84 protein-coding genes, 1 tRNA gene, 4 pseudogenes and 2 riboswitches (1 of these 91 running past the window's edge) are annotated in these 115,343 nt (G+C 65.1%); of the genes and pseudogenes, 22 read left to right on the plus strand and 67 right to left on the minus strand.

The window, feature by feature from the left end:
* The 6 genes from CKW37_RS24085 to CKW37_RS32625 all read left to right on the plus strand — a co-directional run.
* Nucleotides 1-109, plus strand: a 109-nt coding sequence (locus CKW37_RS24085) for an IS3 family transposase (RefSeq protein ID WP_135192744.1), incomplete at its 5' end; no start/stop codon positions are given.
* Between the two features lie 369 nt (nt 110-478).
* The gene (locus tag CKW37_RS32615) at nt 479-766 is read left to right on the plus strand and encodes a hypothetical protein (RefSeq protein WP_143502127.1); all 288 of its coding nucleotides are present in this window, start codon (nt 479-481) and stop codon (nt 764-766) included.
* On the plus strand, nt 763-1,161 hold the full coding sequence (locus CKW37_RS32620) for a hypothetical protein (RefSeq protein ID WP_143502129.1): 399 nt from the start codon (nt 763-765) through the stop codon (nt 1,159-1,161). Before CKW37_RS32615 ends, CKW37_RS32620 begins: the two co-directional genes overlap by 4 nt.
* Before the next feature lie 466 nt (nt 1,162-1,627).
* On the plus strand, nt 1,628-2,017 hold the full coding sequence (locus CKW37_RS24090; protein ID WP_095158730.1) for a hypothetical protein: 390 nt from the start codon (nt 1,628-1,630) through the stop codon (nt 2,015-2,017).
* A 196-nt stretch (nt 2,018-2,213) separates the two neighbouring features.
* Nucleotides 2,214-2,906 carry a transposase gene (locus CKW37_RS24095; RefSeq protein WP_095158731.1) on the plus strand — a complete coding sequence of 231 codons (693 nt, stop codon included), beginning with the start codon at nt 2,214-2,216 and terminating at the stop codon, nt 2,904-2,906.
* A gap of 81 nt (nt 2,907-2,987) precedes the next feature.
* Nucleotides 2,988-3,410, plus strand: coding sequence for a hypothetical protein (locus tag CKW37_RS32625; protein ID WP_143502131.1), 423 nt, complete (start codon nt 2,988-2,990; stop codon nt 3,408-3,410).
* A 266-nt stretch (nt 3,411-3,676) separates the two neighbouring features.
* Here the strand turns inward: CKW37_RS32625 and CKW37_RS24100 are convergent, their stop codons facing one another.
* A complete protein-coding gene (locus CKW37_RS24100; RefSeq protein ID WP_095158732.1) occupies nt 3,677-3,988 on the minus strand; it encodes a DUF3077 domain-containing protein in 312 nt (103 codons plus the stop codon).
* A 473-nt stretch (nt 3,989-4,461) separates the two neighbouring features.
* Between CKW37_RS24100 and CKW37_RS24105 the strand changes: the two genes are divergently transcribed.
* Nucleotides 4,462-4,902, plus strand: coding sequence for a nuclear transport factor 2 family protein (locus tag CKW37_RS24105; RefSeq protein ID WP_095158733.1), 441 nt, complete (start codon nt 4,462-4,464; stop codon nt 4,900-4,902).
* A 186-nt stretch (nt 4,903-5,088) separates the two neighbouring features.
* Here CKW37_RS24105 and CKW37_RS24110 read toward each other — a convergent pair whose 3' ends face one another.
* The 10 genes from CKW37_RS24110 to CKW37_RS24155 all read right to left on the minus strand — a co-directional run bounded on the left by CKW37_RS24110 (nt 5,089) and on the right by CKW37_RS24155 (nt 20,732).
* Nucleotides 5,089-6,516 (minus strand): efflux transporter outer membrane subunit, encoded by a 1,428-nt coding sequence (locus CKW37_RS24110; protein WP_095158734.1) that lies wholly within the window; start codon nt 6,514-6,516, stop codon nt 5,089-5,091.
* Nucleotides 6,513-9,692, minus strand: coding sequence for an efflux RND transporter permease subunit (locus tag CKW37_RS24115; protein WP_095158735.1), 3,180 nt, complete (start codon nt 9,690-9,692; stop codon nt 6,513-6,515). The genes CKW37_RS24110 and CKW37_RS24115 overlap by 4 nt, the downstream gene beginning before the upstream one ends.
* A gap of 12 nt (nt 9,693-9,704) precedes the next feature.
* Nucleotides 9,705-10,949: a multidrug efflux RND transporter periplasmic adaptor subunit MexE gene (gene mexE, locus CKW37_RS24120; RefSeq protein ID WP_095158736.1), complete on the minus strand. Its 1,245-nt coding sequence runs from the start codon at nt 10,947-10,949 to the stop codon at nt 9,705-9,707.
* Between the two features lie 424 nt (nt 10,950-11,373).
* Nucleotides 11,374-12,477, minus strand: a complete 1,104-nt coding sequence (locus tag CKW37_RS24125; protein ID WP_095158737.1) for an LLM class flavin-dependent oxidoreductase — start codon at nt 12,475-12,477, stop codon at nt 11,374-11,376.
* Nucleotides 12,478-12,545: 68 nt separating this feature from the next.
* A complete protein-coding gene (locus tag CKW37_RS24130; RefSeq protein WP_095158738.1) occupies nt 12,546-13,880 on the minus strand; it encodes an LLM class flavin-dependent oxidoreductase in 1,335 nt (444 codons plus the stop codon).
* Between the two features lie 345 nt (nt 13,881-14,225).
* The gene (locus tag CKW37_RS24135) at nt 14,226-16,598 is read right to left on the minus strand and encodes a TonB-dependent receptor plug domain-containing protein (RefSeq protein WP_371864335.1); all 2,373 of its coding nucleotides are present in this window, start codon (nt 16,596-16,598) and stop codon (nt 14,226-14,228) included.
* 133 nt (nt 16,599-16,731) lie between these two features.
* Nucleotides 16,732-17,232 carry a RidA family protein gene (locus CKW37_RS24140; RefSeq protein ID WP_095158740.1) on the minus strand — a complete coding sequence of 167 codons (501 nt, stop codon included), beginning with the start codon at nt 17,230-17,232 and terminating at the stop codon, nt 16,732-16,734.
* 19 nt (nt 17,233-17,251) lie between these two features.
* Nucleotides 17,252-18,832, minus strand: a complete 1,581-nt coding sequence (locus tag CKW37_RS24145; RefSeq protein WP_095158741.1) for an FAD-dependent oxidoreductase — start codon at nt 18,830-18,832, stop codon at nt 17,252-17,254.
* 295 nt (nt 18,833-19,127) lie between these two features.
* Nucleotides 19,128-20,030, minus strand: coding sequence for a LysR family transcriptional regulator (locus CKW37_RS24150; RefSeq protein WP_095158742.1), 903 nt, complete (start codon nt 20,028-20,030; stop codon nt 19,128-19,130).
* Between the two features lie 81 nt (nt 20,031-20,111).
* Complete coding sequence (locus CKW37_RS24155; RefSeq protein ID WP_095158743.1) at nt 20,112-20,732, minus strand: tetratricopeptide repeat protein; 621 nt, start codon at nt 20,730-20,732, stop codon at nt 20,112-20,114.
* Between the two features lie 116 nt (nt 20,733-20,848).
* On the opposite strand from CKW37_RS24155, the gene CKW37_RS24160 reads away from it, so the two are divergent.
* Nucleotides 20,849-21,355 carry a GNAT family N-acetyltransferase gene (locus tag CKW37_RS24160; protein WP_095158872.1) on the plus strand — a complete coding sequence of 169 codons (507 nt, stop codon included), beginning with the start codon at nt 20,849-20,851 and terminating at the stop codon, nt 21,353-21,355.
* A gap of 222 nt (nt 21,356-21,577) precedes the next feature.
* Here the strand turns inward: CKW37_RS24160 and CKW37_RS24165 are convergent, their stop codons facing one another.
* The 15 genes and pseudogenes from CKW37_RS24165 to CKW37_RS24235 form a co-directional block, all read right to left on the minus strand.
* Nucleotides 21,578-22,912 (minus strand): OprD family porin, encoded by a 1,335-nt coding sequence (locus CKW37_RS24165; protein WP_371864336.1) that lies wholly within the window; start codon nt 22,910-22,912, stop codon nt 21,578-21,580.
* Nucleotides 22,913-22,950: 38 nt separating this feature from the next.
* Nucleotides 22,951-23,388, minus strand: coding sequence for a pseudoazurin (locus CKW37_RS24170; RefSeq protein WP_095158745.1), 438 nt, complete (start codon nt 23,386-23,388; stop codon nt 22,951-22,953).
* A 16-nt stretch (nt 23,389-23,404) separates the two neighbouring features.
* Nucleotides 23,405-24,196, minus strand: a complete 792-nt coding sequence (locus CKW37_RS24175) for an ABC transporter ATP-binding protein (RefSeq protein WP_095158746.1) — start codon at nt 24,194-24,196, stop codon at nt 23,405-23,407.
* On the minus strand, nt 24,193-25,233 hold the full coding sequence (locus tag CKW37_RS24180; protein WP_095158747.1) for an iron ABC transporter permease: 1,041 nt from the start codon (nt 25,231-25,233) through the stop codon (nt 24,193-24,195). Before CKW37_RS24180 ends, CKW37_RS24175 begins: the two co-directional genes overlap by 4 nt.
* A complete protein-coding gene (locus CKW37_RS33060; protein ID WP_095158748.1) occupies nt 25,233-26,249 on the minus strand; it encodes an ABC transporter substrate-binding protein in 1,017 nt (338 codons plus the stop codon). Before CKW37_RS33060 ends, CKW37_RS24180 begins: the two co-directional genes overlap by 1 nt.
* A gap of 147 nt (nt 26,250-26,396) precedes the next feature.
* Nucleotides 26,397-26,599: riboswitch (cobalamin riboswitch) on the minus strand.
* Nucleotides 26,600-26,720: 121 nt separating this feature from the next.
* Nucleotides 26,721-30,278, minus strand: a complete 3,558-nt coding sequence (uca, locus tag CKW37_RS24190; RefSeq protein WP_095158749.1) for an urea carboxylase — start codon at nt 30,276-30,278, stop codon at nt 26,721-26,723.
* 156 nt (nt 30,279-30,434) lie between these two features.
* Complete coding sequence (locus tag CKW37_RS24195; RefSeq protein WP_095158750.1) at nt 30,435-31,070, minus strand: urea amidolyase associated protein UAAP2; 636 nt, start codon at nt 31,068-31,070, stop codon at nt 30,435-30,437.
* 9 nt (nt 31,071-31,079) lie between these two features.
* Nucleotides 31,080-31,808 (minus strand): urea amidolyase associated protein UAAP1, encoded by a 729-nt coding sequence (locus CKW37_RS24200; protein ID WP_095158751.1) that lies wholly within the window; start codon nt 31,806-31,808, stop codon nt 31,080-31,082.
* 2 nt (nt 31,809-31,810) lie between these two features.
* A complete protein-coding gene (locus CKW37_RS24205) occupies nt 31,811-32,611 on the minus strand; it encodes an ABC transporter ATP-binding protein (protein ID WP_095158752.1) in 801 nt (266 codons plus the stop codon).
* Nucleotides 32,608-33,423 (minus strand): ABC transporter permease, encoded by an 816-nt coding sequence (locus tag CKW37_RS24210; protein WP_095158753.1) that lies wholly within the window; start codon nt 33,421-33,423, stop codon nt 32,608-32,610. The genes CKW37_RS24205 and CKW37_RS24210 overlap by 4 nt, the downstream gene beginning before the upstream one ends.
* Before the next feature lie 22 nt (nt 33,424-33,445).
* Entirely contained in the window at nt 33,446-34,510 is a 1,065-nt protein-coding gene (locus CKW37_RS24215) for a putative urea ABC transporter substrate-binding protein (RefSeq protein ID WP_095158754.1), read from the minus strand.
* Nucleotides 34,511-34,569: 59 nt separating this feature from the next.
* Nucleotides 34,570-34,669: riboswitch (guanidine-I (ykkC/yxkD leader) on the minus strand.
* A 183-nt stretch (nt 34,670-34,852) separates the two neighbouring features.
* Nucleotides 34,853-35,017: pseudogene (locus tag CKW37_RS24220) on the minus strand (transposase); the annotation flags it as partial.
* 48 nt (nt 35,018-35,065) lie between these two features.
* Nucleotides 35,066-36,079 (minus strand): hypothetical protein, encoded by a 1,014-nt coding sequence (locus tag CKW37_RS24225; RefSeq protein WP_256587846.1) that lies wholly within the window; start codon nt 36,077-36,079, stop codon nt 35,066-35,068.
* A gap of 85 nt (nt 36,080-36,164) precedes the next feature.
* Entirely contained in the window at nt 36,165-37,190 is a 1,026-nt protein-coding gene (locus CKW37_RS24230; protein WP_095158755.1) for a hypothetical protein, read from the minus strand.
* A gap of 341 nt (nt 37,191-37,531) precedes the next feature.
* The gene (locus CKW37_RS24235) at nt 37,532-38,599 is read right to left on the minus strand and encodes a YafY family protein (RefSeq protein ID WP_095158756.1); all 1,068 of its coding nucleotides are present in this window, start codon (nt 38,597-38,599) and stop codon (nt 37,532-37,534) included.
* Nucleotides 38,600-38,696: 97 nt separating this feature from the next.
* Between CKW37_RS24235 and CKW37_RS24240 the strand changes: the two genes are divergently transcribed.
* Nucleotides 38,697-39,707, plus strand: coding sequence for a hypothetical protein (locus CKW37_RS24240; protein ID WP_256587847.1), 1,011 nt, complete (start codon nt 38,697-38,699; stop codon nt 39,705-39,707).
* A gap of 45 nt (nt 39,708-39,752) precedes the next feature.
* On the opposite strand, the gene CKW37_RS24245 is transcribed toward CKW37_RS24240, so the two are convergent.
* From CKW37_RS24245 to CKW37_RS24255, 3 genes are all read right to left on the minus strand, one after another.
* Nucleotides 39,753-42,212: a TonB-dependent receptor gene (locus CKW37_RS24245; RefSeq protein WP_095158757.1), complete on the minus strand. Its 2,460-nt coding sequence runs from the start codon at nt 42,210-42,212 to the stop codon at nt 39,753-39,755.
* 108 nt (nt 42,213-42,320) lie between these two features.
* Nucleotides 42,321-43,289, minus strand: a complete 969-nt coding sequence (locus CKW37_RS24250; protein WP_256587848.1) for a FecR domain-containing protein — start codon at nt 43,287-43,289, stop codon at nt 42,321-42,323.
* Nucleotides 43,286-43,801 carry a sigma-70 family RNA polymerase sigma factor gene (locus CKW37_RS24255; RefSeq protein WP_095158759.1) on the minus strand — a complete coding sequence of 172 codons (516 nt, stop codon included), beginning with the start codon at nt 43,799-43,801 and terminating at the stop codon, nt 43,286-43,288. Before CKW37_RS24255 ends, CKW37_RS24250 begins: the two co-directional genes overlap by 4 nt.
* Before the next feature lie 259 nt (nt 43,802-44,060).
* Between CKW37_RS24255 and CKW37_RS24260 the strand changes: the two genes are divergently transcribed.
* Complete coding sequence (locus CKW37_RS24260; protein WP_095158760.1) at nt 44,061-44,327, plus strand: hypothetical protein; 267 nt, start codon at nt 44,061-44,063, stop codon at nt 44,325-44,327.
* A 57-nt stretch (nt 44,328-44,384) separates the two neighbouring features.
* On the opposite strand, the gene CKW37_RS24265 is transcribed toward CKW37_RS24260, so the two are convergent.
* Together CKW37_RS24265 and CKW37_RS24270 are read right to left on the minus strand one after the other, a co-directional pair.
* Entirely contained in the window at nt 44,385-46,085 is a 1,701-nt protein-coding gene (locus CKW37_RS24265; RefSeq protein ID WP_095158761.1) for an amidase, read from the minus strand.
* Nucleotides 46,086-46,393: 308 nt separating this feature from the next.
* Nucleotides 46,394-46,468 (minus strand) — tRNA-Gln (locus CKW37_RS24270).
* 290 nt (nt 46,469-46,758) lie between these two features.
* Here CKW37_RS24270 and CKW37_RS24275 point away from each other — a divergent pair.
* The 3 genes from CKW37_RS24275 (at nt 46,759) to CKW37_RS24285 (ending at nt 50,567) form a co-directional block, all read left to right on the plus strand.
* Nucleotides 46,759-47,385 carry a LysE family translocator gene (locus CKW37_RS24275; RefSeq protein ID WP_095158762.1) on the plus strand — a complete coding sequence of 209 codons (627 nt, stop codon included), beginning with the start codon at nt 46,759-46,761 and terminating at the stop codon, nt 47,383-47,385.
* A 173-nt stretch (nt 47,386-47,558) separates the two neighbouring features.
* Entirely contained in the window at nt 47,559-49,250 is a 1,692-nt protein-coding gene (locus CKW37_RS24280) for a molecular chaperone HscC (RefSeq protein ID WP_095158763.1), read from the plus strand.
* A 6-nt stretch (nt 49,251-49,256) separates the two neighbouring features.
* On the plus strand, nt 49,257-50,567 hold the full coding sequence (locus CKW37_RS24285) for a J domain-containing protein (protein WP_095158764.1): 1,311 nt from the start codon (nt 49,257-49,259) through the stop codon (nt 50,565-50,567).
* A gap of 274 nt (nt 50,568-50,841) precedes the next feature.
* Here the strand turns inward: CKW37_RS24285 and CKW37_RS24290 are convergent, their stop codons facing one another.
* Together CKW37_RS24290 and CKW37_RS24295 are read right to left on the minus strand one after the other, a co-directional pair.
* On the minus strand, nt 50,842-52,707 hold the full coding sequence (locus tag CKW37_RS24290) for a CocE/NonD family hydrolase (RefSeq protein ID WP_095158765.1): 1,866 nt from the start codon (nt 52,705-52,707) through the stop codon (nt 50,842-50,844).
* A gap of 15 nt (nt 52,708-52,722) precedes the next feature.
* Nucleotides 52,723-53,451, minus strand: coding sequence for a TorF family putative porin (locus CKW37_RS24295; RefSeq protein WP_095158766.1), 729 nt, complete (start codon nt 53,449-53,451; stop codon nt 52,723-52,725).
* A gap of 208 nt (nt 53,452-53,659) precedes the next feature.
* On the opposite strand from CKW37_RS24295, the gene CKW37_RS24300 reads away from it, so the two are divergent.
* Nucleotides 53,660-54,529 carry a helix-turn-helix domain-containing protein gene (locus CKW37_RS24300; protein WP_095158767.1) on the plus strand — a complete coding sequence of 290 codons (870 nt, stop codon included), beginning with the start codon at nt 53,660-53,662 and terminating at the stop codon, nt 54,527-54,529.
* A gap of 102 nt (nt 54,530-54,631) precedes the next feature.
* Here the strand turns inward: CKW37_RS24300 and CKW37_RS24305 are convergent, their stop codons facing one another.
* The 3 genes from CKW37_RS24305 to CKW37_RS24315 all read right to left on the minus strand — a co-directional run bounded on the left by CKW37_RS24305 (nt 54,632) and on the right by CKW37_RS24315 (nt 59,186).
* The gene (locus CKW37_RS24305; RefSeq protein ID WP_095158768.1) at nt 54,632-56,950 is read right to left on the minus strand and encodes a TonB-dependent receptor; all 2,319 of its coding nucleotides are present in this window, start codon (nt 56,948-56,950) and stop codon (nt 54,632-54,634) included.
* Between the two features lie 78 nt (nt 56,951-57,028).
* Complete coding sequence (locus CKW37_RS24310; RefSeq protein ID WP_095158769.1) at nt 57,029-58,147, minus strand: aryl-sulfate sulfotransferase; 1,119 nt, start codon at nt 58,145-58,147, stop codon at nt 57,029-57,031.
* Nucleotides 58,148-58,208: 61 nt separating this feature from the next.
* Nucleotides 58,209-59,186 carry an ABC transporter substrate-binding protein gene (locus CKW37_RS24315; protein WP_095158770.1) on the minus strand — a complete coding sequence of 326 codons (978 nt, stop codon included), beginning with the start codon at nt 59,184-59,186 and terminating at the stop codon, nt 58,209-58,211.
* A gap of 34 nt (nt 59,187-59,220) precedes the next feature.
* Between CKW37_RS24315 and CKW37_RS24320 the strand changes: the two genes are divergently transcribed.
* Complete coding sequence (locus CKW37_RS24320) at nt 59,221-60,357, plus strand: GlxA family transcriptional regulator (RefSeq protein ID WP_095158771.1); 1,137 nt, start codon at nt 59,221-59,223, stop codon at nt 60,355-60,357.
* A gap of 101 nt (nt 60,358-60,458) precedes the next feature.
* Here CKW37_RS24320 and CKW37_RS24325 read toward each other — a convergent pair whose 3' ends face one another.
* The 13 genes from CKW37_RS24325 to CKW37_RS24385 are packed head-to-tail and all read right to left on the minus strand — an operon-like array spanning nt 60,459 to nt 80,643.
* Nucleotides 60,459-62,291 carry a hypothetical protein gene (locus tag CKW37_RS24325; protein ID WP_095158772.1) on the minus strand — a complete coding sequence of 611 codons (1,833 nt, stop codon included), beginning with the start codon at nt 62,289-62,291 and terminating at the stop codon, nt 60,459-60,461.
* Between the two features lie 14 nt (nt 62,292-62,305).
* Nucleotides 62,306-65,983 (minus strand): hypothetical protein, encoded by a 3,678-nt coding sequence (locus CKW37_RS24330; protein WP_095158773.1) that lies wholly within the window; start codon nt 65,981-65,983, stop codon nt 62,306-62,308.
* The gene (locus CKW37_RS24335) at nt 65,980-66,837 is read right to left on the minus strand and encodes a hypothetical protein (RefSeq protein WP_095158774.1); all 858 of its coding nucleotides are present in this window, start codon (nt 66,835-66,837) and stop codon (nt 65,980-65,982) included. The genes CKW37_RS24330 and CKW37_RS24335 overlap by 4 nt, the downstream gene beginning before the upstream one ends.
* Entirely contained in the window at nt 66,834-68,351 is a 1,518-nt protein-coding gene (locus tag CKW37_RS24340) for a hypothetical protein (RefSeq protein WP_095158775.1), read from the minus strand. The genes CKW37_RS24335 and CKW37_RS24340 overlap by 4 nt, the downstream gene beginning before the upstream one ends.
* A complete protein-coding gene (locus tag CKW37_RS24345) occupies nt 68,348-72,904 on the minus strand; it encodes a DUF6603 domain-containing protein (RefSeq protein WP_095158776.1) in 4,557 nt (1,518 codons plus the stop codon). The genes CKW37_RS24340 and CKW37_RS24345 overlap by 4 nt, the downstream gene beginning before the upstream one ends.
* A gap of 32 nt (nt 72,905-72,936) precedes the next feature.
* Nucleotides 72,937-75,093 (minus strand): ComEC/Rec2 family competence protein, encoded by a 2,157-nt coding sequence (locus CKW37_RS24350; protein ID WP_095158777.1) that lies wholly within the window; start codon nt 75,091-75,093, stop codon nt 72,937-72,939.
* A gap of 1 nt (nt 75,094) precedes the next feature.
* The gene (locus CKW37_RS24355; RefSeq protein ID WP_159985313.1) at nt 75,095-75,358 is read right to left on the minus strand and encodes an acyl carrier protein; all 264 of its coding nucleotides are present in this window, start codon (nt 75,356-75,358) and stop codon (nt 75,095-75,097) included.
* Nucleotides 75,359-75,372: 14 nt separating this feature from the next.
* Entirely contained in the window at nt 75,373-76,113 is a 741-nt protein-coding gene (locus CKW37_RS24360) for an SDR family NAD(P)-dependent oxidoreductase (RefSeq protein ID WP_095158779.1), read from the minus strand.
* Entirely contained in the window at nt 76,110-77,402 is a 1,293-nt protein-coding gene (locus CKW37_RS24365; protein ID WP_095158780.1) for a beta-ketoacyl synthase, read from the minus strand. Before CKW37_RS24365 ends, CKW37_RS24360 begins: the two co-directional genes overlap by 4 nt.
* Nucleotides 77,395-77,919, minus strand: coding sequence for a 3-hydroxyacyl-ACP dehydratase FabZ family protein (locus CKW37_RS24370; RefSeq protein ID WP_095158781.1), 525 nt, complete (start codon nt 77,917-77,919; stop codon nt 77,395-77,397). Before CKW37_RS24370 ends, CKW37_RS24365 begins: the two co-directional genes overlap by 8 nt.
* Nucleotide 77,920: 1 nt before the next feature.
* Entirely contained in the window at nt 77,921-78,535 is a 615-nt protein-coding gene (locus tag CKW37_RS24375; RefSeq protein ID WP_095158782.1) for a lipase chaperone, read from the minus strand.
* On the minus strand, nt 78,532-78,918 hold the full coding sequence (locus tag CKW37_RS24380; protein WP_095158783.1) for a hypothetical protein: 387 nt from the start codon (nt 78,916-78,918) through the stop codon (nt 78,532-78,534). Before CKW37_RS24380 ends, CKW37_RS24375 begins: the two co-directional genes overlap by 4 nt.
* Nucleotides 78,919-78,954: 36 nt before the next feature.
* Nucleotides 78,955-80,643 carry a M64 family metallopeptidase gene (locus CKW37_RS24385; RefSeq protein ID WP_159985315.1) on the minus strand — a complete coding sequence of 563 codons (1,689 nt, stop codon included), beginning with the start codon at nt 80,641-80,643 and terminating at the stop codon, nt 78,955-78,957.
* Between the two features lie 467 nt (nt 80,644-81,110).
* Between CKW37_RS24385 and CKW37_RS24390 the strand changes: the two genes are divergently transcribed.
* Nucleotides 81,111-81,986, plus strand: coding sequence for an AEC family transporter (locus tag CKW37_RS24390; protein ID WP_095158785.1), 876 nt, complete (start codon nt 81,111-81,113; stop codon nt 81,984-81,986).
* Between the two features lie 23 nt (nt 81,987-82,009).
* Here CKW37_RS24390 and CKW37_RS24395 read toward each other — a convergent pair.
* A pseudogene (locus CKW37_RS24395) lies at nt 82,010-82,171 on the minus strand (general stress protein); the annotation flags it as partial.
* Nucleotides 82,172-82,258: 87 nt separating this feature from the next.
* Here CKW37_RS24395 and CKW37_RS32840 point away from each other — a divergent pair.
* The 3 genes from CKW37_RS32840 to CKW37_RS24400 all read left to right on the plus strand — a co-directional run bounded on the left by CKW37_RS32840 (nt 82,259) and on the right by CKW37_RS24400 (nt 83,814).
* The gene (locus CKW37_RS32840) at nt 82,259-82,423 is read left to right on the plus strand and encodes a hypothetical protein (RefSeq protein WP_159985317.1); all 165 of its coding nucleotides are present in this window, start codon (nt 82,259-82,261) and stop codon (nt 82,421-82,423) included.
* Between the two features lie 28 nt (nt 82,424-82,451).
* Nucleotides 82,452-82,628, plus strand: coding sequence for a DUF6021 family protein (locus tag CKW37_RS33025; RefSeq protein ID WP_177454477.1), 177 nt, complete (start codon nt 82,452-82,454; stop codon nt 82,626-82,628).
* Between the two features lie 490 nt (nt 82,629-83,118).
* Nucleotides 83,119-83,814 carry a hypothetical protein gene (locus tag CKW37_RS24400; protein WP_095158787.1) on the plus strand — a complete coding sequence of 232 codons (696 nt, stop codon included), beginning with the start codon at nt 83,119-83,121 and terminating at the stop codon, nt 83,812-83,814.
* Between the two features lie 303 nt (nt 83,815-84,117).
* Here CKW37_RS24400 and CKW37_RS24410 read toward each other — a convergent pair whose 3' ends face one another.
* From CKW37_RS24410 to CKW37_RS33805, 12 genes and pseudogenes are all read right to left on the minus strand, one after another.
* Nucleotides 84,118-84,870, minus strand: a complete 753-nt coding sequence (locus CKW37_RS24410) for a thioesterase II family protein (RefSeq protein WP_095158789.1) — start codon at nt 84,868-84,870, stop codon at nt 84,118-84,120.
* Complete coding sequence (locus CKW37_RS24415; protein WP_095158790.1) at nt 84,857-86,626, minus strand: fatty acyl-AMP ligase; 1,770 nt, start codon at nt 86,624-86,626, stop codon at nt 84,857-84,859. Before CKW37_RS24415 ends, CKW37_RS24410 begins: the two co-directional genes overlap by 14 nt.
* Nucleotides 86,619-86,891: an acyl carrier protein gene (locus CKW37_RS32845; RefSeq protein ID WP_159985319.1), complete on the minus strand. Its 273-nt coding sequence runs from the start codon at nt 86,889-86,891 to the stop codon at nt 86,619-86,621. Before CKW37_RS32845 ends, CKW37_RS24415 begins: the two co-directional genes overlap by 8 nt.
* Complete coding sequence (locus CKW37_RS24425; RefSeq protein WP_095158791.1) at nt 86,888-88,690, minus strand: acyltransferase domain-containing protein; 1,803 nt, start codon at nt 88,688-88,690, stop codon at nt 86,888-86,890. Before CKW37_RS24425 ends, CKW37_RS32845 begins: the two co-directional genes overlap by 4 nt.
* Entirely contained in the window at nt 88,687-91,464 is a 2,778-nt protein-coding gene (locus CKW37_RS24430) for a beta-ketoacyl synthase N-terminal-like domain-containing protein (protein ID WP_095158792.1), read from the minus strand. Before CKW37_RS24430 ends, CKW37_RS24425 begins: the two co-directional genes overlap by 4 nt.
* Nucleotides 91,452-92,948, minus strand: a complete 1,497-nt coding sequence (locus CKW37_RS24435; RefSeq protein ID WP_095158793.1) for an NAD(P)/FAD-dependent oxidoreductase — start codon at nt 92,946-92,948, stop codon at nt 91,452-91,454. Before CKW37_RS24435 ends, CKW37_RS24430 begins: the two co-directional genes overlap by 13 nt.
* Nucleotides 92,945-96,514 carry an alpha/beta fold hydrolase gene (locus CKW37_RS24440; protein ID WP_095158794.1) on the minus strand — a complete coding sequence of 1,190 codons (3,570 nt, stop codon included), beginning with the start codon at nt 96,512-96,514 and terminating at the stop codon, nt 92,945-92,947. Before CKW37_RS24440 ends, CKW37_RS24435 begins: the two co-directional genes overlap by 4 nt.
* 25 nt (nt 96,515-96,539) lie before the next feature.
* Nucleotides 96,540-97,856: an NAD(P)/FAD-dependent oxidoreductase gene (locus CKW37_RS24445; protein ID WP_095158795.1), complete on the minus strand. Its 1,317-nt coding sequence runs from the start codon at nt 97,854-97,856 to the stop codon at nt 96,540-96,542.
* A gap of 29 nt (nt 97,857-97,885) precedes the next feature.
* Complete coding sequence (locus tag CKW37_RS24450; RefSeq protein ID WP_095158796.1) at nt 97,886-104,404, minus strand: SDR family NAD(P)-dependent oxidoreductase; 6,519 nt, start codon at nt 104,402-104,404, stop codon at nt 97,886-97,888.
* Nucleotides 104,405-104,540: 136 nt separating this feature from the next.
* Nucleotides 104,541-104,945, minus strand: a complete 405-nt coding sequence (locus CKW37_RS24455) for a hypothetical protein (RefSeq protein ID WP_095158797.1) — start codon at nt 104,943-104,945, stop codon at nt 104,541-104,543.
* 290 nt (nt 104,946-105,235) lie between these two features.
* Nucleotides 105,236-105,991 (minus strand): methyl-accepting chemotaxis protein, encoded by a 756-nt coding sequence (locus CKW37_RS33800; RefSeq protein WP_371864337.1) that lies wholly within the window; start codon nt 105,989-105,991, stop codon nt 105,236-105,238.
* 102 nt (nt 105,992-106,093) lie between these two features.
* Nucleotides 106,094-106,942: pseudogene (locus tag CKW37_RS33805) on the minus strand (cache domain-containing protein); the annotation flags it as partial.
* A 156-nt stretch (nt 106,943-107,098) separates the two neighbouring features.
* Here CKW37_RS33805 and CKW37_RS24465 point away from each other — a divergent pair.
* Both CKW37_RS24465 and CKW37_RS24470 read left to right on the plus strand, forming a co-directional pair.
* Entirely contained in the window at nt 107,099-108,046 is a 948-nt protein-coding gene (locus CKW37_RS24465; RefSeq protein WP_095158799.1) for a Ppx/GppA family phosphatase, read from the plus strand.
* 3 nt (nt 108,047-108,049) lie between these two features.
* Nucleotides 108,050-109,085 (plus strand): annotated as a pseudogene (locus CKW37_RS24470) (transporter).
* Nucleotides 109,086-109,130: 45 nt separating this feature from the next.
* Here CKW37_RS24470 and CKW37_RS24475 read toward each other — a convergent pair.
* The 3 genes from CKW37_RS24475 to CKW37_RS24485 form a co-directional block, all read right to left on the minus strand.
* Nucleotides 109,131-110,747: an inorganic phosphate transporter gene (locus CKW37_RS24475; protein ID WP_095158801.1), complete on the minus strand. Its 1,617-nt coding sequence runs from the start codon at nt 110,745-110,747 to the stop codon at nt 109,131-109,133.
* Nucleotides 110,748-110,820: 73 nt separating this feature from the next.
* Nucleotides 110,821-111,738 carry a polyphosphate kinase 2 gene (gene ppk2 / locus CKW37_RS24480; protein WP_095158875.1) on the minus strand — a complete coding sequence of 306 codons (918 nt, stop codon included), beginning with the start codon at nt 111,736-111,738 and terminating at the stop codon, nt 110,821-110,823.
* Between the two features lie 72 nt (nt 111,739-111,810).
* Entirely contained in the window at nt 111,811-112,671 is an 861-nt protein-coding gene (locus CKW37_RS24485) for a GyrI-like domain-containing protein (protein WP_095158802.1), read from the minus strand.
* Nucleotides 112,672-112,892: 221 nt separating this feature from the next.
* On the opposite strand from CKW37_RS24485, the gene CKW37_RS24490 reads away from it, so the two are divergent.
* Nucleotides 112,893-113,636: a sulfite exporter TauE/SafE family protein gene (locus tag CKW37_RS24490; protein WP_095158803.1), complete on the plus strand. Its 744-nt coding sequence runs from the start codon at nt 112,893-112,895 to the stop codon at nt 113,634-113,636.
* A 129-nt stretch (nt 113,637-113,765) separates the two neighbouring features.
* On the opposite strand, the gene CKW37_RS24495 is transcribed toward CKW37_RS24490, so the two are convergent.
* Complete coding sequence (locus CKW37_RS24495) at nt 113,766-114,809, minus strand: hypothetical protein (RefSeq protein ID WP_095158804.1); 1,044 nt, start codon at nt 114,807-114,809, stop codon at nt 113,766-113,768.
* Between the two features lie 11 nt (nt 114,810-114,820).
* On the minus strand, nt 114,821-115,343 hold the 3' portion of the coding sequence (locus tag CKW37_RS24500; RefSeq protein ID WP_095158805.1) for a DUF6282 family protein. It continues 410 nt past the right edge of the window; the window shows 523 of its 933 coding nt (coding positions 411-933); its start codon lies off the right edge, out of view; it ends in the stop codon at nt 114,821-114,823.

Here is a 115,343-nt window from a genome sequence, read left to right on the forward strand (position 1 = left end):
CGATTACATCGAGATGTTCTATAACCCTAAACGCCGACACAGCAGTGCTATGCAGCTGTCTCCAGTAGAGTATGAGAAACGCTATTTCCTGAGCTTGGAGAGTGTCTAGGAAACCAGGGGCGATTCAGTATGAGTTTAAGACGTACACTCTACGCATGGAGTTTTCGGAAGATGGACGCTTGTGGAAGGCGACGCTAATATCAAATTGATCGCTTTAGGCGTAGCAACAGATTAGATATTTGTGTGATTTTTAGATGGTGCAAAAGGACTTGGAAAAGAAAAGGGGACAGATTTATTTTTAGCTGAATAAAAAATAAATCTGTCCCCTTTTGCGCTCGTAGAGGGTGCCGGAGATTTTAGTGGTGGGTTAGGTTCTGGCAAGGTTGAGGTTGGTGCAAAAGAAATACCTAAGGAATTAGGTAAAGTGTCTTTTGACGCAGCTAATGGTGTGGGAACCATCTACTCTCCAAGAGTCACCATGAGCGGAAGTGAAATAACATTTGATGAGTTTGCGATAGGTACTTCGAAAGGATTCATTGGCGTTGGTGCTGATGGGGCCGCTGAATTAGCAGGACCATTGAAGAAAATGCTTGCTTATGCTCAGTCCCAAGGTGCAGAAAAAATTACTCTGACAGGTCGCTATGCATCCCCAGAAGGCTCTAAGCTTGGGACAGGTAGTTTTGATAATGTAAATCAGAATTTTTCTTTTAGCTTTCCCGCGACTAAGGAAGGCTTGAGGGATTTTTTAAAAGGGGTTGGACAATGAAGATCCGTCGAACACTTGAAAAAAGGATGAAAGATGTTGAAGCCTTAGGTCGTGGGTTCTTTCATGAGGAGGCTGAAGATGGTGACATTTTATTTTCTACTGGGATAGAGGGTGGAAGATTGGATGTGTATGTTGACGGTTTTTTCTTTGGAAGTAATGAAGTTGCGAATAAGGTGTTGTTTGCTGATGTTTCTAGTATTGAAAGTCACCTGAATGTAGAGCTTTTTTCGAATTCGAGTCGTTCGGGGGATGTTGATTTTTATGTTCCCTTAGATGTGAAATGTGGCTTGTCCAATTTTGCGTTATTTTTACCATTCTTGACTTACTCTAATGTTATGAATATCTTGGTTGGGCTTAGAGAGGATTGGGTAAGGCAGATATCTCCTAAAGGATAGTTGGTGCAAAAGAGGTTGCTGGCCTCCCGGAAGGGATTAGCTTCAATCCTAATATCGAGAGCCACTTGAGCGATTTTGATGGCTTGACACAGAGAAGTGGAATTAGCGGTACTCATAACTTAGATGCTTTCTCGCAAGCGGCATCTTAGCGAAAAAGGGGACAGATTTATTTTCTTTCGCTTTGCTAAGCTGAAAACCTCAATGGAATGAGGTTGCTATGCCAAGAATAGGACGTGAAGAGAAGGGGACAGATTTATTTTTAGCTGAATAAAAAATAAATCTGTCCCCTTTTGCGCTTTTGCGCCAAAGGAAAACACTTCATTATTGTTGATAGTGTTAAGTTTGTTGATGGCGTAAGTTACTATATGACACGAGACCCGTATGTCGGGCCAAGAGGTGTTCAGCAAGGGTTGTTAGATGGCGCAATGTCAATAGGCGTTAATGCCATTGTGATAGGGAAGTGATAATGAATATCGGTGATGTTGTTGAGCTAGATGGCTGGCTGGTTATTATTGATTATAGGGTTTTCCTCATACCAGAGAACTATTCAGAAAGTTATGAAAATGGTGAAAAAATTGAAATGTCTAACCCTGAAATAATGTTTTCTGTGATGGATGAAATCCTTCCCTTGGCCGGAGGAAAGAGCTTTATATTTCATAAGTCTAAGGTTTCAGGGGTCTTGATAGAGCTTTCGCCGATTAAGATTAAGCCAACAGCTTTATCTGTAGAGGAGAGAGGGCGTGGTTTTATTTCTATAGATATTGAGGGTGATGTTGAAAAACATAAAGCTCAGTACGAGGATTTCCTTAAGACGAGACAGAATGTTAAGTCCGGTGACTGGCTAGATTACTTGTAGGTGCAAAAGACGCAGGCAGTGCCACACTTCATGCGGCTGATGATATTCGGTTCTCGCAAAATAGCGTTTGATTCAATAAAACTGACCGAGTAACGGGTACAAATTACACATACGACGATTTGGTTCAACGAAAAAGGGGACAGATTTATTTTCTTTCGCTTTGCTAAGCTGAAAACCTCAATGGAATGAGGTTGCTATGCCAAGAATAGGACGAGTCGTATTACCCAACTACCCCCATCACGTCGTTCAGCGTGGTCACAACCGACAGGTGGTATTCGCTGCTGCGGAGGACTACCAGCGCTACGTCAATGATCTACAGGAACTGAAGGACGCATTTGGTATAAAAATTTATGCTTACTGCCTGATGACAAATCATGTCCACCTGTTGTTGGAGCCTGGAGAGGCAGTCGCAGGCCTTGGTCAGATGATGAAGGCGTTGGCAGCCCGAGCGACGCGATATCGGAATAAGTTAGAAGGGCGATCAGGAACGTTATGGGAAAGCCGATATAAGTCCAGTGTGGTGCAGTCAGAGAGCTATCTGCTTGCCTGTTGCCGATACATTGAGCTAAATCCCGTGAGGGCTTGCATGGTGGATGATGCTGAAGACTATACATGGTCGAGCTACAGAGCCAGAGTTCAACTTCAACCAGGTTTTGATTGGCTGGATATTTCTGCCTGCTATTCCGCTTTGGGAGAAACTTCTGAAATACGAAAAGATCGGTATATATCGTTTTTAAGGCAGGCTGCTTCGAAGGACGAGTTAAATCTCATTAGGTCAGCCTTGCAGCGAGGGCAGTTGACCGGCGCTGATCGCTTTGTTGATGAGGTGGAGAAAATATCAGGTGTCAGATTAGAACTGCGGGGACAGGGTCGGCCAAGGTCGGGTTAAAGAAAATAAATCCGTCCCCTTTTCGCTGCTTTCTTTTTCCTTTTCCCCTAATCCTGAAGATTTTAAGCCGAGGTGGATTTCATGAGGTTAAATTACAGTCAGTCTAATGGTCTCGAGAATTTCTTTTGCGGGCAAGGTAGAGAAGAAGTTAGGGGGGTGATTGGTTTGCCGTATAGGGTTTTTCCTAAAACTGAATTTTCAGAAAATTCAATTGACGCCTTTGGTGAAGCTGTAATGCAAGTTTGGTACAACTGCTCTAATGAGTTGTTGGGGTTAGAGGTGTATTTTCCTAATGCTTGTTTTTATTATGATGGAAAGCAGGTTTTAGGTCTGTCTATTGATGATGTTGAGAGTTTTTTTGACGCTGAGGGTGTACCTTTTGAAGTGGAGAAGGACAAAACCGGCATAAACGTTAATCAAAACTCGGTCAGATTTTATGCTCCTGATATGAACGATTTAGGGGGGCGAGCCACGGTAGAGGCTGTATATGTTGGCTTTAAATAGGGGCGGGGCTTTAATTTAAAGAACTGAAAAGGGGGCAGATTTGAATGGCACTTACTTAACATTCTGAGGCTGCCCATTTTTCATAGCATCTGCCCTTGCTGATCGACGGGACTCGGTCAGCAAGGGTCAGGGGACAGATTTGAATGGCACTTACTTAACGTTCTCCACATGCTCATTCTCGCAACACTCAAAAAAGAGACGGATTTATTTTCTCACCTGAAACAATCCGCCCCTTTGTCGTTTCGCCTGCGCAAGCCAATAACACGCTACTCAGCCTTAACCTCTCTGCCCCGCACTCCCTTCAACAGCGACTCAACCAACGCCCGGGAAATCTCCAGCGAGTGGTAGTTACTCCACGCCAGATCCCCGACTTCCTGCTCGGCCAGTTCGCAGACTTGCAGGTTGGTTTCGAATGCTGATTTCAGGGTCATGGACAGGTGTATGAGGGCATCTTCGATGTCGACGCCGGCGCAGACGGCGAACAGGGGTTTGTGGCTGTCGTTGCACACGCTGAAGTGGGTGTGGACGGTGGCGAGGCGAGGGGTGATAGCGGGTGGATCAGGTACGGGCTTTTTCATGGTGTCGATCTCTGTGAAGGAGTGATGACGCCACGAACTGCTGTCAAACAGGTGGGTGGCGACTGTGCGCGGGTTGACAGACCGGTCCACAGAGAAACCCGGCGCGCCCGAAGGCGCCCACACGCACAGCTGCCATAGCAACCAGCGTTCTGCGGAAAAGGTCGGCCTGTCAAAGCCGGTCGTTGATTTGGCAACGACCGGCGAAGACTAGGTGCCGATTCCCACGAGCGCAACGGCTGATAAGGCGCGGAAGTATGATTGGGAAATTGCCTACATGAAAGTCGGAAGAAGCCTGGATTTCGTAGCTTTATGCGACACCCCGGTGGGGGATTTGCTGGGCGGGGTGTCAGGGGGATCGCGAGCAAGCTCGCTCCTACAGAAGGGGGGAGTGGGGGGCTTGTAGCTTGAATGGACGATGTGTTGCCGTCTGTGCGGGTCGATAGTGGGGCGAGCCCAACGACGAGGACGCCGTTATGACCGACAGCGCGGTAGCGATCAGCAATCTTCTTTACCTCTATGCGGAGCGCCTGGACTGCGGCGACTTTGAGGGCGCCTCGGCGCTGTTTCGGCATGCGCGGATCAAGTTGGCGGGCGACAGGCCGACCCTCGACTCAGCGCAGATGCTGGGGGTGATGCGGGACTTGATCACGCTGTATCCGTGCGGCACGCCGCGGACCAAGCATGTGACCAGTAATCCGATCATCGAGGTCGATGAGGCGGCGAACCGTGCCACGGTGCGTTCGTACTACACGGTGTTTCAGTGCACCGAAGGGTTGCCGTTACAACCGATCACGGCGGGGCGGTATCACGATGAGTTCGAGCGGGTGGACGGGGTGTGGCGGTTTTCGTTTCGGGATTATGGGTTGCAGGATGCGGTGGGGGAGATGGGGTTTCATTTGCGAGGGGAGGGTTGAGGTTTTTTGCGGGGCTTTGCGGCCTCATCGCTGGCAAGCCAGCTCCGACAGGTTGGGTGTTCACAGCCCTTGTGGGAGCCGGTCTTGCCGGCGATGAGGTGTGAAAGATCAGCCGAAAAAAAGCCCCGCAAGGCATACGCCCGCGGGGCAAAACGGTCGGTGTTCACCAACCAAAGGAGCTCTGAATTACTTGGCGGCGACGGTCTCGGCTTGCCAGCCACCACCCAACGCTTTGTAGATGGCGACGATGCCGCGATACAACTCGACTTCGCCCTGGGCCTGGGCGTCTTCCGCGGCGAGGCGCTCGCGTTCGGCGTCGAGCAGAACGAGGTAGTCCACCGTGCCTTCGCGGTAGCGGATCGAGGCGAGGTCCGCGGCTTTGCGGCTGGCTTCGCTCTGTTTCAGCAGCGAGAGCAGGCGTTGTTGGCGTTTGCCGTAGTCGCTGAAGGCGTTTTCCGATTCTTCCAGCGCCAGCAGCACTTGCTGTTCATAGGTCGCCAGTGCGCCTTCGGCGTCGGCGTTGGCGCCGCGCAGGCGGGCACGGACGCTGCCGAGGTCGAACGCGGCCCAAGTGATGCTCGGGCCAAGCGCCCAGGCGGACGCCGCCGACGAGCCGATCTGCGAACCGCGTCCGGCGGTGAAGCCGAGGAAGCCGCTGAGGCTGACCCGCGGGAACAGGTCGGCAGTGGCGACGCCGACGTTGGCGGTGGCCGCCGCGAGTTGGCGTTCGGCGCGGCGGATGTCCGGGCGGCGTTGCAGCAGTTCGCCCGGATCGCCCACCGGCAGGGCCTTGGCGATGGCCGGCAGTTGCGCCGGCGACAGGTCGACGCTCAGCGCGTCCGGCCGCTGGCCGAGCAGGGTGGCGATGCGGTTGCGCGCGCGCACTTGTTCAGCCTGCAGTTGCGGCACGCTGGCTTCCACCGCCGCGAGGCGGGCGTCGGCGCGGACTACGTCCAGCTCGTTGCCGACACCGGCATCGCGCAGGGTTTCGGTGATGCCGCGAGAGTCCTGCTGGGTCTTGAGGTTGGCCAGGGCAATCTTCTCGCGCAGTTGCGCGCCACGAAGCTGGCCGTAAGCGTCCACCAGTTCGGCGATCAGGCTGACTTGCAGTTGTTGCAGGTCGGCCTGGGCCGCGGCTTCCTGGGCCTGGCTCGCTTCCAGTTGGCGCTGGATGCGGCCGAACAGGTCCAGTTCCCACGCCATGTCCAGGCCCAGGTCGTAGCGTTCGCTGTTGACCCGGTCTTCGGTCTGGCCGGGAATCTGGCCTTTGCCGAGGTCGCTGCTGGCGCGGCTGGTGACGGTGGGGAAGGCGTCGTTGTCGACGTCTTCGCGGATCGAACGGGCCGCCTTGAGGCGGGCGAACGCCACGCGCAGGTCACGGTTGCCGTTCAGCGACTGGGTCACCAACTGGTCCAGCACCGGGTCTTCGAACTGGTGCCACCAGGCGCTTTCGAAGCGGTTGCGGTCCAGGCCGGCCTGGCCGTCGGTGGCGGCCAGGTGGGCGGCGGCGGTTTCCGGCGCCTTGTAGTCCGGGCCCACGGCGCAGGCGCTCAGGGCCAGCACCAACAGGCTTGGCATCCACAGTTTTGCAGCGCTCAGGTTCAACGGGTTCATGCGTGGTTCTCCACGGCGGGCAGCCGCGCGGCCTTGCGCGCCTGGCTGCGTTCGACGTAACGACGGATCAGGACAAAGAACACGGGCGTCAGCAGCAGGCCGAAGATGGTCACCCCGATCATCCCGGAGAACACCGCCACACCCATGGCGTGACGCATTTCGGCACCGGCGCCGGACGAGAACACCAGCGGCACCACACCCATGATGAAGGCGAACGAGGTCATCAGGATCGGCCGCAGACGCAGGCGGCAGGCTTCCAGTACCGCGGCCAGCGGGTCGAGGCCCTCGGCCTGTTTGTCCTTGGCGAACTCGACGATGAGGATCGCGTTCTTGCACGCCAGCCCCACCAGTACGATCAAGCCGATCTGGGTGAAGATGTTGTTGTCGCTACCGGACAGGATCACCCCGGTAATCGCCGACAGCAGGGTCATCGGCACGATCAGGATCACCGCCAGCGGCAGGCTCCAGCTTTCGTACTGGGCGGCCAGCACCAGGAAGGCCAGCAGCACGCAGAGCGGGAAGACGAACAGCGCGGTGTTACCGGCGAGGATCTGCTGGTAGGTCAGCTCGGTCCACTCGAAGGTCATGCCGTTGGGCAGTTCTTCTTTGAGCAGTTTCTCGATGGCCTTTTCCGCCTGGCCGGAGCTGTAGCCCGGGGCCGCGGCGCCGTTGATCTCAGCGGTGATGAAGCCGTTGTAGTGCATCACGCGGTCGGGGCCGGAGGTGTCGCTGACCTTGATGAAGGTCGCCAGCGGAATCATCTCGCCCTGGTTGTTGCGCACCTTCAACTGGCCGATCTGTTCGGCGTCGAGACGGAACTGCTGTTCAGCCTGGACGTTGACCTGGTAAGTGCGGCCAAAACGGTTGAAGTCGTTGGCGTACAGCGAGCCCAGGTAGATCTGCAGGGTGTCGAAGATGTCGTTGATGGCCACGCCGTGGGTCTTGGCCTTTTCCCGGTCGATGGCGGCATCGACCTGCGGCACGTTGACTTGGTAGCTGGTGAACAGCCCGGCCAGCTCCGGCACGTTGTGGCTTTTGGCGATGATGTTCTGGGTTTCTTTGTACAGCGCTTCATAGCCCAGGTTGCCGCGGTCTTCGATCTGCAGGCGGAAGCCGCCGATGGTGCCCAGCCCCTGTACCGGCGGCGGCGGGAAGATCGCGATGTAAGCGTCCTGGATGTCGGCGAACTGCGCGTTCAGCGCGGCGGCGATGGCGGCTGCCGACTGGCTCGGGTCTTTGCGCTCATCGAACGGCTTGAGCGGGGTGAACACGATGCCGCTGTTCGGGCTGTTGGTGAAACCGTTGATCGACAGGCCCGGGAAGGCTACCGAGTCGGCCACGCCCGGTTGTTTCAGGGCGATTTCGCTCATTTTCTTGATGACCGCTTCGGTGCGGTCGAGGCTGGCCGCGTCCGGCAACTGGGCGAAGGCCACCAGGTACTGTTTGTCCTGCGCGGGGACGAAGCCGGTCGGGGTGGACGAGAAGCCCATCCAGGTCAGCACCATCAGCCCGGCGTAGACGAACATTGCCACGCCGCTGCGGCGGATTACCCGGCCGACGGTGCCGACGTAGCTGTGGCTGGCACGTTCGAAGAAGCGGTTGAACGGACGGAACAGCCAGCCGCCGAACAGGCGATCGAGCACCCGCGAGAAACGGTCTTTCGGCGCGTGATGACCCTTGAGCAATACGGCGGCCAGGGCCGGCGACAGGGTCAGCGAGTTGAAGGCCGAGATCACGGTGGAGATGGCGATGGTCAGGGCGAACTGTTTATAGAACTGCCCGGTGAGGCCGGAGATGAACGCCGCCGGGATAAACACGGCGCACAGCACCAGCGCCGTGGCGACGATCGGCCCGGTCACTTCGCTCATGGCTTTTTTCGTGGCTTCCAGCGGTTCGAGGCCAAGCTCGATGTTCCGTTCGACGTTCTCCACCACAACGATGGCGTCGTCCACCACGATACCGATGGCCAGCACCAGGCCGAACAGCGACAGCGCGTTGAGCGAGAAGCCGAACAGGTGCATCACCGCGAACGTACCGATCAGCGACACGGGCACGGCCACCAGCGGAATGATCGAGGCGCGCCAGGTCTGCAGGAACAGGATCACCACCAGCACCACGAGAATCAGCGCTTCGAACAGGGTGTGCACCACCGCCTCGATCGAGCCGCGAACGAACACGGTCGGGTCGTAGACGATGCTGTAGTCCATGCCTTCGGGGAAGTCTTTCTTCAGCTCGGCCATCTTGCCCCGCACTTCGTCGGAGATCTCGATGGCGTTGGAGCCTGGGCGCTGGAAGATCGGGATCGCTACCGCCGGCTGGTTGTTCAGCAGCGAACGCAGGGCGTACTGGCTGGAACCCAATTCGATCCGGGCGATGTCTTTCAGGCGGGTGATTTCACCGTTCTCGCCGGAGCGGATGATGATGTTTTCAAACTCTTCTTCGCTGACCAGCCGGCCCTGGGTGTTGACCGAGAGCTGGAAGCTGGTGCTGCCGGGCGCGGGCGGTGCGCCGAGTTGGCCGGCGGCGACCTGGCGGTTCTGTTCGCGGATGGCGGTGACCACGTCGCTGGCGGTCAGGTTGCGCGAAGCGGTCTTGTTCGGATCGAGCCAGACCCGCAGCGAGTAGTCGCCCATGCCGAACAACTGCACATCACCGACGCCGCCGAGGCGCGCCAGCTCATCCTTGATGTTGAGGATGGCGTAGTTGGACAGGTAGAGCATGTCGTAGCGGTTATCCGGCGAGGTCAGGTGCACGACCATGGTCAGGTCGGGCGAGGCCTTGTCGACGGTGATGCCGATACGCGTCACTTCTTCCGGCAGCTTGGGCTGGGTGCGGGTCACGCGGTTCTGCACCTGCACCTGGGCGTTGTCCAGGTCGGTGCCGAGGGCGAAAGTGATGGTCAGGGTGATCTTGCCGTCGGCGGTGGACTGCGAGGACATGTACAGCATGTTCTCGACACCGGTGATGGCTTGTTCCAGCGGCGCGGCGACGGTTTCGCCGATCACCTTGGGGTTGGCGCCGGGGAAGTTGGCGCGCACGACCACGGTGGGCGGCACGACTTCCGGGTATTCGCTGATCGGCAACTGGAACAGCGAGATGGCGCCGGCGATCAGGATCAGCAGCGAGAGCACCGCGGCGAAGATCGGCCGGGTAATGAAAAACCGGGAAAAATGCATTGGACTGGTCCCTTAACCGCGTGGAGCCGTGGCGCTGGCAAGCTTGACCGTCGCGGCGCCGGCGGGCACTGGCGGACGGTTGGCGGCTTCCAGGGCCTGGCGCTGTTGGGCGAGGGCGGCGAGGGTCGCTTCGCTGGCCATCGGTGTTTCTTCAGGGGTGACCGACGAGCCGGGGCGTACGCGTTGCAGGCCCTTGACCACGATGCGGTCCTCCTTGCTCAGGCCGGCGCGGACGATGCGCAGGCCTTCGAGTTTCGGACCGAGCTCGACCGGGCGGTAATCGGCCTTGTTGTCCTTGTCCATGACCAGCACGAACTTCTTGCCCAGGTCGGTGCCCACGGCTTCGTCGTTGATCAGCACCGCCGAATAGGTGGCGCTGCCGACCAGTTTCAGGCGGGCGTAGAGGCCGGGGGTGAACTGGCCGTCACGGTTGTCGAACACGGCGCGGCCACGGATGGTGCCGGTCTTCGGGTTGACCTGGTTGTCGACGAAGTTCATCTGGCCCAGGTGCGGGTTGCCGGTTTCGTTGGACAGGCCGAGGTACACCGGGGTGGTCTGGCCGCGCTGGCCGTCGCGGGCGAGCTGGGTGTATTTCAGGTAGACGCGCTCGTCGGCATCGAAGTAGGCGTAGACGCGGTCGGTGGAGACGACGCTGGTCAGCGGCGTGACGTCGGCGGTGACGATGTTGCCGGCGGTGAACTGGGCGCGGCTGACCCGGCCGCTGATCGGCGCGGTAACGCGGGTGAAGCTCAGGTTCAGTTTGGCCAGGTCGAGTTGCGCCTGGATCGCCGCGACTCCGGCGCGGGCTTCGGCGGCGGCGCTGGTGCGCGACTCGGCCAGCTCGGCGGAAATGGCGTTGCTGTTGCGCAGACGCTCGCCGCGCTGGGCTTCGTTTTCACTGCGGATGGCGGTGGCGCGGGCTTGTTGTACCTGGGCTTCGAGGCGGCGGACCTCAGCCTGGAACGGGCGAGGGTCGATCTGGAACAGCAGGTCGCCCTTGTTGACCTGGGCGCCTTCGGTGAAGGCCACCTGATCGATCTGCCCGGAGACGCGGGGGCGGACTTCGACGGTTTCCGGCGCTTCGAGGCGGCCGGTGAACTCGTCCCATTCATTGATTGGTTGTTCCAGCACCTTGGCCACGCTGACTTTCGGCGCGCCGGGTGCCTGGACCGCCTCCGGGGTGCGACCACAGGCACTCATCACCAGAAGGGCCAACGCAGCAAGGGGATAGCGCAAGGGTTTGAGTGACTGCTCCATGGAGAACTCCGCCAATATATTGATAGTGGGCGGATTCTGCGTTCAGGCGCGGGTGGGCACGAATCGAACGAAGCGAAGGTGACTATCACGCGCAATGATAGAAGTGGAGTGTTATCGCGTGGCGTCGATAGTTATGCCTTGCGCGCCCACTGTATCTATATCGGTATCTGTAGGAGCGAGCTTGCTCGCGAAGGGGCCTTGATCGCGAGCAAGCTCGCTCCTACAGATGCAGACAGATACGGTGCAGGCCGTGGCAACCACAGCCAAGCTATTGGCAGGCAGGAGCAAGCAGTCTGGGTGCTGGGCGAGGATACTGGCGTCGTTCCTCTGGACCGGGTCGTCCAGGGTGCGACGGCACTATCTTCATATCTGCGCTACGTTTCACCGCCAGTAGGGTTACTGGCGGTTTTTTTTTGCCTTGAATTCAGCCGTTGGCGCGCTTGCCCTGCGCCTGCTCGGCCACCCGCGCACGAATCCGTGGCAGCAGGTCCTGGCCATACTCCACCGCATCGCGCAGTTGGTCGAAGCCACGGAACAGGAAGGTGGTCACGCCGAGGTTGTAGTACTCCAGCGCCGCCTCGGCGACCTGGTCGGCGGTGCCCACCAGAGAGGTGGAGTTGCCCGCCGCGCCGGTCAGCGCGGCGATCGCGGTCCACAGGCGTTTGTCGTGCACCACTTTCTGGCTGGCCAGTTCCACCAGGCGCGCCGAGCCGATGTTGTTCTTGCCGACGTTGAATTCGCGACGCTTGCTCGCCCGTAGTTCATGCAGCACCCGCGCATCGGCGAGGATCTGCTCGGCGCGGGCCCAGGCGGCTTCTTCGGTGGCGCCGAGAATCGGCCGCAGCGACAGGCTGAAGCGGATGTGTTTCTCGCGGCCATATTTGGCCGCCGCCTTGCGCACCTTGGCGATGCGCTCGCGCACCTGCTCCAGCGGCTCGCCCCACATCATGTAGACGTCGGCGTGCTTGGCCGCGACTTCTACGGCGGCGTCGGAAGCGCCCGAGAAGTAGATCGGCACATGGGGCTTTTGCAGCGGCTTGATCAGGGTCAGGTTGTCTTCGACGTGGTAGTGCGCGCCTTCGTGGCTGAAGGGTTGGGTCGCGGTCCAGGTCTGTTTGACCACGTCGAGGTATTCGTCGGTGCGGGCGTAGCGGGCGTCCTTGTCGATGAAGTCGCCGTCACGCTGCAGGTCGCCGCTGTCGCCGCCGGTAATCACGTTGATCGAGGCGCGGCCACGGCTGAGCTGGTCGAGGGTGGCGAACTGGCGGGCGGCGAAAGTCGGCGCCTGGAAGCCCGGACGGTGGGCCACCAGCAGGCCGAGTTTTTCGGTGTAGGCGGCGACATGGCTGGCGATGATCAGCGAGTCGGCGGCGCTGGTGTTGACCGCCAGCAGGGCCTTGTCGAAACCGCCGTATTCCTGGGCCTGGGCGAAGGCCTTGATGAATTCCAGGTCAACGCTCGGGCCGCGTGGCGCCTGGGATTCGCTGGCTTCCTGGGGGCCGATCAGGCCGATGAATTCGAGGCTCATGGGGCAAACTCCTTGTGCGTGTCAGAGTGGCCCGCGCTCGGCGCGGGCGCAATGGGCTTTGGGGCGGTTCAGGCGACCGCTTCCTGGGTGCGACGCAAGGTGTAGCGGTTGGCCGGCACTGCCAGGCCAAAGTTGTCGCGAAGGGTCTGGCCTTCGTATTCCTGGCGCAGCAACCCGCGTTGTTGCAGCAACGGCACCACCGTTTCGGTGAAGCGTTGCAGGCCGTCGGGCAGCAGCGAATTGATGATGAAACCGTCCGCCGCGCCGTGTTCGAACCAGTCCTGCAGGGCGTTGGCGACTTCTTCGGCGGTGCCGACGAAATCCCGTGTCGGTGCCGAGAAGCGCAGCGCTACCTGGCGCAGGGTCAGGCCTTCGTCGCGGGCCAATTGCTTGAGGTGGTCGGAGGAGCCTTTATGGCTCTGGCTGCCGAGGTCGCCGAGGTCGGGGAACGGCGCGTCGAGGTCATGGCCGCTGAAGTCGTAGTCGTTGAACGGCCGGCCCAGGGCGACCAGCGCGTCATCGATGCTGACCAGTGCCGCGGCTTGCTGGTAGCGGTCTTCGGCGTCGTCGGCGTCGAGGCCGACGATGGGGCGGATGCCCGGCAGGATGAACAGCTCGTCCGGGTTGCGGCCGAAATTTTTCGCCCGTTGCTTGAGGTCCTGGTAATAGGCGCGGGCGCCGCTGAAACCGTCGGGGCTGACGAAGATCGCGTCGGCCTGGCGTGCGGCGAAGTTGCGGCCGTCCTCGGAGGTGCCGGCCTGGAAGATCAGCGGCTGGCCCTGGCGCGAGCGGGCGATGTTCAGCGGGCCTTTGACCTTGAAGAACTCGCCCTGGTGGTCCAGCGCGTGCAGCTTGTCCGGGTCGAAGAACTGGCCGCTCTGCTTGTCACGCACCAGCGCGTCGTCTTCCCAGGAATCCCACAGGCCCTGGACCACTTGCACGTGCTCCTTGGCGATGCGGTAGCGCTCGGCATGCGGCGGGTGCTCGGCCTTGCCGAAGTTGTCGGCGGTGCCGGACAGCCATGAGGTGACCACGTTCCAGCCGGCGCGGCCGCCGCTGATATGGTCGAGCGAGGCCAGTTGCCGGGCGACCTGGAAGGGTTCGGTGTAGCTGACGGTGATGGTCGCCACCAGGCCGATGTGCTCGGTGACGGCGGCCAGGGCCGAGAGGATGGTCAGTGGTTCGAAGCGGTTGAGGTAGTGCGGGCTGGATTTGGCGTGGATGTGCAGGCTGTCGGCGATGAAGGCGAAGTCGAATTTGGCGCCTTCGGCCAATTGCGCCTGTTGCTTGTAGTAGCCGAAGTTGACGCTGGCGTCGGCCAGCGCGTCCGGATGACGCCACTCGCCCCAGCCGTGACCGACACCGTGGATCATCGCGCCGAGTTTGATCTGTCGTTTGCTCATGCTTGGCTCCTGAAAAGAGGGGGAACAAGGGCCTCCGCCAGGAAAGGGGTCGGTCTGTGGGATAGACCTTAAACGTGTGAATGACGCCTGTGAAAGCACATTTTCTTCTATGCTAATTATGTAAATTACGCATTACATAAATTGACTAATATCAATAAATTGAATTTTGATTTTTGCCAGAATCTGCCGGCTGCCGCAGCTTTGGTAGGAGCGGCTTCAGCCGCGATGGGCCGCGCAGCGGCCCCAAATCGGTGTAAACCTGTTTTGCGGCCGCTTCGCGCCCGATCGCGGCTGAAGCCGCTCCTACAGGTGTACAGTGCTTCACCTGCAGGATTGCATCAAACTTCAGAAGTCATACGTCAACCGCGTGAAGTAATACCCCCCGGTAAATCCATACGGCGAATACGCCCCATAGCTCTTGACCATGGTCTTGTTGCTCGGCGATTGCCGCTCGGGATAGATGTCGAACAGGTTCTTCGCGCCAATCGCCAGGTTGAGGTCCTTGGTCAACTGATAGCCCACGTCCAGGTCGGTAATCCAGCGCGCCTTGTAGACCCGGTCGTACGAGCGGTCGCTGGCGTCGTTGACCTCGCGGTAGGAGCCGTAGTGGGTCAAGCCGAGGTTGACGCTGTAACGGTCCAGGCGCCAGTTACCGCCCAGGAGCAGTTTGGTCTTGGGCTGTACGCCGGTGATGAAGTTGCGCGCCTCACGGTCCATCAGCTCGTAGTTGCGGCCCAGGATGTTGACGCTCTCTTTGTAGTCGAGAATCTCGGTGTGGTTCCAGTTGAACGCCGCGGTCCACTTCACGCTGCCCAGGCCGCCGAGGTCCTGGTCATAGTTGCTGACCAGGTCCAGGCCCTTGGTGCGGGTGTTGGCGCCGTTGGTGAAGTACTGGCCGCCGGAGGTCGAGGTGATGCCGTTGGCCACCAGGCTCTGGGTCACTTCCGGGCCGAGCAGGGTGCCGGTCAGGGTGATGCGGTCGCGCACGTTGATCAGGTAGGCGTCAGCGGTAAACGACAGTCGGTCGGTGGGCTGGAAGGTCAGGCCGAGGCTGTAGTTGGCCGACTTCTCCGGTTTCAGCGGTTCGGCGCCAAGGGCCTTGGCGGCGGCCGAGTCCACCGGCAGCACGCCGAAGTTGATCGACTGGTAGACGCCGTTGACCACGCCAAAGGTGGTGGAGCGGGCACTGAACAGGCTGTTGGCCAGCGACGGTGCGCGGAAGCCGTTGCTTACCGTGGCGCGCACCGCCAGTTGCGGGGTGAACTCGTAGCGGGTGCTGAGCTTGCCGCTGCGGGTCGCGCCGATGCCCTGGTCAAAGTGTTCGTAGCGCAGCGCGGTGCCGACGTACCACTGCGGCAGCGGGTTGAAACCCACGTCCACATAGCTGGCGACGCTGTTGCGGTGTTCGCTGGCGGTCTCCGCCGGGGAGATGCCGTTGGTGACCTGCGCCCCCGACGAGGCGCAGTTGCCCGGAGCCACGCAGTAGCCGCCGTTGGCCCAACTGGCCCAGTCGCCGTCTTCCACTTCATAACCGTCGCGGCGCTGTTCCAGACCCCAGGACAGATCCAGCGGTTTGCTCAGGCCGACGTCGAAACCACGGTGCAGGTCGAGGTTGCTGGTCAGTTGCGTGGAGATCCAGGTGCCGGACTTGAAGTGGTTCGGCGTGGCCTCGCCCAGCGACGGGTTCTGGTTGTTCCAGGTGCCCTGTTCGGCGTCGTTGCGCCCGTAGGTGCTGGACAGGTCCCAGTCCCATTCGCTGGCCTGGCCCTTGGCGCCGAAGGCCGCCTGGAAGTCCTGTTCTTCGATGTACCAGGTCGGCGTGTAGCCGGCCGGGCGGCCGTTGGGGCCGGTGGTGATGGTGTTGACGATGGTCGGCAGGCGGAAGTTCTGGCCCTGTTCGGCCTTGCGGTAGGACCAGGTGCTGAACGAGTACAGGCTCAGGTCATCGTTGACCGGCAGTTCGGCGTTATAGCCCAGGGTCAGCAGGTTGATCTTCGGCGTGCCGTAGCCGCCATAGGTGACCTTGCCGGCCTTTTCATGGGCTTCGGCATAGCTGTAGCCGTTGGCGCTGGCTTTGTTGTCGTCGTTCTGGCTGCGGGCATCCAGGGCCAGTTGCAGCACGCCGTCGGTGCCGATCTCGAAGCCCTTGTTGACGCTTTGCTGCACGGTCTGTTTCTTGCCGTCGTAGCCCTGGCCGGCATTGGTCACGGCGGTGCCGCTGGTGTCGGCCTTGAGGATCACGTTGATGACCCCGGCGATGGCGTCGGAGCCGTACTGGGCGGCGGCGCCGTCACGCAGCACTTCGACGTGGTCGATGGCGCTGATGGGGATCAGGTCGAGGTCGGCGGGGGCGGCGCCGGCGTTGATTCCGCTGATGTTCAGGGTGGCGCTGGTGTGCCGGCGCTTGCCGTTGACCAGCACCAGCACTTGCGCCGCGTTGAGCCCGCGCAGGCTTGGCGCGCGGGCCATGCCGCTGGCGTCCCAGCCGGTTTTTTCCGGCAGGGTGAAGGAGGCGACGCTGGCGCTGAGGGCTTCCATCAGCCCGGGCTTGCCGGTGTCTTGCAGTTGCTTGGCGCTGATCACGTCGATCGGCGCCGGGCTGGTGGTCACGGTGCGTTTTTCGCTGCCGCGGCTACCGGTGACGATCACGGTTTCCAGGCGCGAGCCGCTGGCTGCGGGGTCGCTCAGTTCTGCGGCGCTGAGGCCGGGGATATTCAGGCTGGCAAGCAGTGCCGCGCCCAACAGTGGGGTGCGCGCGGTCGCCGCTGGCCAGCGGGACAAAGGGGCAGTGTTCAAGGCGTGTTTCCTGTTCTGTTGTTCTTCGTGCGAGGACGGGGCCGAATGGCCGGGCTCAAGGCGCCTTGGCGGCGATGGCTTCGATTTCCACCAACGCGCCCGGCAGCGGCAGCGCAACCACTTGCAGCGCGGTGCGGGTCGGTTTGTTCGGCTGTTCGGCGGTGGCGAAGAACTTCGTGTAGGCGGCCTGCAGGCCAGCGAAGTCGAGGGTGCCGCCCTTGTCCGGGTCACCGACGAGGAAGACTCGCAATTGCACGATATCGCCAAGGTCCAGGCCCTGGCTCTGCAGCGCGCTGCGCAGTTTGGTCAGCACCGAGAAGGTCTGGGTTTCGGTGTTGCCATAGGCCTGGATGCTGCCTTTCGGCGCCTTGGGGTCGGCGACATCGGGCAGGGTGCCGCTGACGAAGGTCAGTTGCGCCGAGGCCGGCACCGTGACCAGTTGCGAGATGGGGAAGGTGGAGCCCGGCGGGCTGATGCGCTGGATGCTGTCGGCGTGGGCGGCGTTCAGGGTCAGGCTCATCAGGGCTCCGAGGGTCAGTGTGGTGATCGTGTTCATGGGTGACATTCCTTGTCGGTCAGGCGGCGGCAACGTTGCGGGTGGTCTGGTTGGCGTGCTCGGCGATCAGGCCGACCACGCGACGGGCGGATTCGGCGGCGCTGTTCTGCCAGATGCCGACGCCGCCGTGGGCGAGGGCGTCGCTGGCCAGCCAGGTACGGCCCTGGGGCTGGTTGAGCGTGTCGTAGGCCGGTTGCACCACTTCGTCGTGGACAATCCACGGGCTTTCGCTGAAGGGGATTTTCGACCAGTTGACCGCCACCGAGCGGCCGAGCTTTTGCGAGTGGCCGGGGTGCAGCGATTCCACCGCGCTTTTCGACGACGCGAACTGCTCCTGCAAGGTCTTGCCGGCAAAGGCCTCGGCGGTTTCGCCGGTGTTGTAGGTCGCCACCAGCACGCCTTGCGCGCTGTTCAGGCGGTCGCTCGGGTACCAGAGAAAACGCGCGTCATGGTTGATGTACGAGAGCCCGCCGTAGATCTGGAAGTCGGTTTCCCAGAAGCGCGGCGACTGCCAGGCGACTTTGTTGGCCTTGTCCGGCTTGGCCAGTTCCAGCGCCTGCTTGAAGGCCGGAGTGAAGTTGCTGTCGAGCTTGCGCAGCAGCGGCAGGGGCAGGGCGACCACCGCGTAGTCGGCGTCCTCGGTGTGCTGGCGGCCGCTGATGCGGTCGCGCCAGACCACGCGACTGCCGGTTTCCGAGGTCTGGATCGACTGCACTTCGGCGTTCAGTTGCACCGCGTCCTTGACCTGGCGATAGAACGCCTTGGGGATCTGGTCCATGCCGCCCACGGGCTGGAACATGGTCGCGGAAAATTCCGGGATTTCATCGAACACCAGCGGCAGCAGCAGGTTGCTGTCGAGCAGGCGGTCGAGTTCCACCGGCGTGCGCTGCACCGGGGTCTGGTCGCCGGCCCCGGCGAAGCGCGTGTAGCCCGAGCGCACCGAGCCGCGGTACTGGCGCTCGTCATTGAGGTCGCCGTAGACCTTGAGGAAATCCAGCAGCGCCTTGCGCTCGCCGGCGTTCAGTTCCTGGTCGAGGCTGTTGCGCTGGACACTGCGCGCCAGCAGCTCGCTCAGGTGGCCGCGGGTATCGTTGACCGCCTGGCGCAGCAGCAGCGGCGGCTTGCTCAGGTCCGGCTGGGCCAGGGCGTTACGGCTGCTGTTGACCAGCACTTCCAGCTCCACGCCCAGCTCACGGCAATAGCCGAGGATGGTCAGGTGGTGGCTGGGCAGGCGTGCGGCGCCAGCGTTGAAGAACAGACCGTTGTCGAATTCCACGGTTTGTTTGCTGCCGTCGTTGTGCTCGATGCGGTCGCCATTGCGCAGGGTCCAGACCCGGCCACCGATGCGATCGCGGGCTTCCAGCAGCTTGACCTCGAAGCCGGCCTTGCGCAGCTCGTAGGCCGAGACCAGGCCGCTGATGCCGCCACCGACGATCACGACTTTTTTGCCGTTGCCGGCGCGGCTGGCCAGTTTCAAAGGTTCGAAGGTCGCCGCCTGGGCCGAGCCCGGCAGCCCCAGCGCGGACAGGCCGCCAAGCGCCGCCGAATAGCCACCGATGGCGGCCAGGCGGGAAATCAGATCTCTACGGGTGAGCCCCATATCGCGTATCTCCATGAAGGTTGCCGGAGGTGCGCTGCGCGAAGGACATAGGCAGCACGACCCGACAGCAACCGCGAGGTTGGGATGTCGACGTTCTGCGCACGGCCAGGGAAATGCCGCAAAGGCGGGGAGAAGCGGAAAGGGCAGACCCGCTGGCGGTGGCAGAAATCCATTTGCCTCCACCAGGTTGGGGTCGGTGAAACGAACATAAGCGTCTGAAAGGCGCTTGTGAAAGGCTTTTTGGTTCTAAGTTAATTATCAGAAAATGGCATAAAGATTATTTTCTAACATGCGATCAGGATATTTTGTTTCCGTCCAGGCGCTGCGCCGAGACCGTGCCGAACAATTCCACCGGTTCCTGCAGGTTGCCCAGGTAGCGCGGATGGAACAGCCACAGGTCCACTTGCGGCTTGAAATCGCTGACGTTGAGGACTTCGAGTTGATCGCGGTGGCGACTGGTCGCCAGCAGCGGCTCCGGCACCAGGCCCAGGCCCTGACCGTTGGCCACCAGGCCCAATTGCAGCTCGGTGCCGAAGGTCTCCAGATTGATCTGCAACGACAGCCCCTGTTCGCTCAGCGCCCGCTGCAGGCCGGCGCGGAAACCGCAACCGTCGGGGTTGAGCACCCAGCCGCGCAGGTAACAGTCCTTGAGCTTGTAGCTGCGCTTGGTCGCCGTGCCCTTGGCCGCGACCACCCGCAATTGCATGCGGCCGATGGAGCGGCTGGCGATGCCTTCGGGGAAAATCTTGCCGGTGGGGAACAGCGCGGCGGCAGCGTCCAGATCGCCGTTTTCCATCTTGGCGATCAGCGAACTGCCCCAGCCGCTGACCACCGAGGTGCGCAGGTCTGGGTACGCCTCGCGGATCTGCGCGAGGGCATCGAGCAGGACCACGTCGCCGATGGTCTGCGGCACGCCCAGCCGCAATGTGCCGCTGGGCGCACCGTCGCTGGCGACCAGCTCGCGCAGGGTGTCGATCTCCCGCAGGATCGCCTTGCACTGCTCATAGACCCGCCAGCCCATGGGCGTCGGCTTGAGCGGCTTGGTGTTGCGATCCAGCAGATTGGCGCCCAGGTCTTCCTCGAAATTCTGCACCCGCCGCGTGATCGCCGGCTGGGTCAACTGCAACGCCTCGGCGGCGAGGTTGGTCGACTGGCAGCGGATGACGGCGACAAAGGCGTCCATGTCATCGATCTTCATATTCGCTTCTCACATACTCTGAGCCGGGGAAATGTTTTTGCAGAATAATCCTTCTTGGCCGACCGTGCTCAGGATTGTGCGTCAGCGGTAGCGCCGCCTCCCCAGAACCCGCCACCACGCGCCTTTGCCGCGGCTTTCGATGGCTTTCAACTGCTCGCCGAGCGCGGCGATGATCTGTTCATCCCGCGGGCTTTGTACCTGATAGATGCCGAGGGCTTCGCTGAGCGCCTTGTGCGCTTGGGGAAGGTTCTCTTGTTGCAGGTGGGCCACGCCCAACGAGGCGAGGCAGGCGCCGACGGGCGCGAGGTCGTCGGGGGTGTCTTCGCGGTAGACCTGCACGGCGCGCTCCAGCGCCTGCGCAGCTTGCGCCAGTTGGCCCAGTTCCAGGTAGCAGTTGCCCAGGGTTTGCAGGCTCTGCCCGACTACCATGTGGCTGGGGGAAAACAGCGCTTCGCGGCTGCGCAGTACGTCGAGGTAAAGTGCCAGCGCTTCGGCATGCCGCTGCTGCGCCCAGCGCAGGCCGGCCAGGCCGTTGCGCACGGTCGCCAGGCTGGCCGGATCGAAACCGTCGATGGCTTCGGCCAGGGCCAGTGCTTCGAGGAAACAGTCTTGCGCTTTGTCCAGGTAACCGTGGTTTCTGTAATGCACGGCCTGGTTGTTGAGTTCGAGGACGCGTGCGTTATCGATGACGGTGCTGAGCATGGGGCGTCCTTGAAGATGCCGGGCGGCGGCCGATGTTTTTGTTAGAGTTCGCGGATTTAATGGGAGGTTTCTGGAGTGGGTCAAGCAAATCCGGGCTTTTTTTGTGGCTTATTGACATGAGTGCGGTGGATGTCCGCATCAAGGCGCCGGGCGAGGGCTCTATTGCCGAGACGGTGGCTTTTGTCATGGCTGCCCGCGCGGTGATCTTTCCGATGCTGGCGGATTCGCCGATGCCGACTGATCTGGCGGATTTTGCGGGTAGCTACCAGGCGCCCGCGCAGGGGCGTTTTCTGATTGCCCGTGACGGCGAACGTATTGTCGCGGCCATTGGTTACCTGCCGTATGACCACCGCTTTGCCCAGCTCGACTATCGCGGGCGGCGGGTGGTTGAGGTGGTGCGCTTATTCGTCGAGCCGGCGTACCGGCGGGGCGGGTTGGCGCGGCGGTTGTATGAGGCGCTGAAGGCGTTGGCGGTGGAGCAGGGCGTGGAGGTGTTGTACCTGCACACCCATCCGTTTTTGCCGGGTGCCATCGAGTTCTGGCAGCGGCGGGGGTTTCGGATTGTGGACGTGGAGGACGATCCGGTTTGGCGGACTACGCATATGGAATGGGGTCTGGCTTGACGCGGTACCTGTAGGAGCGGCCGTTAGCCGCGATGGGCCGCACAGCGGCCCCAAAACCATCCAGCACGAGATGGCTGTCTACATCCGGCATTTCTTTCAACCTTGAGGATGTCTGAATGTGAGATCCCAACCCGCCAGAAACAATGTGCTGGATGGATTCAGGGCCGCTGCGCGGCCCATCGCGGCTAACGGCCGCTCCTACAGGTTCCGCGTCGTGCCCCCTCAGAACCCACCAATCAACGGATACTCAACCGCGAACCGCACCTGATCGGCATCCGTCTCCGCCTGCGCCGCATTGCCGCGGTGCACACTGTGCCGCAGCGACAGCGCGAGGTTTTTCGCCGGACCGCTCTGCACCACATAACGCGCTTCCAGATCCCGCTCCCAATGCCGGCCACCCTCGCCATAACCCAGCCAGGCATAGCCACCCCGCGGATCGACATGGCTGCCGTCGATCCCGCTGCCGCGCACGTACAGCGCGCTGAACACCAGGCCGGGAACGCCGAAGGATTGCATCGCCAGGTCGTAGCGCGCCTGCCAGGAGCGTTCGTTCGGCGCGTTGAAGTCGGACAGTTGCACGGCGTTGCTGATAAAGATGGCGCCACGGGTGACGTAGTCGAACGGCGTGTTGCCGTCCACGGCCTGGTAGCCGAGGCTGAAGGTGTGGGCGCCGCTGCGGTAGTTCGACATCAAACTCCAGGTGGTGTTGTCGATGTCACCCGACAGCGCCTTGCCGGTGTCGCTCGTGCGGTAGAGGTTGAGGTCCAGCCCCAGCGAGCGGTCGCCGGCCAGCGGCTTGCGGTAGCTGGCGCTGAGGTAGTGCTGGCGCCAACTGTCTTCGTAGCGCGAGGTGTAGAGGCTGGTCACCAGGCCCGGCACGCCGTCGTAGACCACGCCGGCCAGGTCGAAGCTATTGCCCTGTTTGCCGTTGGAGTAGTTCACCACGAAGCCGCGGTCATGGCTGGAGGCGTTGCGGTCGGTGCTTTCGTTGAAGTGGCCGCCGACCAGTTTGAGGTTGGGGATTTCCTGGCTGGTGAGGAAAAAACCGGTGGCGGTTTCCGGCAGCAGGCGGCTGTCGGAGGAGCTGAAGACCGGCGTCTTCACCCGTTGCTCGCCGTAGCTCAGGGTGGTGTTGGACCAGCGCAGTTTGACCGCCGCGCCACCGCGGGCGGCGTTGTCCTTGGGGTGACCTTCGTTGTCCAGGCCCAGCAACCGCACCTTGCCGGCGCGGCCGCCGCCGCTGTCCAGTTGCTGTGCGTAGTAGAGGTGGGCGTCGACGCCAACCCCGACGGTGCCTTGGGTAAAGCCCGATTGCACGCTGCCCATCAGGCCGTAAGCCCATTCTTCGGCGGCGCCGTTGCGTTGGTCGCGGGGTTTGTAGGCGTTGCGCGCGCCGTTGCTGCGGCCGCCATGGCGGTAGTCGCGCTGGTCGAACACGCTGCGGTTGAGCAGCAGCCAGGTGCTGTCTTCGATAAAGCCGTTGGCCTGGTCCTGGGCCGATTCGGCATGAGCCAACGCCGGGGCCACGAGGGCCAGGGCGAGGTGGTGGAGCTTGATCACGGGCGGATCCTTCCGTAGCAGATAAAAAACGCGATTCAGCGTGGCGGCAGTTCGCGCTGGATGATGGTGGTCAGGCGCTGGCTGGCGCGGAGATTGAGGCTGGCGGGCGGCACTGGCGCCGCAGCGCCCGGCTCACCGACCTGGATCGCCATGACCATGCCCATCGACACATGGGGGCTGCACTGGATGCCATAGAAACCCGGAACGTCGAATGTCACTTCCAGCGGCTGGTTGATTTTGCTTTTGAACGGCTCGGCGCCCGCGGGCAGCAGACCGTCGATGGTCGCGGCGTTATGGCCGCTCTGGGACGACAGGAAGCGCACGCTGTCGCCGGGTTGCAGGCGCAGGAAATCCGGCTCGTAGACCATGGCCCCGGCGGCGCCGCGGTTGAGCATTTTCACTTCGTGGACTTCGGCCACGGCCATGGGGCTGGACAGCAGGGCCAGCAGCGCCAGCCTGGAAAGAACGTGCATCGGATACCTCGAAAAATCAGCGCGGACGCAGGCGCAGGAAGCGGCTGCCGTCCAGCGGATCGTCAATGAAATGGCCGTGCACGCCGAAGGTGTCGTGCAGGCGTTGTGGGGTCAGGACTTCCAGCGGCGTGCCGAGGGCTACCAGCCGGCCGTGCTGCATCACCGCGAGGCGGTCGCAGTCCAGCGCCTGGTTGAGGTCATGCAGGGCGATCAGCGTGGTCACCGGCAGTGCCCGCACCAAATGCAGGATGCTCAGTTGCTGCTGGATATCGAGGTGGTTGGTCGGCTCGTCCAGCAGCAGGATGCGCGGCTGCTGGGCCAGGGCGCGGGCGATGTGCACGCGCTGGCGTTCGCCGCCGGAGAGGCTGTGCCAGGTGCGCTGCGCCAGGTGCGCCATGGCCACTGCCTGCAAGGCCTGGGCGACAATGGCGTCATCGGCCGCGCTCCATGGCGACAGCGCCGACAGCCAGGGCGTGCGGCCCAGCTCGACGGCGTCGCGCACGCTGATGGCGTCATCGGTGTTGGCCTGTTGCTCCACCACCGCCAGCAGCCGGGCGATTTCGCCACGGCGCAGCTTCGCCAGCGGATGATCGTTGAGCCGGACTTCGCCGCTGTGAGGCTTGAGCAGACCCGCGAGCAACTTCAACAGGGTGGACTTGCCCGAGCCGTTGGGCCCGACGATACCGAGGGTTTCGCCGGGGCGGACCAGCAGGTCCACCTCCGCCACCAGCGGCGTGCCTTTGATCTGGTACCCCAGGCCCGTGCAGGCGAGGGCGGCGCAGTGCTGTGTCGGCTCGAAGGCATTCATCGCGAACGTTGCCCCCGGATCAGGATCAGGGCGAACACAGGCGCGCCGACCAGCGCGGTGATCACCCCGATCGGCAGCACCTGGCCCTTGATCAGGGTGCGCGACAGCACATCCGCCGCCATCAGGAACAGCGCGCCGCACAACGCGCTCAACGGCAGCAGGCGGGTGTGTCGCGGCCCAGCCAGCAGGCGCACGGCATGGGGAATCACCAGGCCGACGAAGCCGATGGAGCCGACGATGGACACCAGCACCGCAGTCATCAGCGCCGCGCACGCCACCAGGACGATCTGCACCTGGCGCACCGGAACGCCCAGCGCCGCTGCGGCGTCCGCGCCGAAGGTGAAGGCGTCCAGCGCGCGCCGATGCCACAGGCACAGCACCAGCCCCAGCAGCACCACCGGCAGCGCCAGCCCGACCGCTGGCCAGCGCACGCCACTGAGGTTGCCCAGCAGCCAGAACATCAGGCCGCGGGCCTGCTCGGCGCTGGCCGAGGCGGTGATCAGGAACGAGGTCAGGGCATTGAACAACTGCGAGCCGGCGATCCCGGCGAGGATGATCTGCCCGGTGCTGCCGGCCCCGCGTGCACCGCGCGCCAGCAACACCACCAGGGCGAAGGCGGCCAGGGCGCCGAGAAAGGCCCCGCCGGACATCGACAAGGTGCCGGCGCCGACCCCGATGATCGCCACCAGCACTGCGCCGGTCGACGCGCCGGCGGAAATGCCCAGCAGGTACGGATCGGCCAGCGGATTGCGCAGCAGCGCCTGCAACACCACGCCGGACATCGCCAGCCCGGCCCCGCAGGCGCCGGCCACCAGTGCGCGGGGCAACCGGTAGTTCCAGATGATGCCTTCGTCGATGGGGTCCAGCAGGTGGCCGGCGCCCCACAACTTGTTGCCCAGCACGTCCAGCACCACGGACAGGCCGAGGCGGGTTTCGCCGATGCTGGCGGCGATCGTCACCGCCAGCGCGAGCAAGGCGCCGACCCACAGGGAGTGGCCCAGCAGGCGCAGGACGAGGCGGGCGACCGCGTATGGCATCAGTGCCCCTGCCGCAGTTTCTGGCTGGCGGCGGCCAGGGTCTCGATGCCGTCGACCAGGCTCAGGCTGGCCTGCATGGCGTTGGCGTCGAGGATGATGATGCGGTCGTTTTTCACCGCGTCCATGTTGCGGGTGACCGGGTCGTTCTTGAGGAATTCGAGCTTCTTCAGGTAGTCGTCGGCGGGGAAGCGGCGACGGTCCATGCGGGCGATGACGAGGAAGGTCGGGTTGGCCTTGGCGATGGTTTCCCAGCCCACGGTGGGCCATTCTTCGTCGGAGGCGATGACGTTGCGCATGCCCAGGCTGTTCAGCATGAAGTCGGGAATGCCCTTGCGCCCGGCCACGTAAGGGTCGATATCGAGGTCGGCGCTGGAGAACCAGAACACTGCCGATTGATCCTGATCGCGGCGCTGGCCGGCGTTGTCGGTGACCTTGGCCAGGCGCGCCTTGAGGTCATTGACCACGGCGTCGCCGCGGTCCTGGACGTCCATGATCTGCGCCAGTTGTTCGATGCTCTTGTACAGGCTGTCGATCTGGAACGCCTGCAGGCGGGTGCCGTCGGCGCCGCTGAGGTTGTCCTTGCCTTCGCAGTCGGACGGCATCAGGTAGGCCGGGACCTTGAGGTCGGCGAATTGCTCACGGGTGCCGACCACGCCTTGCGGGCCGACCATCCACTCGAACTGCACCGCCACCAGGCCCGGACGCTTGCCGATCACCGCTTCGAAGCTCGGGTCGTTGTCGGCCAGGCGCTCGACCTTGGCGTTCTGCGCCTTGAAGCGCTCCGGCACGTCGCTGAACCACAGCGACGTGCCGGCCAGCTTCTGCTCAAGGCCCAGGGCGTAGAACATCTCGGTGCCGGACTGGCCGATGGTGACCGCGCGTGTCGGAGCCTGGTCGAAGGTCAGCGGGGTGCCGCAGTTATCGATGGTCAGCGGGTACGCGGTGGGCGCGGCGAGGGCGGTGCTGGCGAGGCCGAGGCTGGCGAGCAGGGCGAGCGTGAGACGGGACAGGGGCATGCGGATGCGATCTCCATTCGAACGTGTGCGTGGCGGACGGCACAGGTCTGGAAAACACATCCCGAAGAAGCGCGTGAGTGCGCGTGGCAGCCGTAAACGGTTGCCGTGCGGAAACGGAATGCCCTTCCCGGACACCCCGCCGGCGGGTTTGCGATGCTGCTGGCCGGCAGGTCTCCTGACTGGCGCGTCATCACCATGCTCCTGCCTTCCCGGGCGTGGCCCAGTGGCGTGTGAAAAAGGAGCAGGCTCGGCGCCTACAGTTGCGGGGGCAGTTGCGTTTTCGCACCGGTAAGCGGCGCGGACGAATTCCCTGTTAGTTCCTTTCGGAAACCGGCGGGGCGCGATGGTACGGGATAGAGCGGCACAGGGCCAGTGTTGGAGTGGTGGTGATGTTGAGGGCCTCATCGCTGGCAAGCCGGCTTGCCGGCGATGAGGCCCTCAGTGACAGCGATGTTGTCGGGGCGTCGAGCCTCAGCGATCCGCCAACACCACCACCCGCTGTCCCGCCCGCACCGGCGAGCCGGGCTCCACGCGCACTTCGGCCACCCGGCCATCGCACGGCGCCAGCACCGGGATTTCCATCTTCATCGACTCCAGCACCACCAGCACATCGCCGGCCTTGACCCGGTCGCCAGCGCTGACCTGCACTTGCCACAGGTTGCCGGCGATCGGGCTGTCCACGCCTTGCTGGCCGGCTTCGAGCGCTGCTTCTTCAGCCGCAGGGGCTGCCGCTTCGTCGCTTTCGAAATGGGCCTGGCCGGAGGCGATCCAGCGCTCGCGCTCGGCGTTGAACGCCGCCTGTTGTTGCGTGCGGAAGGCGTCGATGCCCGCCGCTTCGCGGGCGAGGAACTCCTGGTAATCGGCGAGGCACAGTTCGCTCTCTTCGATCTGCAACGGGTAGCGCCCCAGCGGGAAATCACGGCGAATCCGCAGCAGTTCGTCCGCTGTCACCGGGTAGAAACGGATGCGGTCGAAGAAGCGCAGCAGCCACGGCTTGCCACCGAACGCGGCGACCTCGCGGTAGCGGTTCCACATCTGCAAGGTGCGGCCGACGAACTGGTAGCCGCCCGGGCCTTCCATGCCGTACACGCACAGGTAGGCGCCGCCGATGCCCACCGAGTTTTCCGCGGTCCAGGTGCGCGCCGGGTTGTATTTGGTGGTGACCAGCCGGTGCCGCGGGTCCAGCGGCGTGGCGACGGGGGCGCCGAGGTAGACGTCGCCGAGGCCCATCACCAGATAGCTGGCGTCGAACACGGTGCGCTGCACTTCGTCCAGGTTCGGCAGGTCGTTGATGCGGCGGATGAACTCCAGGTTGCTCGGGCACCAGGGCGCGTCCTTGCGCACGGTGGTCATGTATTTCTCGATCGCCAACTGGCAGGCCGGGTCGTCCCAGGACAGCGGCAGGTGGACGACCCGCGACGGCACGCGCAGGTCGCTCTGCTCGCAGACCTCGTCCCAGACGTCGCTGACGATGCCCAGCAGATCACGCAGCGGCAATACCTGCGGCTGGTAGTGAACCTGCAGTGAACGGATACCCGGGGTCAGGTCGATCACCCCCGCCAGTGCCTTGGCCTCAAGCGCCTGCATCAGCGCATGGCCGCGGAAACGTAGCACCAGATCCAGCTCCGCCGCGCCGATTTCCAGCAGCAGGTGGGTGTCGCCGGACAGCCGCGCCACCAGGCGCTTGTCGGCTTCGCCGCGATCCAGCACGACCGGGTCGATGAGGTGGGTGGCGTCGAACGGCGCGTCACCGGCGTGGGCCTGTTCGATGCTCACCGGGACGAAGCGCAGCATGTCGCCGGCTTTCAACTGCCCCAGTTGCCAGAGGTCGTCCTGGATGATCGTCACCGGGCAGACGAAGCCGCCCAGGCTTGGCCCGTCCGGGCCGAGGATCACCGGCATGTCGCCGGTGAAATCCACCGCACCGATGGCGTAGGGGTTGTCGTGGATGTTGGACGGGTGCAGGCCGGCTTCGCCGCCGCTGTCGCGGGTCCATTGCGGCTTGGGGCCGATCAGGCGCACGCCGGTGCGGCTGGAGTTGAAATGCACTTCCCAATCGCTGGCGAAGAAGGTCTGGATGTACTCGGCGCTGAAGTATTCCGGGGCGCCGTGGGGGCCGTAGATCACCCGCAGGGTGCGCACGGCGGCGAGGCGGGTGCGTTCGCTGTCGGCCAGGCTTTGGCCGGCGCTGCGGTCGGTCAGCGGATTGAGGTGCAGCACGTCGCCGGCGCGTAGCGCACGCCCGGCGTGGCCGCCGAACTGGCCGAGGGTGAAGGTGCTTTTGCTGCCGAGGTAGTCCGGCAGTTCCAGGCCGCCGCGCAGGCACAGGTAGCTGCGTGCGCCGGCGCCGGTGATGGCGCCGAGGCTCAGGGTCGAGCCGGCAGGGATCAGCAGGGCGGTGTCCATTGGCTGTTCGATGCCGTCGAGGCTGACGGGCAGCGCCGCACCGGTCACCGCCACCACAGCGTCGCAGTTGAAGCGCAGCGTCGGGCCGCTCATGGTGATTTCCAGGCCCGCCATGCCTTCGGGATTGCCCAGCAGGCGGTTGCCGTGGCGCAGGGCGCGGCTGTCCATCGGCCCGGACGGTGGCACGCCGACCGCCCAGTAACCGAGGCGGCCGGGGAAATCCTGGACGCTGGTGAGGGTGCCGCCCGCCAGCACTTCAAAGGTGTTGGCCTGGTAATGCAACTGTTCCAGGCAACGGGTCCAGGGCTCGCCGCTGGCGAACGGGGCGAAACCGAGGATCTGCCGCAGGTACTCGCGGTTGCTTTCCACGCCGTACAGGCGAGTGTCACTCAGCGCCTTGTCGAGGGCGGCGCTGGCTTGGTCGCGGCTTGGCGCCCAGGCGATCAGCTTGGCGATCATCGGGTCGAAGTAGGGCGGGATTTCGCAGCCGGCCTCGACCCAGGTGTCGATGCGCAAGGCGCGGCCATCGGCCTCGGGGAAAGCCACTTCAGTGAGTAGGCCGGGGCAGGGCTGGAAGTTGCGGCCCGGGTCTTCGGCGTACAGCCGCGCCTGGATCGCATGGCCGCTCGGTTTCAGGTCGGCGATCAGTTGCGCCAGCGGCGGCAGGCAGCCGGCGGCCAGTTCGATCATCCAGCGCACCAGGTCCACGCCCCACACCTGTTCGGTGACGCCGTGTTCCACCTGCAGGCGGGTGTTCACTTCCAGGAAGTAGAAGCGCTCGGCCTGGCTGTCGTAGACGAATTCGACGGTGCCGGCGCTGCGGTAGCTCACCGCCTTGGCGAGGGCGATGGCGGCGTCGCAGAGCTGTTCGGCCATGCCCGCGGGCAGGTTCGGCGCGGGGGTTTCCTCGATGACTTTCTGGTTGCGCCGCTGCACCGAGCAGTCGCGCACGCCGAGGGCGATCACCTCGCCCTGGCCGTCGCCGAACACTTGCACCTCAAGGTGCCGCGCGCGTTCGATGTATTTCTCGACGAACACTCCGGCGTCGCTGAAGTTGTTCTGCCCCAGGCGCTTGACCGCGTCGAAGGCGTCTTCAAGCTCCGCCGCCGAGCGGCACACGCGCATGCCGATGCCGCCACCGCCGGCGGTGCTCTTGAGCATCACCGGATAGCCGACCTGGCTTGCGGCGCTATGGGCAGCAGCGAGGTCGTCGAGCAGGTCGCTGCCTTCCAGCAGCGGCACGCCGTGGGCCTTGGCCAGGGCGCGGGCGGTGTGCTTGAGGCCGAAGGTGCGCAGGTGCTCCGGCGTCGGGCCGACGAAGGCGATGCCGGCGGCTTCGCAAGCTTGGGCGAAGGCGGCGTTTTCCGAGAGGAAGCCGTAGCCGGGATGGATGGCCTGGGCGCCGCTGTCACGGGCGGCGGCGAGGATCTTGTCGACCACCAGGTAAGTGCTGGCGGCAGGCCCTTCACCCAGGCTGATGGCCTGGTCGGCCTGTTGCAGGTGCTGGCTGGCGGCGTCGGCTTCGGCGTACACGGCAACGCCGCGCACATCGAGTTGGCGCAGGGTGCGCAGGATACGGCAGGCGATGGCGCCACGGTTGGCGATCAGCAGCTTCTCGAACATGAGGCTGTCCTAACGGGGAGGGCGGGTCGTCCCGCCGGTAATCATCTGCGCCACGGTCGTCCGTGGCTGAACGCGCTCAGCGTTGCTTCGAAGGGCTCGACAGGCATTGCCCGGCACGGCTCTGGCAGAGGGAGAACAGCCAGCGACGCAAACGTTTCAGTTCCATATCAGCACCTGCGCGGGGGTCGGGTTCCAGCCATTGCACGGGTTGTTCAGTTGCGGGCAGTTGGAGATCAGCACCAGGGTGTCGATGTGCGCCAGCAGCTCCACGTACTTGCCCGGACCGGACAGGCCGTCCTCGAAGGTCAGGCCGCCCTCGGCGGTGACCGGCACGTTCATGAAGAAGTTGATGTTGGCGCTGATGTCGCGCTTGCCGAGGCGGCCGTCGTGCAGGCTGGCGCGCAGGAAGTTGTCGCGGCAACTGTGCATGTAGCGGGTGCTCAGGGCATAGCGCACGGTGTTGCTTTCCTGGGCGCAGGCGCCGCCGAGGGTGTCGTGGCGGCCGCACAGGTCGCGGGTGATGGTCAGCATCGGCTGGCCGAGATTGGAATACAGCACGCTGCCTTCGCCGAGGTACACCCGGCCCTGTTTGCGCAAGGTGCGTTGCGGGTCGTAGCGCTCGCGCGGGTTGCGCGCATTGAAGAACAGCGTGTCGACGGCCTGGTTGCCTTCGAGGTCGAGCAGGCGCAGGGTCTGGCCGGCCTTGACCTCGCAGATGAAGGGCTCGCCGGCGGCGATGGTGGCCTGGTAGACGGCGGTCTCGGCGCTACGGATTTCGGTTGTCGCGTTCATGGCGGGCCCTCAGACGTACAGGCGTTCGGTGTTGTGGAAGCCGCGGGTGTTTTCCGCGCGCGACGTGCGGCAGAGCAGGCTGACGCTGTCGCCCTGGACCTGATGCCAGCTCAGGTGCAGCGGCTTGGGCGCGTAGCTCGGCGACGGGTCCATGGGGTGTTGCAGGGCGGTGAGCACCACCAGGGTGTCCATCGGCGCGTACAGCTCGATGTAGTCGCCGGCCTTGGAGTTGCCCGGCACGAAATGCAGGAAGCCGTCGGCGTCCACGTCCACCCGGCTGAACAGGTTGATGTTCATCAGCAGGTCGGCCAGGCCCAGGTCCCACTTGCCCATTTCCACCAGCAGGTTGTCGACGCCGTTGCGGTGGAAGCCGTTGCGCAGTTCCTGGTAGCGGCCGTCGCTGTATTTCTCCCGCACCTCGTCAGCGTTGAGCACGCCGCCGAGGCTGTCGTGCCAGCCGCAGGTGTCGGCGGTGATCGCCGCCAGCACCCGGCCCATGTCCGAATACAGGCAGTGGCCGCTGGTGAGGCGCGCGGTGTGCTGGCACTTGAGGGTGTCCGGCAGGTTCAGCCGCTCGCTTTTTTCAGCGGCGTTGAGCAACAGCAGGCTGGCGTTGGCGCCGCCTTCGAGGTCAGTGATGCGCAGCAGTTGCCCGCGCTTGAGCACGAACGAGGTGTGGCCGCCGCCGGGGACGGTTTCCTCGTACAGGGTGGGGCGCAGTTGCAGTGAGGCAGTCATGGTCAGGCTCCTTGTGTGGCGTGCAATTGGCTGGCGATGCGCGGCGGCAGCGCGTCGAGGGCGCTGCGGGCGGCGCGGCGATCGCTGTTGAGCGGGATGTCGTAGGTGATCCGCGCGCCGTAGGCGTTGGGCGCCTGGACCTCGCGGCGAATCTTGTCGAACACCAGCAGGCGGGTGCCGAGGCTGAAGCCTTCGCTGAGGTCATGGGTGACCATGAACACGGTCAGCCGGGTTTCCCGCCACAGCGCCAGCAGCAGCGCGTGCATGTCCTTGCGGATACCCGGATCGAGGGCGCCGAAGGGTTCGTCCAGCAGCAGAACACGCGGCTTCATCACCAGCGCCTGGGCGATCGCCAGGCGTTGCTGCATGCCGCCGGAGAGCTGCGCCGGGTATTTGTCCAGGGCGTGGCCGAGGCCGACTTTTTCCAGCAGTTGCGCCGCCTGCTCGCGGGCTTCGCGCTTGTGCCGGCCCAGCAGGCGACCGAGCAACGGCGCGCTCGGCAGTTCCAGGCCGAGGGCGACGTTGTCGAGCACGTTCAGGTGCGGGAACACCGAGTAGCGCTGAAACACCACACCGCGGCTGGCGTCGGGCTCGACCACCAGTGGCAGGCCGTCGAGCAGGATGCTGCCGCGGCTTTGGCGCTCCTGGCCGAGCAGCAGGCGCAGAAAGGTGGACTTGCCGCAGCCGGAGGTGCCGACCAGGGTGCAGAACTCGCCTTCCGCGACGCTCAGCGAAAGGTTTTCCAGCACCACCTGATCTCCGTACACCTGCCAGAGGTTTTTCACTTCGAGAAAGGCGCTCATGGCCGGGCTCCTTCGTACCAAGGGAAGGCGCGGCGCGACAGCAGGCGCAGACCCAGGTCCATCAGCCAGGCCAGCACGGTGATCCACACCACGTAAGGCAGGATCACGTCCATTGCCAGGTAGCGGCGGACCAGGAAGATCCGGTAACCGAGACCGTCGGTGGCGGCGATGGCTTCGGCGGCGATCAGGAACAGCCACGCCGCGCCCAGGCTCAGTCGCAGCGACACCAGCAGGCGCGGCAGCAATTGCGGCAGCACCACCCGCAGCAACAGGGTCCAGGTGTTGGCGCCGAGGGTCTGCGCCTTGATCAGCAGCTCGCGGGGAATTTCCCGGGCGCGCTGCTCCAGGTCACGGGCGATGGCCGGGGCGATGCCGATGACGATCAGCACCACCTTGGACAGCTCGCCAAGACCGAAGACGATGAACAGCACCGGCAGGATCGCCAGCGGCGGCACCATCGACAGCACCGTGAGCAGCGGCGACAGCGGCGTGCCGAACAGCGGCAGGGTGCCGGCGAGCATGCCCAGGGTCAGACCGAGCAGGGCGGCGATGCCGATGCCCAGGCCGAGGCGGGTGAGGCTGGCGGCGGTGTCCTTCCACAGCAGGTAGTCGCCGGTGCGCTTGTCCTCGGTAAAGGCCATGCGTTGCACGGCGTCGACCATCTGCGCGGCGCCGGGCAGCAGTTTGTCGTTGGGGTTTTCGCTGAGCCGCGCCGCCGACCCGGTGAAGTAGGCGAACAGCAGCAGAGCGAAGGGCAGCAGCACCAGAAGCAGGCGCCCGGCCCGGTCGGGCTGACGGTTGATCAGACGCATGGCGAGTATCCCGGTCAGTGACTCAGAGGCTGCCGTCGGCGGCCATTTGCATGTAGCGCGGGTCGAAGCGCAGGCGCAGATTGCCGGCATCGCCGCGCACCACGTCATTGGCGAAACTCATGCCCACCGCATCGGCGCTCTGCGCGCCCTCGCCGAGCAGACCGTGGTCGAAGCTGAAGCGCGCGACCCGGTCCATCGTCTCCGGCAGCGCCGCGCTGGTGGCGAAGGCCACCGCTTCCTTCGGCGTCGCGAACAGGCGGGTGGCGTTCAACTGCGCCTTGTAGCCGGCCAGATCGGTGCCGGAAGCCTTGGCCATATGGTCCAGGGCGGCCTGGCCGCGGGGGCCGTTGTCGTGCATCAGCGCGACGATTTCGTACCAGGCGCCGGCCAGCGCCTTGCCCAGTTCGGGGTGGGCCTTGAGGGTGTCGCTGTTGACCACCAGCAGGTCCATGATTTCGCCGGGGATCTTGCTCGAATCGAACACCAGCGAGGTGTCCGGGGTGGCGGCGACGGTGGAGAGAATCGGGTTCCAGGTGGTCACCGCCGTCACCTCGCGGGTGTTGAAGGCGGCGGCGAGGTCGGCGTCGGAGGTGTTGACCACCTTCACATCGCGCTCGCTCAGACCGGCCTGTTCCAGCCCGCGGGCCAGCAGGTAATGCGAGACCGACAGCTCCACCAGATTGACCGACTGGCCTCGCAGATCGGCGAGGGTCTTGCCCTTGCCCTTGAGCACCACGCCGTCATTGCCGTTGGAGAAGTCGCCGACGATCAGCGCGGTGCTGTCCACGCCACCGGCGGCGGGGATGGTCAGCGCGTCCATATTGGTCATGGTGCAGCCGTCGAACTGGCCGGCGGTGTACTGGTTGATCGACTCGACGTAATCGTTGAGCTGAGTGACCTCGATCTCGATCCCGTACTTGTCCGCCCACTTCTTCACGATGCCTTCGCTGGCGCCGTATTCCCACGGCATCCAGCCGGCGTAGATGGTCCAGCAGATGTTGAAACGGTCTTTGGCGAAAGCGCCCGGGGACAGCAGCACGGCGGCGAGGCTCGCGGCCAGCAGAGAGAGCAGACGGGGTGTACGCATGAGAAACCTCCGGTTCGGTTATCGGGCGGGCAGGAGTCGAGCGGCGCGTTGGCGCTCTCTTCTCCCGGGCTTTTATCCCGCCGTGTAACCTCGCTGGAGGTCGACAGCTCTCGGACCAGACACTCGCCGAAGCGAGCCGGAACCCTAGCTGTCCATTTCTCGAATTGTGGTGCTGTTTTGGCCGGGGTGGGCCGGTGACTCCTGCACGGTAGAGGTGAGAGCAAGAGGTGTGCCGGGTTTGGGGGGAGGTGCGGATTGTGTGGGGTGTGGGGGGTTGGTGAGGTTGGAGTGGGGAGGAGGGTGCCCGGTTATGAGGCGTGGGTGGGGAGGGGTGATGCATTGTGGTGCTGGGTTGTGGTGATTGCACTCTTCCAGATCTTTCACGCTGGTGTGCGCCTGGCGCTTGATCCACTTCTCACTCAACGTCGAGAAAAAGCGCTCAACCATATTCAACCAAGATGCCGAGGTCGGTGTGAAATGGACCTGGTAGCGCGGGTGTGCTGCAAGCCTCTGCGAATGCCGCAACTCACGAGCATTCGCGAACTTAATGAAACCTCACCCCAAGCCCTCTTTACTCTCACGACTCGACCAACAAAACCCAAACAACACCAACCCCTCCACCGGCTCATAAAACATCATCACCAGATCCGCCCCCCAACTCTGGTAGTGATGCGCGGGCACGCTGGCCACATGATGGAACGGATTACCCGCAGGGCTACACGGATACCCCGCCGTAATCCCGCTCTTCTCACATTCCGCATAACCCAGCGTCAGGCTGGACACCGGGAACTTCATGAAGTCCGCCACACCGCCAATCTGCTCGACGAATGTCATCTGCTCAACCCGGTGCAGGGGCACCTTCCTCGCCAGCTCCGACGGGCAAAACAGCAAGCCTGATTCGCGATACTTCTCTCGGGCCGCCTCAAAAGCCGCTTTCTGGTCAGAATAATGAGCCTGCAAACTTTCCCGCGCTTCGACATACGGATCAGCAAGGTGCTCGTTACCTGCATGCAGGAAGAAATAACGGCGATCACCCATCAGTCGGTAGCGTCCGTCTTCGACCTTGAAACCAATCCAGTTGGTGTGCAACAACCGGTTATGCCACGGGGTATCTTCGGTCGCCCGGCCAACGTACTCATGCTCGGTGGGCTCCAGCGGCCCCAACATCGTCAGATAGCCCGACCACTCTGGGTTCACCACACTCAGGTCAATGCCGAAAAACGGCTGCAAGTGCTCGATGAGGTCGGCCTGATCATCCACGAACACCGTCTCCGGGTCGGGGAACGGGTACAGGCCATAAGGGACGTTTCGGTAGTCCGGCCAGTTCTTCGCTACTTCTCGGAGCACACTCATGGCCTCCCGGTCTGTACTCAAGCCTTCCTTGTAAACCTTCAACAGGGCCTGCGCTGCCTCGAAATGTTCCGGGCTGAGCTGTGCCAGATCATCCGCGTTGACGGTATAGCCGGAACACTCCTGCATCGACAGTACGATCGCGCGTAAACACCTAGCGGACGCCCGATGGTCATGGACGAGGGCGTCCTTGTATTTGAGAAAGGGGGATTCGCTCATCTTTGGTCGTCCTTAGCCCAGATTTTTTGAAGTAAGAAAAACGGCATCCCGAAGGATGCCGTTTTGTATCACACAAAAAGCGCAATCAGGACGCTACGACCGCCGCCTGAGCAGCCTGTGCCTCTGCCGCCGCCCGCGCATTCTGGCGCGCCATGCCGCTGGCGTAGAGCTTGTCCAGCTCGGCCTCACCACGCGCAATCAGCTCTTCCTGAGACTGTGCAATCTTCTTCACCACGAAGTAGTGCAGGGCGGTGAGTGCGGCGTAGCCGACCACCAGTGCAGTGACGACGTCGTCACTGCGGCGTTGCGTCAGCATGTACGCGAAGGCCGCCAGGTAGATCAGGCCACCGCCGTAGGTCAGCAGGGCTTCGATCTTGTGCGAGCCCGGCACGACGTTCTTGGTGTAGATGCCACCATTACCGTTCCAGTTGATCCAGCCCGCCCAGACCATCGGCGACATCAGCGCGAACAGCGGGAACATCGCCCAGCCGAAGACCACCAGGATGCCGCCCCAGACCAGCGAGGCCACGGGATGGTATTTGGTGCCGGTATCGACGAATTTCTTGCTGGTGGAGTAGTTGATGTCGAGGAAGCTGCGGCCTTTCCAGCTCATGGTGCCGAAGATATGGCCAGGGCGCGCCTGCAGGTTGCCGTTGCCGGAGTAGGTCACGTCGGTGTCACGGTTGATGTCGTACAGCCAGGTGTTGTGGCTGACCTGCACGTCATGGCTGGTGTGGCTCTCCAGGTTGCCGAAGGCGTTCTGCTGGACGTGGGTGTTGCTGAACACGGTGTGGTTGGTCCTGGTGTCCAGCACGCGGCCGACCAGCAGTTGCATGTCGTCCAGGGCATTGGCGCTGTCGCCGAACACGGTGCGCCCGGATTTGCCCCGCTGCCAGATCGAAAAACCGACGTAGCCGATCGCGGCGCCAATGGCCAGCCAAGGCCAGCGGTAGGAGGTGACGATTTCGATGTTGTACATCAGATCGATTTCGGACTCATAGATGAACCAGAAGGCCGCCAAAGCACCCGCGCCGGCGAAGGCCAGCGCCGATTTGCGCTTGAATGCCGCGTAGCCGGCAGCGACCGTCAGCAGAAAGATGATAAAGCTCACTTCGTATCCTCGTATTGGTAAGACCGGTTTCCGGTTCGGCGACAAGATACCGGCGCCAAGGACCTGAGGCGAGTGAAAGTTGCATTTTGCTATCACTCGGAAAGGCCTCTGAACCGGGCCTTGAAGCGTTTCAGTTGAAGTGGCCTCATCGCTCGCAAGCCAGCTCGCACAGGTTCGGTGCAATGCTTCGATTTTGAGATCAGCGAAGATCTTGTGGGCGCCGCTCTTGCCGGCGATGAGCCGGCAGATACAGCCCGGTTGCCTGGCGTGGCCTCATCGCGAGCGAGCTCGCTCCTACAGGTCCGCAGTTTCTGTAGGAGCGAGCTTGCTCGCGAATTGACTCACCGCGAATACCGCGCCAACGCTTTGCGCAGCATCTCCCGCACATGCTCCCGCAATCCCACCGGCCCCAGCACTTCGATGTCCGCCGCGTTGCTCAGCAGAAACAAGCGCAAGCCTTGGCTGTCGAGAAGGTTGCAGGTCAGTTTCCAGTGCTCGGCGCCATCGGGTTGCAACACTTGATCATCGGTCAGCGGGTTCTCCCACAACCGGTTGTACAGGTTGGCGCCCAGGCGCAGTTCCAGACGGATTTCGCCGTCGCCATGCAAGGTCATCAAGTGCCGCTGGGCCTCCAGCGAATGCACGTCGTAGCCCTCGGGATCGGCGATGTTCACCCGACCCGTGTCGATCGCGACGATGCGGTGCAGCATCAACGCACACAACTCGCCCGGTCCGTTGCTGCCGTATTTGCCGCGCGGTTTTTGCGGGTCTGGCTGATAACCATCAAGCCACTGCTCTTCCGCCACCAGCGCCGACAGGTAGGTGTTGGAATCCTGGTGGGAGAGGGCGAGCGGCTTGAGTTGATAGACACACAGCGCATCATCCGCGTCCCGTGGGCGGTAGGTCACGGCCAGTGGCTCGTCGCGGAAAATCGCCTGTTGCAGACGGGTCAGCAACGCGGCGTCATAGCGCCCGGGCCGCAGCACCATGAAGCGGGTGCCAGAGGTGATGCGCCGGCCCAGATCAATCCCGCGCGGGGTCTGATGGTTCATCACGTGGATGGCGAAGTTGCGCAGCTCGGTCAGTTGTTCGGTGTGGGTCTTTAGCCCGAAGCGTTCGGCATGATCGAAGATCGCCGACAGGGTCATGGCCTCGATCGGCAGCAATTTGAGCTCATGCTGGTATTTGCTGATCCGCCACAGGATCGGCAGGCCGTTGCCCTGTTCCTCAGGCTGCACCACTCCTTTTCCTTCGAGCCATTCGAGGTCGCGATTGATGGTCTTCAGCGAGCCGGACCATTCGCTGTCAGCGCCGTGCATCAGTTTGAACAGGGTCGAGGCGGGTTGCGCTTGCTGTTGGCGGCCCAGCGCCTGGAGAAGCCGCTCGCGGCGAATTTCAAAATTTTTCATCGAATCTGGCGGACCTGGACAAAAAGTGGGAAGGCTGGCTGTTTTCATACCCGGGCTGACAGGCGATAGTGCCTGCGCCAGCCCACAGGAGCATTACATGAAGCGTCAGTCCTACCTCGCTGCTACTCACGTTGCCGGTTTTATCGACTGGTTGGCCACCGAGCTTGAATCGGTTTCGCTGTTCCGCCACCAATACGTCGATCGCCGCAAGGCATCCATCTGGCAGTGCAGCGACCTGTTCGACGCCTTCGAAGGCTACCGCTGGAACCATCCCGGCAACGAGCGCCTGGACTACGATGCGGGCGACTGCCCACGCAGCAACGCCATCGCCCTCGACGCCCTGCGCCGTGACCTGCTGGCGGCCAGCGGCGATGATGCACGCAGCCTGCTGGCCTCGCTGGACGTGATGGCCTGGGGCGGCGTCAGTGCCCGCAATGCCGACTGGCTCAAGACCAACGAGCAGGGCCTGGCGCAGACCCTGCACACGGTCAAGGCGGCGCTCGACGCCGGCGATCCGCAAGCGCCGGTACTGCGCGACAAGGGCCTGCGTTTCAACTCCGGGATGACCAAGGTCTACTCGCTGCTCTGTGAAGACTTCCTGATCTACGACAGCCGCGTGGCGGCGGCGCTGGGCTGGCTGGTGGTCAAGTACTGCAAGGCCAAGCACCTGGCCTGGGTCCCGGCCGAGTTGTGCTTCCCCTGGGCGGCGGCCAAGGAGGGGGTCAACAGCGCCGCGCCGAAGCAGCGCAATCCGGGCAACCCGCACCTGCAGTTCAAGCGCCTGCGCGCCGGGCATCACCATGCGTTGTGGAACCTGCGGGCAAGCTGGCTGCTCAGTGCGGTGCTGGCGCATCCGGCAGCGGCGGACAGCCGTTTCAATCGAGTGACCGGGCCGGTCACACCGCTGCGGGCGCTGGAGGCCGCGTGTTTCATGATCGGCTATGACCTGGGCACGGACGACGGTGTGCAGGAATACAGCGACGAATTCGCCCAACGGATTCTGGCGGTGGCGGAAGAGGATTTTGTCGAGATCGACGCCGATGAGCTGATCGGGCAACTGGATGAAATGATCAAGGCGGCGCGGCAGAACAACAGCGGGCGAGTGTGACGCGCGGGGCAGGAGGGGCCGCGTCGGCGGCCCCCACGCCTTGCATCAGAAGCTGTATTTCACGTTGAACATCACGTTGCGCGGGTCACCGTAATAGGCGGTGTTGTAGTTGCCGATACCGCTGTAATACACCCGGTCGAACAGGTTGTTGAGGTTCACCGTGCCCTTGAGCTCGTCAGTGAAATCGTAACTGGCCAGCAGGCCAACCACCGCGTAGCTGCCACGATTGAGCTTCTGCGGCCCGACCTGCTCGTCGAAGCTGTCGTCGATAAAGAAGCTCGCGCTCTGCCATTGCACATTGCCGCCGACGGTGGCCTTGTTCAGCACCCCCGGCAGGCGGTAGCTGGTGGCAGCCTTGAGCAGGTGCTGCGGCTGGGTGGTGGCAACGCGCACATGGTCGGCGTCATAGGACGCCTGGTAGACGTAGCCGGCATTGATGTTCCAGCCCGGCAGCAGCTCGCCGGCAATCTCCAGTTCCACACCATTGGTCGTCGCCCCCGATACCGGACGCATCTCGGCATTGCCCGCGCTGTTGGTCCGGCCAGTGCTTTCGGCGAGGTTGTCCTGCTTGAGCTGGAACAGCGCCAGGCTGGCGTTGAGGCGGCCTTCGAAGTACTCGCCCTTGATCCCCACTTCATAGCTTTCACCGGTCAGCGGGTCGATCGGATTGTCGCGGGCATCCTTGTTGTACGGCTGCGGTTTGAAGATGTCGGTGTAGCTGGCGTAGACGGTGTACTGCTCGTTCAGGTCGTAGGTGATGCCGGCGTAGGGGATGACCTCGCCGCGGTTGCTGGTCGGGTAACTGCGGGTCCTGCCGAGCGCGTTGAGGCTGCTCAGGGTCCAGTCATAGTCGTTGACCCGGGCACCGAGGATCACGTTGAAGGCATCAGTGGGCTTGAGCACTACGGCCGCGTAGCTGACCTTCTGCGTGGCATCGATTTTCTGCGTCGACCACCACGCCCAGTCGGTCGGGTAGGTGGCGTTGTTGTTCCAGGTGAACGGGTTGACGGTCTCGTCGGTGGTGCCATCGGTACGGCGCGATTCGGCATCGGTCTTCGAATAGTTGTAGCCGACCACCAGTTCATGGTCGCGGCCGAAGAGCTGGAACGGCCCCTTGGCGTACACGTCGAAGGACTTTTCCTCGGTGTCGGTATCGAACTTCGAGGCGCCGCCGTAATAGAAACCGTGGTCGATGGTGTTTGTGGCCGGGTCGATATGCGCGGCCGACAGCCCGGCGAGGATTTCCCGCGATTTGTACTTGCGGTAGGTGGCGGTGGCTTTGAGCATCCAGTCGTTGTCCAGACGGTGCTCGATGCCGATAAAGCCGCGCGAGGTGTCCTGGTTGCGGTAGGCCCACTTGTCCGCGGGGTTGCTTGAGCGCGACAGATCGACCCGCCGGCCATCGCTGTAGAACACTGGCAGGTGGGCGTTGCTGGTCGCGTCGTTGTTGTTCTTCTGGTAATCGAACCCGGCGCTGACGGTGGTGGCGTCGCTCAGGTCTGCTTCGAGGATCCCGTAGAAAACCTGCTGCTCGCCTTTCTGGTAGTCGATGAAACTGTCGTGCTGCTCGCTGCCAGCGACCATCCTCCCGCGCAGCGCGCCGCTGTCCACCAGCGGGCCGGAGATATCCAGCTCGGTGCTGTAGCGGTCCCAGGAACCGGCACCCGCGCCGACATGGCCCTGGAATTCACGGGTCGGGCGCTTGCGCACCAGGTTGATGACCCCGGACGGATAACCGATGCCGTTGACCAGGCCGGTAGCCCCCTTGAGCACTTCGACGCGGTCGTAGATCAGCGAGTTGCCGATGCTGTAGTTGTCGCGCACGTTGCCGCCGTCGGTGCTCAGGCTGGGAATGCCGTCGTACTGGAAGGCCTGGATTTCGAAGCCGCGGGAATAGTAGGTATAGCCCTCGGAGTTCTCGCGGTTGACGGTGACGCCGGGGGTCTGTTGCAGCACCGAGGCGAGGTTGACCAGGCCCTGGTCGTCCATCTGCTGGCGGGTCACCACGCTGACCGATTGCGGCGTCTTGCGCAGCGACAGGTCCATGCGCGTGGCCGAGGCGCTCTGGCCGACGGTGTAGGCGCCGGTGCCCTCGGAGGTCGCGCCGAGGGCTGCGCTGTTGATGGTGGTGGCGCCCAGTTCCAGCGAGCCGTCCGCTTTGGGCAGTGGCCGCAATGCGTAGCTGCCGTTGCTTTGCGGCAGCGCTTGCAGGCCGCTGCCCTGCAGCAGAATGGCGAAGCCCTGGGCGACGCTGTAGCGGCCGTCGAGGCCGGCGGACTGGCGGCCTGCGGTCAAGGCGGCATCGAACGAGATGGCGGTGCCGGACGCCGAACCGAAAGCGGCGAGCACCGACGTCAGGCTGCCGGCGGCAATCCGGTAATGCTGCTCGGCGCTGACTTCGGCGGCGCTGACGACGCCTGGCAGGCTGCCGACAGCAATGGCGCAAAGCCCGAGACGGATGGCCACGGCCACGGGTTTCAGCAAGCGTGCGTGCGGGTACTTCATGGTGTTCCTCCCCCAAATGAGGCCGTGCAAACGGCACTTGTCGAGGATTGGCCGAGCGGGAAAAGCAAATCGTGCAACGCCCCTGAAATTATTTTCCGCGTGGGACGCTCAGGCGTCGGCGGGCAGCACCGTGACCCAGTAATCGGTGCGTCGCACCACCCGCAGGCCGAAGCCGCTTTCCAGCGCCGCCAATGCGCGGTTGGTGTCGTCCAGCGGGAAGGCGCCGGAAATCTTCAGCCGGGCGATAGCCGGATCGCAACGCAGCCAGCCATGGCGATAGCGCGACAGCTCGGCGAGCAGATCGGCCAACGGCCGCTCGATGGCGATCAGGCTGCCGTTGCGCCAAGAGGCGACCGCAGCGTCGCTGATGCTCGCCGCGCCGAGGCTGGCGCGGTCGAAACGCACCTGCTGGCCGGCCTCCAGGCGCAGCACTTGCGGGCTCAGCGCCGGACGCACTTCCACGGCTTTTTCCAGCACCGCGACCTCGCACCAGGCGTCGTCGCTTTGCACCGTAAAACGCGTGCCGAGGGCGTGGACCTGGCCTTGCGCGGTCTCCACCAGGAAGTGGCGACCGAGTGAGTCCGCCGCGGTTTCCACCAGCAGCCGGCCGCTGAGCAGGCGCAGCAGGCGGCGGTCGTTGTCGAACGCCACATCCAGCGCCGAATGGCTGTCGAGCAGCAGCGAACTGCCGTCGGCCAGCGTCAGGCGGCGTTGTTCGCCGACGCCGGTGTGGTAGCTGGCGGTCATCGCGATGCGCCAGTCGCTGTCCCAGGTCCGCCAGCCCAGCGCGCCGACGCCGGCCAACACCAGCAACTGGCGCATGACCCGCCGGCGTGTCTGCCCGGCGTTGCGCAGGGCAGACGCGGCGACCTTGCCCGGTACGCCCTCGACCATCCGCCGCACCTGTTCGACTTGCTGCCACGCCTGGCGATGCAGCGGGTCGGCGTTGTGCCAGAGCTGCCATTGCTGGCGCTCGGCCTCGGACTCGCAGCCCGAAGTCAGCCGCGCGTACCACTGCGCCGCGCTGCGCAGGGCATCGCGCTCGGCCGGGTCGAGAACGGGCCGCGGCTCGCTCACAGCAGGCCCATCTGCACCAGGCAGCAATGCTCGACGGCCTTGGCCATATGGTTGTTTACCGTACGCAGGGAAATACCCAGGCGCTCGGCGATCTTCGGATAACTCAGGCCCTCGAACTGGGACAGGATGAAGGTCTGCTTCACCGTGTCGCCGAGGGCATCGAGCATGCGGTCGATCTCCACCAGGGTCTCCAGGACGATGGCCTGTTCTTCCTGGGACGGATGCTCACGCTCGGGCAGGGCGGCGAGGGCTTCCAGGTAACTGTGCTCCAGTGCCCGGCGGCGGAACAGGTCGATCACCAGGCCCTTGGCCACGGTGCTCAGATACTGCCGCGGCTCGCGGATGTCCAGGGCCTGACGCGCCTTGATTACCCGCACGAAGGTGTCCTGGGCCAGGTCGGCGGCATCGCTGCTGTTGTCCAGACGCTTGCGCAACCAGCCACGCAACCAGCCGCAATGGGAGGCGTAGAGGTCATGGACGGCGGAACGCAGGGCGATATCGTCGGCGGGCATGAGAAAACATCACTAATGAGAATTGGTTGCAATTCTCACCTTGTTGTAGCGGGGTTTGCAATGACTTGTTACGGCTATTGAGCCGGGTGGGAAATGTCCCAGATCGACGGGGCAGGGCTGAGACCACCCGGTATGCGAACTGCTGGAAGCTCTAAGGGTTTCAGCCGCGGGCTGATTTTCGAATGAATCTCTGCCCGTTCGAGGTGGTCACAAAAATGTCGACCATCCCCAATCGAGCCCGCAGGGCAGAGAGGTATTCATGAGCAATGATGAACTGGAGCGTGAAGTCCTGACCCGTTTGTTGCACGCGCACCCGGAAGGACTGGGCAAGGAAATCCTCGACAACTACCGCGGCGAAAAGGCCGTGGCCGGGACGCTCAAACACCTGCAGGAACGCAATCTGATCCACGGCAACCCGGTGACCGTGCAGGACCATGAACCGTCGGTGACCTTTCCGATCAAGCTGACCAGTGCCGGCGTCGATGCCGCGCGGCGGGCGGATGGGGCAGGCGCTCAAGGACGTTAATCGTTGCAGCGACCGCGACGGTCCGGCGCCCCCGAACCGTCGCGGTTGCCTGCGCTATTACAGCACCGGCGTACGTGGCGGAATCATCCGCCGGTTGCCGGTGGCTTCGAACGCCGCGCCGAGGCGCAGCAGGTTCGAGTCGTCATAGGCGCGACCGGCGAAAGTCAGCCCCACCGGCATGCCGATATCGGCCATCACGCCCATCGGCACGGTGACGGTCGGCACGCCGAGGTGGCGAATCGCGAGGTTGCCGTTGGCGACCCAGACACCGTTGCTCCAGGCGATATCCGCCGACTCAGGGTTCACATCGGCATCCGCCGGGCCAACGTCGGCCACGGTCGGGAACAGCACCGCGTCCAGCTTCAGTTCGTCCATCCAGTCTTCCAGGTCGATCTTGCGGGTCTTCTCCAGGCCACGCAGACCGTCGGGTACGGTGCTGATTTCGTTCCACGGGGTGATGCCGCGCTGGGCCATTTTCACGTATTCGTCCATGCCGGCGGCGAGGTCGCCTTCGCGGTTGGGCAGGGTGCCGGGATCGTGGGGGAAGATCTTCGGCCCGTCGACATCCACCAGGCGATTGAGCTTCGGATCGCCGTTGGCCTGGAGGAAATCGTCGAAGGCCCAGGCGGTCAGGTCCCACAGTTCATGGTGCAGGAACTCCGGCGAGACGATGCCGCGGTTGAACACGGTCGGTGCGCCCGGACGGTCGCCTTCGCAGTTGGACACCAGCGGGAAGTCCACTTCGATCACTTCGGCACCGGCCGCTTCCAGGGCCTGGCGCGCCTGCGTCCACAGGTCGATGACCGAGTCGCGGGTGTTGATGCGCTGGCCGGTCGGGCCGCCAATGCCTGGTGTTTCCGAGGTGCCGGCCAGTTCATCGGCATTGATGTACATGCGCGGCACGCCCAGGCGTTTGCCGGCCAGGGCCCCGGCGCCCACCGCCAGTTCCTGGTAGGAGGCCGGGCGCACCGAGGCAACGCTCGGGATCGGCACCCAGGTTTGCAGGCGCCACAGGTCGCCACGGGTGTCCTTGTCTTCGGCGACCACTACGTCGAGCACTTCGAGCAGGTCGGCCATGGTCCGTGCGTAGGGCACCACCACGTCCATGGTCGGCGTCAGCGGCCAGTTGCCGCGAACCGAAATCACCCCACGCGACGGGGTGTAGGCACACAGGCCGTTGTTCGAGGCCGGGCCGCGACCGCTGGACCAGGTTTCTTCCGCCAGGCCGAAGGCCGAGTAGCTCGCAGCGGTGGCAGTACCGGCACCGTTGGACGAACCGGAGGCGAACGGCGCGGTGAGGTAACCGGCGTTGTACGGGCTTTCGGCGCGGCCATAAACGCCGCGCTGCATGCCGCCGTTGGCCATGGGCGGCATGTTGGTCTTGCCCAGGCAAATCGCCCCGGCAGCCCGCAGGCGCTCGATGGTGAAGGCGTCGCGATAGGCCACCAGCTCGGCGAAGGCCGGACTGCCGGACGCGGCGGTCAGGCCCTTGACCAGATAGCTGTCCTTGGCGGTGTACGAAATGCCGTCCAGTGGGCCGAGGGTTTCACCCCGGGCGCGGCGGGCGTCGGAGGCTTCGGCTTCCTTGAGGATTTCGGGGTTGCGCACCACCACCGCGTTGAGTGCGGTGGGCGTGTCGGCGCCGTCGTAGGCATCGATCCGGGCAAGGTAGGCCTTGACCAGTTCAACCGCGGTGGTTTGCCCGGATTCGAGCGCGGCACGCAGTTGGGCAATGGAAACTTCGGTGACCTCGATCATGCAGCTTGCTCCGGTGACTGACAGGTAACAGGGAAAGTGCTTCCCTCACGCAGGGACATCAGGCTTTTCAAATTGTTATCTCGTTCGATACCCCGTTGTGCGGCTTTACGCAACAGGGCGGCCTAAAGTGGGCGATATATTTAACACTTGGCGCTGAACAAGGGAATGGGGACTACGCCAGACCTGATGATTTTGGCGATAAAGGGCAGCTTTCGCTATTTGGAGGTGTAGAAAAATACGAACAGTCGAACGCTGTCTGCCGAGGCATCAGGATCATTCAGAAGGGAGGGTGAAGCAGAAGAAGAAAATGGCAGGGGCGGCTGGATTCGAACCAACGCATGGCAGGATCAAAACCTGCTGCCTTACCGCTTGGCGACGCCCCTGTTGCGACGGATGAAAGTACATCCAGATGCAGAATCCTGCTGCTTGCGAAGACGATTTCGCGAAGAACCATGTGGTCCGTTGCAGGATGGGCGGCAATTTATCAACTTTTGTTACGTCTGTGAAGCCCCTTTTAAAACGAAAGGGGTTTTAAAACAGCGACTTAGTTTGCGGGTCACCGTCATTGGCTCCGGCGAAAAGCCGACAGCATCGCGTTGGCGCCCGCAGATGGGGTAGGGTTGCGGACCGCATCTAGCGAAATTTCCCACATCCCCAAGGACGGAGAGCGATCGTGTTCCCATTGGATATCTGGCTGGCCTACACCGCCGCCTGTCTGCTGCTGGTGATTTCCCCCGGTCCCGACAACCTGCTGGCGATCGGTCGCGGTCTGAGCCAGGGGCGGCTGGCGGCGATCGTCTCGGGGGTGGCCTCGGGGGCCGGCATTCTCTTTCACACCACCACAGCAGCATTGGGCCTGACCCTGTTGATGCAGACGTCGGCGGTAGCCTTCTGGGTCGTCAAGATCATCGGTGCCGGTTACCTGCTTTGGCTGGGCATCAAGGTGCTGCGCTCGCGCAACCTGATCAACTTCGCGCCGGCAGCCAGGCAGCCGCTGCGCAACATCTTCCTCACCGGTTTTCTGTCCGCAGCGCTCAACCCGAAGCCGGGTCTGTTCGTGCTGGCCTTCATCCCGCAGTTCGTCAATCCGCAACTGGGTTCAGTGACGCTGCAGATGTTTGTCTATGGCGTGTGGTTCGCCGCGCTGACGGCGGTGGGCTTTGCGCTGATGGGGGTGTTCGCCACCGCGCTGACCCAGTCGCTACGCCAGCGGCCACGGCTGGTTAACGGCCTGAATGTCGGGGCAGGGGTGACGTTCGTTGCCTCGGGTGTCTCGGTGGTGGCGCTGACCCAGAAATAAATCCTGCCCTCGGTTTGGCACGCGACTGAAGACTGCCCGGGAATTTTCGTTCAAGGGGTGTGTCGCATCTCCCACGGGCCACTTTACGTGGTCCCATCGCGTCGCTCTAATAGCAAACCCGCGGCTCGGGCTGGCCCGCGCCGGTTTTCCGCATTACACAAGGAACAGTGACCGTGATCATTGGCATCGATCTGGGTACGACCAACAGTCTGGTCTCGGTATGGGACGGCGAGTCCGCCCGCCTGCTGCCCAACGCCCTTGGCAATTACCTGACGCCCAGCGTCGTCGGCCTCGACGACGAGGGCCAGCTGGTCGTGGGCGATATCGCCCGCGAGCGCCTGCAGACCCACCCGCAATTGACCACCGCGCTGTTCAAGCGGCACATGGGCAGCGGCCGCGAAACCCGTCTCGGCCAGCGCGCCTATCGCCCGGAAGAACTGTCGGCGATGCTGCTGCGCAGCCTCAAGGCGGATGCCGAGCGGGCGCTTGGCGAGACGGTCAGCGAAGCAGTGATCAGCGTGCCGGCCTATTTCAGTGACGCCCAGCGCAAGGCCACGCGTATTGCCGGCGAGCTGGCGGGGCTGACCGTCGAAAAACTCATCAACGAACCCACCGCCGCCGCTCTGGCCTATGGGCTGCATCAGCGGGACGAAAGCACTTTCCTGGTCTTCGACCTTGGCGGCGGCACCTTCGACGTGTCTGTGCTGGAGCTGTTCGAAGGGGTGATGGAAGTGCGCGCCAGTGCCGGCGACAACTTCCTCGGCGGCGAAGACTTCGACGACAGCCTGGTAGCGCACTTCGTCGCGCGGATCGGCGCGAAAGACCTGCCGGACGTCAATCGCCCTGAACTGGCCCAGCGTTTGCGCCGTGAAGCGCAGCGCGTCCGCCATGCCCTTGGCCACGCCAGCGAAGCGCGCTTCAACCTCAGTGACGACGGTCGCGAATGGCACCTCGACCTGACCCAGGACGACCTCGCGACGGTGGTTCGCCCCTTGCTCGACCGCCTGCGCGCGCCCATCGAACGAGCGCTGCGGGACGCACGGATCAAAGCGGCGGAACTGGACGAGGTGCTGCTGGTGGGCGGCACCACACGCATGCCGCTGGTGCGCAAGCTGGTGGCGTCGCTGTTCGGGCGCATTCCTTCCATGCAGTTGAACCCGGACGAAGTGGTCGCCCAGGGCGCGGCGATCCAGGCGGCGCTCAAGGCCCGCGATGCTTCGCTGGAAGAAGTGGTGCTGACCGATGTCTGCCCCTACACCCTCGGGATCGAGACGTCGGTGCAGGTGGCGCAGGGTTATCAGAGCGGGCATTACCTGCCGATCATCGAGCGCAACAGCGTGGTGCCGGTGAGTCGTTCGCGGGTGGTGTCCACCTTGAGCGATGGTCAGGAGCATGTGCTGGTGCGCATCTTCCAGGGCGAAGGCCGGCTGGTGCAGAACAACATCTTCCTTGGCGAGCTGGACATTCCGGTGCCCAAGCGCCGGGCCGGCGAAGTCGACCTCGACGTGCGCTTTACTTACGACAACAACGGCCTGCTGGAAGCCCAGGTGCACCTGCCGATCAATGGCGAGACGCGCACCCTGGTGATCGAGAACAACCCCGGCGTGCTGGACAAGGACGAAATCGCCCGGCGCCTCGCTGACTTGCAGCAATTGAAGGTGCACCCCCGTGACCAGCAGACCAACACCTTGCTGCTGGCGCGGCTGGAGCGCCTGTATCAGGAGCACCTCGGCCATCGCCGCGAGCACATCGCGCAACTGGCCCAGTACTTCCAGCAGGCGCTGGAAACCCAGGACGAGCAGCAGGTGCGCAAGGCCTACAGCAGCGTTGCCGAGCACCTGGCGCAGATCGAGCAGGAGGGCTGAGGGTTCATGAGTCATTGGCAATTGCTGGACCTGACCCCTGACGCGGACGAGCGTGCGATAAAACGCGCCTACGCCCGGTTGCTCAAGATCCATCGTCCTGACGAAGACGCCGCAGCTTTTCAGCAACTGCGCGAAGCCTACGAAACCGCGTTGGCCGAGTTGCGCTGGAGGGCGCAGTGGGAAGAGGAGAACGAACAGGACGAGGCGCCGGAGCCGCTGCCGGTTCTGGCCGCAATCGATGAAGGCGGGGCGTTGTCAGTCGCCCCCGCACCCGCGCCGGTTCGGGCTGAGCCGGAGGAACCGGACTATGCCGCGTACGTTCGCGCCATTCCGGAGCCGGCTATCTCGATGGGGCAAATTCGTCAGTGGTTCGCCGAGGGCCACGAGCATCGGCTGCTGTCGGTATTGCCGCAGATCCTCGCCAGCGAATGGATGCTGTCGTTCGATCGCCGGCAATGGTTCGAGGAGCAACTGCTGGATTGCCTGGAGCATGAGGGGCATTGGTCCGCCGCGTTCTTCGATCAGTTGGCCGCGCGCATGGACTGGAGCGATGCCAAGGGTCATATCCCCTGCTCGGGGCCGCGCTGGCGCCACCTGATGGACTTGCGTGCGGCAGCGTTCGAGGTGGACGGCGTGCGGCGTGACGTGCAGGGCCCAAACCCGGACGCGGTGCTGTCGTTCCTGTTCGTGCGGCAAAGCGATCTCGACCGACGGCAACTGGCCGATGGCATGGACGCGGACCAGTGGGCGCATTGTCAGCAGGTGGCGGAAAGCTTCGAACAGCGCAATCCGACAACGCTGCAACGCCTGGGACTTGAACTGGTGGATGACTGGCGGGCGTGGCTGCCACGCACGGCGGTGCCGTTCTGTCTCTATTTGTGGTTGCTTGCCTGTGGATTCATGGCGCTGAAATTCCTGCCTCTGGCGCAAACCCGGCCTTCCGCTTACGTCCTCCGGGTGGTGTCGTCGGGGTTGCTGGCGGCGGCGGGCAGTGTGTGGGCTTATGTCATCTGGCGCAGGATCGCCATGTGGCTGACGCGGCTGGATATGCCCCTCAGTCGCGCGGTGTTGCCGGACAGGCTTTATCGCCGGGGCGCGGGCCTGTTGATCCTGCGTCATGTGGTGCCGTGTGCGGCGCTGTCGTGGCTGGCGGCGTGGCATCTGCGGGAACTGTCATCGACTTGGTGGCCGGTGCCGCTGGCGGTGTTTCCGTTGGTGCTGTACCTCGCTGATGCCACCTTGCGCGGCACTATTCCTGCGCCGTGGAGCCGGATGTACCAGGCCATGACCCGGCCGACGGATGAGGCGGGTTGGTAATGCGTTCCGTCGCTTTTGCTCTTCGTGCACGTTAGTTCAGACGCTGCAAATTGCAAAAAAAAGCCCTCGCAACCTGACAGTGCGAGGGCAAACGAGTGGAACCCCATTGACGTTGTTGCCTCAGCCCCGGTCGGCCCGGTACACGCCGATCAGCACTTCACTGTCGCTGACGTCATCGATCGTGCCGACGTGGGTATAGCCCTTTACCCGGCGGAGTCCTGACGGACGGCACGGTGTGACTGTAGTAATGCATTCATGGTCGATTCCTCACGGGTCAGTTGGCTGCCGGGTTTAGCGGGTCGGGCCGGCACGGCTGTTTCAGCAGACTGTCGCAAGCCGGTTGCGCCGCAGGTATCTGGACGCCCTTGAGTTCACCCAGCACCAGCGTCGAAGGGTGCTGCGCGTCATGCAGCAATTTCGGTTTGGCGGGCAGGGCGAAGGTATCGAAGCCGTAACCTCCGGTGCGCCCCGGCGCGTCGATCCACAGGCGCACTCTTGAGCCTGCGCGCAACGGATGGGAGAACGGCGGGATTTCCACCCGGCCCAGTACGGGCGTGTCCGGCAGCATCGGTTCGACCGCATCCGGGGTGTCCAGCCGCCAGGGGCGCAGCGCGGTGGACTTGCCGTCATCCAGCTTGCGCGCCGACATCCGCAGCCAGCCGCGCTGGATAAACACTTCCTGTCCGTCGGGCAGCAACTGGGTGAGGGTGACCTGCACGTCCAGGTCCGGCCCCATCGGCGTCGACAGCCAGAGGTCGGCGCTGCCGGGGCCATAGCTCAGCAGGTCGCGGGTCAGCGGCGCGCTGGTGTACGCCAGGCTGCCTTTTTCCCAGCCCGGTTTGAGCTGACCCCAGGCGTTGTCTTCCTCGTAGGTGTTCACGTCGGGGCCGGCCACCGGGTAGTCGTATTCGTCCGGCTCGCCCTCGGGCTTGCCGCCTTCGATCAGCTTGCCGCCGCCGACCAGGGCGAAGCGCACCGGGGTGATGTCCAGCGGCAGGCGCTCGCGTTGCAGCGTCCAGCCGGGGGTGGCGGTTTCATTGAGGTCGTGCGGGGTGTCGCGTTGGTCGCTGGCGGTCTCCTGCCAGATTTCGACGTGCGGGGTTCGGTTGAAGCCGTTGTCCTGGCCTTTGACAAAGTGATCGAAGAAGGCCACCAGCTTGTCGCGGAAATGCCGGGACTCGTAGAGGTCGTGCGGGCCGTTGCTCTGCACGCTCCACAGTTGTTCCGGGCGCACGGTCTCGTGATAGTAGCCCTCGCGGGCCATGACCGCCTCGTCCTGCCAGGCTTCGAAGGACAGGATCGGCACCTGGATCAGGTGGGTGCGATCGCGGAGGTTGCGCTGGTTGACCCACTCGTCGCGCAGCGGATGGCGGATCAACTGGTAGGTCAGGGCGTGCTTGCCGATGTCCGCTTCGTTCTTCGCCAGTTGGCTCAGGCAGCGGCTGTCGTTTTCGCTGGTGGCGCTGGCCTTGACCGCGGCCCAGCGCTGGTCGAGGTACCAGTGCCAGCCGGTGACGAACTCCGGCGCCGGCACCCCGCCCGGTGCCCAACTGTCGCCGCGGGCATCGCCCAGCACCATGCCGGGGGCGATCGCCTTGAGGCTCGCAGGGCGCTCGGCGGCGGTCATCAGTTGCGACATGCCGGACCAGGACCAGCCAAACATGCCGACCTTGCCGTCGGACCACGTCTGTTTTGCGATGAACTCGATGGCGTCACGGCCATCGGTGCCGTAGGCCGGACCGAGGAAATCGAAGGTGCCCTGGGAGCAGCCGGTGCCTCGCGCCTGCACGCCGACCACGGCATAGCCGAGGCTCACCAGTTGCTTGTCGAGATCGACCGAGAAGGTTTCATCGTCGGCCAGGTAGGCGCTGCCGCCGATGCTGCCGGAGTCATAACCGCTGTAGCGGACCAGCACCGGGAAACGGCCCTGGTTGGCCGGCAGCAGCGCCGAATAGCGCAGCTCGGTGCCGTCCGCCGTCTTGATATAGCCGGTTCCGCGTTTGGCCCAGAAGGGTTGCCATTGGCGAGCCGGGGCGGAGCTGACGTCCTGGCCGGGAATGTCCTGGGCGGCGTACGCGGTGCCGCCCAGCAGTGTTGCGGCCGCCAGGCTGGCGGCCATTGCAGTTGTGCGAAAAAGCATGATGAGCACCCTGGATCAGAAGCGTTTCGAGGCGGAAACCATCAGCGTCGCCGAGCAGATGTCGTCGATGCCCTGGGTGGATTCGCATTCGGCTTTCGAGAGGTCGGTATCGATGTAGGCGAGGCGCCAGGCGACGCCCAGCAGTTCCTTGCTCAGCCCCACCTCCCAGTCGCGATAGCCGCTGCGGGTGCTGCCGTCGTGGCTGACATAGACCGGGTCCTTGGCGTCGGAGTAGCCGAGGCGCAGGTCCAGCGTCGATTCCCAGGGCAGGTCGAGGGTGTAGCCGGCCCAGATCACGCCGCGGTCGTCGCCGTAGGGTTTGACGTCGCGGGTGTACTTCACGCCCAGCGTGGCGTTCCAGGCCGACAGCGTGCCGATCCACTCGCCGTAGTTGAAGGCGCTCTCGCGGGGATAGTCGTATTCGTAGTAAATGAGCGAGGCGCTCAGGGTGTCGTTGAAGGCATGCTCGATACCGACGTAATAGTCGTATTCGCGACGGGCATCGCTGTCGAAATCGATGTTGGATGTGAAGATGCCTGCCAGCAGGCCGCTCGAATGATGGAGGCTGACATCGAACTGCAAGGCCGGTTTGTTAAGGGTTTGCGAGATCCCGCCGGTGCGGTAGTCGCTCATCGCCGCGACCAGCACATCGAGGGTGAAATCCGGGTTCAGCTCCACGGCCTGTGCTGATATGGCCTGGCTCAGCAAGACCGCTGCGCCGAGGCGCACTGTGATCGCTTTCATCTGCTCCGCTCCGTTTATTATTCTTGACGGCAGATTGACGCTTTAATAGTTATTTGTATTACTGATTTTGTTGTGTGAGGCTTGTCGTGCGACGCGTCATTGCCTTCGACATCCATAATTTATTGGCTTTATGCGGCGTGCCTCTATCCGTCTTGCGCATGAAACGGGTAGATGATTAATAAAATTAACAAATGACCGGGGTAAGAGCATGGCGATCAAGGTGCTGGAAGCTCACGAAGTGAGCGAGCATCGTGTGGCGTTGCCGGGCTGGCAGGAGCAGTACACGCAGATGTCGGCGGGCCATTTTCATGGCCGGCTGGTGCATGCGCAGACGGGCGCCGTCGAGCTGTACGAGGAGCACATGAACCTGCGCGTCGAACAGGAATTCCATGCCCCGCCTGATGCCCTGGTGTTCAGCTTCGACATGAGCGACGACGCGCTGTACCTGCTCGATGGCCAGACCCGCAATGCCTGGGTCACCCCGGAAAATTACCGCGAGGTGGCGGTGGTGCTGAAGCAGCCGGCGGCCTGGAAGCGCTCCGCCGCGGAGTTTCGCCAACTGGTGTTGCAACCGCTGCGCTCGACCGGCTGCCGCTCGTTCGCCGACTCGCTGAGTGGCGTGCTGGCGGGTGCGCTGGAAGGCCATGTGGACGTCGATGCGCCGGGCTTCGCCGAGCAGATTGCCGAGGGTTGCTTCCTGTTGCTGGACGAGGCGCTGGACGTCGGAGCGCGCCGGCGTTCGGAGAACCAGGCGCGGCGGGTGGTCGAGCGGGTCAAGGAAGTGGTCAACGACTGCCCGCAGGACAGCTTCGGCGTGCTCGACCTGGCGGAAGCAGCGGGGGTGTCGGTGCGGCATTTGCAGCAATCGTTCATGCGTTACGCGGACATGCCGCCGACGGTCTGGCTGCGCAATCGCCGCTTGAATGCGGTCAGGCGTGATTTGCTGGCGGCGGACCCTGGTCAGGTGACTGTGGCCGAAGTGGCGATGCGCTGGTCGTTCTGGCACCTGGGGCGGTTTTCGCAGTCGTATCACGCGCTGTTCGGGGAGTATCCGAAGGCGACGTTGAAGCGGGGATAGGCAGATTTTGTGCTGCCCTTCATCGTTGGCAAGGCCAGCACCCACAGCGGGGGCTGGCCGGATACACCAACGAGGTCTGCCAACGCCGACCTTCAGCCTGGCCTAAAAGTCATACCGCCCCGTAACCCCCACCGTCCTCGGCGTTCCCAGCACCCCCGTGTACCCGCCATTCGGCGAGTTCCACAGCGTGGTGTAGTAGGTCTTGTCCGCCGCATTCTTCACCCATAGCGACACATCCCACTGCCCATCCGCGAGATCGCCACGTACACCGGCCGAAAGGTTGACCAACGCATAGCTCGGCAATTGCGCATGGTCCGAGTCGTCCACCGTGCCCACGGCGTGGGAGCGGAAGGCGTAGCTGGCGTTTACATACGGGCGCAACGGACCGGCTTCCCATTCATAGGTGCCGCTGGCGTTGAGGATCCATTTCGACGCGCCGACCACGGTGTGCCCGCTCAGGTCGCAGGACGCCGGCGCGCCGGGCTGCAAGGCGACTTCGGCCGGGCAAGGGGCGTTGTTGTAGTCGAGGTAGCGTACGTCGTTGAGCGAGCCGTTGAGGTTCAGGGTCAGGCCGCGCACCGGCAGCAGGGTCGATTCGAATTCGACGCCGCGGCTGCGCACGGCGCCGGCGTTGGTCAGGTAGCTGGTGAGGTTGGCGTCGTCGTAGGCGTTGGTCTGGTAGCCGTGGACTTCGGTCCAGAACAGGTTGGCGTTGAGCAGCAGGCGTTGGTCGAGCAGGGTGCTCTTGATCCCCAGTTCGGCGTCGTTGGCCCGTTCGCTGCCGATCAGCAGGGAGTCGGCACCGGCCACCGGCGCGCTGGCGACGCTGAGGTTGACGCCGCCCGATTTCTCGCCGTGGGACAGCGAGGCATAGCCCATCACCTGGTCGTTGAAGCGATAGGCCAGGCTGACCAGCGCCGACGGGCTGAAGCTGTAGACGCTGAGTTCGCCCGAGTCATACGCGCCGAGACGCGCCTGGCGCACGCTGGCCGCCGCACCGCTGACCGCCGCGCCGCCGCTTGGCGCGTAGCGACCGACCCGCGCTTGCTTCACCTCGTAAGTGCCGCGCACGCCGGCGGTGAGGTCCAGGCGCGGGGTCAGGTGCCAGGTGCCTTGGGCGAACAGGGCGAAGCTGTCGGTGTCGATGCGGCCTTTGCCCAGGCTGTAGACGTTGTTCAGCGCGCCCTGCGGCGTGCCGTTCCAGGTGTCGGCCAGCGGGCCGTAATCGGTGAAGACTTCGTTGCGCATTTCCTGGCGGAAGTAATAGGCGCCGAGCACATAGTCGAAGACATCGCCGGTGGGCGAGGCCAGGCGCAGTTCCTGGGAATATTGCTGGTCGCGCGCCGACTGGCCGACGTTGTACATCACCGGGACGTTGAGTTCGTCGTCGTTGCGCGGGGTGAAATCCCACCAGCGCCAGGCGCTGACGGAGGTCAGGGTGTAGTCGCCGGGCAGGCTCCAGTTGGCTTCCAGCGAGGTGCCGCCCTGGAACACTTTGACGTTCTGGTCGGCGTCGAGGTTGACGTGGCGCCCCTGGGCCAAGGTCGCGCCCACCGCGGCGGCGCGTTGCTCGTAGCGGTTGACGCCGTTGATGGTCGGGCCGGTGCTGAACAGCGAGCGGGTGCCGGCGCTGGAGTCCTCTTCGTTGTAGTCGGCGATCCAGCGCAGGTTGAAGGATTCATTCGGTTCGAACAGCAGTTGCCCACGGAAGCCCTGGCGGGTTCCGCCGCCGAGGGTGTGGCCGTCGTGGTCGTTCTCGACGTAGCCGTTCTCCCGCGTGCGATAGGCGGAAAAACGTCCGGCCAACTGGTGGGTCAGCGGGCCGCCGATGCTGGCGTGGGTCTGCACGTAGCCGTCCTCGCCAAACGAGGTCGAGACGCTGCCCTCTGGCGTGAACGAGGGCCGACGGGTGCTGATGTTGAGCACGCCGGCGGTGGTGTTCTTGCCGAACAGGGTGCCTTGCGGGCCGCGCAGCAGTTCGAGTTGCTCGATGTCCAGCAGGTCAAACACGGCCATGCCGGGGCGGCCGAGGTAGACGTTGTCGAGGTAGATCCCGGCGCTGCCTTCCAGGCCGTCGCTGGCCGGGTTGTTGCCCAGCCCGCGGATCGACAGGCTGGACTGGCGCGGGTTCATGAACGACACGTTGACGCTGGGCAGCGCTTGTTGCAGGTCCTGCACGCGGTACAGGCGCTGGTTTTCCAGGGTTTGCGCCGAGAGCACGGTCATCGCGGTGGGGACCGTCTGCACATCCTCCACACGGCGGCGGGCATTGACGGTGATGGTCTGCAAGGTCGCGTCATCGGCCTGCGGGCCCTCGACGGTTTCGGCGCTGTAACCCGGCGAGCAGGCCAGGGCCAGCAAACCGGGAAGAAAACGGGGCCAGACGCACGCGCGGCTGTTTCGTTGCAAAGGCATGGTCATCATGAACTCCTGTGATGAGTGAACCTCTCGCTGCGCGTGGTCTGCGTAAGCGTGATCGGAAGGGTTGGGGGTTATGGATCAGTCGCGCAGCCAGGGCAGCTCATGGGCCTGATAGCGGTGGGCGCGGAAGATCGCGTTGTTCTCGCCCGGCAGGTAGGCGCGGGAGGCGGCGTCCGGGTAGGCGGCGAAATGCGGGTTGATGTATTCCCAGACCACCTCACCCTGGCGGGTCACTTCGAACAGCCGGCCGAAGTTGGCCTCGGTGATCAGCGTGTTGCCGTTGTGCAGGCGCTGGGCGCCGCCCATGAACGGGGTGAAGAAGGCGTAGCCGGGGGTGTCGGCGTACTGCCATTCGATGCGCTGGGCATGCGGGTCAACTTCGATCACCCGCGAGTGCGGCATGGACACGTTAGGTCGCGAGATGCCGTTGTCGAACACCAGGATGCGGCCGTTTTCCAGTTCGCTCGGGCAATGCTGCTGCGCCACCAGGTCGTGGCCGAGGCGCCAGAGCACGCGGTCGCTGGCCTTGTCGACGGCGATCACCGAGGACACGCTGCGCAAACTGAGGATGACCTTGCCGTCGCGGCCCGGGGTCACCGAGTTGGTCATCGGCCAGTGGTAGCGCTCGAAGCAGGCGTGCAGCGGGTAGTCTTCCGGCGCCAGGTGTTCCCAGCTACGCCATTCCCAGACCAGCGTGCCGCTGCGGTCGACTTCCTTGACCACGTCGCCGTAGATCACCCCGCCCGGCGCCTCGCTGCCGGGAATCCCGCCGAGCACGCGACTGGCGATATCCAGTGGCAGCGGCTCGGCGGTGGTGTAGAGCAGGTTGCCGTTTTCCAGCCATTGGGCGTCGTGGTGGTGGGTCAGGTCGGTGTATTCCCAGACCACTTCACCCTCCGGCGTCACCTCGCTGAATGCACCGCCATGCCACACCGACCAGCCTGGAAACAGCTCCGGCGAGTCCGGGTGGTTGCCGTTGTAGCCGAGGTTGCCGTTGGCCAGGATCACCGCGTCGCGGCCGGGGCGTTGCGGCAGTTTCCAGCGGTGCACTTCTTCGCCGCGCAGGTTGATGAGGAACACGTTGCCGCCGGCGGTCTGCGGGGCGAACAGGGTGTAGCCACCGGCCGAACGTTCGGCATCGACGGCGATCAGGCCGGTGGCGTGGCGACGCAGGGTGGTGCGGTCGAGTGCAGGCATGACTTTTCTCCAGATGAGCGGCGCCCTGCCGGCAACTGCGGCATGGCGCGAAGGTTTCAGATCAGGGGTGTTGTGGCAGCAGGCGGTTGTAGCGGTCGTCGAAGGCTTCGATGACCTTCAATGGACGGGGAATCAGCCGGGCCTCGGCGAAGCGGTCGGCCAGGCGTTGTTGCAGGCCGGCGACCCGGGCGTCCAGCGCGACGTACTGCAAGCGCTGTTGGCCGAGCATTTCCTGCAGCAGCGGCAGCGGCAGGCGGGTGACCTGGCTCAGCCGCTCGGCCCAGGCGTCGGGGTGGGCGGTGGCCCAGGCCTGGGCTCGGGCCAGGCGCTGGATGAAGTCGCCAAGCAGCTCGGCCTTGTGCGGATCGTTCAGCGCCGCGAGGCTGGCGACGGTGAAGTTCAGGCCGGTCTCGGGCCATTGCGCGCCGTCCACCAGTTTGCGTGCGCCGCGGGACGTGGCCTGGCCGACGAAGGGGTACCAGACCGCCCAGGCATCGAGCTTGCCGCTGGCGAAGGCGTTCTGCGCATCGATGGGGCTGGCGTAGATCACATTGACATCCTTGATGCCCAGGCCGGCCTCGGCCAGCACGGCGAGCAGCAGGTAATGGCCGCTGGTGCCCTTGGCCACGGCGATACGCTTGCCCTTGAGGTCGGCGGGGCGGCTGATGGCCGAGTCGGCCTGGACCAGCAGCGCATTGTTGTTCTGCGCGCCTTCGGCAGCGGCCACTACGCGCACATCGAAGCCACCGGCCTGGGCGAATACCGGCGGCGCGTTGCCGACCACGCCGACGTCCACCGCGGCGGCGCTCAGCGCTTCCATCAGCGCGGTGCCGGTGCCGAAGGGGTGCCAGTCGAGGGTGTAACCGAGGCCCTGGTCTTCGCCGGCGGCGCCCAGCAGCGCCTGGATCAGCCCGCTCTGGTCACCGACCTCCAGCTCCGGCGCGGCCTGGGCGGGCAGGGCGCCGAGCAGCGAGGCGAGTAGCAGCCAAGGGGTCAGGTGGCGACGAAGGCGCTTGGCAGGGAAGGACTTTCTGGGCATCGTCTTGGCTCTTGAATCGGAAAGTGTTGCCAGTATGTCCACGCCCGTCCAACGCCACCATGTCAAACACCCCTCGTTTTCTGCCATGTCGGCGCCGCGAACCGTGCTGGTGCTGGCGTTTCCCGGTGCGCTGCTGCTCAACGCCGCCGGCCCGCTGGAGGTGTTCGCCGCTGCGCCGCGCATTCTGGGCGGCGAGTTGAAACAGAGCCCGCCGTACCGGATCGTGCTGGCCTCGCCGTTGGGTGGCGAGATCGAGACGATTTCCGGGATTGCGGTGATGACCCGCTCCCTGGCGGACGTCGAGGCCGAGGCGGAACTGGACACCCTGATCGTCATCGGTGGTCCGGGCGTGTCGAACCTCGAGAGCGACCCTTACGTCAACGCCTGGCTGCAGCGCCACGCGCCGCGGGCGCGGCGGCTCTGTTCCATCGGCACCGGCGCCTTCGCCCTGGCCGGCGCGGGTTTGCTGGAAGGTCGGCGGGTGGTGACCCACTGGAGTTTTGCCGAAGAACTGCAACAGCGTTACCCGGCATTGAGCGTGGAACGCGAGGCGCTGTACCTGCACGACGGCCATTTGTGGACCTGCGGTGGCGCCAGTGCGGGCATCGACCTTGGCCTGGCCCTGCTGGAACAAGACCTCGGCCCCCATGCGGCGCTGGCCTTGGCGCGGTATTTCACCTTGTTCCTGCGCCGCTCGGCGGAACAGGCCCAGCTCAGTGCACCGCTCAAGGCGCAGAGCGACGCCCTGCGCAGCGACCGTGACCAGCGTCTGGTGCGCCTGCATGCCTGGATCGCCGGCAACCTCGACAGCGATCTGCGCGTGGAGCGGCTGGCGGAAAAGTTCGGCATGAGCCCGCGGCATTTTGCCCGTGCCTACACCGCCGCCACCGGCGGCACCCCGGCGCAGACCGTCGAGACCTTGCGCCTGGAAGCCGCCTGCCGGTTGCTGGAAACCAGTCAGGAACCGATCAAGCGGATTGCCGAGACAGTGGGCTTTGGCAATGAAGAACGCATGCGCCGCAGTTTTCAGCGGCAATTGGGGGTGAGCCCGCTGGGGTATCGGTCACGTTCGCGGGTCGAGGGCGGGGGTGAGGAGAGTCCGGTGGCGGGGCAGACCGGATATCGGTATGAGGAGCGAGTGTCGATTGCGTTGGACCATCTGGCGCAGTAGGAGCGAGCTTGCTCGCGAAGGGCTGCGAAGCGGCCCCATAGGCCGTGACCCTTTTGGGGCGCTGTGCGCCCCTTCGCGAGCGAGCTCGCTCCTACAGGCACCTAAACCGCCACCGTCTGCGCACTGAACACCGGCGAGTTCTGCCCCCCTGCGTTCTGCACCAGCATCGCTAACGGCTGCAAACCATGGCTGTCGGCCTTGCCGCTGCGCTGGCTGAGGGTCAGGGCGCCGTAGGTGCAGGCGAGGGTGGCGGTGGTGGTTTTGTCGTTGAAGGTCAGGTAGACGTTCAGGCCATCGGTGGACCAGGAAAACCCCTGGCTGGCAATGATCCGGCTCGACAGCGAGTCGCTGCGGTTCAACTCCCAGGTGCCGATATTGCGGACGCGGTTGAAGCTCAGCACGTTGTTGATCTTCGGTCCGCCGCTGCCGCCGCTGACCTGGCTGGTGGAGACGAAGGTCTGCACGTAGCCCGGCACGCTGTAGACCTGCTGCGAGGCGGACGCCTGCAGGTTCTGGTGGCCCGTGACCAGCAAGTTGACGGTGCCGGCGCTGTCGAGGGTGATGCCCAGCGGCGACACCCCGACCGTGTTGTTGACCGCTTGCGATACGGCGTCGGTCACCGTCCATTTGCACTTCACCGGCACATTCGGGTTGGCGCCCTCGAACGCGGCGACCTGGGGATCCACGGTAAAGCCGCTGATCACCGGCGCATTGGCGATCACGGTGATGGTCTGTTGCTGGCTGGCGACCTTGGCACCCTTGCTGTCATAGCCATCCAGCGTGTAGGTGACGGTGTCGTCCGGTTGCGGGTTGGGCTCATAGGCGCTGGCGCTGGCGGGCACGGACACCGAATACGGTGTGCCGTTTTTCGCCCAGCTCAGGGTCTGGCGGGTGAGGGCGAAGGTTTCCCAGACCAGTTGCACCGGCGTGCCTTGCTTGATGACGCTCGGCGACAGGCTGATCAGCCGCAAGATGCCCGGCTGCGGTTTGACCTTGACCAGCGCCAGGGTCTTGTAGCCGTCCTGGTAGCCGGGGATGTTGCTCCATTGCAGGTATGCCAGGGTGGTGCCGACGTCCAGTTGGGTGATGATATTGCCCAGGATGAACTCGAAGCTGGCGGCGTCGCCGGTGCCGAGGATCTGCTTGTTCTTCAACTGGTCCGGGGTCAGGGTCCAGCTCGGCGTGCCCTGGGTGTTGGCGCTGATCGACCAGAGGTTGCCGTAGTCCTGGACCGTCCCGCGGGTGAAGGCGATGGCCTTTTCCGCCGAGGTCAGGGCGCCGGCGCCGCCTTTGCTGGCGTAGGCGAAAGACAGGGTGAAGCTTGGGGTCTTGCTGCCCCAGCTCACGTCTGCGGGGACGATCGGCGTGTTCGGTGACGGGTTGCTCAGGCGGAATACCAGGGAGCTGGCCATCGGCGCGTTGATATTTTCGGTGATGTAGACGCTGTTGCCGCCCGTCACCGCGAAGTCGATGTTCAGCGGCAGCAGCTTGCCCGGGTCGTTCTGCGCCAACACTGGCAACTGCACCGCGTCGCCGTCGGCGAGGTAGGCGTCGATGCCCAGTTGGCGCGCGCCTGGCAGCCCGCTGACGCTGAGCCCCGCGAGGCTCACCGCAATGCTTGCGCCGGCCTTGAAGGTCATGCCGGCTTCAAGCGCCAGGCACCACACCGGCCCTTGCGCGGTGTTCTGGAACTGCACGCGCCAACTGGCGCAGGTCACTTGCACCGAGCCCGGGTCGGCGACCAGGTTGCCGAGAAACAGGTAGAGCAGCGCGGTGTTGCTGTTGGCGTCGTCTTCGGGCAGCGGCAGGCTGCCGGCCAGCGCCATGTCGGCGCCGCTGGTGTTGCTCACGGTGAGCGTCAGCGTCTGGGTCTGACCGAGGTAGACGACCGGTTTGCCATCCGAGTTGGCGATGCTGAAAGCGAGTCCTGACATGGGTTGTTGCTCCCTTAACCGTTAGTGCGCACCAGCCGCAGCCAGCCTTCTTCGATGCGTTGAGGCGACACCAGGGTGGCGGTCGGAACCGCCGCGCCGGGCACGTCGCTGGTCCAGCCGGTACCGGCGCTCTGGCGCGTGACCCACTGCCATGAGTAGCCGTTTTCTTCCGGCGTCGGTACCGGCATCACCACCCCGGCGCCGACCATCGGCGTGGTCAGGAAGGTCACGGCGATGCGGTCCAGCGCCGGTTGCCATTGCGCCCGCGGAATCGAAATGGTCTTCACCGGGAGGATGCCGGAGGTGGCGTTGACCGAGCCGTGCGGGTCGATCAGCAAGGTCAGCGTCAGGCCATTGCCAGGACTGGAGGCGGCCACCGGCGTGACCGCGGTCTTGTCGATGTCCACCGGCACCACGCCGTTGCCGCCGAGCGCGGCGGGCGAATAGAAGGTGGTCCACTGACTCTCGCTGCCGTCTTCGATGAAGTAACCGACCATGCCGTCGTCATACAGGCCGAAGTCGCCCAGGCGCACCGGGAAGTTGATGTTGCCGATACCGGCGCTCGGCCGTGGCTGACCCGGTTTCAGGGCGACACTGGCGGCGAAGGCATCCCAACTGCCGTCGGCGGCCGGCTGGCCTTGCAGCTCCAGGCGTAGCGAGGCGCGGACCACCGCCAGCGGACGGCCGATCAGCACGCTCAGGCTCGGGTCGGCAGTGGGCGCCGACGGGCCGCTGGCACCACTGGCGTTATCGAGCGTGGCGAGCAGCGCGTTGAGGAACGACACGCCTTTCGGCTGGTCGTAGAGTGCCCGGACGAAGTTGGCCAGGTACGGGTTGATCGACGCCATCACCTGAGTGAACGGCAAGGTCCAGTTGTCGCTGCCCGGCGCACCTTGCCAGCGCGGGCCGAGGGTGTTGAGCGAGCCGATCGGTGCACCGTTGGCGTCATAGATCGCCAGCGCGTCGTCGAGATGGTTGAACAGCACCCACCCGGAGATCGGCGCGTGGCCCTGGTCGCCGCATTCGGCCTGGCCGTCGAGGGCGCTCAGCCAGCGGAATTGCAGGCGTGCCGGCTGGGTAAGACGGGGCGGCAGAACGATCTTGCCGTTGTCGGCAACGCCGCCGTTGGCCAAGCGCTGCTTGAGTCGCTCGGCGATGATCGGCGTCGGCGCAGGCAGGTCCACCGCCTGGCCGTAGGCATCCACCAGGCGCAGTTTGCTGATTCGCAGTTCACCGGTGCGTAGCGGGTTGAAGCCGTTGTTGGGTGCTGGCGAGGCGACGTTGGCCTCGGCGACCTGCGGTGCCACTTGCTTGTTGGTGAAGTTGCGCACGATCAGCGAGGTGCTCAGGGCGTCCATCACCGGCAGTTGCAGGCTCTGGCTGCACATCAGCAAGCCCTGGTTGAAGCCGTTGAGGCTTTGCGCCATGGCTTGCAGGTCGAGTTGCCCGAGGATGCTTTCCAGCACCGGCGCGTTGGGGTCGTCCGGGTAGTTGGCGAGCCAGGTCTTGAGCTGCGATTGCAGGTTGATCTCGGTGCGTCCGGCCAGGGTCACGGTACCGGAGTAACTCTGTAGCGCCGATGACGGTTGCAGGCCGGGATTGGCGTTGAAGTCCAGTCCGTCCGGGTCGAGGGTGAAGGACCCGGTGACCGCATCGGCGCTGTAGTCGCCGCCGCCGTCCGAGAGGCCGACATGCTGGTACGGCGAGAACTGCACTTCCCAGTTGAGGAAGGTCGGCAGCCACGGTTGCTGCCAGGTCTTCAGGCCCACCGGAGACGGCGCCGTGCCTTGCAGGATGACGTTCGCGTCGTCGGCGTTGCTGGCGCCGCGCAAGGCGTGCTGGGCGTCGCTGATCTGCCCTTCCAGTGCACGAGCGGTCAGCGCGTTGGCCGGTTGCTGGCCGCTTGCGCTGACCAGTTGCCGCGCCAGGGCCGGCGCATGCAGCGGGTCGAGGGTCAGGGTCTCGGCCAGCAGCGCGTCCAGTTCAGGCGGGTAGCTGGCGCCGCTCGGCGCTGCTGCCAGGCTGACCTGCGGGGTCACCGTGGCGCCACGCAGTTTCACGCTGTTGACCAACTGGCTGCCGACCCGGCACGCCAGCAGGCCTTCGGGGTGGAAACGGCCGTCGCCACCGTGACGGGCCGAGGCCTGGGTGGTCGGGCGACCGGCGAGCAGGATCACCGGGTCCGCCGGCTGCCAGTAGCGTGGCGCCGACGACGGCTTGACCTCCCACCCCGTGCCGAGGCTGGTGCGCAGGGCGGCCAGCGCCGTGTTGATCTGTGTTTGCGTGGTGTCGATGCTGCCGGGGCTGGTCGGCGCGCCGCTGAGGGTCTTGATCGCGGCCAGGTCGTAGTTGCCGATAAAGGCGCGGGCCTGGTCGGCGCTGAGGTTGGTTGGATTGGCCAGGTTGAACTGCAACAGCATGAACTTCGCCCAGTCGACGAACAGTTGCTGGCGCAGCGCGTCGAGGTCGCCGTTCTGTCCGTCGAGGCTGCGTTGCAGGCGGTTGATCTGTTCCAGTTGCGCTGCGGCGGCGTCCGGCAACTGGCCGTTGTTACCCGCCGGGTTGGCGCCGGGTACGGTGATCTGGCGGGCCACCCATACGGTGCCGCCCGGCAGCGCCGAGAAGCCCGACTGATGCACGGCGTCATCGGCGGCGGCAGCACCGCCGACCTTGCCCAGTTCGGCGAGCATGCCTTGCTGGAACACGTTGAGCAGGGTTTCCAGGTCGGCCACACCGGGGTTGCGCGCCTGCAGCAGGGCCGCCACGGCCTCGGCGGTGTTGTCGGCGATGACCACGTCGATGCCGCTGGCGCTCGGCGGGGTCAGCCAGGCGCGCTCCGGGTCCCAGCTCAGGCCGCCGAGCTGGCCGCTGCAGACGGTGCGGTCCGGTACATCAGCGGTGTTGCTCACGCTCCAGTTCAGGCGCTGGGCGATAAAGGCCTGACGGTCTTCGACGCTGGTCGCTTCCTTCGGGTACACCAGCGTGCCCAGCGGATCGTCGCTGCTGTCGGCGTACCAACCGACCACCGAGTACGACAGCGGGGTTTCCGCGGTGAAGCCCTGGGCCTGGGCATCGTCCAGCGGATCCCAGAACGAGAACACGTTGGGGCAGTGCGGATACGCCGCCGCATAGGACGGCGTGCCGTAGCCGACCGTGGTGTTGCTGCTGGCGTAGGTCGCGGCCTTGCGCCCGGCCCAGTCGGCCTGGCGATAGACCCGCCCCTGGTACATGAACGGCTTGCCCGGGCTGCTCGGGTCCGGGGTGATCGGCACTGCTCGCGAGGCGATGTTTTGCGGCAGGCTGGCGTCGCGCTGGGTTTGCAACTGATCGCTCTCGATCACCCAGGCATTCTGCTGGGTGCTGCCGTCGGCACCCGCGATACGGGTCACCATCCACAGGTTGGGCGCCTGAAGAAACTCGACCTTGCCCGAGCCGTCGGTGCCGCCACGGTTGATGCTGTCGGGCAAGGCCCAGTGCAGGTGAATGCCGGGCTGCATGGCCTCGGTGCCATTGACCGAGTCGAACGGCCGGGGCAGCAGGGGCTCGGCCAGGTAAGGGCCGGCGTCGCCGGACCAGGGCATCAGCGAGAAGTCGCTGGCCACCGCGGCGAAGGTGTTTACCGTCGCTGCATCGGGCACGCCGATGACCAGCGCGGTCACGTCGATGGGAACGATCAGGCCGCTGCCGCTCATGCCGATGCCTCCTGGGTGGTATTTTTGAAGCGGACCGTCTGGACGCCCTCGACCAGTTCGAGGGCGAACTCCGCAGGCGTGAAGGGGCGTTGTTGCTGGGTGCCAGGCACCAGGTTGGCTTTGTTGGCGACCAGTGCGGTTTCCAGTGCCTTGGCCAGGTCGGCGACTTTCAGTACGCGCTTGCCACCACCGGCGCTGCGGTAGGTCACCGCCACGCTGGCCTTGTCCACCTGATCGCCGGGCCGGGTGTTGGCCGGCGCGCCGGACGGCACGGTGACGTAGCGCAGCGACTTGCTGGTCTGGCCGATATCGACGCCGAAGTGCATCGCCTCGGACGGTTCGCCGATGTCCACATAGCTGATCTGGCCAGTGGTCATGTACAGCAGCACCGTCGGCGAGAGCACGTCCTGGCGCAGCACGCCGGTCAGGCGCTTGCCGTTGGCGTCATAGGCGCGGACTTCGATGCCGGGCCAGCCGGCGACCACGTTCGAGCGCAGGACAAAGCCGCTCACCGTGCCGGCAGGTGCGACAGCTGCGTACAGCCGCGCCACCAGCCGCGCGTCGAGGGCAGCATCGCGGGTGCTGGAGCGGCCGATGCTGGTGGCGCCTTCGAACAGCGCGTTGATCCAGTTGGGGTCGAGCACGAAGAAGCGGATCGACTCGGCCGGCAGCATGGCTTCGTCCGGCACCAGATAGCCGAACGGCACGCCCTTGAGCACCGCGAGTTTGCTCAGCCACTCGGTAATCGCGCCGGGCACCGGGGTGCTGTCGGGCGGGGCGGCCAGCAGGTTGGCGCGGCGGGTCACCGATTGCACCGAGAACAGCTGGCTGTTGCGTTGGGCGAGCAGGGTCATTGGTCTTGCTCCGCAGAAGGGCTGGAAGAACGGGCGCACTGCGCGCTGAGGGATTCGGCGATCAGGCCGATGGCCAGACCGCGCAGTCCGCTGCGGCCGACAGGCGCTGCTGCCGCGCCGCTGCGCAGTGCCGAATCGGGCTGCACCGAGGCGTGCAGGCGCAGGGTCAGGGCCAGGGTTTCGCTGTGCTGGGCCTCGGCCCGGGCTTCATTGCGTTTCCACCCATAGAGTGTGCTGGCGTAGAGGTTGTTTTGCAGGCCGAGGCCGCGGCCGATCTGCCAGGCGGCGGCGTAGGTGACGTCCATCAGGCCGGTGGCCGGATCAAAGCTCACCGCCTGGTCGGCGACCACCAGCGGTGTGGCCGCCGGCGGCGGCACGATCACCGGTACTGAGGCGAACGGCAGCAGCGGGCCGCGCAGCCACGACACGGTGTCGTCGCCGAGACGGGTGTGGTGGTTCAGCGCCGTGTAGCCCATGGCGAAGGCGTTGGCCACGGTCTGTTGCACGGGGCTGGTGCTGCTGGCCGGGGCCGGACGCCGCAGCGGCGCGCAGTCCACCGCTTCGAGGTAGCCGCTGAAGGTTTCCTGCGGGTCCAGCGAGGTGAACTTCCAGTTGGCCAGCGACACCAGGCGCAGGGTCTGCGCGGTGCCGCCGCTGGCCAGGGTCAGCGGCGCAGCGGTTTCGCCATCGCCGGTCGGCAGGAAGCGCGCCAGGCCTTCCAGCGAAACCAGATGGACCACGCACTGGCGGTTTGGCGCCGGCAGGCGGTTGCCCACCACCACCGAGAACGAACCTTCCTGCTCGGCCTCATCTTCGGCCTGCTTGCTGGTCAGCGATACGCTGCGGGCATGGGCCAGCCAGTCCAGTTCGTCGAGGGTCGGCGCAATGGCGGCGAACAGATCCGCCGGCACATCGATGACCTGGCACAGGTCCCACCAGTTTTCACCGGTGGACAGGGTGAAGGCCGGCGCCTTGCCGTCGGCGCCGCTGAGCAGCGCGTAGCCGTCGGGGTAGCTGGCGGTGGTGGCCGGCAGAGTGCTGGTGGCCGGCGTGCCCTTGCTCGCGGCGTCTTCGGCGCTGCGGTAAAACGGCTGGCGTTGCAGGTCGCCGGCCTGCACCGATTGCAGGGTCGGCGCCTCGTCGGTTTCGAACAGCAGCAGGGCCAGCCACGAGGCGTTGTCGGCTTCAAGTTCCGGCGAACGCTCCCAGGGCAGGGTCCGCCGGGCGAAGATCACATGGGGCAGCACATTCTGGTACTCGCCCTGGTTGTCCGCAGGCGGAAACCGCGACACCAGCTCATCGGGGTTGAGGCTGAAACGCTCGCCACGCACGGCGAAGCGCCGGCTGTTGACGAAGGCTTCATCGAACGCCGCCTTGGCACTGGCCTTGGGGTCGGTGTTTTGCAGGTGCTGGGTGACGGTGATGCTGTAGTCGCCGGCCATCAGGGGCGGTAGCCAATGCGCGACGAACTGGACGGTGCCGTCGCTCAGGGGCGTGGTCGTGGCGCTGGTCATGGGCGGGCTGCTCCGGAACTGGACGAGGAAGGTTGGGCGCCGAGCACCGACAGCACCGGTGCGTGGAGCAAGGTGTTGGCGGCGTTGGCGGCCAGCGCGCTGACATCGACGCTGGTCGCGGTGGTCAGGCCATCGACGGCCAGTTGCGCGAGAATCGCCGAGCGCGCGGCGCTGACGGTCGGGTCGACCAGGGCCTTGGTGAACACCGGCAGGGTGTCGGTTTGCGGGTAGCCGGTGGCGGCGGGCACGCTGGGCACGGGCCAGACCACGCTGCGCTGGTCCTCGATTTCTTCGCGCAGCACACCGAGGTCGATGGGCAGCGGCGTCACGTCGGGGTTGTCGGTCTTGGCGGCGATGCGCAGGCCGGTCATGGCGTTGGGCACGCTGCGCGCCGCGGTGTCGTTGAGGTTGGCCAGGCTCGGGTCCAGCGCGGCGGTGGTCGACCAGGTCGCCGAGGGCAGGTTTTCCAGCACCGCGCTGACGTCCACGCGGATGTCTTCGGCGCTCATTTCGCCGCCGAGCTTGCTGATCACCACGGTGTGGCTGGAGGCGAAGTTGGCATTGTTCACGCCGACCGGGCCGACGCCGAAATCGGTGTTGCTCGCGGCGATGCTCTGCGCCGCGCCGGAGCCGGTGTAGCTGGCCTGCTTGCTCGGCACTGCGGACCAGGTGGTCAGCTCGAAGCGCTCGGGGTCGAGCACCCAGTCCATGCCGCCGACGCCCTTGAGGTCTTGCAACATGCCGTTGGCCACGCGCACCAGGCACACCGCATCGGTCTGCTTGACCGGCGTGCTGTCGTTCAGGCTCTGTGGCAGATCGGCCAGCAGCAGGCGGTGCGGCGCGCTTTTCGGCGGGGCAGCGCCGCCACCGGGCAGGAACGAGCTCTTGAAGTCGCTCCAGTCGATGGGCTTGACCTGGCTGTTGGCGCTGTCGCCGAAACTGATGGTGATGCTGATGACAAACAGGTCGGCGGTGGCGGTGCCGGCGAAATCCGGGCCCCACAGGTGAACCTGCACGCCGACGTTGACGCTGACGGTGAACGAGGTAATGCCCAGGTTGACCTTGTACGACGCGCCAAGGCTGATACCGATGCTGGCGTCATAGTGAAACGGTTTCCAGCCCAGCAGGAAGTCCACCCAGGCCTTGAACCAGGCGCGCAGGTCGCCGCTCTGCCAGACCGCTTCGAGGCTGCCGCCGGCCATCACCGCCGACGGCACCAGGGCGAAGTACAGGCCGCCCTTGACGGTCAGTTCCGAGGTCACGTTCCAGTTGAAGCCCAGGCGCGGTACGTCGGGGTACCAGCTCGGTTTGCTGTACGCCGGGTGGTAGCCGCCCAGCGACACCACGAAGTCGCCGGCCTTGTAGCCGTTCGGGTCGTCCGGGTTGTCCTTGGTCCAGGCCGCTACGACAAAGCCGCCGGTCAGGTGGCAATCCTTGGACAGGATGTACGAGTTGGCGGTCAGTTGCGCGCCGAGGAACAGCGTGCCGCGATTGAAGTTGTAGTCGGCCTTGAGCACCAGTTCGGCATAGCCGATGGGCGAGGGAGTGGCCGGTGGCACCGACACCGTGGCCAGGCCCAGCAGGGCGATTTCGAATTCGTTGCCGAGCTTGCCGGTGGCCAGCAGGAACCCCTTGATCATCTGGAACGAGGCGACCCGCACGCCCAGCGCCAGGAAGTACTCGCCGTAGGACGGCGGCACGTAGTTGTGCATGACTTTCAGGGCTTGCGACGGGTCCTTGCCGGCGAACGGCGAGTCGCCGTTGACCGCGGCGATCAGCGGCATCTGGTTGAGTGTGTCGAGGCCCGGAATGATCAGGTCGCGGTTGAAGCCGAAGCCTGCGGCCAGTGCGTCCACCTGCAGGAACGGCGGGCCGCCGATCGGCGCGGAAAGCACCGCGTAGGCGAACAGCGACGGCGAGCCGTCGAGCGAGGCATAGGACGCCAGCGCCGACAACTGGAATTGCGGGAGCTTGAGCAGCAACTGGCCGTCGTACTCGATCAGTTCCTGGCCTTGGTCGTCTTGGGTCACCACCTTGAGCAGGCCACCGGCGATGGTCACCGAGGCATTGCTGTAGCCGATGAATACGCCGTCGAGGCTGGCGCCGTCGGGGATCGGCGGCAGCACCGGGCGGAAGGCGATCGATGCGCCCATCAGCTCGATATTGATCCCGCCCATGGCGAAGCCGCCGTCGAGCATCAGCCACACGCGCTGGTCGCGGTAGGCCACGCCGACCCGGCTGAGGGAGATCGGGCCGAAGCTCTTCTGCACGTTGACCCACTTGCCCTGGGCCTTGGAGGTGCCGGCCGGGGTCGGCGCGTTGGCAGCGGTGTCGGTGTCCGCGCCCGCCAGCAGCGCCTGCTTGGGTTTGTCCGGTTGGGCGAAGGCCAGTTGCAGCGGCTTGGCCGCCTTGCCGCCGAGCATCAGGTTGGCCGACAGCACCACCCGGCCCGTGGCGCTGAGGGCGGGCACCACCGGCAGGCCCTCGGGGATCACCGCATTGACCGCGGTGATCTCGTCGGCGCTGAACACGCCGGAGGCGATCACCAGGCTCATGCCGTTCAGGCCGATATTCTCGATGGCCGCCAGGTGACTGCCGACCACCGGCAACTGCGAAATATCGGCTTCGACCTGAATGTCGACCACGGCTGCGTACAGACGCCCGGTGGTGGCCGCAGGCACGCAGACCAGGCTCACCGCCACGCTGTCGGTGCTGGCGGTGAGCACCAGTTGCGACTTGTTGAAGTCGTAGGTGAAAGAAGCCTGTTTGAGGACCGGCAGCAGCTCCGCCGGCACCCCGGACAGGTCGATGGCGAAGGTCTGCGCCACATCGATCAGGGCCAGGGTCTTGCCTGCCGTGGGCACCAGTTCGGCGCGCAGCAGCTTGACCTTGCTGTCCTGGGTGAAGGTGACCTTGAAGGTCGCGGCGCCGATCACCACTTCGCCGGTGAAGTTGCCTTGCCAGGCGGCTTGCGGTTTCGACAATTGCAGATCGATGCTGAAATCCAGTTGCGCACCGGCAATGGTGAATTTGCCGACACAGGCAAAGGTGAAGGTCGAGGTAGCGGTGTCGAGGCTCGCCGCGAGGTTCTTCAGGTCGAAATCGTTCAGCGCGGCCGGGCAGGTCACGTTGAATTTTGCCGCGACATCACTGATCACTTCGCCGATGTGAATGACCTGACCGTAAGCGGTACTGCCCGCGATCTGCCAGCCCTTGTCGTAGCCGGCCTGCACGGCGATATCGATCCCGCCCAGGGTCAGCTCGGCGCTCATCTTGCCGGTATTGGCCCCGCCGCTCCTGGCAATTTCCAGGTTGACGCTGTTCAAGGCCAGCGGCCCGGCGCTGAACACGTCCTGCATGGCCAGCGAGAAGCTGTAGCTGCCCTCGGTGGGCACGGTGTTGAAAGCCAGTGCGGTGACGGTGGTGTCGGGGAAACCGCTGGCATCGCCGAGGTACTCGATGACCACATCGCGGACCTTCACCGGGGTTTTCGGCGACAGGCCGCCACCGAGTTGCAGCGGTGGCAGGCCGACCGACAGCAGCAGGTCGGCGGGCACCTTGTTGAAGGTGAACGGCAGGGTGGCGTTGACGCTGGCTGACAGCAGTTTTCGTTGTTGCCAGTCGAAGGCGATCTGCACGCTGTCCAGCACCAGGTTGGCCAGCGGCAGTTTCGCCACCGCGTCGTTCACCGCAGTGGCCGCGGCATCGCCGGCGATCAGGCCGGCGAGGGCGGCCAGCGCCGGTTGCTGGTCGCCTTTGGCACTGACGTCGATGGTGACGAGGCTGCTGCCGTTGAGGCTGACGCTGACCGTCCACGGCTGGCCGCCGATCAGCAGGGCGCCACCGACACTGGCGCTCAGGCGGGTGACGGCCTGATCCATTTCGGTCTTGGTCGCGCTGGCGACGGTCCCCCAGACGCCGGTCAGGCTCGGCCCGCCCTGCACCAGCGACCAGTCGCCGCTGACCCCGGTGGTGACTGCGCACGCGGTGTCGTTGTCGCCGCCGTAGTTGGCCTGCACCTCGATCTGGCTGAACGGCATGTCGGTGAACAGCGGCAGGTCCACCGGCAGCCAGCCGCCGAAGCGGTTGGCGAAGGCGAAGTTGCCCACCGTCAGCAGCGGCAGGTGGCTGTCCGGCGGGTTCAGTTGCAGGACCAGGGCGGCGTCATCGCTGAGGCTGCCGCTGAAGGCAATCACGGTCTTGCCGAGGGTCGCGCTGGCGGCGCTGCTCAGGCTGGCGCTGATCGCCTGGCCTTGGGCGCTCTGGGCGAAGGTCAGGGTCAACTGGCTGAGGCTGGCGTTGGCGCCCAGGCCATTAAGCGTCCATTCACCGCTGGGCGTGCCGCTGACGGTGAAGCTCGCTGGCCAGCTTGCGCCGGGGTCGCTGACGCTGGCGCTGGCGAGGGTCACATTGCAGGCACCGAACAGGTTGTCCAGCGCGCTGATGCCGGTGGTCCCGGCCGCCAGCGCGAGGCTGCCGGAGGCGTCGATCTTCTGTTTGAGCTGGCCCTGCAACTGGCTCAGGTCCTGCGTAACGGCATTCATGGCAGTCATTGCGTGTTGCCTCCAGGAAAGAGCGGTCCGCCTCAGGAAAGGTTGTCCTGTACGACCTGATGTGCGGTTGCCTTGTAGTAGCTGACGGTGAACAGCGGATCGTCGCCGGTCAGGGCTTCGCGCAGGGCGGCGACGGCCTGCGAAGAATCGACCCCGGCCTCTTGGAGGGCGAAGTGCAAAGCCTGCTCCGCCGATTGAAGGCCGCCGTTACCGCTTACCGCCCCGGCGATGGCGCCGGTGACCGCACCGGCCGCGGTCTTGCCGCAGGCGCGGGTGATCGCGACCGCGACCAGTGCCGGGCTCGGGTTGGTGCCCGCGCGGGCGGCCAGTTTGTAGCAGTCGGCGAGGTTGCTGAGGGTGTCGCTCACGGCTACGCAGACGTTGTCCGCGCTGTTGATCGCCGTCTCGGCCAATGACATGGCCTGTTGCACGCTGCTGGCACTGTGCACCTGTTGCGCAGCCGTGGTGGCTTGACCCGCGAGGATCGCTACCCGGCCCGCGCCGTTGGCAAGGATGTCGCGGGCCTGTTTGGCCTGGTCGAGGCCCGATTGCACGGCACCGGTGTATGCGGGAAACGGCACCAGGTTGTTGATCACCTGGTAGGCCGCGGCAAGGCCGTCGATGCAGCCTGGCAGGGCCGTGAGCCCGGCGAGGGTGCCGGGAAGGGCAGCACTGGCGGTGGCGGAAAACTGCTCTGCGGTGTCGACGCACTGGTAGATGTCGGTCAGCGTGCCGGCGCGGCCGAGGATTCTTTTCTGCAGTTCGACACCGTCCAGCCAGTCGTTCAGGTCGGGGGGCATTGCGGTCATCTGCTGCAGGTATTCGCTCTTGACGCCGCCCGCCCTCTTGCTGCGCAGCACCCACAAGGCCGACGCGGTGTTGCTGGCCTCCGGGGTGTTGACCAGTGTCTGCACTACATCCACCAACGTGCCCTTGACCGCAGCTTCGGCAGCCGTCTGCGCCTGCACCAGGGTCAGGCTGATGCCCGTGGCCTTGGCGGCGATGTCGGCGACGGCGAGGACCGCGCGATAGGCGCGGCCGGGAAAGTTGCGGTTGCCAAAGGCCTGGGCCTCGCTGACATCCACGCGGACGTGGCCAGGATGGTTCCCGGTGGAAGGATCACCCGCCACGATACCGAGGGAGACGAACACGTTATCGGTGTTGTCGGCGCTGTCGAAACCGGTGAAGTAGGTTCGCCTAGGCCGGCCGGGCGAAGCGGGTGGCACCGGCAGGGTGTAGCCGACGCCGCGCGGGTAGCCATTGAGCACGTTGACCGTTTCTTGCGCCGGGTGGCCGTGCTGGTTACCCGTGCTGTTGGACACCATGACCGCCAGCGGACGCATGCGCTGCACGAATTGCGCCGAGGTGGCGGTATTGGCGCCATGGTGACTGGCCTTGACCACCAGCACGCGTCCGGCGGCGTTGTCATTGGGGTTGGCGAGGGCGGCGATCACGCTTTCCTGCGGATCTTCGATATCACCGCCGATGTAATAAGTGAACTCGCCGAAACGCAGGAGGAAGGCCAGGCTACAGGCGTTTTCCGCCTCGCTGACCCCTTGTGCGGCCAGGACCGGTGTGCCGTTGGGGCGCTGAACCCATTGATTGCAAGCGACGCAGGTCAGGGTCGGCGCGTTGGCGCCGGTGGCCTGGAGGATTTCCGCCTGGGGGCCGCTGATCAGCCACTTCGCCGGCTGGTTGATGGCCTGGGCCACTTGAACTGGCGTGTCACCTGCGGGAATCGCTGCAGAGCCTTTCTTATTGACCATGGACAAGAGAATGCCGGGCGCTTGATCGGCGGCCCTGACAGCACGGGTGACGCGATTGCGCCCAGTCCTGCTGTTGATCGCATTGAGGTAGCTCAGGTACAGGTTGCTCGGTCCGAGGGCCGGCCAGCCACGGTCATAGACCCGCGCGGTATCGTAGGTGGTGACGTTTTTCTTGAGCAGTGTCACCAGCCCGCCAAGGTGGTCGGCGTCATAGTGAGTGGCGACGAGCGCATTGACGCTGGCCAGCCCGGCCGTTGTGGTGATGTAGGTGTGGACATGGTCGGCAACGCCCGCGAGGCCGCCGTCGATCAGCACCGAACGCAGTTGCTCGCCCACGGGATTGTTCGGGTTGCGGGCGACGATCAAGGTGGCGTCGCCGGCCTTGCGCACGTCGATGTGGTGGATCTCCAGGGTCCAGGCCATGTCAGACACTCACCCTGCTGTACACCGCGCCGCTGAGGGTATCGATCAGCGCATCGATGCTCGACAGTTGGTTCAGTTGCTCCACCGGCACCTTGACCTGCAGCTCGCGCATGGCGTCGGAGACGATGGTGATGATGTCCAGACTGCTGGCGCCCAGGTGATCGAAGCGCAACTGGGTGTCGATCGGCCCGAGGTCGAGAAAGGCCAGCGCGGCTTCGGTGTGTTTGATCACTACCTCGCGAACCTTGGCGTGGATGTCGTGCATTGCATCGCTCCTTGTCATGGCACCCAATCCAGGCCACCGGTGAGGTGCATGGCCTGACCGTTAACGAATCCGGCCCCGTCCGAGGCCAGGTAGAGCACCGCCTGCGCCACGTCGTGCGGCGTGCCGAGGCGACCGCTCGGGCATTGCCCGAGCCAGTGTTCGAAGGTTTTCGGCGGCGCGCTGTCGCGGCTCAGGTCGGTGTCCACCAGACCCAGCACCAGCGCATTGGCGGTGATGCCGCGGCGGCCGTATTCGCGGGCGAGGGTGGCGGCCATGGCGATCAGACCGGCCTTGGACACGTTGTAGGCGATCTGCCCGGTCATGCCGTGCGCGGCCACCGAGGACAGCAACACGATGCGCCCCCGGCGCTGGGCGATGAAGCCCGGCAGCAGGGCACGACACAGGCGGAAATTGCCGTCGAGGTTGACGTCCATCACCGCCCGCCAGTCGGCGTCGGGCAGGCTGACGGCGAGGCTTGGACGGTTGATCGCGGCGTTGCCCACCAGCACGTCGATGCCGCCGAGGGCGCTGTCGGCCTGGTCGCACACGGCATCGATGGCGGCGGCGTCGGCGAGGTCCAGGCGCAGCGCGACGCAGCGTTGCTCCGGCGCGGTCTGCGCGGCGTGGCGCTGCACGGCGGCCGCGGCGTCGGCGTCGTGGTTCCAGGTGAAGGCGACGTTGTGCCCGGCGGCCAGTACCTGTTCGACGATGCAGCGACCGATGCCGCGGGTGCCGCCGGTGATGAAGAAATTCATGGCTGCGACTCCCAGCGGCCCAGCACCGCCACACAGTTGTTGCCGCCGAAACCGAAAGAATTCTTCAGCAGGTAGCGCACCGGGTGCGCCACCGCGCCAGCGGCGCAGACGTCGAAGTCCAGCTCCGGGTCCGGGTCATCGAGGTTGATGGTCGGGTGCAGTTGCCCGGCGCGCATCTGCGCGATGGCCGCCACCAGTTCCACCAGCGGCGCCGACCAGCAGGTATGGCCGAGCATGGATTTCGGGGCGTTGACTTTCATCTGCGCCAGATGACGGCCGAAGGCGCGGCGGATCGAACGGGCTTCGGTGATGTCGCCCAGCGGCGTCGAGGTGGCGTGGGCGCAGATGAAGTCGATGTCTTCCGGGCGCAGGCGCGCTTCGCGCAGGGCGGCCTGGATCGCCCGCACCTGGCCGTCTTCCTGTGGGCTCGGCTGGCGGCTGGCATCGGAGCGTGCGGCCACCGCCAGCACTTCGGCCAGCGGCTCGGCACCGCGGGCGACGGCCAGGTCGGCCCGCTCCAGCACCAGGCAGGCACCGCCATGGCTGGGCACGAAGCCTTCGCGGCGGCGGTCGAACGGCCGGCTGGCCTGTTCCGGGCAGTCGTTGAACGCGCGTTGGCTGACCGCCTGCATCAGCGCCAGCGCGTGCAGTTCCAGCGGCGAGTAATCCAGCACCGGCGCCAGCACCACGACCCGCTCGACGCCGCCATGACGAATCTCGTTGAACGCCGCGCGCAGCGCCAGCGCGCCACTGGCGCAGGCGCCGCCGACGGTGTAGCCGGGGCCGCGGATGCCAATGACTTCGGAGGCCACGGCGGCATGATCGGTGTCCAGCCCGGCGAGGCCGAATTGCACGTCGATGTGGTCGGGCTCGTGTGCGAACTGGCGGAAATTATTGAAGTAGTAGTTCTGGCCGATGTTGTGCCCGCCGACCACGATGGCGGTTTCACCGTCATCGCCTGGCGGGTGTTCGAACAGGCCGGCGTCTTGCCAGGCGCGGCCGGCCATCAGCACCGACAGCGCGGTCGACCACGGCAGCCGGTTGCTGGCCCGGCGCAGGCGCAGGCGGGCGGCGTCCGGCAGGCTGTCGGCGAGCGCCGCGAGGCGTGGGCGCGGTTCGAAACCTTCCATGCTGCCGCCGACCTTGGTGGCGATCTCGCGATCGAAACCGTGCCAGCGGGTGATGCCGGAGCGGCCGGCGAGGAGGTTGTCCAGCAGGGTGCCCGGGTCTTCGCCCAGGGCGGTGAGGACCGACATGCCGGTCACCACGATACGCGGCAGTTCAGACACGGCAGCCCTCCATCACCACGACGCTGCGCACCGCGCCCTCGACGCTGATGCGTCCGCCGAAGACTGCCAGCATGCCGTTGTCGTCCAGCAGGCGGACTTCGATATCCATGATTTCGCCGGGGCGTACCTGGCCGAGAAACTGTGCGCCGAACACGCGGGTGGCGAGCACTTGCAGCGGTGTCGCCGGGCAACCGCTGGCCATGTGCAGCAGGCACTGGCCGGCCTGGGCGATGGCCTCGCCCTGCAGCGCGCCGGGGTAGATCGGGTTGCCGGGAAAATGGCCGGCGAGCACCGGGTCTTCAGGGTCGACCCGACGCTGCGCGAGCAAGGCCTGCTGGCGTGGGTCCCATGCCTGGACCCGGTCCAGCAGCAGAAAAGGCGAGCGGTGCGGGAGCATCTGCTCCAGCGGCGGAAAAACCACGACGGCGGATGACGCCGCCGTCGGTTGCAGCAATCCACCGCGCCGCAGCCGGGCCAGCGCGGCGGTGACATCCAGGGCAGCGCTGGTATCCGCCATATCAGGCGGTCCGCGCCTGGGACACGGCCACGGCGTTGTCCAGCACCCATTGCAGCACGCCGTCGGCGTCTGGCTTGGGCACTGAAGCTACGGCGCAGGACGCGGCATTGCGGCAGGCGATGCCTTGGCCTTCATAGCCGGCGAACCACACGGCCTCGTAGGCGGCGATGGTTTGCAGTTGTTCGCCGCTGGCGCTGAGCAAGGCCTTGCTCAGCGGCTCCGTGAGGGCCTTGATCGCGGCGCGGTAGCCTGTCACCAACTGGATGAGATGCGTGTCGAGTTGGGCGCCGAGTCTGAGGGTGCGGGTTGCCTGCACAGCCTGCTCGTAGACCTCAAGCGTCTTGCCGACAAAGTAGTCGTTCTCCACCGCTGGGTTTTCCGTCGAGGCACGCTTGGCGAACGCCACCGCCAGCTCGCGGAACTCTTCGGCACTGAAGAATTCGTCCTGCAGGCCGAGGAACACCTTCACCGACAGCGGGATCGGCAGCGTCGCCAGCACCTCCAGCGGCAGTTCGGTGGCGTTGTGATCGGCGAACATCTGGCGAATGGTCGCTTCGGGGAAATCATCGCAACGGGCGAGCTGAATCACCCGGTCCACGGACATGGTGTAACTCATTGCGAGTTGCTCCTGGAAATGGTGTAGACGGCCGTGATGGTGTCCCCGGTTCCAGGGCTTGCCACGGAGTAGTTGTAAGCCGACGCGCCGCCGCCGTTGCCGATGACGTTGATCGCGTTGGTACCGTTCATGGTGAACGCCAGCACGAACTGGGTACCGTCGTCGGCCTGGTAGGTGATCCTGCCGTCGGGGGTCTGGCCGTTGGCGATGAACACCGATACCGGCGAGGTGTTCGCGGCTACCTGGGTTGCCGGCGTGGCGTTCCAGTTCGCGCCGTTGAGGCTGTACGCGGGCTGATAGACCAGCACCAGCCTGACGTCGGTTTTCAGGTTGCCGGTACAGGTACGGTTGGGGGTTGGACTGCTGCCGCCGCCACTACTCATAAGCGTTCTCCATGATGGCCTTGCTGTGTGGGTGGGTCAGGATGCCGCGGCCAGAAGCGTGCCGGACAGGATGCCTGCCGAGACACGGCTGACCGTGTTTGGCAAAGCGGATAGGGTCGTGGCTGCCGCTGGCCAGGCCACGGCATTGCGCGTGGCGCCAACCGGGCCGTTGCGGGTGGCGGCGGTGAGAAACACCGAGGCTTCGTCGCGCACGGCGCAGTTCAGGTCGAGGGCCGGAACCAGGCCGCTGCTGCGGACGTCCTCCAGGCCCTGCCACTGCCGTGCGCTGGTGACCTTGACGTGCTTGAGCGTGGTGCCTTGGGCGGCGAACACATGGATGAACTGGCCTTGCACCGCAGCGCCGGCGGCGAGGCAGTCGATCGCCGAGCCGTTGCTCAGGCCCAGTTGCGAAGTGACTTCGCTCCACTTGGCGTCCCAGGTATTGGCGCCGTTGCGCACGCTCAGCCAGATGCCCTTGCTGCCCGAGGCGAACACGAACAACTGACCGTTTGCCACCGCGCAGGCGACGCGGGTGCAGCCGGCGGGCAGGCCGGTCGAACTGATGGCCGAGAACGCACTCCAGGCGGCGCCAGAAGGCTGGCTGGCGAGCCAGACCTGGCTGCCGGACAACGCCGTGACGACCACTACCGCCCCGGCGAGTGTGGCGGCGATATCGGTGGGCACGCCCATGTTGCCGCTGGCCAGCGGGATCGGTTGCAGGCTTTCCCAGTTGCCGACCACGGTGGCGGAGTTGTGGCCGATCACGCCGTTGGCCAGGGTGAAGACGTAGAGCCGGCTGGCCAGGCTGGTGGTCGCCAATGCCTGGATCGGCGCAGGCTGCACCGGTGCGGACACTGCTTTCACCGCCGACCAGGCGCCGAGCCCGTTCTGGCTGGCCAGCCAGGACAGCCCGGTGGTCTGGTGATAGGGCGCGAAGGCATTGAGCAGTTCGTTGTAGCAAACCAGGCAGAAGTCGGCGGCGGGGTCGCGCATCAGGCAGTTCTGGCTTGGCCGGTAGATGCCCTGGGCGTAATTGCCGCCGCCCTCGAAGGCGCCGACCATCCACGGTTGCCAGCCGCTGGCCGCCGGGTTGGAGGGCAGGGCGGTGTAGCCGGGGGTGAGGTACTGCGCCCACTTCAGCGTGGCGGCGGCGATGTTGGTGGTGAGGTTGGGGCTGCTGGGCTCGATGTCCGGGTATGTGCCGGGCTGGGCGGCGTACTCGACGCCGAGCCCGGCCGCCAGTTGGGCGATGGCCCGGGCCAGCAGCGCGACGTTGCCGCTGTCCAGGGTCAGGGTGCACTGGTTGCCGCCGAAACTGCCGCCGGCTACGCCGGTGTTGGCGATGACCACCGCCTGGTGCCAGGTGATCCCGGCAGCGTTCAGCGCGGCGTTCACCAGACGTGGGGACGCCGATATGCAACTGCTGGAATTGCCGTCGGCACAGGACACCGTGCCCAAGGCGTTGTTCACCGTGACCGGCGTACCGCAACCGGTGCCCGAGCCAATGCCCGACGCCGCCGAGACGGTATCGATCATGTAGACGTTGATTGCGTCGCTCAGGCGCCAGGAGATCGGGATGATGTCGCTGAGGCCAGCGAGCAACGTGGCCACTGCCTGGTGGAAGCTGGCGAGCTGCAAGGAGGTAAAGCCATCGCCGGTGATCGCGATGATGAAGCGTTTGCCATCGTCACCGTTGTCGACGATTTTCGTGCACGACGAATCCATTCGAATCACCCTCATCCATAAGGTCGAAAATTCTTACTGGCAAACGCGAATTGTTTTACTTCGGTGGCGGCATCCTGCTATCGCGTTTGAGCGCCCGTCAAGGCTGTTCAGAAAAATTTCATGGATACAAGATGGCCGTTTCACTGCTTTTTTTGGCTAAAAAGCCGGTGGTAGAGCGCTGGCGTGCGGATTGACGGGCTAGCACATCTGGCGTGCTTATCGCTGACCCGGATCAAAGCTTTGTGTGCATAGCAGGGCGTTTGGCGGTGAATGTTCAGTTGTCGGTGGTGGTTGGGGAGATTGAGTCGAGGCCGCCCGGTGCATGCCGACGGTTTTTCTGCGCTCTGGAGATCGAGCGCCCTGAAGCGCCACCGGCAGACGCCTATAGCCAATGCCCCAAGCTGCGGTCCTTGCACCCGCTGCCCCGGGGCTTCTAGCATGGCCGCTTTTCGCAAAGGAAACGCCGCATGCTGGCTTCGCTGTTCGCCGTTCTGGCGCCGGTCTTTATCGTGGCCGGTATCGGCTTCATCTGGGCGCGCAAGGGCCATGCCTATCCCACGGATTTCATCGCCAGCCTGGTGATGACCGTCGGCACGCCATCGCTGGTGTTGTCCACCTTGCACCGGACCCGGCTCGACCCCGCCGCCTTCACCAGCATGGCCCTGGCCTGTGTGCTGTGCATGGTCGCCATGGCGGCGGTGGGCTATGCGGTCAGCCGTGCCTTTCGCCAGCACTGGCGGGTGCTGATGCCCGCGTTCATGTTTCCCAACACCGGCAACATGGGCTTGCCGGTGGCGCTGTACGCCTTCGGCGAGCAGGGCCTGGCCCTGGCGGTGGCGTTTTTCCTGACCCTGTCGAGCTTTCACTTCACCCTCGGTATCGCCCTGTCCGGTGGCGTCGCCTCGTTCCGCGCATTGCTGAAAAATCCGATCGTTATCAGCCTGGCGCTGGCATTGCCGGTGATCTTCTTCGATCTTGAACTGCCGCGCTGGCTGGGCAACACCGTCGACCTGCTGGGCGGCATGACCATCCCGCTGATGCTGCTGACTCTCGGCGTGTCGCTGGCCAGCATCCGTCCGCAGCACATCGGCAGCGGCATGCTGATCGGCGCCCTGCGCATCGTCATCGGTGCCGGGGTTGGCTGGGGCATCGGCGCGTTGCTCGGCCTCGATCACCTGGCCCACGCCGTGCTGGTCATGCAGTCGGCGATGCCGGTGGCGGTGTTCAACTACCTGCTGGCGGTGCGCGCCAACCGCGCGCCGGAGCAGGTGGCGAATGTGGTGATGTGCTCGACGGTGCTGTCGTTCGTATGGCTGCCGGTGGTGTTGGCGGGGTGGATGTAGGGCCCGCGCGGGCCCTCAATCACTCACTGACTTTTGCGCCCACCGCCATGACTGCGCTGGCCGCCGGTGCGCCCGGCCTCGGCGGCGCGCTCGCGGTCATTGGCGAAATTCCCCCCTGAATGCTTGCCGCCTTTGCGTCCGGCTTCAGCCGCTTTCTGCCGGTCGTTGGCGAAGTTGCCCGGGTTGCTGTGGCCTTGCTTGCCGTGGTTATCGGCCATGATCTTGCACCTCATGTCGTCACACAGGACCTTCTGTGTACAGGTACGACGCGGGTGACCGCGGAGTGGCTCAAGCCGATCAGCGCCGTGCCGACCGGCTGCGTTAAACATTTCCAGGCCAATCACTTGCGGGTCAATACCCGGCCTCCCGGCGTTGAGTCCGCCAACCTGACCGCCTGGCAAAATCGACTGAACGTCTGCATCCGCGAGGCGACCTAACCCTGTACCCACACACAGGAGTCACGCCATGCACGACAAACCGAGCGACGACCAAGGCCCGCATTCTTCGGAACATTCCAGTGGCAACGACGACCCGGGCTTCGACCCGGATTCCCCGGACCTCGACGATCCCCAGGTCGATCCAGCCGGCCCGGCCAAGGCACCGCTTGGCGGGCCGGGCAACCAGAGCGGCAAGCACGACTGAACCGCCATGCGCATGGCGACAGGATTTCAGCGATTGTGAGAGCGAGCGCCGCGCAGACGGCGCTCGATCTTGAGGACGCTGTAACGCTCCAGGCATGCACCCGCTAGTCATTGCCCCAACTCCCGCAACACCCACCCTATCCTCTCTGTCAACACAGCTCTTTCTTCGCCACGCCTGAGTTACATCAGTTTGATGTTTGGCAACGCAAGGGAGTTATGTCGGTTAGACCTGTTCGCAGGCGACGCCTCACAACAGGTTGTGGGGATTTTCGCATCCAGAAACGTTCATATCTGCTTGTTGAGTAGGTTGCTATTGGTTGGTGTACTTACAAAAATGAAATGGTCTGGTGAGGTTGCTTCAATAATTATCAGCTAATGTCATGCACATTGGGTGGGCTTGAAAACCGGGGTAGTGCTGTTCTGAGATACCTGCATCTTTACTTAGCTGGATGCTGATTTCTCACAGGGATGTGCATAAAGGAGATTCAGATATGAGGCAGGGTGGTGTACTGATCGTTATGACCTTATTGGCTCTTGGTAAACCAGGCCTTGTCATCGCCAATGACGATCCTCTGGATGCCATTGCGAACTTCGCCGAGCGCATTTGCAGCACACCAGAAGCGAAAGGGAACTCCCAGACAACCGAACTCTCTGGCGCGGCAAAGGCTGAGTTGAAAGGCTTGGTAAAAAAGGTCGTGGATCTCGGCATCGATGGCGCAGCAAAGTATGAGTCAAAGGAGTATGAAGGCGTTTTACAACAGGATCTGGCTCCTCTTATCTCAAAGAGCACAACGTGCAAGGAATCCATTTCCCAGAAACTCATAGATAAGCTGGTGACAGACGCTTCCATTACACCAGAACTCAAATCCTATCCTGTGAAGTTGAGAGGGCAGCCTGCCCAGGCTGGGACGGCTTCAGGCATTACCATGTCCATCAATATTGAGGGTGAAGAGTATGAGTTCGATAATCGCTCGGGCTCGCTTCTGGTCGATGTGGGGACGCTGACGGAAGGCACTCATGATTTCAACTTCGAAAATATAAACGGCTATTTTATGCATCCTGTTGCCGGGCCGCAGTTGCAGGCTTCCGGGTTGTCTTGTGCCGGTGCCTTTACGGTGTCCAAGAAAAAAACCTTCCAGATAATTGCTTGGGTGGATGCGACAGGGCTCAAGTGTGATCTGCGCTAATTAGATACCTGATCAGAGTGCACGGTGATGTGGACGCCGGTAGTCAAGGATCAATGCCAGGTCTGCAGGGCCGGTGTGGTGATGTTTCGCACTTCGCCTTCTACAACAGACCGCCGCAGTCCACCAGAATCTGGGCCGCGGCCGGGTCGCAAGACGTGCTGATTGTGCCGCCCAAGGTGATGGCAGGTTTTCTTTCCGCGAGTGGGATCCGGGAAGATGGTTACTTTTCGGAGGCCGAAAGCGCATTGCTGCTTGTTCGGTTCAAGTAAAGAAACTTTTGATCGTCCAAGGTTCTTAACGGGTTTACGTCTTCCTCTCAGGCATCGCCTTCATTGCACACTGCAACACCCACCCCATCTCCTCCATCACCGCAAAATGCCCCCCTTCGATCATGCGCAGGCTGAAGTCCCCACTGCTGACCCGCTCCCACGCCACCAGGGATTCATACCCCACCTGCGGATCATCGATGGCGCCAAACACCCGCACGGGAATGTCCAGCGGACGCGGATGCTGGTGCCGGTAGTCGAGGAGCAACGTCAGGTCCGCCTGCAGGATCGGCACGGCGATGTCCATCATCGCCCGGTTTTCCAGCACTTCGCGCGGGGTGCCGGAGAGGTCGCTGAGGTAGTCGCGCAGGGCCTGGTCATTGAGTTCCGGCAAGCCGGCGCACGCCGGCAGCCAGTCCGGGCTTTGCCGTGATGACACCAGCAAGGCCACCGGCCGCCGCTCGCCCTCGGCCAGCAAGCGGCGCGCGGTTTCGTAGGCGAGCAGGGCGCCGAGGCTGTGGCCGAACAGCACCAGGGGTTTGTCTGGCAGTGCGCGGCATTGCCCTGCGAACTGCTCGGCCAACGCGTCCACCGAGCGGGCGAAGGGTTCGCGCAGGCGGCGGGCGCGGCCCGGCAGTTCCACGGCGTACAGTTCGCACAGCCCGGTCGCCGGCTTTTTCCACGGGAAGAAGCTTTGCGCGCTACCGCCGGCGCAGTGAAAGCAGACCAGGCTGAGCGGCGCCGCGGCGTCGCTCAGCCATTGCACCAGCGCCGGTTCAGCCGGCTTCATTGAGCAGGTCCAGTTCCGCCGCGAGGTAGAGCTGGCGCATCTTGCCGCGCTGGATCTTGCCGCTGGTGGTCTTGTGGATGCTGGTGGGCTGGACGAAGACGATGCGGTTGAGGGTGATGCCGTGGTTGTCCACCACCGCGCTGCGCACCGCGGCCTTGAGCTGGCGCGGGTTGTCTTGCAGCCAGCGCTTGATCTCGCGGTTGAGTTCGATGGCGGCGACGATGGTCTGGCGCTGCTGTGCGTTGTCGTGGCTGAACACCGCGCAGCTTTGCGGGCGCGCGTCCTTCAGGGCTTCGATCACGGTGTGCTCGATGTCTTCCGGGTGCAGGTTGCGCCCTTCGCAGATGATCAGGTCCTTGAGCCGGCCGCAGATGTACACCTGGCGGTCCTGTTCCTCGACGAAACCGAGGTCGCCGGTGCGCAGCCAGGTATGTTCGCTGCCGTCGTCGAGCCGGGCGCGGAAACCGGCCTCGGTGGCCTCGGGGTTCTGCCAGTAGCCGCTGGCGATGGCCGGGCCACGCAGCCAGATTTCACCGATGCGTCCCGCCTTGCGGCGCTGCCGCGTGGCCGGGTCGACCACCGCCACCCGCACTTCCCACGACGGCTCGCCACAACCCACCAGAACCTGGGCCGCGGCCGGGTCGGCCGGTGCGCTGAGGCGCTGTTCCAGGGCCAGGGTCAGCGGGTCGGCCAGCACCGAGCGCACCGGTCGACCGTGGGGGCCGCCGCTGACGAACAGGGTGGCCTCGGCGAGTCCGTAGCAGGGCAGGAAGGCATTGGCGGAAAAGCCGTGGGCGCCGTAGCACTCGGCGAAGCGTTGCAGGCTGGCCGGGCGGACCACGTCGGCGCCGTTGAGGGCGTGGCTCCAGTTCGACAGGTCGAGGCCCTCCAGGCGCTGGGCGTCGTAGCGTTCCACGGCGAGGTTGTAGGCGAAGTTCGGGCCGCCGGCCAGCCGCGCCTTGTAGCGGGCGATCGCCTGCAGCCAGATCAGCGGCTGCCGGACGAAGGTCGAGGGCGCCATGATCACCGTGTGGTTGCCCAGCACGATGGGCAGCAACTGGCCGAGGATCAGGCCCATGTCGTGGTGGTGCGGCTGCCAGGTGACGAAGTCGCTGGTGTGATCCAGCGCCCAGGCGTCGCGCATCATGCGCAGGTTGGCGCTGATATTGGCGTGGCTGACCATCACCCCCTTGGGCGCCGAGGTGGAGCCGGAGGTGTACTGCAGGAAGGCGATGCGCTGCGGGTCGCGGTCGTCCGGGCGCGACCATTGCACGTCGGCGTCGCAGGCGTTGGTCGGGCTGAGCATCGCCAGGTCCGCCGCGGCGCTGCCGGCGAACGCTTGGTGCAGCGCCGCGCGTTCGCTGTCGGCCACCAGCAGCAGGCGGCTGTCGCTGTCGTCGAGGATCTTCAGGCAGCGCTCGACGCGGCGCCGGGTCGGCAGGTTGACCGGCACGGCGATGCGCCCGGCCATCAGGCAAGCGAGGAAGCTGGCGATGAATTCCAGCCCCTGCGGAAAGAACAGCGCGATGCGTTCGCCCGGCTGGCTGTGCTCGCGCAACTGGCGGGCGATGGCGCTGGCGCGGCCGAGCAGTTGCCGGTAGGTCAGGCGCTGCTGTTCCTCGCCGTTGTCGTCGAGCAGGGTGAACAGCACTTTGTCCGGGTGCAGGCGCGCGCGCAGCGCCAGGCTGTCGTGGATCGCCAGGCTGCCGGTGGCCGAGGCCAGTTCCTGGGGGTTCAGGCAGGTCTTGTCAAACATGCGCGGGTTCCTCGCGGTTGGCCTGGCTGACGATCTCGGCGATGGCCGCCGCCAGTTCGCTGATGCTCGGGTGTTCGAAGACCAGGGTCGGCCACAGGCGCACGCCGAAGTGTTCTTCGAGGCTGCCGATCAGGCGGGTGCCGACCAGTGAGCCGACGCCCAGGGCGCCCAGCGGCGTGTGCAGGTCGATCTCGTCTTCCGGCAGGTCCGCTTCCTTGCAGATGAAGTCACTGATATGGGTTTGCAGGCGTTCGGTCAGGCTCATGGGCGTGTCCTTGAAGGTGCGTCGTTGGCAACGGGGCACAGCAGGTCGAGCAACTGTGCCGCGGGTAAGGGAACCGCCAGGTCCGGGGCGTGCTGCCGGCGCCAGTGGTTGAACAGCCAGAGCGAGGCATCGCCGCGCAGGTGCGCCTCGCGCACGGTGGATTGCATGCGCGCGTGCAGGGCGCGACGGCCCTCGCCACGGTCGCCGTCGTCGCTCAGGTAGAAGGCCTGGGCGATCTCGTTTTGTGCCTGGGCGGCGCGGTCGAGCACATAGCCCTGGCTGCGGCTGTGCAGCTCGGGGTAGCGCCAGTCGCTCAGCCACTGGTGCGCCTGACGATCCATCCGCGCCAATTGCTGCTGGCATGGCGCCGACACGGCGGCCTCGGCGGCGAGCAGGAACACCGCGCCGGGGGCGATGAAATCCACCCCCAGTTCGAACATCGCCCGGGCACTGCTGGCGCTGCCGATCAGACCCGCAGCGCCGATCAAGGGGCGACGAATCTGGCGTTCGCGCCGGGCCAGGGCTTCCAGCAACAGCGGCAGGTGGTGGTCGGCGGCGATCAGCAAGGCGTCGGCGTGGGCGAGGCCAGCGTCGAGGTCGCGTTGGTGTTCCAGGCGCACCAGCCAGTGCACCGCCGGCCAGCGTTCGCGCAATTGCGCGGTCAACTGGTGGGCGGCGATTTCGATACAACCGATGCCCAGCCCGGCGACCTCGGCCAGCCGCGCCGTACCGCCGAGGCGGACGCCAAAGCGGCCGCGCAAACGCGGGTTGGCGTTGTAGCGCTCCAGGGTTTCACGCAGGCGCGCATCATCCAGATCATCGGCGTCCAGCAGGCCCATGGCGCCGTGGCGGGCGAGTTCGAGCAGCAGCGCTTCGCCGCCGAGGTCCGGGGGCAGCGCCGCCACCAGCAGCGGGCGTTCGCGCACCGCTCGCGGCGGTGGCGGCGGGATCGGCGCGTGCTCGCGGATGTCCTTGAGCATGCCGGCGAGGATCGGCGGCTGGCCGATTTCGATGAATTCCTCGACGCCGGCGCCCAGCAGGTGTTGCACCACCTGTTGCCACTGCACCGGGTGGCTGAGGTGGCGCGAAAGGGCATCCACCAGGCCGTCGCGGCGGTGCGGGCGGGCGTCGATATTGGCGATCACCGGGAACGCCGGCTCGCGAAACTGGTGGCTGACGCTGCGCAGGAACTCGCGGAACCCGCGCTCCGCCGCCGCCATGTGCGGCGTGTGGAACGGCCCGCTGACCTTCAGCGCCAGGGCGCGGATGCCCCGGCCGGCGCACAGCGTCAACAGGTGGTCGAGGGCGGTGTGCGCGCCGCCGACGATGATCTGCCGCGGGCTGTTGATGTTGGCGACGGCCAGGCCGCTGTTCGGCAGTTCCGCCAGCAGGTGGCGGACCTGCTGCTCATCGTGGCCGAGCACCGCCACCAGCCCGCCGTCCTCGACCTCGGCCATCAGCCGCGCGCGCTCGACGACGATGCGCAGGCCGAGAACGAAATCCAGCACCCCGGCGGCGGTCAGCGCGGCGTATTCACCGACGCTGTGGCCGGCGGCGAACTGCGCCGTGGCGCCGTCTTCCCGCGCCGCCAGCCAGCCCAGCCAGGACACCACGTAGATGGCCGGCTGGGTGTAGCGGGTCTGGTTCAGGTGTTGGTCGGGGTCTTCCAGGCACAGGCGCTCGATGGAATAACCGAGCACCCGGTCGGCCTCGGCCACCAGCGCCGGAAAACGCGGGAACAGCGCCGAACCCATGCCCTTGCGCTGGCTGCCCTGGCCCTGGAACAGCCAGGCGTTCATGCGCTCACCCGGCTTAGAGCCCGCGCAATGGCGCGCATCGCCAGGCCCTCCAGGCGCAGGGCGCAGCGGCCATCGGCGTTGCTCAGGCTGACGGCGAATTCGTCAGCGTGGCGGACGATGCCCAGGTGCCGGGCGCCGGGCAGCGCCTCGGGATCGAGGGCTAACTGGCGGATGCTGAACGGCAGGCACGGCGTCGGCGCCTGGCCGAGCACTGCCGGCGCGGCGCACAGGCTGGCGAGTAGCGCCGCCCAGAACGGCAAGTCATCCACGCCCTGGCAGCCGAAGGCGAGGCTGGCGTGCAGGCTGTTCGGCGTGCTGCGCACGTCTTGCAGGGCGCGGCCGATGGCGCTGTAGCCCAGGCCTTGTTCGGCGAGGCTGGCATACAACGCCTTGGCCGCCAGGGTGGTGGTGCCGGCCTGGGGTTGCAGCGCGGCGGGCATCGGCGCCGACTCGCTGCGTTGCACTTGCAGCAACACCTGCTCGCCCTGGCTGACCTGCCAGTACGGCTCGGCCAGGGTAAAACTCAGCGTCTCGGTGCTGTCCAGCTCTTGCGGCGGGCCGAAGCGCAGGTCGCGCCAGGCCAGCGCTTCAACAGGATTCTGCCGTAGCGCCTGGCCGATCAGTCCGGCCAGCGCCATGACCGAGCCGGGCAGGGCAGCCGCGTTTTCCCATGTCGCGAGCCAGGCCTGCGCCGCGTTCGGCGTGGCCCGCGACGCCGCAGTGAACGCCGGGGTGTACCAGACCCGCTCCAGCCGCCAGGGGTAGGCCGGCAGCGGGATCTTGGCGGGACGTGGCCGTTCGCCGTAGACGCTGGCCCAGTCCGGGCTGGGCACTTTGCTGCTGGCCCAATGCGCGGCCCACTGCGCCAGTTGCCCGGCGCCTGTCGGGGCGGCGACGGCTGTTCCGGCGCCGCTGCACAGCAGCCCGTGGTGATGACCGTCGAGGAAATCGCGCAGGCGCTGGAACAACTGATCGCGGCTGTCGGCGACGAACGCGAGGCGTTTGGGCATGGCGTCGCGGCCCTCCTGCAAGGTGCGGGCGATACTGGCGAGGCTGGCGTCGGCCAGGTGCGCGGCGGGCAGGGCGGCGAAGCTGTCGAGGCGCGGTTCGGCGGTTGCTTGGGGCTGGGCTTCGGCGGCCAGCCGCTGCGCCACCTCTTCAAGACTCACCGCGCCGCGCCAGGCGTCGATCGGCACGTCCAGTTGCAGGGCGTCGAGCACTTGCTCCAGGCAGCCGACGAAGTAGCCGGCGTCGACATTCAGGGTCGCCAGCCGAGTCGGCGCGGTGTCGCTTGTCGGCATCAGCCCGAGCAGGTCGCGCAGGCGTTCGAGCAGGGCCTGGCGCAGTGCCGCGTTGCCCGCCGCGCCAGTCTCGGCGAAGGCGTCGAGCAACTGGCGGGCGCGGGCGCGCAGGCCGGCGTCGTCCTTGGCCGACAGCAGGATCAGGCATGGCTGGTCGTCAGCGTTCGCCAGCTCGGGCGCGGCGGCGGCGCGCAACACCACATGGGCGTTGACCCCGCCAAAGCCGAACGCGCTGACCCCCGCCAGCAGCGGCTCGCCCGGGTTTTGCGCCAGCGCGGCGGTGCCGCTGGCGAGCTGGAAGGGGCTGTCGTCGAGGTTGATCTGCGGGTTGAGCTGGCGGTGATGCAGGTTGCCGACCTGTTGCCGGTGGTGCAGGCACAGCAGGCTTTTGATCACCGAAGCGATCCCGGCGGCGGCTTCCAGGTGACCGATCTGGCTTTTCAGCGCGCCCAGCACGATCGGCGCGCCGTCGCCCGCGGGCACGGCCTTTTTCAGCGCGTTGATCTCGATCGGATCGCCCAGCGGCGTGCCGGTGCCGTGGGTTTCGATCAGCCGCGCCTGGCGTGGCGAATAAGCGGCCTGCGCCCAGGCTTGCTGGATCACTTCGCTCTGCGCCTTGGGGTTGGGCGCGGTAAAGCTGTGGGCCCGCCCGCCGTGGTTTTGCGCGCTGCCGAGCACTTCGCCGTAGACGTAGTCGCCGTTGGCCCGGGCCGCGTCGAGTGAGGTCAGCACCAGCGCCGCGACGCCTTCGCCGCGCACGTAGCCGTCGGCGTCGGCGGAGAAGGTCTGGCAGTGCCCGGCATGGCTGAGCATGCCGGCCTTGGCGAAGGCGATGAACAGCTCGGGGCCGAGGAGCAAATTGACCCCGCCGACGATCGCCACGTCGCACTCGCCGCCCCGCAGTGCCTGGCTGGCCCGGTGCAGCGCCACCAGCGAGCTGGAGCAGGCGGTGTCGATGCTTTCGCTGGGGCCGTGCAGGTCCAGGCAGTACGACACCCGGTTGGCGATGGCGGTGAGGGCGATGCCGGTGCCGCGCCAGGCATCGCTGGGCACGCCGTCGCGGCGCATCAGCGTCGGGTAGTCGGCGTGGCCGACCCCGACGAACACCCCGACCCGGCGCTGCGCCAGGTGCGCCGGCGCGTAGCCGGCGTCTTCCAGCGCGGCCCAGGCGCATTGCAGGAACAGCCGCTGTTGCGGGTCCATGCTCTGCGCTTCGCGGGGCAGGATGCCGAAGAAGCGCCCGTCGAAGCGGTCGACATGCTCGATGAAACCGCCGCGCTGGCAATAGCTGGTGTCTTCGCCGGCATTCAGTTCGCTGTCGTAGTCGCGCCAGTTCCAGCGCGCGTCCGGCACCTGGCGCACCGCATCGCCGCCGTCGCGCAGCAGGTGCCAGAACGCGCGCAGGTCCGGCGCGCCGGGAAAACGCCCGGACATACCGACCACGGCCAGGGCCGGTGCGCTTATCCCTGGCATGGATCGCTCTCCACGGCACTCGCCTGCGGCTGGGCCAGCGCGCTCAGCGCGTCGTACGCGTAGGCCTGGACCAGCAGCGGGCTGACGTTGCCGGTGGCCGTGGCGCGGTCGCGGCCCTGGCGCAGTTCTTTGGCCAGGTAGTGCAGGTAGGTCGGGCCGTGCATTTCGTAGTTGTTGCGCGGCGTGGCGAGGAATTCGCGCTCGATCACCTTGCGCTCGGCGGCGATGTGCTGGCGCTCGCTGTCCGGCTCGGGGCGCAGGTACTGGCCGGCGAAGTAGTCGGCGGTCAGTTCGGCCTGGCGCTCCATCATGTCGAGGAAGCCCCAGGTCACCGCCTGGAACAGGCCGATAAAGGCCAGGTTCGGCACCTCCGGCAGGAAGATCCGCTGGAACAGCGGGATGCGGTTTTCCTCGACCTTGAGCAACTCGGCCGGCAGGAACGGGAAGTCGGTGTGGTAGCCGGTGGCGTAGATCACCGCGTCCACGTCGAGCTGGCTGCCATCGACGAAATGCACGGTGTTGCCGTCGATGCGTTGCACCTGCGGCACCACTTTGAGCTTGCCGTCGCCGACGCGGTTGGCGAAGTTTTCCGAGAGGGTCGGCAGGCTCGACATCATCAGGTGGTCGGGCTTGGGCATGCCCAGTTGCTTGCGCTTGGCGATCAGCGCCTTGTACAGCCCGGTGAACATCAGGCCGCTGAGCGGGTAGGGCAGGATCTTCTTCACCCACCAGTCGTTCAGGCAGCCCATGACCTTGTCGATGCGGATGCCGAACAGGTAGTGCGGCAGCACGTAGACGCCCCGGCGCAGTGACAGGTAGGTCATGCGCGCGTCATGGCTGACGTCCACGGCGATCTGCGCGCCGCTGTTGCCGACGCCGACCACCATCACCTGCTTGTCCTGGTAGCCGTGGCGGTAGCGGTATTGCTGCGAGTGGATGGCGTCGATCCGGGTGTCGGCGGCGTAGTCGGGGAAGTTGGGCGTGTTGTGGTGCCCGTTGGCGACCACCAGGGCGTCGTAGTGACGGACCTCGCCGGAGCCGAGGGTCACCCGCCAGACACCGTCCGGCAGGCGTTCGGTGCGCTGCACCGGGCAGTCGAGGTGGATCGAATCACGCAGCTCGAAGTGCTCGACGAAGCTGTCCAGGTAGGCGTGCACCTGGCGGTGCGAGGGGAAGTCCGGGTAATGCCGAGGCATCGGGAAATCGCTGAACTGGTACAGGCCCTTGGGCGTGTTCATGTTCATGCTGTGCCACACCGAGGTGTGCTGCCCGCTGTGGTCGAAGGCCCAGATGCCGCCGATACGGTCGCGGCGGTCGAAGCAGTCGAAGGCAATGCCCTTGCGCTTGAGCGCGCGGGCCATGGACAGGCCGCCGACCCCGGCGCCGATGATGCAGACCATCGGCCCGCGGCCCTGCAACGGACGGAGGGAAGCCACGCCGGGTTCGGCGGGGCGCGACGGGTTGACGCGGGTGTGCTCAGTCACAGCGTGGCTCCTTTTTTTTTTGCCGGAATCAGCCCGGCGAGAAAGTCGGCGGTGCGCGAGTCGCCCAGGCGCCGGTTGTGCGCGGCGCAGTCCTGGAGCACGCCATCGATGCCGCGGACCAGGGCCCGGCGCAGGTTGGCGAGCATCAGATCGATGGCGTCGCGGTCGATCGTCAGCGGAGGCAGGTAACGCAGGCAGTTGTTGTAGATCGGGCACACGGCGGCGGCGACGCCACCTTGCGGGTCGCGCAGCAGGCTGCCCCAGAGCAGGTAGCCGAAGCTGCGCTCGACAAAGGCCGGGGTGTCGCGCAGGTCCAGCTCGACGGTGAGCAGCAGGCCTTCGCCGCGCACGCCGCTGATCAGCGGGAACTCCCGTTGCAGCGCCAACAGGCCCTGCTTGAAGTACTCGCCCTGGTCGCGGGCGTGGGCGAGGCCGGCGTCGCGGGCGATGGCGCGCAGGCAATTGAGCGCCAGGTGGGCGCACAACTGATTGATCCCGCGGGTCTGCAAATCCAGCAGCCGTTCGGGCTGGCGTTGCGCCGCGCGCTGCCCCAGCGCCTCGCGGTAAAGCACCACGCCCATGGGCAGCAGGCTGTCGCACAGGGCGCTGCCGAGGGCGACGATATCCGGCCGCGACACCTGCGCCTGGCTGTGCAGGAAGTCGCCGGTGGCGAGGTTGGTCTGGGTTTCATCGACGCCCACCCGGTAGCCACCGGCCTCGCGGTGGCGTTCGACCAGGGCGATCAATGCCGGCGGAATCGGCCGCGAAGCGTTGGCGTCGACCTGCAGGGTTTCGAACCAGACCAGCGCGACCTCGCCGCTGAGCAGGTGCGCCTGCAGTTGGTCCTCCGCGTCCGCCGCCTGCGGGTCGATAAACAGGGTATTGGCATGCAGCGGTTCGAACGGCTGGCGGAAAATATCGAAGGTTTCGTTGCGCGAAGCCGCCGCGCTGAGCATCGAGAACCCCAGCCCGCCGCTGAAGCACAGCAGCTTGCGGCGCTCGCCCGGTGCGCCGAGCAGGCCGAGGGTCAGGGCCGCTTCCACCGCCGTGACCGTGCTCGACGCCGGCAGCGCCAGGGGCAGGCCGGTCTGTTCGGCGAGCAATTGGGTCAGTTCGCCCCAGTAGTCGTGGCGCGGGTCGTGTTTGCCGGCCACCTGTTCGACCACATCCGCCGGGTTGAGGCCGCGCGGGCAGGTGCCGACATTGACGAAGCAATCGATGATGTCCCGCGACGGCTCGCCATCCACCCGCAACCGTGAACGTACGCCGTGGGCTTCGTAGAACCGCGCGTCGAAGCCGTGCATGCGGGCGATGCGGGCGTAACCGCTGTTGCCGTAGCGCAGGTGCGTTTGAAAGGTGGCTTCGCTGCTCGACTCGATACGGCGCAACTGACGCAGCAGCGGGCCGTGCAGCTCGCCGGCGAACTGCTGCGTCAGGTGCTCGACCGCCAGGCGCAGCGGCAGGCCGAAGTTGCTCATCACATGGCGCACATAGCTTTCGTTGGGCGTCATCAGCCAGGGGTTCTTCACCCGCTCATGCACCAGACAGGCGCCGAGCGGGGCTTGGAAACCGTTAAGGCCCTCGCCGAAGACCAGCAGGTCCGGGGCTTCGCGCAGGGCCGCCAGCGACCAGTCGCCCGCCCCGCGGCAGTGTTCGACAAACAGGCTGAGTATGCCGCTGCCGGCAAGTTGCGCGATCAGCGCATCGCAGGCGTCCGGGCTGGCATCGGCGGCCTCGATACAGGCCACCGCCGCCAGTTGCCGCGGGCCTAGGCGGGCGAGCAGCGTGCGCGCTTCGGCGAGGCTGGCGACCACCCGCACGCCGGGGACCAGCGCCTGCGCGTCGGCGCCTTGCAACGGGTTGAAGTACCGCGCCCAGTAGCCGCTGGCATCCACCAGCAACAACCCGGCCTCGCCGTCAGGTGTGCGGTTGCGCGCGTGGTGGCGGGCCACGCGCAGGGCGGCGTCGAGGGCTTCTTCCAGCGAGGTCAGAAAGTAGCTGCGGTAGTCACCGGCTTCGCGCTTGCCGCGCTGGCCCAGGTGATTGAGCAGTAGCGCGGTCTGCGCTGCGGGGGCCGAGAGAATCGCGCAATGGCCCTGGTCGCCCTGACGCACATAGTCGCCGAGGGTTTCCAGGGTCTGCGCGCTGGCCGGCTGGAACACCCCGGGGCGCGGACGTGGCGTCGGAGTGCCCGGAGCCGGCAGTCCGGTGAGGAATTCCAGCAGCAGGCGGTTGTACTGCTCATGGTGAGTGAAACCCAGCAAATGCCCGGCGCCGGCCACCTCGATCAGCTCGGCGTGGGGCACGGTCTCGGCGATCAGCGCCGAGTAGGCGGGCGGCTGGTAGGCGTCGTCGCTGCCGCAGATGATCCGGCACGGACAGCTCAGTGCCGGCAGGCGCGGGCGCAGGTCGAAATCGCCAATCACGTCTTGGTAGGCCGGCAGCGCCGGCATGTGCCAGCCGCGGTTGAGGGTCATGAAGCGCGGGCTTTTTTGCAGCTCGCGCATCAATACCGGGAAATTGCTGGCGCCTTCGCTGAACGGCGAACTGACGGTGATGCACAGCCCGGCGCAGCGCTCGGGATGGGCCAGGGCGAAGGCCTGGGCGAGGACGCCGCCGAAGGAATAGCCGATCACCGGCAGCGGGGCGCTGATGCCGAGCTGGTCGAGCAGGTCGGTGAGGTCGGTGACCAGGTGCGCGATATCGAAGGCGTCCGGCAGCTCGGCTGCGTCGCAGCCGGGCAGGTGGAACATGATCAGCCGGTGTTGTTCACCGAGGGCCTGCAGTTGCAGGCGCCACATCACGTCGTACGGCATGACCAAACCGCCCAGCAGCAGGACGGGTGTGCCCTGGCCGTAAGTGGCGCATTCCAGACGTGGCGCGGTGGGGCGCTGGAACTGGATGCGGGTGGCCTGGCGGCAGGTGAGGAGGTGGTGATCGAGGAGGGATTGGGCGGGTTCCAGGTGGGGGGATTCTTGCCAGAGGGCTTCGATTGACAAGGCGGCACCGCCAGACGCGGCGACCCACTCTTCCTCTGTAGGAGCGAGCTTGCTCGCGATGGGCTGCGAAGCGGCCCCAAAACCGGACGGCGTGATTTCCGAGGTGACAAATGGAGTTGGCATCACCGTTTGTTTTTGAGGTTTGGGGTCTGTTGTGGCCGGCGTTGGGACCGCGTTGCGGTCCTTCGCGAGCAAGCTCGCTCCTACAGGGGGCAGTGATCTGTAGTGGTTTTCCAGGTGTGGCCGGTGACCTGCCAGCAGATACCCGCAGAAACTCTGGAGATCCTGGAACTCGAAGAACACCGTCGGCGGGACGGTGATGCCGAATCGTTGGGTGAACAGCGTGCCGATTTCGGTCGAAGCGATGGAGTCCAGGCCGTAGTCCATCAGTGGCCGGGTCGGCGAGAAGTCTTCGGGGACGATCTTCAGTACGCCCAGCAGCAGTTCGCGCAGATCCTCCAGCAAGCGGGCTTCCAGCGTCGGCGGTGCGTCGAGGCTGTCGAGCAGGCGCAGCGCGTCAAGGGCGCTCAGTTCGTTGGCAGATGGCAGATGGGTGGGCTGGTTCATGGTCGAGCCTCGCGAAGCTTCGGGTTCAGGCGCTGTGGGCCAGGGGTTGCGCCGTTTGCAGGCGGGCGGTGAGGAAGTTCAGGGTGCGAATGAATTTCCACAGGTCGACTTCATGGGCATGCCGCTGGGTCTGCATGAAGCGTTGCTGGCCAAGGTCGAGCCGTTCCGGCGCGAGCTTGATCTGCTGCAGTTGCCGCCACGCCGGACTGTCAGCGGTGCGGGCCTGGATGCAGGCGGCGATGAAGCGGCCGGTCATGTTGGCCAGGTTGCCGATGCCCGACGGCGTATTGAGGTAGCCGACGAACATCAGGTCGTCGTGCTCGGCCGGCAACATGCGCATGAACAGCCCGTCGAACTCCCGCTGCCAGTCGAACACTTCTTGCGGCAGGAACGGCAGGTCGATGCCGTAGCCGGTGGCCCAGACGATCAGGTCGATGGTTTCCACGCTGCCATCGCTGAAGTGCACCTGCTGGCCGTCGAAGCGGCTGATGTCCGGCTTGGCGTGGAGGTCGCCGTGGCCGATGTAGTAGAGGACCTGCGAGTTGAGGATCGGATGGCATTCGCGGATGTCGTGGTCCGGCGCCGGCAGGCCGTAGTCGCGGCCATCGAAGCCGGCGAACTTGAAGCTGCGCTCGACATGCGCCCAGTAGTCATCCTCGTCGCTGAACTTCGGCGCCTGGTCCATCAGCCATTCCTGGGTCGGTTGGCCGTCGATGAACTTGGGCATGTAGTGGTAGCCGCGGCGGGTCGAATGCAGGGCGCGGGTGGCGGTCTGCGCGGCGTCGACGGCGATGTCGCAGCCGGAGTTGCCGCCGCCCACCACCAGCACCCGCTTGCCGCGCAATTGTTCCGCGGAGCGGTAGTCCCGCGCGTGCAGGCTCGGGCCGCTGAAGGTGCCGGGGTAATCGGGGATCTTCGGCACGCCGAGCAGGCCGTTGCACACCACCACCACCGCGTAGCGGGACTGGCTGCCGTCGGCGAAGGTCAGTTGCCAGCCCTGACGGTCCTTGGCCATGTGCGTGACGCGGGTGTTGAAGCGGGTGTGCGCGGCGAGCTGGCAGTGCTCGGCCAGTTGCGTGAGGTAGGCGAACACCTGGTTGTGTCGCGGGTAGTCGGGGTAGTCGGCGGGCATGGGAAAGTCGGCGAACTGGGTGTTGCGCCGCGAGCTGATGAGGTGCACCGACGCGTACATCTTCGACGCCGGGCCATCGGGCTGCCAGTTGCCGCCGAAGCGCGCGGTGGCCTCGATGATCTCGAAGTTGACCCCGGCCTCGCGCAGGGCCTTGGCCACGCCCAGGCCACTGGCCCCGGCGCCGATGATGGCGATTGTCGGCTGCTGCATTGCGTCGATTCCCTTTGCGGTTGGAGTGGTCAAAGCAGGGCCTTGAGCAGGGTGCGGGCCTGGTCCGGGGTGATTTCCTGGCGGGACAGGCGGTCGAGGATGTCTTGGGGGGTAGGGGGGGCCTTCGCGAGCAAGCTCGCTCCTACAGTGGGCCGCGATTCTGTAGGAGCGAGCTTGCTCGCGAAGGGCGCGACCCAATACCTGCGCCGAAGGAACGCATACCCCGGCAACGGCACTTTCCGGCCCGGCTCGGCAGCAAGCTCGACATCCATCCCGTCCAGCCAGCGCGCTGCCTCATCCCGCAACCCACCAGCCCCCAACAGCGTCCGCGCTTCACCTTCACGACCCTCCAGCAGCCACTCACCGAGCAACTGCCGCAGTTCATCAAAGTCCCCGGCAATCACCGCCAGGCGTACCTCATCGAACCGCTGCCGCCCCGCGCGCAGGGTCCGGGCGACTTCGGCGGTGGTGAAGCCTTCGCGTCCCAGGCGCGCCGTCGGCTGCTGGGGCGCCAGGGCGCGTTCGTGTTCCAGGTGATCGACGAAGCGTTGCAGGTACTCGCGCAATTGCCCCTGGCCACGGGCGCTGAAGACGAACACCCCTGCGCCGGTCACCGGCGGCAGGGCGCCCGGCGCGGCGTCTTCCAGCAACAGGTGGGCGTTGGCGCCACCGGCGCCGAAGGAACTGATCGCCGCCACCCGCGGCAAGCCATCACGGGGGGCCGGCCACGGCGCGAGGTGCTGCTGGACCACGAACGGGGTCTTGCTGAAGTCGATGTTCGGGTTCAGCGGCTCGGCATGGATCGACGGCGCCAGTTGCCGGTGCTTGAACTGCAACAGCACCTTGGTCAGCGCGGCCATGCCGGCGGCCGATTCCAGGTGGCCGAGGTTGGCTTTCACCGAGCCGATCGGACACTGCCAGTCCTCTGGCACCTGGGCGCCGATGGCCTTGCCGAGGCCGCGGATTTCGATCGGGTCACCGAGGCTGGTGCCGGTGCCGTGGGCTTCGATATAGCCCAGCCGCGAGGCCGGCAAGCCCGAACGCTCCAGCGCGCGGCCGATCACCTGGGCCTGGGCGTCGGCGTTCGGCACGGTGTAACCCGAGGTCCGGCCGCCGTGGTTGAGGTCGCTGCCGCGGATCACCCCGTGGATATGGTCGCCGTCGCGCAGGGCCTGGGCCAGCGGCTTGAGCAGCACCACGCCGACGCCTTCGCCGGGCACGTAGCCGTCGCCGTCGGCGCCGAAGCTGCGGCACTGGCCCTGGGTCGAGGCGAAGTTGAGTTCGCACAGGGTGCGGTATTTGTACGGGTGCAGCGACAGGTTGACGCCGCCGGCCAGGGCCAGGTCGCAACTGCCGCCACGGATCAGCTCGCAGGCCAGGTGCAGGCTGGTCAGCGACGACGAGCACATGCTGTCGACGGCGAACGACGGGCCTTCCAGGTCGAGGCAGAACGACACCCGGTTGGCGATCGAGGCGTAGGACGAGTTAGTCAGGGTCGCCGGTTTTTCCGGCCAGGCGCTGGCGCCGTAGAACTGGTATTCGCCGTACATCACCCCGGCGATCACCGCCACCCGCCGCCGTGGCACGCCGGGCAGGCGCGGGCCGGAGAGGCTCTGCGGGGTGTAGCCGGCATCTTCGACGGCGTGCCAGGCGGTCTGCAGGAACAACCGTTCCTGCGGGTCCATGCGCTCGGCGTCGCGGGGCGAGATGCCGAAGAACAGCGGGTCAAAACAGTCGAAATCATCCAGTTGCCCGCCCCAGCGGGCGTACAGCGGGTTTTCGTCGTCCGCCTGTTGCCAGCGGTGGCTGATATCGCTGACCAGATCGTCGCCCGCCGCCAAGTGTTGCCACAGCGCCTGGGCGTCGCGGGCGCCGGGGTAGCGGCCGGCGAGGCCGATGATCGCGATGTCCTGACGCCCGGCGTCGGGTTCCATGATCGGCGCCGGCAGTGGTGGCGCTTCCGCTTGTATTGGCGGGCTGACGACTTCGACTGGTGCAAGGCGGGCCGTTTGTTCGGGGTGCTCGGCTTCCAGCAGCGCCGCCAACTCGCGCAGGCTGCGCACTTCGAACAGCACGGTTTTCGACAGGTCGGGGAAATGCCGTTCAAGGCGCCCGTTCAGTTCCATGACCAGGATCGAATCGAGGCCGAAGACTTCCAGCGAGGTGTCCGGGTCGATGCGCTCCAGCGCGGTGGCGGTGACCTCGGCCAGTTGCTGGCTCAGGTAGTCCAGCAGCGACCCGCCCGTTTGCGCGGCGGGCGCGAGGGCCGGCGTTGGCGCGGCGATGCCGAACAGCGTCGCCACCGCGTCGCGCTGGCCGCACACCGGCACCAGCACGGCCTGCGGCAGGGCCAGGCAACGCAGGAAAACGTCGACGCCCTGGTCTTCCGGCAGCAGCGCCAGGCCATTGCGGCTCAGCCACTGGCGCACCGGTTCCGGCGCCTGCATGCCGTGCTCGGTCTGCCACAGCGGCCAGGCGATCGACAGCGAGCGGCCCGTGCCGCCGCGTTGCTGACGGCGTTCGACGAAGCGGTCGAGCCAGGCGTTGGCCAGGGCGTAGGCGCTCTGGCCGACATTGCCGTAGACCCCGGCCAGCGACGAACAGACCATGAACAGTTTCAGCGGATCCCGCGCCGTGGCCTGGTCCAGGTGTTGCGCGGCGAGGGTCTTGCCCTGCAACACGGCGTGGCGCTCGCTGGCCGGCTGGCGCAGGAAATAGCCGTCGTGCAATACGCCGGCGCAATGAATCACTCCGTGACAGCCACCGAAGCGCTGGCGGATCGCGGCCAGCGCGGCGTGCAGCGAGTCGGCGTCGGCGCAATCGGCCTGCCAGTAACCGGCGTTGGCCGCACCGAGTTGGCAGAGCTGCCGCAACCAGTCTTCGCTGCTGGCATCGGCGTCGCGGCGGCCGAGGATGGCCAGGTTCAAGCCGCCCAGCTTCGCCAGCGCGCCGGCCAGGGCGCGGCCGACGGCGCCCAGCCCACCGCTGATCAGCAGGGTGTCGCCGGGAGCGAAATCGATGGCCTGGCCGCGTTCGTTCGGGGCGATGAAGCGCAGCGAGGCGAGTTGGCGCTGGCTGTCGCCGAGGCGAATCCGTTGCACGCCGGGTTGCACGGCGGCCAGCAGTTCCTGCTCAAGCTGGACGGGGTTGCCATCCACCTCGATCAGGCTGGCGCTCAGGCTCGGCAGTTCCTGCACCACCGAGCGCAACAGCCCTTCGATGGCGCTGGCCGTGCCGACATCGACCAGCACCCGCACCTGTAAACGCGGCGTGCCGAGGGCCTGACACAGGTGGCGCAGCAGGTCGGCGGCGACGAGCACGGCATCGAGGCCATCGCCCAGCGCGGCTTCATTGGCAGCCGGCGCACGCAGGTCCAGCAGCAGGCGTTCGGGGCTCAGTCCCTGGGTGGTCAGCAGGCGCAGCAGCAGGTCGATCTGCCGTGGGTCGTCGAGGTCGGCTTCTACCGTGCGCGGCGCCAGGTAGTGGAAGTGGCTGGCGGGGTGCAGGTGCCAACTGTTGTCCAGCACGGCGGCGGGCAGGGCGAGGTCGGGGTTGGCGCGGTAGAGCAGGGTGGTGGCCGGCGCGGCGGTTTGCGCGAGCGGCGCCGCCAGCCAGTACGGCTCCAATAAATGCACCGGCTGTTCCGCGGCAACCCGGTACTGGCGGAACGCGAAGCCGTCGATCTCCAGCAGCAGCGCCCCGGAGTCGGCGAACACGCGGAAGTCGTAGGTGCGCGTCGGCCCGTGCTGCGCCGGGTGCGGGCGCACTTGCACATACAGCCGCTCGGTCAGCACGGCGTGGCAGCGCAGCGACTGGCAGGCATAGGGCACGAAGGTAGTTTCGATCGGGCCCGCGGTGACGAAGGCGCTTTGCAACACCGCGTCCAGCAGCGCCGGATCGAGGGCAGTCAACGCTTCGTTGGGTCGGGGGCGCAGACGCACTTCGGTCAGCGCCTGGTCGGTTCCGCGCCAGGCCGCGTGCAGGCACTGGAAGGTCGGGCCGTAGGCGATGCCCAGGTGTTCGAGGGTCGGGTAGAGCTGGCTGAGGTCCAGCGCTTCGCGGCAGTCGCGGCGCAGTTGGGCGAGGTCCGGCGCGCTGTGTGGTGCGTGCGCCAGGGCCCGGCACTCGCCGCGCAGGTGGGTTTCGCCATTGCTCTGGAAACTCAGGCGCAGTCCGCTGTCGTGGCGCTCGTGGTGACAGTCGAGGGTGCGTGCGTGCGGCGTGTCGAAGCGCACCGGGCTGGCCCAGGTCAGGGCGCGCAGCTCCAGCGGCAGGTCGAGGCCGTGGCGGCGTGCGCTGTCGACGCAGAAATCCAGATACGCCGCGGCCGGCAGCACCGGGTGGCCCTGGACCCGGTGATCGCGCAGGAAGAACTGCTGCGGATCGAGGCTGATGCGGCGGTTGTCGTTCGTGCTGGCGGCGGCGATGCGCGGCAGTTGATGCAGGTCGCGGGCGAAGGGATACAGCGGCGCGGCCAGCGGGACCGGTGCCTGCGGCCAGAAGCGGCTCCAGTCGGCGAACTGGCCGGCGACCCAGGCGCGGGCCAGGGCGTGGGGATCTTCGCCGGGTGCTTCGGCGTCCGGGAGCGTCCCCGCCCGGACCCGGCCCTGATAGCCCGAGGGCTCGCCGTCGAGGAAACGCGACAGCCCGTCGCGCAGTGTTTGGGTGCCGCCGGCGACCAGTGCAAGCCGGTGATCGAAGGCCGCGCGGCAGCATTGCAGGGTGTAGGCGAGGGCGCCAAGGGCGTCGTCGCCGTGGGGTTCAAGCCAGGCCAGCAGGGCGCTGGCCTGTTCGCGCAATTGGTGGGCACTGCGCGCCGAGAGCACGAACACCGGCACTCCGGCGCTGGCGGTGGGGGCCACGGCATCGGGTGCCTGCTCGACGATGACATGGGCGTTGGCCCCGCCCGCACCGAAGGAGCTGATGCCGGCGCGGCGCACATCACTGCTGTTCCATTCGCGGGCTTCGCGGACGATGCGCAGGTGGCTGTGTTCGAGGCCGGCGTCGGGGTTCAGGGTTTGCGAGTGCAGCGATGGCGCCAGCCGGCGGTGGCGCAACTGCAGCACCACCTTGCACAGGCTGGCCATGCCCGCCGCCGCTTCCAGATGGCCGAAGTTGCTCTTCACCGAACCGACATCGCAGGGCTCGTTGCCGGCAGTGGCGAGGGCCTGTTTCAGCCCCTGCAACTCGATCGGGTCGCCCAGCCGGGTGCCGGTGCCGTGGGCTTCGACGTAGCTGATACTGGCGGCCGGCACCCGTGCGTCGCTCAGCGCCTGTTCGATCAATTCGGCCTGAGCGCGGGCGCTGGGCACGGTGTAGCCGTTGCTGCGCCCGCCGTGGTTGACCGCGCTGCCCTTGAGCACGGCGAGGATCCGGTCGCCATCGCGGCGCGCCGCCGCCAGCGGTTTGAGCAGCGCCGCCGCGACCCCTTCACCGGGCACGAAGCCGTCGGCGCCGCTGCCGAATGCCTGGCAGCGGCCGCTGGGCGAGAGCATGTGTTGCTGGCACAACTGCACGTACTTGGCCGGGTGGCTGTAGAGGTTGACGCCGCCCACCAGCGCCGCGCGGCACTGGCCTTTGCGCAGACTTTCGACGGCCAGGTGCAGGGCGGTCAGCGATGACGAGCAGGCGGTGTCCACCGCCAGGCTCGGCCCACACAGGTCCAGGGCCCAGGACACGCGGTTGGCCACCGACCACGGCAGGCCGCTGGGAATCGCCGTCTGCCCGGCCTGCCACAGGGCGGGGCCGAGCAGCGGCCAGGTGTTGCTGGTGATGCCGACGAACACGCCGATGTCCAGCGAACCGTTGGCATGGCGCAGCACGCGGCTGCGTTCGCCGAGGTGGCCGCTGTCTTCCAGGGCATGCCAGGCGCATTGCAGGAACAGCCGTTCCTGCGGGTCGAGGCAGGCCGCTTCGCGTGGCGGAATGCCGAAGAATTGCGCGTCGAAACGCTCGATATCGTTGAGGAATCCGCCCCATTTGGCGTAGCTCAGGCCGCTGTCGCGGGCATCGGCCCCGGCCTGGAAAAAGCCCTCCAGCGGCCAGCGCTCGCCAGGAATCTCGCTGATCGAATCCAGGCCGTGCAGCAGGTTCTGCCAGAGCCGGTCGAGGTTGTCGGCATCGGGAAAACGCCCGTGCAGGCCAACGATTGCGATATCCAGGGCGTCACTGTCCGGCCGCCGAAGGGCAAGTGGAGCGAGGTGCGGCCAGGGTGCTGCGGCGCTTTCTGGCGCCGCTGGCGTTTCTTGCTGCGTCGGGTGCTGCTGTTGCAGATAGCGCGCGCAAGTCTCGGGGTGCTCGCGCAGCAGGTGCTCGACCACTTCGCCAAGGGTGCGGCAGTCGAACAGCAGGGTCTTGTTCAGGCCGGGGAACACCGGCTGGATTCGCTCGTTGAAGTTGAGGATCGCCAGGGAGGTCAGGCCGATCTCATGGAATGGCGCCTCATCGTGCAGCGCTGCCGGGGCGAGGCCTGTGGCCTGTTGCAGCAGGCCGCGCACCAACTTCTTGAGCGCGGCCTTGAGGGCGACGTCTTCCCTGGACTGGATCATGTTCACTCCTTGAACCGGCTTCGGCGGGGCGTTCGGCGGACACGGGGCCGCCGACGCGAAGGCGCGCCAGGCAATACTCACTTTCAACGGGGTTGAACGGCGACCGGCACACTTCCGGTCGCGGTCCGGCGAAGGTTTACAGGGTGATACTGGTGGCGGGGTAGAACAGGATGTTGAGTACGAAGAGGATCATCCAGAAACCTATTTCCAGTGTTTCGGTAATCGGCTGGATCTTTTTTATTGCGCCGTAGACATGCACGAAAAACATCAACGTGAAGACCACGAAAAGAATATCGAAGGCATAACTGAAACTGGTGCCGGTGGTCGCCGAACGTAACATCGCAACTTCAACCACAAGAATGAACGCACCGAGGCACCGACCGAAATAGATAGCCAGGTGTTCGTGTTCGGGGACGGTCCAGCGCATGAGCCGGGCCCATTGCAGCGGGGCGAGGAAGATGGGTAAGGCAAAGAACAGGGTGGTCACGATCATCAGGGTGGTGATGTATTCCTTGCTGTATTGCGCATAGTAACCAAGCATTTAAGAACTCCTTGTTCCATCGGCGCGTTCAAACGCCATGCAGTAATTATTATTGTTGTGACTGGCTGGTTTTGCGGTGGGAAGTATTGCGAGGGCTGAACAACAGTGTCAACTGTACAAAAGCGCCTACTACCAAAGGCGCGGAGGGGAGTAATACCGCTCGCGCCGTAAGTTTCGACAGGGGTGTTTTATTTCAATACAGCGGAGGATCAGCAGTTATATCAACGTGATACACATATCGAGAGAAACAGGGGTGGGCGTCTCAAAACGACCCACCACAAAAAACATTCTCAAATACGGAATTGCCGCACCAGCGCACGCAAATGCGCTTCCAGCGACGACAGGCTTTTCGCCGTTTGCGCACCCTGGCGGGTTTGCTCGGCGACGCTCTCCACCGCCACCGCGATCTGGTGCACGCTCTGGTTGAGCTCCTCGGCCACGGCGGTCTGTTCTTCGGCGGCGCTGGCGATCTGCGCGTTCATCGAGCTGATGGTGCCGATCAGCGTGGCCATGGCATCCAGCGAGGTGCCCGCTTCGCTGGCCTGGTTGCGAGTGGCGTCGCCGGTCTCGCAGGAATGACGCATCGATTCCACCGCCGAGTGGGTGCCGGTGGTGAGGCGGTCGATCATCACCTGGATTTCCTGGGTGCTCTGCTGGGTGCGGCTGGCGAGCCCGCGGACCTCGTCGGCGACCACTGCGAAGCCGCGTCCGGCTTCACCGGCCCGCGCCGCTTCGATGGCGGCATTGAGCGCCAGCAGGTTGGTCTGCTCGGCGATCGAGCGAATCACCCCGAGCACGCTGACGATCGACTGCACGTCCTGTTGCAGGCTGTCCAGCGACGTACCGCTGCCGCGGATGTTCTCCACCAGCGCGTGGATGCGCTTGATGCTGCCGTCCACCACCTGCCGGGCCTGTTGGCCCTGGGTGTCGGTTTCCTGTGCGGCATGGGCGGCGTTCTGCGCGCTGTGCGCCACTTCCTGGGCGGCGGCGGACATCTGGTTGATCGCCGTGGCGACCTGGGTGGTCTCGTGGCGTTGTTGTTCCATGGCCGCTTCCGAGCGACGGCTCTGGCTTTCCACCGACTCCACCAGGCTCGACAGCTCGCCGCTGACTTCCACCACCTGACGCACCAGGCTCTGGATCTTCTCGACGAAACGGTTGAACGAACCGGCCAACTGGCCCAGCTCGTCATTGCCGGCGCGCAGGCGGTGGGTGAGGTCGCCGTCACCGGCGGCGATGTCGTCGAGGTTGTCTTTCATGGCCTTGAGCGGCTTGAGCAGGGCATTGCTCAGGGTCAGCCCGGCGATGCCGAGGATCACCAGCAACACGGCAGCGATGCCCAGGATGCTGGTGAGGATCGACTGGATACGCTGGTCGATCTCGGCGCGCAGTTCGGTAATGCGCAGCTCGATATTGTCCAGGTTGACCGCTGTGCCCACGGCCATGTCCCACTTCGGCAGGTAATAGCTGTAGCCGAGCTTGGGCACCTGCACGCTCTCGTTGCCCGGCAGCGGCGAGCTGTAATTGACGAAGTGGCTGCCGTCCTTGGCCACCCGCACCAGCTCGCGGTTGATGAACACCCCGTTGACGTCCTTGCGCTCACTGAGGTTCTTGCCGACGTCCACCGGGCTGTCGCCGCGGAACAGGCGCACCACGTTGGAGTCGTGGGCGAAGAAATAGCCGTCCTTGCCGTACTTGATCTTCGACAGGACCGCGATGGCCTGCGCCCGGCTGGCCTCGTCACCGTTGGCGGCGGCGTCGTACAGGCCCTGCACCGAGCCGAGAGCGATCTGCATGTAGTCTTCGAGGCTCTGGCGGCTTTCGTCGACCAGGCGTTGGCGGGTTTCACTGACTTCGTTTTCGGCGAGGTGGCGCAGGATCCGGTCCGCTGCGCCACTAATGACCAGGGCGAACACAAGGACCGGGAGGACAGCGAGCAACAGCATTTTTGTTCTTAGAGTCAACTGCATCTTCGTTTCCTCAGTGGCGTCGCACATTGCGAGGGGTTTACCGATTCATCGGCAGGGCTGGGGAAAGCTGAAGAGGGTGGCATTTTGCTTAAGGGCTATTGTTTTCGGGCACATCCCGGCCTTCATCCAACTGTCATGTAACGAGATATATCCTCCAACCCTGGAATAGGTCAGGACTCTCGCATGAAAGGCAGCGCTTCCCTGTTTGCGGCCGTGGATCTCGGCTCCAATGCATTTCGTATGACCATCGGCCAGCAGGTCGTGTGCAACCGTCGCCTGGTCATTCGCAAGGTGAAGAGCCTGCGCGAGCCGGTGCGCCTGGCCGAAGGGCTGCAAGGCGATGCGCTGGATGCCCTGGCGCTGGAGCGCGGTTGGCAGGCGCTGGCGCGGTTCGGCAAGCAGCTCAGCGGGTTCCGCGAAGGCAGCGTGCGCGCCGTGGCCACCAGTGCGGTGCGGCAGGCGCGCAATGCGGCGGTGTTTCTCGAAGGCGCGGAAGCCCGCCTGGGTTTCCCCATCGACGTGATCTCCGGCCAGGAAGAAGCGCAACTGGTCTATTCGGGCATCGCCCACACCATGCCCTGCGAGAAAACCACCCGCCTGGTGGTGGATATCGGCGGCGGCTCCACCGAGTTGATCGTCGGTCGCGGCAAGCAACCGATCTTCAGCGAAAGCCTGACCATCGGCAGCGGCACCTTCGGCAAACGCTTTTTCCCTGGCGGACGGGTCGACAGCCGTTCGCTGCAACTGGCGGAGCAGAGCGCCTGCCTGGAATTTTCCCGGGTCGCCCGGGAGATTGGTGCGCACGGCTGGCACGCGGCGATCGGCTCGTCCGGCACTGCGCGCATGCTGGCGCGGGTGCTTAAGGCCAACGGCCTGAACGACGGCGGGCGTGACGGCATCACCTATGCCGGCCTGCTGCGTCTTTCCCTGAGCTTGCTCGAAGCCGGCCACGTCAAGCGCGTGAAACTCTGCGGCCTGCAGGAACATCGTCTGGGCATGCTGCCCGGCGGTCTGGCGATCATGCTGGCGGCGTTCAAGGCCTTCGGCATCGACGACATGACCCCGTCCGAGCCCGGCCTGCGCTTCGGCCTGCTGCACAGCCTGATGGACAACGGTTCGGCCCGACACTGATAAATTGCCCTTGAGTACCCGCATGATCACCACTCAGGGTCACCACCAGGACGCCGATCTCAACGGCCTGCTCTACGGCTTCGTCTTTCGCCCCGGCCAGCCGGGCCGGGAGATCGACTCGACGCAGGCCCTGGAACTGCTGCTCAATCCTGGCGAGCCGGAAGAATTCCTCTGGCTGCACATGAACCTTGCGCACGCCGCCTGCGAGCGCTGGATGAAAGGCAGCCTCGACCTGCCGGAAACCTTCTTCGAAACCCTGCGCGAAGGCTCGCGCTCGACCCGCATCGAACACACCGACACCGCCTTGCTGGCGGTGGTCAACGATGTGGTGTTCAACTTCGGCCTGGTGTCATCGGACGTGTCCACGCTCTGGGCCTGCGCCCGCAGCCGGCTGCTGGTCAGCGCGCGCTTGCAGCCGCTGCACTCGGTGGACCGCTTGCGTTCCTCGGTGAAGCGCGGCGAACGCTTTGCCTCCACCGTCGAGCTGCTGATTCACCTGTTGGGTGACCAGGGTGATCTGCTGACCCAGATCGTCCGCGAAACCACGTTGAACGTGGACCGTATCGAAGACCAGTTGCTGTCCCAGCGCCTGAGCAACAACCGTGCGGAACTGAGCGGCATGCGCCGCGTGCTGGTGCGCCTGCAACGCCTGTTGGCGCTGGAACCGGGCTCGCTGCTGCGCCTGCTCAACCGCCCGCCGGACTGGCTGCGCGAGCAGGACATGCGCCAGTTGCGCTCGGCCACTGAAGAGTTCGCGGTGATCATCAACGACCTCACCGCGCTGGTGGAGCGGATCAAGCTGTTGCAGGAAGAGATCGCCGCCAAGCTCACCGAAGAGAACAACCGCACGCTGTTCACCCTGACAGTGGTGACGGTGCTGGCGCTGCCGATCAACATCATCGCCGGTTTCTTCGGCATGAACGTCGGCGGCGTGCCGTTGGCGGATGACCCGCACGGGTTCTGGGTGCTGGTGGCGCTGGTGGCGACCTTTACCGTGCTGGCGGGGCGCTGGGCGTTTCGCAAGCGTGGGGATTATTGAGTCCGCGGAGCCGCATCGCTGATTTGCCAGCGATGCGGCGTTAGATCAGAACAACTTGCTCAACACCCAGTACAAACTCCCCGACAACAGAATCGCCGCCGGCAAGGTCAGCACCCAGGCCATCAGCAGGTTGCGCACCGTCCCCCACTGCAACCCCGAGCCGTTCGCGGTCATGGTTCCGGCCACGCCCGAAGACAGTACCTGGGTCGTTGACACCGGCAAACCATACAAGTCGGCCGCGCCGATGGTCAGCATCGCCACGGTTTCCGCCGAAGCACCTTGTGCGTAGGTAAGGTGGGTCTTGCCGATTCGTTCGCCGACGGTCACCACGATGCGTTTCCAGCCCACCATGGTGCCCAATCCCAGGGCGATGGCCACGGCGACCTTGACCCACAGCGGAATGAAGCGAGTCGCATCGTCGATCTGTTTCTTGAAGGCTTGCAGCTTGGCGCTGGTGTCGGCGTCGAAGCCGCCGACCTTGTCCTTGTCCATCAGACGAATGGCTTCGGAGGCCAGGTACATGTCGTTGCGCACGTTGGCCATGGCTTCGGCCGGCACCCGCGACAGCGAACCGTAGCCTTTCACCTGGGCGCCGATCTGGCCCGACAGCACGGCCAGCGCCGGCACCAGTTCAGGCGTGACCTGCTTGGTGCGCACGTAGGTTTCCAGCACCGGACGCGGATCGGCCGGGGCCGGCAGCGGGGCACTGCGTTGCAGGGCTTGCTGGGTCACTTCGGCCACTGCGGCGAACTGGATGGCCTGGCTTTCCGGCATGGTGCGGTTGAGCGCGTAGGCCATGGGCAGGGTGCCGATCAGGATCAGCATGATCAGGCCCATGCCTTTTTGGCCGTCGTTGGAGCCGTGGGCGAAGGACACGCCGGTGCAGGTGAGGATCAACATGCCGCGAATCCACCACGGCGGCGGCGCGTCACCTTCAGGGGCCTTGTACAGCGCGCGGTTTTTCACGAACAGGCGCAGGGCCAGAAGCAGCAGCCCCGCGCAGACGAAGCCGACCAGCGGCGACAGCAGCAGCGAATAACCGACCTTGGTCGCCTGCGCCCAGTCCACGCCGCTGGTGCCGTCGCGGCCGTGCATCAGCGCGTTGGCGATGCCGACGCCGATGATCGAACCGATCAAGGTGTGCGACGACGACGCCGGCAGCCCCAGCCACCAGGTGCCGAGGTTCCAGATGATCGCGGCGATCAGCAGGGCGAAGATCATCGCGAAGCCGGCCGACGAGCCGACCTGCAGGATCAGCTCCACCGGCAGCAGGGCGATGATGCCGAACGCCACCGCGCCGCTGGACAGCAGCACGCCGAGGAAGTTGAAGCAGCCGGACCAGACCACCGCGAAATGCGCCGGCAGGGAGTTGGTGTAGATCACCGTGGCAACGGCGTTGGCGGTGTCGTGGAAGCCGTTGACGAACTCGAAGCCAAGGGCGATCAGCAAAGCGATGCCCAGCAGCAGGAAGGGCGTCCAGGTGGTGACCACGGCATTCATGTCGCCGACGTCGCGCACCAGGCTCCAGGCCGAGAACAGGATGCCGGCGGCAATGATGGTGAAGAAAATCGCCGAGGCGAGCCGGCCAGGCTTGTGCACGAGCTGCGGGCGAGGGCCCGCGGCGCGTGGGGAAGGCGTTGCGGTGAGTGTGCTGGTGTCCATGTTCCGGTACCGGTGAGGGGAGGGCACCGGTGATTATCGGAAGTGGATGTTACAGGATGTGTCTACATCGAAATCAGTAGACCTCCGGCACGATCAGCGCTTGCGGCGTCGGCGTGCGGCTGTAGTCGGCCTGGCGAACCCGTTGCGGCAGCGATACGGTCGGCGTCTGCACCTCTTCATACGGCACCTGGTCGAGCAAGTGCTGGATGCAGTTCAGGCGGGCCTTTTTCTTGTCGTCCGCCTGCACCACCCACCAGCGCGCTTCATCGATATGGGTGCGCTCGAGCATGATTTCCTTGGCCTTGGTGTAGGCCTCCCAGCGCCGGCGGGATTCCAGGTCCATCGGGCTGAGTTTCCATTGCTTGAGCGGGTCGTGGATACGGCTGAGGAAGCGCAGGTTCTGTTCCTGGTCGGAGATCGAGAACCAGTACTTGATCACCTGGATCCCGGAACGCACCAGCATGCGTTCGAACTCCGGCACGCTGCGGAAAAACTCTTCGTACTGATCGTCACTGCAAAAGCCCATGACCCGCTCGACGCCGGCGCGGTTGTACCAACTGCGGTCGAACAGCACCACCTCACCGGCTGCCGGCAGGTGCGGCACGTAGCGCTGGAAGTACCATTGGGTCTGTTCGCGGTCGTTCGGCGCGGGCAGGGCGGCGACCCGGCAGACGCGCGGATTGAGGCGCTGTGTGATGCGCTTGATCACCCCACCTTTGCCGGCGGCGTCACGGCCTTCGAAGAGGATCACGATCTTGTGGCCGGTCTTGACCACCCAGCTCTGCAGCTTGACCAGCTCGCCCTGAAGCCGGAACAGCTCGCGGAAATAGCGACGGCGCGCTGCTTTTTCCGGGCTGTCCGGGAGGTTTTCGTCGAACAGTTCGTCGAGGTTTTCAGCGTCTTCGGCCAGCTCCAGTTCGAGCTCTTCGTCGCTGTGGTCGATCAGCTCGTGGTAGATGCGCTGGATCAGGGAGTCGTCGGTCAGGATCATCATGTGTCTCGCTCACGGTAATAGCGCCGATGTTAGGCAGGCTCCGTGGCAGGCAAGTGACAATCCGGACGGCTATTTCAGTGGCACGAAAATATCCGTCTGCCACTGCTCTTGCGGCGTTTGCGGGAACACGCTCAGGTACTGGAAAAACAGCGGCTGATCGCGCAACTCCTCGCCACTGGCGGGCAGCCAGTCGCGGTAGATCGGGTAGATGGTTTCGCCGATATGGTCCGGCGAACCTGAGTGGCGTACCACCGCGTAGCGACCGCCGGGAATGATCCGCTCGCCGACAGCAAAGTCGTTGGGCCGCACCGCCTCGTCGATTTCGCCGCAAACGGCGAAATGAAATTGCTCTGGCGGGGTGGTATCGGGGTTGTTGAACGGAATGCCGAACGTGCGGCTCGACACCACCGGCGACTGGCCGCTGTGGATGCGCCAGTCGATAAAGCGGCGCACCGTCTCCGGCACCAGCCCCGGAGGGCCGATATGCTCCAGCGCGGCAACGCGGACTTCGGCGAAATCGACGATTCTGACCTGCATGGTGATGCTCCTGGAAAAGTGAGGGATGGCGAACACCGCGTTCCAGACCTGCCAGTTCGGCGTCTTGCGAAAAGCGCTGGGGTTCATGCCGAAGTCCCGGCGAAACGCCCGGCTGAACGCCTCCGGGCTTTCGAACCCGGCGCCCAGCGCGGCGTCCAGCACCGAGTGCCCGGCGCTTTGCACCAGCCGATGCGCGGCCCGGCGCAGGCGCATCAGTTGCACATAACGGGCAACCGGCACGCCGACAAAGGCCGAAAACTGGCGGTGAAAATGGAACTCCGAGAAATTCGCCAGATGGCTCAGGGTCTTGACCGACAGATCGCCTTCGAGGTTGTCGGCGATGTGGGTCAGGACGGTGGCGAAGCGTTTGGCGTAACTGGAGTCGCTGGACATCTCGGGTACCGTGGGCTGGTTTTGCGGTAGGCACAGGATCGGTGATTGACGGGTGGGCGCGCCTAGCCGGGTTTGCTCGATGGTGGGGGAGATTAGCACCGGGCTCACTGAACGCTGGCTTGGCGGGCGCAAAGCGGCCCTATCAAACCGCGATCAATTGGCTCTTTATCAACCCTCGTCCGGCCCCTATTCTGCTGCCCATTTGCGCGGAACCTGTCTTCATGGATTCACTGCTTCTCACCATCATCTTCGGCGCCGCCCTGGCCGGCTTCGTCCAGGGCCTGTCGGGCTCGAACTTCGGCCTGGTGGCCATGGCGGTCTGGGCCTGGGCGCTGGATCCGACCCTGACCGGGCCGCTGGTGGTCTGCGGCTCGCTGGTGGGGCAGGTGCTGGCGGCGGGAACCTTGCGCCGAGGGCTGAAGCGCGAGCATCTGGTGCCGATGCTGATCGGCGGGCTGGCCGGGGTGCCGCTGGGCGTGGTGTTGCTGCATGCCATCGACCCGCTGGTGTTCCGCCTGCTGGTGGGGATCGTGTTGGCGCTGTGGTGCCCGCTGATGCTGTTTTCCAGCAATTTGCCGACGCTGCGCCTTGGCGGACGCAAGGCCGATGCCGCGGTGGGCGTGCTGGGCGGGGTGATGGGCGGCATCGGCGGCCTGACCGGGCCGGCGCCGGCGCTGTGGGCGGTACTCAAGGGCTGGGACCGCGACACCCAGCGTTCGGTGATCCAGGGCTTCAACCTGGGAATGCAGTTGCTGACGATGATCACCTATCTGGTTTCCGGCACCGTGTCCGCCGAAGCCCTCGGCCTGTTCCCGGTGGTGGCGCTGGCGGTGCTGCTGCCCACCTTCGCCGGAATCCGCGCCTATCGGCATTTCAGTGATATCGCCTTTCGCAAGATAGTGCTGGGGTTGCTGGCGTTGGCGGGTGTGCTTTTGATCATTCAGTCGCTGCCGCACATTGCCTAGGCTCGCAGCGCCGCCCCTGAAACCCTTGTCTCCAGGGCAGCGCAACCCTCCAGGCAAGCGCTTATGGCCCCAACATCCGCCAACTCTCCGTGAGCTCCCGACCCAATCGCCGCAGCCGGGAACCCTCACTCACTTTGGGGCGAACCGCTCCCACCAGCCGGGCCGGCTGGTTTGTTGTTGATAGGTCTGCACCTGGTCTGCCGCGCTGCCCAGCAACTGCGCAACGGTCGAGCCGCGCCTGGCCACATAGTCATCCAGCTCGGCGATGGCTTTTTCCAGCACCCCATAGCCACCGGTAAACACCGCCGAGGTCATCTCCGTGGCGCTGGCGCCGGCCAGCAGGAAGCGCGCGACGTCCAGCCCGGTGCGCGCGCCGTTGGTGGCGATCAGCGGGTAGTCGTCGGCCATGGCCTTGCGGGTCAGCATCAGCCAGCGCGCCGTCAGCGGCAGCGCCCAGGAACCGCCAATCGCGGCACTGGTGCCGAGCAGCGGCAGGCCGCTGTCCAGATCCGGCAGGAAGCCCATGAAACGCCCCATCATCACCACGCTGTCGGCGCCACCACGCCGCGCCGCCTGGGCCAGGCCGACCACGTCTTCGCTCTGGCCGGTGAGCTTGATCCACAACGGCAAGGTGGTCGCCTGGCGGATGCGCCGGACGATCGTTTCAATGCGCTCGGCACCGCGTTCCAAGACGATCGCGCCCTTGGCCGCTTCCTCGCCGTGGGGCGCGCCGATGTTCAGTTCCAGCACCCGCAGCCCGGCCTGTTCGATCTGCCGGGCGTAGTCGGCGCATTGCTCCAGGTCGCTGAGGATCAGGCTCGGGATCACGTAGGCGTCGAGGCTGCGGGCGTAGTGGTCGAGCTGGACCAGTTCGTCCAGCCAGTCGCCGAAGTCACGCTGGACCAGGCCCGAGCGGCCGAACAGGCTGGCGTCGGCCGGCGGGTTGAAATCCCAGGGCAGGGGATTCCACTGGGCGTCGAGCAGCAGGTAGTCGGTCTTGTCCAGTTGCGCCTTGGCCGCTGCGGATTCGTTGGTGGACTTGGCCACCACCGCGCCCGCGCCGGTGTCCAGCGCGGCACGGATCGCCGCGGCGGTCATGGTCTGTTCACCCGCGCCGCAGATCACCGGGTTTTTCAGGGTGAGCTGGCCGAGGGTGGTGGTCAGTCGGGTCATGGGCGCGCTACTCACAGGTTCATCAGGCGGGCGGCGTTGCCCGAGATCATTTTGCGGATGTCGGCGTCGCTGTACTCCAGGTCCAGGAGTTGGCCGATCACGTTGCGGAAGCCGTCGGCGATGTTCGGGTTGCCCTGCTGGCCGAGGTCGGAGCCGAGGATGGTGAGGTCGATGGTGCCGGCCTCGATCACTTCGCGCAGGAAGGTGTCGTCATAGAATTTGAACTTCGACCCCGGCACCCACATGCACATCGAGTGCTCCATGAACACGCCTTCGCGGGCGAGTTGGCGCATGTCGTCGAGGGTGGCGTCGACCACGTAGGTCGGGTGGTTGACCAACAGGCGCTTGACCCCGCGCTGGCGCGCTTCCTCGAACAGCGGCCAGATTTCGCGGATGTTCAGGTGGCCGGCGGAAAGCACCACGTCCTGGGCGGCGATCAGGTCGAGGATGGCCTTGACCTCTTCCTTGAGCTTGCCGTCATCGTCCAGCACGGTCAGCGGAATGGGCTGCAGCATGCGCTGGGTGGTCTGCGGG

The organism is Pseudomonas sp. Irchel 3E13 (assembly GCF_900187455.1).
In the GTDB taxonomy this organism is placed as follows: Bacteria; Pseudomonadota; Gammaproteobacteria; order Pseudomonadales; family Pseudomonadaceae; genus Aquipseudomonas.

Excerpts from the sequence above, each read along its gene's own strand:
- CKW37_RS32615 (WP_143502127.1), top strand. The coding sequence starts at position 479 with ATGAGCGGAAGTGAAATAACATTTGATGAGTTTGCGATAGGTACTTCG.
- CKW37_RS32620 (WP_143502129.1), top strand. The coding sequence starts at position 763 with ATGAAGATCCGTCGAACACTTGAAAAAAGGATGAAAGATGTTGAAGCC.
- CKW37_RS24090 (WP_095158730.1), top strand. The coding sequence starts at position 1,628 with ATGAATATCGGTGATGTTGTTGAGCTAGATGGCTGGCTGGTTATTATT.
- CKW37_RS24095 (WP_095158731.1), top strand. The coding sequence starts at position 2,214 with ATGCCAAGAATAGGACGAGTCGTATTACCCAACTACCCCCATCACGTC.
- CKW37_RS32625 (WP_143502131.1), top strand. The coding sequence starts at position 2,988 with ATGAGGTTAAATTACAGTCAGTCTAATGGTCTCGAGAATTTCTTTTGC.
- CKW37_RS24100 (WP_095158732.1), bottom strand. The coding sequence starts at position 3,988 with ATGAAAAAGCCCGTACCTGATCCACCCGCTATCACCCCTCGCCTCGCC.
- CKW37_RS24105 (WP_095158733.1), top strand. The coding sequence starts at position 4,462 with ATGACCGACAGCGCGGTAGCGATCAGCAATCTTCTTTACCTCTATGCG.
- CKW37_RS24110 (WP_095158734.1), bottom strand. The coding sequence starts at position 6,516 with ATGAACCCGTTGAACCTGAGCGCTGCAAAACTGTGGATGCCAAGCCTG.
- CKW37_RS24115 (WP_095158735.1), bottom strand. The coding sequence starts at position 9,692 with ATGCATTTTTCCCGGTTTTTCATTACCCGGCCGATCTTCGCCGCGGTG.
- mexE (WP_095158736.1), bottom strand. The coding sequence starts at position 10,949 with ATGGAGCAGTCACTCAAACCCTTGCGCTATCCCCTTGCTGCGTTGGCC.
- CKW37_RS24125 (WP_095158737.1), bottom strand. The coding sequence starts at position 12,477 with ATGAGCCTCGAATTCATCGGCCTGATCGGCCCCCAGGAAGCCAGCGAA.
- CKW37_RS24130 (WP_095158738.1), bottom strand. The coding sequence starts at position 13,880 with ATGAGCAAACGACAGATCAAACTCGGCGCGATGATCCACGGTGTCGGT.
- CKW37_RS24140 (WP_095158740.1), bottom strand. The coding sequence starts at position 17,232 with ATGAACACGATCACCACACTGACCCTCGGAGCCCTGATGAGCCTGACC.
- CKW37_RS24145 (WP_095158741.1), bottom strand. The coding sequence starts at position 18,832 with ATGGGGCTCACCCGTAGAGATCTGATTTCCCGCCTGGCCGCCATCGGT.
- CKW37_RS24150 (WP_095158742.1), bottom strand. The coding sequence starts at position 20,030 with ATGAAGATCGATGACATGGACGCCTTTGTCGCCGTCATCCGCTGCCAG.
- CKW37_RS24155 (WP_095158743.1), bottom strand. The coding sequence starts at position 20,732 with ATGCTCAGCACCGTCATCGATAACGCACGCGTCCTCGAACTCAACAAC.
- CKW37_RS24160 (WP_095158872.1), top strand. The coding sequence starts at position 20,849 with ATGAGTGCGGTGGATGTCCGCATCAAGGCGCCGGGCGAGGGCTCTATT.
- CKW37_RS24170 (WP_095158745.1), bottom strand. The coding sequence starts at position 23,388 with ATGCACGTTCTTTCCAGGCTGGCGCTGCTGGCCCTGCTGTCCAGCCCC.
- CKW37_RS24175 (WP_095158746.1), bottom strand. The coding sequence starts at position 24,196 with ATGAATGCCTTCGAGCCGACACAGCACTGCGCCGCCCTCGCCTGCACG.
- CKW37_RS24180 (WP_095158747.1), bottom strand. The coding sequence starts at position 25,233 with ATGCCATACGCGGTCGCCCGCCTCGTCCTGCGCCTGCTGGGCCACTCC.
- CKW37_RS33060 (WP_095158748.1), bottom strand. The coding sequence starts at position 26,249 with ATGCCCCTGTCCCGTCTCACGCTCGCCCTGCTCGCCAGCCTCGGCCTC.
- uca (WP_095158749.1), bottom strand. The coding sequence starts at position 30,278 with ATGTTCGAGAAGCTGCTGATCGCCAACCGTGGCGCCATCGCCTGCCGT.
- CKW37_RS24195 (WP_095158750.1), bottom strand. The coding sequence starts at position 31,070 with ATGAACGCGACAACCGAAATCCGTAGCGCCGAGACCGCCGTCTACCAG.
- CKW37_RS24200 (WP_095158751.1), bottom strand. The coding sequence starts at position 31,808 with ATGACTGCCTCACTGCAACTGCGCCCCACCCTGTACGAGGAAACCGTC.
- CKW37_RS24205 (WP_095158752.1), bottom strand. The coding sequence starts at position 32,611 with ATGAGCGCCTTTCTCGAAGTGAAAAACCTCTGGCAGGTGTACGGAGAT.
- CKW37_RS24210 (WP_095158753.1), bottom strand. The coding sequence starts at position 33,423 with ATGCGTCTGATCAACCGTCAGCCCGACCGGGCCGGGCGCCTGCTTCTG.
- CKW37_RS24215 (WP_095158754.1), bottom strand. The coding sequence starts at position 34,510 with ATGCGTACACCCCGTCTGCTCTCTCTGCTGGCCGCGAGCCTCGCCGCC.
- CKW37_RS24225 (WP_256587846.1), bottom strand. The coding sequence starts at position 36,079 with ATGAGCGAATCCCCCTTTCTCAAATACAAGGACGCCCTCGTCCATGAC.
- CKW37_RS24235 (WP_095158756.1), bottom strand. The coding sequence starts at position 38,599 with ATGAAAAATTTTGAAATTCGCCGCGAGCGGCTTCTCCAGGCGCTGGGC.
- CKW37_RS24240 (WP_256587847.1), top strand. The coding sequence starts at position 38,697 with ATGAAGCGTCAGTCCTACCTCGCTGCTACTCACGTTGCCGGTTTTATC.
- CKW37_RS24245 (WP_095158757.1), bottom strand. The coding sequence starts at position 42,212 with ATGAAGTACCCGCACGCACGCTTGCTGAAACCCGTGGCCGTGGCCATC.
- CKW37_RS24255 (WP_095158759.1), bottom strand. The coding sequence starts at position 43,801 with ATGCCCGCCGACGATATCGCCCTGCGTTCCGCCGTCCATGACCTCTAC.
- CKW37_RS24260 (WP_095158760.1), top strand. The coding sequence starts at position 44,061 with ATGAGCAATGATGAACTGGAGCGTGAAGTCCTGACCCGTTTGTTGCAC.
- CKW37_RS24265 (WP_095158761.1), bottom strand. The coding sequence starts at position 46,085 with ATGATCGAGGTCACCGAAGTTTCCATTGCCCAACTGCGTGCCGCGCTC.
- CKW37_RS24285 (WP_095158764.1), top strand. The coding sequence starts at position 49,257 with ATGAGTCATTGGCAATTGCTGGACCTGACCCCTGACGCGGACGAGCGT.
- CKW37_RS24290 (WP_095158765.1), bottom strand. The coding sequence starts at position 52,707 with ATGCTTTTTCGCACAACTGCAATGGCCGCCAGCCTGGCGGCCGCAACA.
- CKW37_RS24295 (WP_095158766.1), bottom strand. The coding sequence starts at position 53,451 with ATGAAAGCGATCACAGTGCGCCTCGGCGCAGCGGTCTTGCTGAGCCAG.
- CKW37_RS24300 (WP_095158767.1), top strand. The coding sequence starts at position 53,660 with ATGGCGATCAAGGTGCTGGAAGCTCACGAAGTGAGCGAGCATCGTGTG.
- CKW37_RS24305 (WP_095158768.1), bottom strand. The coding sequence starts at position 56,950 with ATGACCATGCCTTTGCAACGAAACAGCCGCGCGTGCGTCTGGCCCCGT.
- CKW37_RS24310 (WP_095158769.1), bottom strand. The coding sequence starts at position 58,147 with ATGCCTGCACTCGACCGCACCACCCTGCGTCGCCACGCCACCGGCCTG.
- CKW37_RS24315 (WP_095158770.1), bottom strand. The coding sequence starts at position 59,186 with ATGCCCAGAAAGTCCTTCCCTGCCAAGCGCCTTCGTCGCCACCTGACC.
- CKW37_RS24320 (WP_095158771.1), top strand. The coding sequence starts at position 59,221 with ATGTCCACGCCCGTCCAACGCCACCATGTCAAACACCCCTCGTTTTCT.
- CKW37_RS24325 (WP_095158772.1), bottom strand. The coding sequence starts at position 62,291 with ATGTCAGGACTCGCTTTCAGCATCGCCAACTCGGATGGCAAACCGGTC.
- CKW37_RS24330 (WP_095158773.1), bottom strand. The coding sequence starts at position 65,983 with ATGAGCGGCAGCGGCCTGATCGTTCCCATCGACGTGACCGCGCTGGTC.
- CKW37_RS24335 (WP_095158774.1), bottom strand. The coding sequence starts at position 66,837 with ATGACCCTGCTCGCCCAACGCAACAGCCAGCTGTTCTCGGTGCAATCG.
- CKW37_RS24340 (WP_095158775.1), bottom strand. The coding sequence starts at position 68,351 with ATGACCAGCGCCACGACCACGCCCCTGAGCGACGGCACCGTCCAGTTC.
- CKW37_RS24345 (WP_095158776.1), bottom strand. The coding sequence starts at position 72,904 with ATGACTGCCATGAATGCCGTTACGCAGGACCTGAGCCAGTTGCAGGGC.
- CKW37_RS24350 (WP_095158777.1), bottom strand. The coding sequence starts at position 75,093 with ATGGCCTGGACCCTGGAGATCCACCACATCGACGTGCGCAAGGCCGGC.
- CKW37_RS24355 (WP_159985313.1), bottom strand. The coding sequence starts at position 75,358 with ATGCACGACATCCACGCCAAGGTTCGCGAGGTAGTGATCAAACACACC.
- CKW37_RS24360 (WP_095158779.1), bottom strand. The coding sequence starts at position 76,113 with ATGAATTTCTTCATCACCGGCGGCACCCGCGGCATCGGTCGCTGCATC.
- CKW37_RS24370 (WP_095158781.1), bottom strand. The coding sequence starts at position 77,919 with ATGGCGGATACCAGCGCTGCCCTGGATGTCACCGCCGCGCTGGCCCGG.
- CKW37_RS24375 (WP_095158782.1), bottom strand. The coding sequence starts at position 78,535 with ATGAGTTACACCATGTCCGTGGACCGGGTGATTCAGCTCGCCCGTTGC.
- CKW37_RS24380 (WP_095158783.1), bottom strand. The coding sequence starts at position 78,918 with ATGAGTAGTGGCGGCGGCAGCAGTCCAACCCCCAACCGTACCTGTACC.
- CKW37_RS24385 (WP_159985315.1), bottom strand. The coding sequence starts at position 80,643 with ATGGATTCGTCGTGCACGAAAATCGTCGACAACGGTGACGATGGCAAA.
- CKW37_RS24390 (WP_095158785.1), top strand. The coding sequence starts at position 81,111 with ATGCTGGCTTCGCTGTTCGCCGTTCTGGCGCCGGTCTTTATCGTGGCC.
- CKW37_RS33025 (WP_177454477.1), top strand. The coding sequence starts at position 82,452 with ATGCACGACAAACCGAGCGACGACCAAGGCCCGCATTCTTCGGAACAT.
- CKW37_RS24400 (WP_095158787.1), top strand. The coding sequence starts at position 83,119 with ATGAGGCAGGGTGGTGTACTGATCGTTATGACCTTATTGGCTCTTGGT.
- CKW37_RS24410 (WP_095158789.1), bottom strand. The coding sequence starts at position 84,870 with ATGAAGCCGGCTGAACCGGCGCTGGTGCAATGGCTGAGCGACGCCGCG.
- CKW37_RS24415 (WP_095158790.1), bottom strand. The coding sequence starts at position 86,626 with ATGTTTGACAAGACCTGCCTGAACCCCCAGGAACTGGCCTCGGCCACC.
- CKW37_RS32845 (WP_159985319.1), bottom strand. The coding sequence starts at position 86,891 with ATGAGCCTGACCGAACGCCTGCAAACCCATATCAGTGACTTCATCTGC.
- CKW37_RS24425 (WP_095158791.1), bottom strand. The coding sequence starts at position 88,690 with ATGAACGCCTGGCTGTTCCAGGGCCAGGGCAGCCAGCGCAAGGGCATG.
- CKW37_RS24430 (WP_095158792.1), bottom strand. The coding sequence starts at position 91,464 with ATGCCAGGGATAAGCGCACCGGCCCTGGCCGTGGTCGGTATGTCCGGG.
- CKW37_RS24440 (WP_095158794.1), bottom strand. The coding sequence starts at position 96,514 with ATGAACCAGCCCACCCATCTGCCATCTGCCAACGAACTGAGCGCCCTT.
- CKW37_RS24445 (WP_095158795.1), bottom strand. The coding sequence starts at position 97,856 with ATGCAGCAGCCGACAATCGCCATCATCGGCGCCGGGGCCAGTGGCCTG.
- CKW37_RS24450 (WP_095158796.1), bottom strand. The coding sequence starts at position 104,404 with ATGATCCAGTCCAGGGAAGACGTCGCCCTCAAGGCCGCGCTCAAGAAG.
- CKW37_RS24455 (WP_095158797.1), bottom strand. The coding sequence starts at position 104,945 with ATGCTTGGTTACTATGCGCAATACAGCAAGGAATACATCACCACCCTG.
- CKW37_RS33800 (WP_371864337.1), bottom strand. The coding sequence starts at position 105,991 with ATGGAACAACAACGCCACGAGACCACCCAGGTCGCCACGGCGATCAAC.
- CKW37_RS24465 (WP_095158799.1), top strand. The coding sequence starts at position 107,099 with ATGAAAGGCAGCGCTTCCCTGTTTGCGGCCGTGGATCTCGGCTCCAAT.
- CKW37_RS24475 (WP_095158801.1), bottom strand. The coding sequence starts at position 110,747 with ATGGACACCAGCACACTCACCGCAACGCCTTCCCCACGCGCCGCGGGC.
- ppk2 (WP_095158875.1), bottom strand. The coding sequence starts at position 111,738 with ATGATCCTGACCGACGACTCCCTGATCCAGCGCATCTACCACGAGCTG.
- CKW37_RS24485 (WP_095158802.1), bottom strand. The coding sequence starts at position 112,671 with ATGTCCAGCGACTCCAGTTACGCCAAACGCTTCGCCACCGTCCTGACC.
- CKW37_RS24490 (WP_095158803.1), top strand. The coding sequence starts at position 112,893 with ATGGATTCACTGCTTCTCACCATCATCTTCGGCGCCGCCCTGGCCGGC.
- CKW37_RS24495 (WP_095158804.1), bottom strand. The coding sequence starts at position 114,809 with ATGACCCGACTGACCACCACCCTCGGCCAGCTCACCCTGAAAAACCCG.